The 115,343-nt window shown below is 70.8% G+C and carries 98 protein-coding genes and 3 pseudogenes; 43 read left to right on the top strand and 58 right to left on the bottom strand.

Going from position 1 to position 115,343, the window contains the following annotated elements; translation table 11 throughout:
• Positions 1–287: 287 nt before the first annotated feature.
• On the bottom strand, positions 288–734 hold the full coding sequence (locus JW592_RS00990; RefSeq protein ID WP_209262879.1) for a TIGR03618 family F420-dependent PPOX class oxidoreductase: 447 nt from the start codon (positions 732–734) through the stop codon (positions 288–290).
• A 116-nt stretch (positions 735–850) separates the two neighbouring features.
• Between JW592_RS00990 and JW592_RS00985 the strand changes: the two genes are divergently transcribed.
• Together JW592_RS00985 and JW592_RS00980 are read left to right on the top strand one after the other, a co-directional pair.
• Positions 851–3,625, top strand: a complete 2,775-nt coding sequence (locus JW592_RS00985) for a helix-turn-helix transcriptional regulator (protein WP_209262878.1) — start codon at positions 851–853, stop codon at positions 3,623–3,625.
• A 61-nt stretch (positions 3,626–3,686) separates the two neighbouring features.
• On the top strand, positions 3,687–4,568 hold the full coding sequence (locus JW592_RS00980) for an alpha/beta fold hydrolase (protein ID WP_209262877.1): 882 nt from the start codon (positions 3,687–3,689) through the stop codon (positions 4,566–4,568).
• 99 nt (positions 4,569–4,667) lie between these two features.
• On the opposite strand, the gene JW592_RS00975 is transcribed toward JW592_RS00980, so the two are convergent.
• Positions 4,668–5,054, bottom strand: coding sequence for a hypothetical protein (locus tag JW592_RS00975; RefSeq protein ID WP_229374971.1), 387 nt, complete (start codon positions 5,052–5,054; stop codon positions 4,668–4,670).
• A 76-nt stretch (positions 5,055–5,130) separates the two neighbouring features.
• Entirely contained in the window at positions 5,131–6,036 is a 906-nt protein-coding gene (locus tag JW592_RS00970) for a LysR family transcriptional regulator (RefSeq protein WP_229375024.1), read from the bottom strand.
• Between the two features lie 90 nt (positions 6,037–6,126).
• On the opposite strand from JW592_RS00970, the gene JW592_RS00965 reads away from it, so the two are divergent.
• On the top strand, positions 6,127–7,476 hold the full coding sequence (locus JW592_RS00965; protein ID WP_209262875.1) for an aspartate aminotransferase family protein: 1,350 nt from the start codon (positions 6,127–6,129) through the stop codon (positions 7,474–7,476).
• A 128-nt stretch (positions 7,477–7,604) separates the two neighbouring features.
• Here the strand turns inward: JW592_RS00965 and JW592_RS00960 are convergent, their stop codons facing one another.
• The 5 genes from JW592_RS00960 to JW592_RS00940 form a co-directional block, all read right to left on the bottom strand.
• Positions 7,605–8,444: a MerR family transcriptional regulator gene (locus tag JW592_RS00960; protein WP_209262874.1), complete on the bottom strand. Its 840-nt coding sequence runs from the start codon at positions 8,442–8,444 to the stop codon at positions 7,605–7,607.
• A 94-nt stretch (positions 8,445–8,538) separates the two neighbouring features.
• Positions 8,539–10,563: a CocE/NonD family hydrolase gene (locus JW592_RS00955; RefSeq protein ID WP_209263123.1), complete on the bottom strand. Its 2,025-nt coding sequence runs from the start codon at positions 10,561–10,563 to the stop codon at positions 8,539–8,541.
• A 24-nt stretch (positions 10,564–10,587) separates the two neighbouring features.
• A complete protein-coding gene (locus JW592_RS00950; protein ID WP_229374970.1) occupies positions 10,588–11,742 on the bottom strand; it encodes an ATP-grasp domain-containing protein in 1,155 nt (384 codons plus the stop codon).
• A 231-nt stretch (positions 11,743–11,973) separates the two neighbouring features.
• Positions 11,974–12,696: a VOC family protein gene (locus tag JW592_RS00945; protein WP_209262872.1), complete on the bottom strand. Its 723-nt coding sequence runs from the start codon at positions 12,694–12,696 to the stop codon at positions 11,974–11,976.
• Positions 12,697–12,874: 178 nt separating this feature from the next.
• Complete coding sequence (locus tag JW592_RS00940) at positions 12,875–13,762, bottom strand: universal stress protein (protein ID WP_209262871.1); 888 nt, start codon at positions 13,760–13,762, stop codon at positions 12,875–12,877.
• Between the two features lie 258 nt (positions 13,763–14,020).
• On the opposite strand from JW592_RS00940, the gene JW592_RS00935 reads away from it, so the two are divergent.
• Complete coding sequence (locus tag JW592_RS00935; protein WP_209262870.1) at positions 14,021–14,884, top strand: universal stress protein; 864 nt, start codon at positions 14,021–14,023, stop codon at positions 14,882–14,884.
• 97 nt (positions 14,885–14,981) lie between these two features.
• Here the strand turns inward: JW592_RS00935 and JW592_RS00930 are convergent, their stop codons facing one another.
• Positions 14,982–15,269 carry a DUF1876 domain-containing protein gene (locus JW592_RS00930; RefSeq protein WP_209262869.1) on the bottom strand — a complete coding sequence of 96 codons (288 nt, stop codon included), beginning with the start codon at positions 15,267–15,269 and terminating at the stop codon, positions 14,982–14,984.
• A gap of 263 nt (positions 15,270–15,532) precedes the next feature.
• Between JW592_RS00930 and JW592_RS00925 the strand changes: the two genes are divergently transcribed.
• Together JW592_RS00925 and JW592_RS00920 are read left to right on the top strand one after the other, a co-directional pair.
• A complete protein-coding gene (locus JW592_RS00925) occupies positions 15,533–15,718 on the top strand; it encodes a hypothetical protein (RefSeq protein ID WP_209262868.1) in 186 nt (61 codons plus the stop codon).
• 206 nt (positions 15,719–15,924) lie between these two features.
• Positions 15,925–17,763, top strand: coding sequence for a glycoside hydrolase family 15 protein (locus JW592_RS00920; RefSeq protein WP_209263122.1), 1,839 nt, complete (start codon positions 15,925–15,927; stop codon positions 17,761–17,763).
• 175 nt (positions 17,764–17,938) lie between these two features.
• On the opposite strand, the gene JW592_RS00915 is transcribed toward JW592_RS00920, so the two are convergent.
• The 3 genes from JW592_RS00915 to JW592_RS00905 all read right to left on the bottom strand — a co-directional run bounded on the left by JW592_RS00915 (position 17,939) and on the right by JW592_RS00905 (position 20,174).
• Positions 17,939–18,346: a hypothetical protein gene (locus tag JW592_RS00915; protein WP_209262867.1), complete on the bottom strand. Its 408-nt coding sequence runs from the start codon at positions 18,344–18,346 to the stop codon at positions 17,939–17,941.
• Between the two features lie 274 nt (positions 18,347–18,620).
• Positions 18,621–19,163 (bottom strand): DapH/DapD/GlmU-related protein, encoded by a 543-nt coding sequence (locus JW592_RS00910; protein ID WP_209262866.1) that lies wholly within the window; start codon positions 19,161–19,163, stop codon positions 18,621–18,623.
• A 57-nt stretch (positions 19,164–19,220) separates the two neighbouring features.
• Positions 19,221–20,174: a LysR family transcriptional regulator gene (locus tag JW592_RS00905; RefSeq protein ID WP_209262865.1), complete on the bottom strand. Its 954-nt coding sequence runs from the start codon at positions 20,172–20,174 to the stop codon at positions 19,221–19,223.
• A 259-nt stretch (positions 20,175–20,433) separates the two neighbouring features.
• Between JW592_RS00905 and JW592_RS00900 the strand changes: the two genes are divergently transcribed.
• Positions 20,434–21,012: a hypothetical protein gene (locus tag JW592_RS00900; protein ID WP_209262864.1), complete on the top strand. Its 579-nt coding sequence runs from the start codon at positions 20,434–20,436 to the stop codon at positions 21,010–21,012.
• A 263-nt stretch (positions 21,013–21,275) separates the two neighbouring features.
• Here the strand turns inward: JW592_RS00900 and JW592_RS00895 are convergent, their stop codons facing one another.
• The 4 genes from JW592_RS00895 to JW592_RS00880 form a co-directional block, all read right to left on the bottom strand.
• Positions 21,276–21,959, bottom strand: coding sequence for a VOC family protein (locus JW592_RS00895; RefSeq protein ID WP_209262863.1), 684 nt, complete (start codon positions 21,957–21,959; stop codon positions 21,276–21,278).
• Between the two features lie 5 nt (positions 21,960–21,964).
• Positions 21,965–22,486, bottom strand: coding sequence for a helix-turn-helix transcriptional regulator (locus JW592_RS00890; protein ID WP_209262862.1), 522 nt, complete (start codon positions 22,484–22,486; stop codon positions 21,965–21,967).
• Between the two features lie 162 nt (positions 22,487–22,648).
• Positions 22,649–23,059: a VOC family protein gene (locus tag JW592_RS00885; protein ID WP_209262861.1), complete on the bottom strand. Its 411-nt coding sequence runs from the start codon at positions 23,057–23,059 to the stop codon at positions 22,649–22,651.
• A 57-nt stretch (positions 23,060–23,116) separates the two neighbouring features.
• On the bottom strand, positions 23,117–23,566 hold the full coding sequence (locus JW592_RS00880) for a winged helix-turn-helix transcriptional regulator (protein ID WP_209262860.1): 450 nt from the start codon (positions 23,564–23,566) through the stop codon (positions 23,117–23,119).
• 114 nt (positions 23,567–23,680) lie between these two features.
• Here JW592_RS00880 and JW592_RS00875 point away from each other — a divergent pair, with 114 nt between their 5' ends.
• The 4 genes from JW592_RS00875 to JW592_RS00860 all read left to right on the top strand — a co-directional run bounded on the left by JW592_RS00875 (position 23,681) and on the right by JW592_RS00860 (position 28,086).
• A complete protein-coding gene (locus tag JW592_RS00875; RefSeq protein WP_209262859.1) occupies positions 23,681–24,997 on the top strand; it encodes an MFS transporter in 1,317 nt (438 codons plus the stop codon).
• A 63-nt stretch (positions 24,998–25,060) separates the two neighbouring features.
• Positions 25,061–25,234, top strand: a complete 174-nt coding sequence (locus JW592_RS00870; RefSeq protein ID WP_307805246.1) for a LysE family transporter — start codon at positions 25,061–25,063, stop codon at positions 25,232–25,234.
• A gap of 196 nt (positions 25,235–25,430) precedes the next feature.
• A complete protein-coding gene (locus JW592_RS00865) occupies positions 25,431–26,444 on the top strand; it encodes a BtrH N-terminal domain-containing protein (protein ID WP_209262858.1) in 1,014 nt (337 codons plus the stop codon).
• Positions 26,445–26,529: 85 nt separating this feature from the next.
• Entirely contained in the window at positions 26,530–28,086 is a 1,557-nt protein-coding gene (locus JW592_RS00860) for an oxidoreductase (RefSeq protein ID WP_209262857.1), read from the top strand.
• 92 nt (positions 28,087–28,178) lie between these two features.
• Here the strand turns inward: JW592_RS00860 and JW592_RS00855 are convergent, their stop codons facing one another.
• A complete protein-coding gene (locus tag JW592_RS00855) occupies positions 28,179–28,922 on the bottom strand; it encodes a 2-oxoglutarate/malate transporter (protein ID WP_229374969.1) in 744 nt (247 codons plus the stop codon).
• A gap of 41 nt (positions 28,923–28,963) precedes the next feature.
• Here JW592_RS00855 and JW592_RS00850 point away from each other — a divergent pair, with 41 nt between their 5' ends.
• Together JW592_RS00850 and JW592_RS00845 are read left to right on the top strand one after the other, a co-directional pair.
• Positions 28,964–29,590, top strand: a complete 627-nt coding sequence (locus JW592_RS00850) for a TetR/AcrR family transcriptional regulator (RefSeq protein WP_209262856.1) — start codon at positions 28,964–28,966, stop codon at positions 29,588–29,590.
• A 118-nt stretch (positions 29,591–29,708) separates the two neighbouring features.
• Positions 29,709–30,458 carry a DUF1838 family protein gene (locus tag JW592_RS00845; protein WP_209262855.1) on the top strand — a complete coding sequence of 250 codons (750 nt, stop codon included), beginning with the start codon at positions 29,709–29,711 and terminating at the stop codon, positions 30,456–30,458.
• Between the two features lie 45 nt (positions 30,459–30,503).
• Here JW592_RS00845 and JW592_RS00840 read toward each other — a convergent pair whose 3' ends face one another.
• Complete coding sequence (locus JW592_RS00840) at positions 30,504–30,917, bottom strand: SRPBCC family protein (RefSeq protein WP_209262854.1); 414 nt, start codon at positions 30,915–30,917, stop codon at positions 30,504–30,506.
• Positions 30,918–31,050: 133 nt separating this feature from the next.
• On the opposite strand from JW592_RS00840, the gene JW592_RS00835 reads away from it, so the two are divergent.
• Positions 31,051–31,791 (top strand): VOC family protein, encoded by a 741-nt coding sequence (locus JW592_RS00835; protein WP_209262853.1) that lies wholly within the window; start codon positions 31,051–31,053, stop codon positions 31,789–31,791.
• A gap of 30 nt (positions 31,792–31,821) precedes the next feature.
• On the opposite strand, the gene JW592_RS00830 is transcribed toward JW592_RS00835, so the two are convergent.
• Positions 31,822–33,135, bottom strand: coding sequence for an MFS transporter (locus tag JW592_RS00830; protein ID WP_209262852.1), 1,314 nt, complete (start codon positions 33,133–33,135; stop codon positions 31,822–31,824).
• A 71-nt stretch (positions 33,136–33,206) separates the two neighbouring features.
• On the opposite strand from JW592_RS00830, the gene JW592_RS00825 reads away from it, so the two are divergent.
• Entirely contained in the window at positions 33,207–34,049 is an 843-nt protein-coding gene (locus tag JW592_RS00825) for a LysR family transcriptional regulator (protein WP_209262851.1), read from the top strand.
• A 52-nt stretch (positions 34,050–34,101) separates the two neighbouring features.
• On the opposite strand, the gene JW592_RS00820 is transcribed toward JW592_RS00825, so the two are convergent.
• Positions 34,102–34,491, bottom strand: a complete 390-nt coding sequence (locus tag JW592_RS00820) for a VOC family protein (protein WP_209262850.1) — start codon at positions 34,489–34,491, stop codon at positions 34,102–34,104.
• Positions 34,492–34,628: 137 nt separating this feature from the next.
• Here JW592_RS00820 and JW592_RS00815 point away from each other — a divergent pair, with 137 nt between their 5' ends.
• Complete coding sequence (locus JW592_RS00815; protein WP_209262849.1) at positions 34,629–35,276, top strand: TetR/AcrR family transcriptional regulator; 648 nt, start codon at positions 34,629–34,631, stop codon at positions 35,274–35,276.
• An 80-nt stretch (positions 35,277–35,356) separates the two neighbouring features.
• On the opposite strand, the gene JW592_RS00810 is transcribed toward JW592_RS00815, so the two are convergent.
• The 3 genes from JW592_RS00810 to JW592_RS00800 form a co-directional block, all read right to left on the bottom strand.
• A complete protein-coding gene (locus tag JW592_RS00810) occupies positions 35,357–37,150 on the bottom strand; it encodes a sugar-binding protein (protein ID WP_307805245.1) in 1,794 nt (597 codons plus the stop codon).
• A 235-nt stretch (positions 37,151–37,385) separates the two neighbouring features.
• Positions 37,386–37,892 carry a DinB family protein gene (locus tag JW592_RS00805; protein ID WP_209262847.1) on the bottom strand — a complete coding sequence of 169 codons (507 nt, stop codon included), beginning with the start codon at positions 37,890–37,892 and terminating at the stop codon, positions 37,386–37,388.
• A gap of 43 nt (positions 37,893–37,935) precedes the next feature.
• Entirely contained in the window at positions 37,936–38,574 is a 639-nt protein-coding gene (locus tag JW592_RS00800) for a class I SAM-dependent methyltransferase (RefSeq protein WP_209262846.1), read from the bottom strand.
• Positions 38,575–38,674: 100 nt separating this feature from the next.
• On the opposite strand from JW592_RS00800, the pseudogene JW592_RS00795 reads away from it, so the two are divergent.
• Both JW592_RS00795 and JW592_RS00790 read left to right on the top strand, forming a co-directional pair.
• A pseudogene (locus JW592_RS00795) lies at positions 38,675–38,833 on the top strand (helix-turn-helix domain-containing protein); the annotation flags it as partial.
• A gap of 141 nt (positions 38,834–38,974) precedes the next feature.
• On the top strand, positions 38,975–39,508 hold the full coding sequence (locus JW592_RS00790) for a VOC family protein (RefSeq protein ID WP_209263119.1): 534 nt from the start codon (positions 38,975–38,977) through the stop codon (positions 39,506–39,508).
• A gap of 85 nt (positions 39,509–39,593) precedes the next feature.
• On the opposite strand, the pseudogene JW592_RS00785 reads toward JW592_RS00790, so the two are convergent.
• Positions 39,594–39,857, bottom strand: a pseudogene (locus tag JW592_RS00785) (SDR family oxidoreductase); the annotation flags it as partial.
• A gap of 224 nt (positions 39,858–40,081) precedes the next feature.
• Positions 40,082–40,531 carry a nuclear transport factor 2 family protein gene (locus tag JW592_RS00780; RefSeq protein ID WP_209262845.1) on the bottom strand — a complete coding sequence of 150 codons (450 nt, stop codon included), beginning with the start codon at positions 40,529–40,531 and terminating at the stop codon, positions 40,082–40,084.
• A gap of 217 nt (positions 40,532–40,748) precedes the next feature.
• Here JW592_RS00780 and JW592_RS00775 point away from each other — a divergent pair, with 217 nt between their 5' ends.
• From JW592_RS00775 to JW592_RS00760, 4 genes are all read left to right on the top strand, one after another.
• Positions 40,749–42,392 carry a hypothetical protein gene (locus JW592_RS00775; protein WP_209262844.1) on the top strand — a complete coding sequence of 548 codons (1,644 nt, stop codon included), beginning with the start codon at positions 40,749–40,751 and terminating at the stop codon, positions 42,390–42,392.
• Between the two features lie 150 nt (positions 42,393–42,542).
• Positions 42,543–43,889, top strand: a complete 1,347-nt coding sequence (locus JW592_RS00770; protein WP_209262843.1) for an NAD(P)/FAD-dependent oxidoreductase — start codon at positions 42,543–42,545, stop codon at positions 43,887–43,889.
• An 18-nt stretch (positions 43,890–43,907) separates the two neighbouring features.
• Positions 43,908–44,861, top strand: coding sequence for a sigma-70 family RNA polymerase sigma factor (locus tag JW592_RS00765; RefSeq protein ID WP_209262842.1), 954 nt, complete (start codon positions 43,908–43,910; stop codon positions 44,859–44,861).
• A gap of 172 nt (positions 44,862–45,033) precedes the next feature.
• Complete coding sequence (locus JW592_RS00760) at positions 45,034–45,309, top strand: hypothetical protein (RefSeq protein WP_209262841.1); 276 nt, start codon at positions 45,034–45,036, stop codon at positions 45,307–45,309.
• A 160-nt stretch (positions 45,310–45,469) separates the two neighbouring features.
• On the opposite strand, the gene JW592_RS00755 is transcribed toward JW592_RS00760, so the two are convergent.
• The 4 genes from JW592_RS00755 to JW592_RS00740 all read right to left on the bottom strand — a co-directional run bounded on the left by JW592_RS00755 (position 45,470) and on the right by JW592_RS00740 (position 48,540).
• Positions 45,470–46,267, bottom strand: a complete 798-nt coding sequence (locus JW592_RS00755; protein WP_209262840.1) for an SAM-dependent methyltransferase — start codon at positions 46,265–46,267, stop codon at positions 45,470–45,472.
• Between the two features lie 160 nt (positions 46,268–46,427).
• Positions 46,428–46,652 carry a ferredoxin gene (locus JW592_RS00750; protein ID WP_209262839.1) on the bottom strand — a complete coding sequence of 75 codons (225 nt, stop codon included), beginning with the start codon at positions 46,650–46,652 and terminating at the stop codon, positions 46,428–46,430.
• Complete coding sequence (locus JW592_RS00745) at positions 46,649–47,902, bottom strand: cytochrome P450 (RefSeq protein ID WP_209262838.1); 1,254 nt, start codon at positions 47,900–47,902, stop codon at positions 46,649–46,651. The genes JW592_RS00750 and JW592_RS00745 overlap by 4 nt, the downstream gene beginning before the upstream one ends.
• Before the next feature lie 236 nt (positions 47,903–48,138).
• Positions 48,139–48,540, bottom strand: coding sequence for a DUF6191 domain-containing protein (locus JW592_RS00740; RefSeq protein ID WP_209262837.1), 402 nt, complete (start codon positions 48,538–48,540; stop codon positions 48,139–48,141).
• A 165-nt stretch (positions 48,541–48,705) separates the two neighbouring features.
• On the opposite strand from JW592_RS00740, the gene JW592_RS00735 reads away from it, so the two are divergent.
• The 3 genes from JW592_RS00735 (at position 48,706) to JW592_RS00725 (ending at position 62,303) form a co-directional block, all read left to right on the top strand.
• A complete protein-coding gene (locus JW592_RS00735) occupies positions 48,706–60,156 on the top strand; it encodes a non-ribosomal peptide synthetase (RefSeq protein WP_209262836.1) in 11,451 nt (3,816 codons plus the stop codon).
• Positions 60,157–60,281: 125 nt separating this feature from the next.
• On the top strand, positions 60,282–60,836 hold the full coding sequence (locus JW592_RS00730) for a DUF3995 domain-containing protein (protein ID WP_267877949.1): 555 nt from the start codon (positions 60,282–60,284) through the stop codon (positions 60,834–60,836).
• A gap of 135 nt (positions 60,837–60,971) precedes the next feature.
• Entirely contained in the window at positions 60,972–62,303 is a 1,332-nt protein-coding gene (locus JW592_RS00725; protein ID WP_209262834.1) for an NB-ARC domain-containing protein, read from the top strand.
• Here JW592_RS00725 and JW592_RS00720 read toward each other — a convergent pair.
• The 15 genes from JW592_RS00720 to JW592_RS00650 are packed head-to-tail and all read right to left on the bottom strand — an operon-like array spanning position 62,280 to position 72,925.
• Complete coding sequence (locus JW592_RS00720) at positions 62,280–62,795, bottom strand: 3-hydroxyacyl-ACP dehydratase FabZ family protein (protein ID WP_209262833.1); 516 nt, start codon at positions 62,793–62,795, stop codon at positions 62,280–62,282. The genes JW592_RS00725 and JW592_RS00720 overlap by 24 nt on opposite strands.
• Positions 62,792–63,289, bottom strand: coding sequence for a hypothetical protein (locus JW592_RS00715; protein ID WP_209262832.1), 498 nt, complete (start codon positions 63,287–63,289; stop codon positions 62,792–62,794). The genes JW592_RS00720 and JW592_RS00715 overlap by 4 nt, the downstream gene beginning before the upstream one ends.
• Positions 63,286–63,669, bottom strand: a complete 384-nt coding sequence (locus JW592_RS00710) for a hypothetical protein (RefSeq protein ID WP_209262831.1) — start codon at positions 63,667–63,669, stop codon at positions 63,286–63,288. Before JW592_RS00710 ends, JW592_RS00715 begins: the two co-directional genes overlap by 4 nt.
• A complete protein-coding gene (locus tag JW592_RS00705) occupies positions 63,670–64,095 on the bottom strand; it encodes a hypothetical protein (protein ID WP_209262830.1) in 426 nt (141 codons plus the stop codon).
• On the bottom strand, positions 64,086–64,421 hold the full coding sequence (locus JW592_RS00700; RefSeq protein WP_209262829.1) for a hypothetical protein: 336 nt from the start codon (positions 64,419–64,421) through the stop codon (positions 64,086–64,088). Before JW592_RS00700 ends, JW592_RS00705 begins: the two co-directional genes overlap by 10 nt.
• Complete coding sequence (locus tag JW592_RS00695; RefSeq protein WP_209262828.1) at positions 64,418–64,681, bottom strand: acyl carrier protein; 264 nt, start codon at positions 64,679–64,681, stop codon at positions 64,418–64,420. The genes JW592_RS00700 and JW592_RS00695 overlap by 4 nt, the downstream gene beginning before the upstream one ends.
• Positions 64,682–64,740: 59 nt before the next feature.
• Positions 64,741–65,457, bottom strand: a complete 717-nt coding sequence (locus JW592_RS00690; RefSeq protein WP_209262827.1) for a 2-hydroxychromene-2-carboxylate isomerase — start codon at positions 65,455–65,457, stop codon at positions 64,741–64,743.
• A 54-nt stretch (positions 65,458–65,511) separates the two neighbouring features.
• The gene (gene fabG, locus JW592_RS00685) at positions 65,512–66,258 is read right to left on the bottom strand and encodes a 3-oxoacyl-ACP reductase FabG (protein WP_209262826.1); all 747 of its coding nucleotides are present in this window, start codon (positions 66,256–66,258) and stop codon (positions 65,512–65,514) included.
• Between the two features lie 12 nt (positions 66,259–66,270).
• The gene (locus JW592_RS00680) at positions 66,271–67,341 is read right to left on the bottom strand and encodes a beta-ketoacyl synthase N-terminal-like domain-containing protein (RefSeq protein ID WP_209262825.1); all 1,071 of its coding nucleotides are present in this window, start codon (positions 67,339–67,341) and stop codon (positions 66,271–66,273) included.
• Entirely contained in the window at positions 67,338–68,345 is a 1,008-nt protein-coding gene (locus JW592_RS00675; RefSeq protein WP_209262824.1) for an acyl-CoA thioesterase family protein, read from the bottom strand. Before JW592_RS00675 ends, JW592_RS00680 begins: the two co-directional genes overlap by 4 nt.
• Positions 68,345–69,235 carry an alpha/beta fold hydrolase gene (locus JW592_RS00670; protein ID WP_209262823.1) on the bottom strand — a complete coding sequence of 297 codons (891 nt, stop codon included), beginning with the start codon at positions 69,233–69,235 and terminating at the stop codon, positions 68,345–68,347. Before JW592_RS00670 ends, JW592_RS00675 begins: the two co-directional genes overlap by 1 nt.
• A complete protein-coding gene (locus JW592_RS00665; RefSeq protein ID WP_209262822.1) occupies positions 69,232–70,266 on the bottom strand; it encodes a beta-ketoacyl synthase N-terminal-like domain-containing protein in 1,035 nt (344 codons plus the stop codon). The genes JW592_RS00670 and JW592_RS00665 overlap by 4 nt, the downstream gene beginning before the upstream one ends.
• A complete protein-coding gene (locus tag JW592_RS00660; RefSeq protein ID WP_209262821.1) occupies positions 70,263–71,405 on the bottom strand; it encodes a beta-ketoacyl-[acyl-carrier-protein] synthase family protein in 1,143 nt (380 codons plus the stop codon). Before JW592_RS00660 ends, JW592_RS00665 begins: the two co-directional genes overlap by 4 nt.
• Positions 71,402–72,628 carry a beta-ketoacyl-[acyl-carrier-protein] synthase family protein gene (locus tag JW592_RS00655; protein ID WP_209262820.1) on the bottom strand — a complete coding sequence of 409 codons (1,227 nt, stop codon included), beginning with the start codon at positions 72,626–72,628 and terminating at the stop codon, positions 71,402–71,404. Before JW592_RS00655 ends, JW592_RS00660 begins: the two co-directional genes overlap by 4 nt.
• Before the next feature lie 42 nt (positions 72,629–72,670).
• The gene (locus JW592_RS00650; protein WP_209263118.1) at positions 72,671–72,925 is read right to left on the bottom strand and encodes an acyl carrier protein; all 255 of its coding nucleotides are present in this window, start codon (positions 72,923–72,925) and stop codon (positions 72,671–72,673) included.
• Between the two features lie 187 nt (positions 72,926–73,112).
• Here JW592_RS00650 and JW592_RS00645 point away from each other — a divergent pair, with 187 nt between their 5' ends.
• Together JW592_RS00645 and JW592_RS00640 are read left to right on the top strand one after the other, a co-directional pair.
• Positions 73,113–73,922, top strand: a complete 810-nt coding sequence (locus JW592_RS00645) for a phenylalanine 4-monooxygenase (protein ID WP_307805244.1) — start codon at positions 73,113–73,115, stop codon at positions 73,920–73,922.
• A gap of 44 nt (positions 73,923–73,966) precedes the next feature.
• Positions 73,967–74,629 (top strand): O-methyltransferase, encoded by a 663-nt coding sequence (locus JW592_RS00640; RefSeq protein ID WP_209262818.1) that lies wholly within the window; start codon positions 73,967–73,969, stop codon positions 74,627–74,629.
• Positions 74,630–74,891: 262 nt separating this feature from the next.
• On the opposite strand, the gene JW592_RS00635 is transcribed toward JW592_RS00640, so the two are convergent.
• Positions 74,892–75,797: an Lrp/AsnC family transcriptional regulator gene (locus JW592_RS00635; RefSeq protein WP_209262817.1), complete on the bottom strand. Its 906-nt coding sequence runs from the start codon at positions 75,795–75,797 to the stop codon at positions 74,892–74,894.
• A 222-nt stretch (positions 75,798–76,019) separates the two neighbouring features.
• Between JW592_RS00635 and JW592_RS00630 the strand changes: the two genes are divergently transcribed.
• Together JW592_RS00630 and JW592_RS00625 are read left to right on the top strand one after the other, a co-directional pair.
• Positions 76,020–77,717 carry an amidohydrolase gene (locus tag JW592_RS00630; RefSeq protein WP_209262816.1) on the top strand — a complete coding sequence of 566 codons (1,698 nt, stop codon included), beginning with the start codon at positions 76,020–76,022 and terminating at the stop codon, positions 77,715–77,717.
• Positions 77,714–79,048 carry an MFS transporter gene (locus JW592_RS00625; protein ID WP_209262815.1) on the top strand — a complete coding sequence of 445 codons (1,335 nt, stop codon included), beginning with the start codon at positions 77,714–77,716 and terminating at the stop codon, positions 79,046–79,048. The genes JW592_RS00630 and JW592_RS00625 overlap by 4 nt, the downstream gene beginning before the upstream one ends.
• Here JW592_RS00625 and JW592_RS00620 read toward each other — a convergent pair.
• From JW592_RS00620 to JW592_RS00610, 3 genes are read right to left on the bottom strand one after another with little or no spacing between them, the layout of a single operon-like run.
• Positions 79,045–80,739 (bottom strand): phytoene desaturase family protein, encoded by a 1,695-nt coding sequence (locus tag JW592_RS00620; protein WP_209262814.1) that lies wholly within the window; start codon positions 80,737–80,739, stop codon positions 79,045–79,047. The genes JW592_RS00625 and JW592_RS00620 overlap by 4 nt on opposite strands.
• A gap of 58 nt (positions 80,740–80,797) precedes the next feature.
• Positions 80,798–81,877, bottom strand: coding sequence for a beta-ketoacyl synthase N-terminal-like domain-containing protein (locus JW592_RS00615; protein ID WP_209263117.1), 1,080 nt, complete (start codon positions 81,875–81,877; stop codon positions 80,798–80,800).
• A gap of 5 nt (positions 81,878–81,882) precedes the next feature.
• Positions 81,883–83,109, bottom strand: a complete 1,227-nt coding sequence (locus tag JW592_RS00610) for a beta-ketoacyl-[acyl-carrier-protein] synthase family protein (protein WP_209262813.1) — start codon at positions 83,107–83,109, stop codon at positions 81,883–81,885.
• A gap of 369 nt (positions 83,110–83,478) precedes the next feature.
• Between JW592_RS00610 and JW592_RS00605 the strand changes: the two genes are divergently transcribed.
• The 5 genes from JW592_RS00605 (at position 83,479) to JW592_RS00585 (ending at position 94,418) form a co-directional block, all read left to right on the top strand.
• On the top strand, positions 83,479–83,682 hold the full coding sequence (locus JW592_RS00605; protein WP_209262812.1) for an MbtH family protein: 204 nt from the start codon (positions 83,479–83,481) through the stop codon (positions 83,680–83,682).
• Between the two features lie 43 nt (positions 83,683–83,725).
• Positions 83,726–91,297 carry a non-ribosomal peptide synthetase gene (locus JW592_RS00600; protein ID WP_209262811.1) on the top strand — a complete coding sequence of 2,524 codons (7,572 nt, stop codon included), beginning with the start codon at positions 83,726–83,728 and terminating at the stop codon, positions 91,295–91,297.
• A gap of 11 nt (positions 91,298–91,308) precedes the next feature.
• Entirely contained in the window at positions 91,309–92,808 is a 1,500-nt protein-coding gene (locus tag JW592_RS00595; RefSeq protein ID WP_209262810.1) for a tryptophan 7-halogenase, read from the top strand.
• On the top strand, positions 92,805–93,545 hold the full coding sequence (locus JW592_RS00590) for a thioesterase II family protein (protein ID WP_209262809.1): 741 nt from the start codon (positions 92,805–92,807) through the stop codon (positions 93,543–93,545). Before JW592_RS00595 ends, JW592_RS00590 begins: the two co-directional genes overlap by 4 nt.
• A 111-nt stretch (positions 93,546–93,656) precedes the next feature.
• The gene (locus JW592_RS00585; protein ID WP_209262808.1) at positions 93,657–94,418 is read left to right on the top strand and encodes a metallophosphoesterase family protein; all 762 of its coding nucleotides are present in this window, start codon (positions 93,657–93,659) and stop codon (positions 94,416–94,418) included.
• An 88-nt stretch (positions 94,419–94,506) separates the two neighbouring features.
• Here JW592_RS00585 and JW592_RS00580 read toward each other — a convergent pair whose 3' ends face one another.
• From JW592_RS00580 to JW592_RS00570, 3 genes are all read right to left on the bottom strand, one after another.
• Positions 94,507–95,130 (bottom strand): YceI family protein, encoded by a 624-nt coding sequence (locus JW592_RS00580; protein ID WP_229374967.1) that lies wholly within the window; start codon positions 95,128–95,130, stop codon positions 94,507–94,509.
• A 258-nt stretch (positions 95,131–95,388) separates the two neighbouring features.
• A complete protein-coding gene (locus JW592_RS00575; protein ID WP_209262806.1) occupies positions 95,389–96,351 on the bottom strand; it encodes a phage baseplate protein in 963 nt (320 codons plus the stop codon).
• Between the two features lie 70 nt (positions 96,352–96,421).
• Complete coding sequence (locus JW592_RS00570) at positions 96,422–96,604, bottom strand: hypothetical protein (protein WP_209262805.1); 183 nt, start codon at positions 96,602–96,604, stop codon at positions 96,422–96,424.
• Between the two features lie 82 nt (positions 96,605–96,686).
• Here JW592_RS00570 and JW592_RS00565 point away from each other — a divergent pair, with 82 nt between their 5' ends.
• Positions 96,687–97,664 (top strand): L-threonylcarbamoyladenylate synthase, encoded by a 978-nt coding sequence (locus tag JW592_RS00565; RefSeq protein WP_209262804.1) that lies wholly within the window; start codon positions 96,687–96,689, stop codon positions 97,662–97,664.
• 21 nt (positions 97,665–97,685) lie between these two features.
• Here JW592_RS00565 and JW592_RS00560 read toward each other — a convergent pair whose 3' ends face one another.
• From JW592_RS00560 to JW592_RS00550, 3 genes are all read right to left on the bottom strand, one after another.
• Positions 97,686–98,327 carry a carbonic anhydrase gene (locus JW592_RS00560; protein ID WP_209262803.1) on the bottom strand — a complete coding sequence of 214 codons (642 nt, stop codon included), beginning with the start codon at positions 98,325–98,327 and terminating at the stop codon, positions 97,686–97,688.
• A 97-nt stretch (positions 98,328–98,424) separates the two neighbouring features.
• A complete protein-coding gene (locus JW592_RS00555) occupies positions 98,425–99,447 on the bottom strand; it encodes a hypothetical protein (protein ID WP_229374966.1) in 1,023 nt (340 codons plus the stop codon).
• Between the two features lie 338 nt (positions 99,448–99,785).
• Positions 99,786–102,575 carry a helix-turn-helix transcriptional regulator gene (locus JW592_RS00550; RefSeq protein WP_209262802.1) on the bottom strand — a complete coding sequence of 930 codons (2,790 nt, stop codon included), beginning with the start codon at positions 102,573–102,575 and terminating at the stop codon, positions 99,786–99,788.
• 220 nt (positions 102,576–102,795) lie between these two features.
• On the opposite strand from JW592_RS00550, the gene JW592_RS00545 reads away from it, so the two are divergent.
• Complete coding sequence (locus tag JW592_RS00545) at positions 102,796–103,710, top strand: MBL fold metallo-hydrolase (protein WP_209262801.1); 915 nt, start codon at positions 102,796–102,798, stop codon at positions 103,708–103,710.
• A 41-nt stretch (positions 103,711–103,751) separates the two neighbouring features.
• On the top strand, positions 103,752–105,248 hold the full coding sequence (locus JW592_RS00540; RefSeq protein WP_209262800.1) for a carboxylesterase/lipase family protein: 1,497 nt from the start codon (positions 103,752–103,754) through the stop codon (positions 105,246–105,248).
• 149 nt (positions 105,249–105,397) lie between these two features.
• On the opposite strand, the gene JW592_RS00535 is transcribed toward JW592_RS00540, so the two are convergent.
• Positions 105,398–106,372 (bottom strand): TIGR01777 family oxidoreductase, encoded by a 975-nt coding sequence (locus JW592_RS00535; protein WP_209262799.1) that lies wholly within the window; start codon positions 106,370–106,372, stop codon positions 105,398–105,400.
• 311 nt (positions 106,373–106,683) lie between these two features.
• On the opposite strand from JW592_RS00535, the gene JW592_RS00530 reads away from it, so the two are divergent.
• A complete protein-coding gene (locus JW592_RS00530; protein ID WP_209262798.1) occupies positions 106,684–106,926 on the top strand; it encodes a hypothetical protein in 243 nt (80 codons plus the stop codon).
• Positions 106,923–108,047: a hypothetical protein gene (locus JW592_RS00525; protein WP_209262797.1), complete on the top strand. Its 1,125-nt coding sequence runs from the start codon at positions 106,923–106,925 to the stop codon at positions 108,045–108,047. The genes JW592_RS00530 and JW592_RS00525 overlap by 4 nt, the downstream gene beginning before the upstream one ends.
• A 118-nt stretch (positions 108,048–108,165) precedes the next feature.
• On the opposite strand, the gene JW592_RS00520 is transcribed toward JW592_RS00525, so the two are convergent.
• Together JW592_RS00520 and JW592_RS00515 are read right to left on the bottom strand one after the other, a co-directional pair.
• Positions 108,166–108,837: a class I SAM-dependent methyltransferase gene (locus JW592_RS00520; protein ID WP_307805243.1), complete on the bottom strand. Its 672-nt coding sequence runs from the start codon at positions 108,835–108,837 to the stop codon at positions 108,166–108,168.
• Positions 108,838–108,928: 91 nt separating this feature from the next.
• Complete coding sequence (locus tag JW592_RS00515; RefSeq protein WP_209262796.1) at positions 108,929–110,533, bottom strand: TlrC/CarA/OleB/SrmB family ABC-F type ribosomal protection protein; 1,605 nt, start codon at positions 110,531–110,533, stop codon at positions 108,929–108,931.
• Between the two features lie 424 nt (positions 110,534–110,957).
• Between JW592_RS00515 and JW592_RS00510 the strand changes: the two genes are divergently transcribed.
• The 3 genes and pseudogenes from JW592_RS00510 to JW592_RS00500 all read left to right on the top strand — a co-directional run bounded on the left by JW592_RS00510 (position 110,958) and on the right by JW592_RS00500 (position 114,220).
• Complete coding sequence (locus JW592_RS00510) at positions 110,958–111,881, top strand: DMT family transporter (protein ID WP_209262795.1); 924 nt, start codon at positions 110,958–110,960, stop codon at positions 111,879–111,881.
• A gap of 120 nt (positions 111,882–112,001) precedes the next feature.
• Positions 112,002–113,273 (top strand): glycosyltransferase, encoded by a 1,272-nt coding sequence (locus JW592_RS00505; RefSeq protein ID WP_307805242.1) that lies wholly within the window; start codon positions 112,002–112,004, stop codon positions 113,271–113,273.
• A gap of 68 nt (positions 113,274–113,341) precedes the next feature.
• A pseudogene (locus tag JW592_RS00500) lies at positions 113,342–114,220 on the top strand (alpha/beta fold hydrolase).
• A gap of 162 nt (positions 114,221–114,382) precedes the next feature.
• Here the strand turns inward: JW592_RS00500 and JW592_RS00495 are convergent.
• On the bottom strand, positions 114,383–114,754 hold the full coding sequence (locus JW592_RS00495; RefSeq protein ID WP_209262793.1) for a hypothetical protein: 372 nt from the start codon (positions 114,752–114,754) through the stop codon (positions 114,383–114,385).
• On the opposite strand from JW592_RS00495, the gene JW592_RS33495 reads away from it, so the two are divergent.
• Entirely contained in the window at positions 114,644–115,249 is a 606-nt protein-coding gene (locus tag JW592_RS33495) for a hypothetical protein (RefSeq protein WP_372446438.1), read from the top strand. The genes JW592_RS00495 and JW592_RS33495 overlap by 111 nt on opposite strands.
• The last annotated feature ends 94 nt before the right edge of the window (positions 115,250–115,343 follow it).

Genomic DNA, 115,343 nt, shown 5'->3' with positions numbered 1-115,343 from the left:
ACCCCTTCGTGCTCGTCGGTGAGTTCCGGGTTCGGCGAGTTCGGATTCGCCCGATCAGGTGGCGCGGGGCTCCTGGTCGTCGGTGAACACATACAGTGCCGTCAGAAGGGCGCCCAAGCCGGAAGTCGTACCCAGGCCAACGGGCGCTCTTCGTCGTGTCGGCCGCTCGCATTCTGCGCCCGGTCGACGAGGAGGACCTGTGAGCGGTCCTCCGCCGGATCACGCCAGGCGGCCACCAGGGCGGGTGATGTCCGTGGCCGGCCCGGCTGTGCGGTTCAGGCGTGGTGTCAGGGGGCGGGGACCGGGCCGCCGGGTCGGAATCGTTCGACTCCTACGATGTGCCGCACCTTGACCGGGCGCACGATCACCGCGACTCGCTGCTCTCCTGGCATGAGCCACTCGAACCGCTCGCTGCCCAGGTACTTCCGGGCCAGCCGGTCCATCCGCTCGTGCGCCTCCTCGCCCTCGATGAAGCGGGCCACCTCACCGCTGATCTGCACCCGGTCGAAGGGGTCGGCGGCGTCGGCGTGCGAGAGATAGACGCGGGGGTCGCGGCGGAGGTTCTCCTCCTTGACCCGGCCCACCGAGGTGTTGAAGGACAGCTCTCCCTCTCCTTCCAGGTCCACCCACATCGGGCTGACCTGCGGTGCTCCGTCGGCGAACACAGTGCCGACGTACCAGATGCTGGGGGCTTGCAGCCGGGCGCGCACGGCTTCGTCGAAGATCGCGTTCACTCGGGGAGGCTATCGCCCGCCTTCGGCTCCCCGCACACCGCGACGGTTGGAGCCGGTCATGGGCGTGTGCGGGGGCGCGGGAAGGTCTCCTGAAATGGTCTCTAAAGTGGGTGCTCGTGCTTTACGGCAGAGCTGCGGAAGTCAGCGCCCTCGAAAAGGTGATCGCGCGTGCTCGCGACGGCTGCGGCGGCGCGGTGGTGTTGCGGGGCGAGGCGGGCGCGGGCAAGACCGCCCTGCTGGACGCGGCGATCGGACAAGGCGACGAGGCGCGTGTACTCGGCGAGGCGCGCGTGCCCGGCGAGGCACGTGTGCCCGGCGCGGTGCGCGACCGTGGCGCGATGCGCGTCCTGCGGGCCACCGGCATCGAACCAGAGTCCGATCTCGCCTTCGCGGCGCTGCACCAGGTGCTGCGACCGGTGACCGGCTCGCTCGGAGCGCTGCCCGAACCCCAGCGCGACGCTGTCCGCGCGGCCCTGGGGCTTGCCGCCGGCCAGTCCGGCGACCGGTATCTACTGGGCGCCGGTGTCCTCTCGCTGTTGGCGGAAGCCGGTGCACCGGACGGACTGATCTGTGTCGTGGACGACTTCCAATGGGTCGACAGGGCCTCGGCCGACGCACTGCTGTTCGCCGCCAGGCGGTTGGAGACGGAACGCGTCGCGATGCTGTTCGCCGTGCGCGGCGACGCTCCGGTCAAGGGCGTGCCGCTGACGGTGGACGTACCTGGCCTGCCCGAGTACGCGGCGGCCGAGATGCTGGGCTCCCGCCACGGTGTGCCGCCCGGGGCGGCACGGGAACTCACCACGCTGACCCACGCCAATCCCCTCGCCCTGGACGAGATCGCCGCACGGCTGACGCCGGCGCAGCGCACCGGACGCGAACCGCTGCCCGACCCGCTCCCCGGGGGCGCCCGGCTCTTCGGCGACCAGGTGGCCGCGCTCTCGGCCCCCGCTCGGCTGCTCGCGCTGGTCGCCGCCGTCGAGGCCGATCTGGACCTGGTACTGCGTGCAGCCGACCGGCTGTCCGCCGAGCGTACCGAGGGGCCCGGTCAGCACACCGCCGGCGAGGTTCCCGGTCGGAACGCGGGGGACCGGGACGGGCCTGTGGCGCTGGCCGAGCTGGAGGAGTCCGGGCTGGCCGAACTCCGCGGTGCGCGTGTCCACTTCCGCCACCCGCTCGTCCGGTCGGCGGTGCACGAGGCCGCCGGGCCCGCCGACGTCCGCCGGGTGCACGCCGTACTGGCTGAGCTGACCGGGGGCGACCGTCGCGCCTGGCACCTGGCCGGAGCCGCCCTGGGCCAGGACGAGCGGGTCGCCGCCGAGCTGGTGGCCGCCGCCGAGCGGGCGCGCGACCGCGGAGGTTACGGCACCGCCGCCACCGCCCTCGCCAGAGCGGCCGAGCTGACCCCCGCGCCGTACGCCCGTACCGTCCGCCTGAAGGACGCCGCCGTCGCTGCCTGGCTCGGCGGCCGCCCGGGGCAGGCCGAATCGCTGCTGGCCGACGCGCGCGACCAGGCCGGTGCCGACGCCGGCCTGGCCCTGGAGATCGCCCAGCTCCGGGGCCGGTTCGAGCTGAACTCGGGGAACGTCGCCGAGGCCGTGCGGCTCCTGGCGGCGGGCGACAGCCTGGAGATGCTGGCGGACGCCGTCGAGGCTGCCTCGTATGTCGGTGACACGGCTGCCGTCGTCGAGCTCGGACAGCGGGCGGCAGCTCACCCCGAGGGGTTCTTGCGGGACGCGGTGGCCGGGATCGGTCTGACGCTGAACGGCGACGCTGCCGGGCCGGGTCTCCTACGGCGGGCGCTGGCGCGGGCCGGCGAACTGACGGAGGCGGCGGAGTATCTGTGGGCGGCGGCCGCGGCCGGCCAGCTGGGCGAGCCGGACCTGGCGAACGACATGGCCGACCGGGCCGGACGGGTCGCCAGGGTGTCGGGGATGACGGGGCAGCTGCCCGTGGTGCTGGAGTTCGTGGCGACGGCCGATCGCCTCGCCGGGCGGTTGGCGAGCAGCCAGGCTGTATCCGAGGAGGGCCTGGGGCTGGCCCGCGAGGCCGGATACGTGAACACGGTGGCCGCGCACCTGGCCAACCTGGCGGTGCTGGCGGCGCTGCGAGGCGAGGAGGAGAGCTGCGGACGGCAGGCCCGCGAGGCGCTCGCCATCGCCGTACCCCATCGGGTGGGTTTGCGGGTGGGTGTCGCCGCGTACGCGCTGGCACTGCTCGACCTGTGCCTGGGACGCTACGCGGCGGCGCACGACCGCTTCACGGCCATCGCCGGAGCGGGACCGGGCGCCGGGCACCCCATCGTGGTGTGGCGGACAGCGCCGGACCGGGTCGAGGCCGCCGTGGGAACGGGCGACGAGGCGGGCGCGTGGACGGCGCTGGAGGCGTACGAGCGAGGGGCCGCGCACGCCGCGACACCCGAGTCACGTGCCCTGCTGGCACGCTGCCGAGGGCTGGCCGCGTCATCCGACGACTCCCTGCGCGAGGCATTGCGGCTGCACACCAACCCGTTCGAGGCGGCCAGGACGGCTCTGCTGCTGGGGGAGCGCCTGCGCCGTGCTCAGCGGCCGGGAGAGGCGCGGGCGCATCTGCGGACGGCGTGGGAGACGTTCGAACGGGCAGGTGCGCGGCCGTGGGCTGGACGCGCCCGGAGCGAGCTGCGCGCAGCGGGCGAGAGCAGACAGCCCTCGCCCTCGACCGTACTCGACGCGCTGACTCCACAGGAACTGCGCATCGCGGGACTGGTCGCCGACGGGTTGTCGAGCAAGCAGATCGCAGCCCAGCTCTTCCTGAGCCCGCGCACGGTCGAGTACCACCTGTACAAGATCTATCCGAAGCTGGGCATCGGCTCCCGTACGGAACTGGCGCGACTGGTGGTGCCGCAGAACCAGTAGTTCCGCAGCACCAGTAGTTCTACGGATGGCATCCGCAGCGGGGGAGGACATGCTCTGAGACATGAATGAGACGAAGAACATCTGGAGCGAAGAGTTCGGCGCCACCACGGACGCGCCGATTCTGTTGATCATGGGCTCGATGTCGCAGGGCGTCCTGTGGCCGGAGGAGTTCATCGGCCGCCTTGTCGCCGGAGGCCGCCGGGTGATCCGGTACGACCACCGTGACACCGGTATGTCGGACACTGTCGACTTCGCGGAGTCCCCGTACACCTGGGACGACATCAAGGACGACGTGTACCGGGTGCTGGACGCCCATGGTCTGCGAAGCGCCCACCTGGTCTGCCACTCGGCGGGCGGACTGCTCGGCCAGTACATCGCGGTGGAGCAGCCGGAACGGGTGCGCTCGCTGACCGTCATCGGCTCCTCGCCACTCGGCGGCGGCGAAGGCCAGGTGATCATGCGGGCTCTGCTGGGGCAGCCGCAACCCGAGGGGAGCCTGCCCGAGCCCGAGCCGGAGTTCGTGGACTTCTACCGCGCGCTGATAGCCGCTCCACAGCCGGAGGGCCGTCGCGCGCGGGTCGACAGCATGATCGCCGAGCAGCGCGTACTGCACGGCACCGGGCTGCCGTTCGACGAGGACGCGGCGCGCCGGCTGCAGGAGAGGATCTACGACCGGGCCCGCGACCTGTCGGCCGCGGCCAACCACCGGCTGGCCGCAGCGGCGAAACCGGACTTCGAGCCGGTGGGCGTCCTGCACCAGGTCAAAGCCCCCACGCTGGTCATCGAGGGCACCCACGAGCCGGCCAAACCGGGCCACGGCGCGCTCATCGCCGAGCAGATCCCGGGAGCGCGGCTGACGACCGTGAGGGGTATGGGACACACGCTGCCGCCCGAGGTACACGAGGAACTGGCCTCAGCCGTCCTCGCGCACACGACGGAATGACGCCCGCGTGGGCGACGGACACCGCGCGCAGAAGCAACCCGGCGCGGGCGAGAACCCTGCGGGTCGCAGGTTCCTCGCCCGCCGGGGAGGGGAGGAGTCTCAGGCTTCCCGCGGGCCTTGTTCTGCGAGGATCTCGCGGACCCGCGCTGTCGGCAGCGTCGACCGCAGCGCCAGCCAGATCACCAGTGCGCTGAGGACGAGGGTGGCCACGGCCCCGGCACCGAGGCCGAGTACGCCGAGGTTGCCGGCGTTCTCCGCCTTCTTCGGATAGTCGCCGAGGTAGCTGATGAAAGCCAGACCGGCGAACCAGACCAGCACCCACCAGCCGTGCTGGAAGTCGAGCGCGGGCATCTCACGCTTGGAAGTGGCGTCGTGCACGGCCATCAGGAGGTAGCCGAGCACGATGGCGACGAACAGCTTCCAGTTGGTGTCCCAACCGGTCCAGTAGACGATCAGGTTGGTGGACCACAGGGCGATGAACGCCACCGGGGGACCCAGCTTTCCGAGTGTGCGGAGGCTCCACGGGGCAGATGGCCGACTGTGCCCTTTTGACGACGCTCACTCACTGCCCCAGCAGCGGAAGGTCCGGGTTGCCGCGCAGCACGTGCAATACGGCCCGTACCGCCGCGCGCGGCGGGGAACCACGGCGGATCGCGGCCGTGATCGTACGTGTCACGGGGGTCGCCAGCTCCCTGGTGGCGACGCGGTAGCGGCGGCGGTCGACGGCCAGCCCGGGCAGCAGCGCGATCGACAGCCCGGCCTCGACGTGCTGCAAGGTCATCATGTAGTTGCTGAAGCGGCACACCACCCGCGGCTCGAACCTCGCCTGCCGGCACAGGCGCAGCGCGAGGTTGGCCATATAGGACTGCGGCATGTCGAACGCCCACGGCTCGTCCGCGTACGCCGCCAGGTCCACCGGGCCCCGTCCGGCCGCGGGTTGCCCGGGCGGGACGACCAGCAGGATCGGATCAGTTGCCAGCGGTACGAGATCGAGATCGGGGCCCAGCGGCAGCTCGTCGAAGTCAGTGGTCGTGATGATGATGTCCGCGTCACCGCTGCGCAGCGCGGGCATGCTCTCGTGCGGCTCCAACTGCACGAGCTCCACGTCGAGGTGCGGGTACTCGTTCGCCAGGCGGGTCACCGCCGGCACGGCCATGGTGTGGATCGCGCTCTGGAACGCCCCCAGCCGCACCAGCCCGGCCGGCTCCTCGCCGAACCCCCGCAGCTCCGCCTCGACGCTTTCCATGTGATCGAGGATCGCCCGGGCACGCCGCGCGAGGATCAGCCCTGCCGAGGTCAGCCGTACGCGGCGGCCGGTGCGCTCCAGCAGCTGGGTGCGCGTCTCGGCCTCCAGTACGGCGAGCTGCTGGGAGACGCTCGACGGGCTCATGCTGGCGGCTTGGGCGACGGCTCGGATGGTGCCCAGCGTGTCCAGCTGGCTCAGCAGCCGCAGCCTCCAGGGGTTCATCACGGGGCACATTGTTGTGCGGTTCTGCCGAACAGGAAAGCAGGAATCGTGAGATGGACGTGTCGCTCGGGCGCCACCTACCGTCGGGACATGGCTGCTTCGACCACCCCGCCGTCCACCCCGCCGTCCACCGCGTCGTCCACCGCGGCTTTCTGGGCCGACGCCGAGAGGCACCTCGTGCGCTACGGCGGCGCGTTCACCCGCGAGATCATCGACCGCGCCGAGGGGAGCTTCCTGTTCACCGCTGACGGCCGTAAGCTCCTCGACTTCACGTCCGGCCAGATGAGCGCGATCCTCGGCCACTCGCACCCTCAGATCGTCGCCACGGTCCAGCAGCAGGTCGCCACTCTCGACCACCTCTTCAGCGGCATGCTCAGCCGCCCGGTGGTCGACCTCGCCCGGCGGCTGGCCGACACCCTGCCTGCGCCGCTGGAGAAGGCGCTGCTGCTGACGACCGGAGCGGAGTCGAACGAAGCCGCCCTCCGGATGGCCAAGCTCGTCACCGGCAAGCACGAGATCGTGTCGTTCGCACGGTCCTGGCACGGCATGACGCAGGCCGCGGCCTCCGCCACCTACAGCGCCGGCCGCAAGGGATACGGCCCCGGCGCGCCCGGTAACTTCGCCCTCCCCGTACCGAACACGTACCGGCCCGATTTCACGACGGAGGAGGGCACGCTGGACTGGCAGCGCCAGCTCGACTTCGGCTTCGACCTGATCGACGCCCAGTCGACCGGAAGCCTGGCGGCGTGCCTCGTCGAACCGATCCTCAGCTCGGGCGGCATCATCGAGCCACCGCCCGGCTATTTCGCCGCCCTCCTGGAGAAGTGCCGGGAACGCGGCATGCTGCTGATCCTCGACGAGGCGCAGACCGGCCTGTGCCGTACCGGGACCTGGTACGCGTTCGAACGCGACGGTGTGGTACCCGACATCCTCACCCTCTCCAAGACCCTCGGTGCGGGACTGCCCCTCGCGGCTGTGATCACCAACGCCGAGATCGAGCAGGAGGCGTACGAGCGAGGGTTCCTGTTCTTCACCACGCACGTCGCGGACCCGCTGGTGGCCGCGGTCGGCAACACCGTCCTCGACGTCCTGACCGACGACAAACTGGACGAGCGGGCCCGATCGCTCGGGGCATTCCTCCATGCCGGCCTGACGGACATCGCCGGACGTCACCCGGTGGTGGGCGACGTCCGGGGCCGAGGTCTGCTGGCCGGGCTCGAATTCGTCACCGGCCCCGAGGCCCGGGGGAGCTCCAGCGAACTGGGTGCACGGGTCACCCGGCGCTGCCTGGAACTCGGGCTGCACATGAACATCGTCCAGCTCCCCGGCATGGGCGGGACCCTGCGCATCGCTCCGCCGCTCACCTCCACCGAGGAGGAGCTGTCCCTCGGCCTGACCATCCTCGACCAGGCCATCAGCGACACCAGCGCCACGCTCTGAGCCCCGGGCCGAGCAGGGAGTGCCGGCAGTTCCGGGACGTCCGTGCTCTGATTCCGGCCCAGCGGTCCCGCGCCCGGGCGAGCGCCCTCACACGCCAGGTCGAACGCCCGTGCCGGCGGCGCGCGTGATCACGCCCGGGTGACGGGTGCCTGCAGTTCCGTCACCCAGTCGTCGCGGTTCTCCGGGCACTCCAGGTTGATCTCGCGCGGATAGCCGGTCGACCGGTAGCCGTTGGCGTCGATCCAGTGGGCCAGGGTCTGCGCGGTCGGGAGGACGGCGTCCATCGAGCCTCGGTGCACGATGGTCGCCGCCTGGTCGAGGCGCGGCAGGTCGCGGACGCGGAAGGCACCGTCCTGGGGCGAGGCGCCGTCCCGGGGCGGCGCGGAGACCTGTACGGCCGCGTGGACGCTGATCCGGCCGCCGCCCTCAGAGGCGTCCTCGTAGTAGGCGATGCCGGGACCGGTGGCGGTGATGCCGGCCGAGTCCAGACGCCGGAACAGCTCCTCGTACAGCGGCCCGATGACGGGGCCGATGTCCTCGGGTTCGAAACTCGCCGCGGTCGCGGTCAGCTCCGCCACCCGGACGGCGGGAACGCTTTTGACGACTACCTCGTTCGTTGGCATGTGTCCCTCGTTCTCGATCGCTCGGAGCCTCGCCTCGACCTGGACCAGCCGTGCCCGCGCGGCAGCCATGGCGGCCTCCAGCTCGGCTTGCCGCAACCGCAGCATGCCGCGCAGTTCAGCGGCGCCGACCTTCTCATCGACGATGTCGCGGACCTGCTGGAGGGTGAATCCGAGGTCCTTGAGCGCGATGATCCGGTTGAGGCGGGCGAGTTGGGCGGCGGTGTAGTAGCGGTAGCCGCTGGCGGGGTCGACGTGGGCCGGACGCAGCAGGCCGGTCGCGTCGTAGTGCCGCAGCATCCGTACCGAGACGCGGCCGTGCCGGGCGAAGTCTCCGATGGTGAACATGACGTCTCCGAGCAGACCGCCTGACACGGTGTGAGGGTCAACAAGCCCCGCGTCCAGGAATCCCGCCCCTGCGGCAGCGCATCCCCGCGATGCGTCAGACGTGGTCCCGCGGGATGGTCCACGCCCAGTTGCGGGAGCGTACCCGGTGGTTGTCCTCGTAGGCGTCCATGGTGGCGTGCAGATAGAAATTCGAGTCGTCGGACGTCAGGATGGTGCGGGTTCTGGTGTGCACGTCCCAGCCGTCGCGGGCGAAGCCCATGACCCACTCGATATCGCCGCGTACGGACCCGAAGTCGTCTTTGGTCCAGCTGTAGCGCTCGTACGCGCGGCGGGTCACCGTCAGGTCGATGTCCTCCATGTGGACGACGCCGAGATCCTTGACGACTTCCAGCGCCGACCGGTAGTCGACCAGGTCACGTGAGACCGTCCAGCGGTGCTCACCCGGCCTGATCACCGTGCTCGACAGCGGCGGCGTGCCTTCGGGGTCTCCGAACAGCGGTGTGGGCAGCTCGTCGGGCTCGTCCAGCGAACGGATGGGCAGCTCCAGCTCGCTTTCGGACGGATGCACGGTCAGCCGTACCGGCCGAGGTGGCGGCCAGGCCAGCGGCCAGTACGAGGTCGACAGGGCGATCCGGAGCCGGTGGCCCGCCGGGAACGCCTGCGCCACACCGTTGAGCTGGACGCCCACGCGGTAGCGCTCACCCGGTTCGAGGGCCTCGGGCTCGGCGTGCCCGTTCCGATGGGTGAGGTTGAGCAGCCCGTACGTCGCCCGCGTCGCCCTGCCGTCCGGTGCGACGTCCGAGAGCCGGACCGCGACCATCGCCACCGGGCGGTCGACTTCCAGCGTCGCGTACAGGACCGGCCCGCCGAGTATCTCCAGGCGCTCGGCCAGTGGCTCGCTCTCGAAGACCAGCGAACCGCCGTCCTCCTCACGCTGGTCGTAGGGCAGGTCGGGAGGCGCGTTGTAGGAGCACCACTTTCCGGCGAACTGGCCCACCGACAGCGGCGACTCCAGGCTCAGCGGCGGCGATTCGAGCGGCTCGCCGGGCCGGCCGATCCGGTGGTCGCCCAGTGGATATCGAATCCGCTGCACGTGCGGCGAGAGCCACTTGGGCTCCCCGACCCAGCGCCCGGGACGCTCGTCGTAGGAGGTGGACGGCGGCACACTCTCCTGCATCCAGGTGCACAGCATCGGCCCGTCCATGATCCCGTTCTCCTCGTCCTTGAGCCAGTGGTCCCACCAGCGCACGAGTTCCTGCAGGAAGCCGATGGCGGGGCCGGGCACGCCGAGGTGCGGGTACTTGTGCGACCACGGTCCGATCAGGCCCCTGCGGGGGACCGTGAGCCGCTCCATCAGCCGGAAGACGGCGTTGGAGTAGCCGTCGGCCCAGCCGCTGACGGCGAGTACCGGGCAGGCGATGTCGGAGTAGTCCTCGCAGACGGAGCCGTGCTGCCAGTAGGCGTCGCGCCGCTGGTGGTCCAGCCACTCGGCCAGCCACGGGTTCATCCCGTCGAGCCGCTCGTACCACATCTCGCGCCACTGGGAGCCGACCACCTGGGGGTCGGGCGGGCACGAGGTGTAGGCGAACATGGTCGAGGCCCAGGAGAGGTTGTCGCTGAGCAGGCAGCCGCCCATGTAGTGGACGTCGTCGGCGTAGCGGTCGTCGCTGTAGCAGAGCGCGGCGACCGCACCCAGCCCCGGGGGGCGGCGCGCGGCGAGCTGGAGGGCGTTGAAGCCGCCCCAGGAGATGCCCATCATTCCGGTGCGGCCGTTGCACCAGGGCTGTTTGGCCATCCAGGCGAGGACGTCCTCGCCGTCCCTGAACTCCTGTTCGAGGTATTCGTCGGTGAGCAGACCCTCGGAGTCTCCGCTGCCCCGCAGATCCGCTCGTACGCAGGCGTAACCGTGTCCGGCGATGTAGGGGTGGTTGATCGAGTCCCGCAGGGCGGTCAGGTCGCGCTTGCGGTAGGGGATGAACTCCAGGATTCCCGGGACCGGCTCGGTGTCGGAGGAGAGGGGCCGCCAGATGCGCGCGGCCAGCCGGGTACCGTCGCGGGCCGTGATCCAGACGTGCTCCTCCTCCTTGATGGCGTGAGGCGAGGAGCTGACCTGCTTCAATCCCGCAGCCCGCATGCGGCTCTCCTACTCGTCGAATTCGAACGGCAGCAGTTCCAGGCAGCGCCGGTACTTCTCTTCGAGCTCGGTGTCGTCGTCGGCCCCCAGGTAGAGGGCGGCAAGCTCATAGCTGTAGCTGTCCTGCGAGTGCAGCTCGGACAGCCGCTGGCCCTCCTTCGGGATGATGTCGACGATCGTGTCGGGCATCTCGCGCCGCACCCGGGAGATCTCGTCCTGGCTCGGACACCGCCGCACCCGCGCGTCGGAGAACCGCCGCAGGAACCACTTCGCGGCGACCCTGTAGTGGCCCTGGCGGAACGGCAGCAGAGGCTCGTTGCCCAGCGCGAGACTGACCATGCACTCGTGGTTGGGCAGGCCGTCGACGTACTCGAAGAGGGGCGCGTGCGACTGGGACAGTCGCGGGTTGACCTCGACGATGTTGATCCGGTCCCGCTTCCGGTCCCAGAAGTATTCGATGTTGAACGTCGAATTGTTCAGGCCGATCTGCCGTACGACCCGGCCGGCGATGTCGATCAGCCGCTCGATGACCTGGGCCGGGGCCGACGACGGGTACTGGTACCGCAGAAAGCTCGACGCGTCAGGATACAGGATGGAGTCGATCACCCCGTAGGCGTGGACCCTGCCGTTCCGGGAGTAGCCCTCCACCGTGATCTCGTGGCCGCAGATCTCCTCCTCGGCCAGGCACGCCTGGCCGCCTGCCTTCTCCACCTCGGGCGGGAGGTCCAGCATCGACAGCACGGAGTCGAACGCCTCCCCGACCCGGCTGATGCCCTCCCTGATCCGCCCGGCAGCGACGGTGAACTGTTCGAGATCTGCCGCTTTGAACGCCAGTTCGGAGGAGTAGGACTTCACCGGCTTGAGCCACATCGGGAAGTTCACCTCGGGCGGTGGCTTCGGGTCGTCGAGATCCACCAGGCCGAACGGCGGGTGCGCGTTGCAGACCTTCTGCTGTTCCAGCCGGCTCCAGAACTTGTCCTCGCACTTGACGACCGCCTCCAGCGAAGCGGACGGCAGGCCGTGCCGCGCGCACAGGATCGGCACCATCGAGCTGACCGGGAAGTCCCAGTAGCCGACGATCGCGTCGATCGACCCCTCGAAGGCGTCCAGCCTGCTCTCCGCCTTCTCCAGCAGGCCGCGCAGCGGCACCGGCGCGCCGTGCATCAGCTCCTCCCGCCCGAGCAGCGCATGAAACCGACACCCCGCAAGCTGCGGGATGTCATTCAGGAGCTCACGATTCCGCTCATCGAGCCCCAGTACGAAGACATTCTTCGCATCGCCGCCCAAAGCAGACATGTGTGGGATATTACGCCCGTCGCACCGCTCTTGCACGGCCGTCGCAGCCGGGCAGGATCGACGCAGGGAGGGCGTGCAGAGGGTGCGGGAGGGGGAGTGCTACCTGGGTGTCAGTACGCAGAACTCGTTGCCGTCGGGGTCGGTCATCGGTATCCCGTCGGCGTCGTCCTGGGATGTGTCGGCTCGTGTTGCTCCGAGGGAGATCAGTCGGTCGATCTCTGCCTCTCGATCGCCGTTGGCGGGAGGAGCGATGTCGAAGTGCAGCCGGTTCCTGCCGGGCTTCGGCATCAGGGGTGGGCCACCCCAGGTGATTTTCGGGCCGCCGTGCGGGGAGCGGATCGCGGTCTCCTCGTTCTGGTCCCAGACCAGCGGCCACCCCAGGGCTGCGCTCCAGAAGTATCCGACTTCCTGCGAGCCGTCGCAGGCCAGCGCACCGATGAAGCCGCACTCGGCGAGGAACCGGTTGCCCGGCTGGATGACGCAGAACTCGTTGCCGTCGGGATCGGCCAGGACCACATGGCCTTCCTCCGGGCTCTGCCCGATGTCGATGTGTTGTGCGCCGAGGTCCAGCGCCTTGGCCACCGTCTGCCGCTGGTCATCCAGGGAGGTGCTCGTGAGATCGAAGTGCATCCGGTTCTGGCCGGTCCTCGGCTCCTCGGAAGGAAGGCAACGGATGCGGAAACCGGTGTCATCGCAGGGCAGGAGCGTGACCCCGGCTCCCGGATCGTCGGCCGTCTCCCAGCCCAGGAGCCCGGACCAGAACCGGGCCAGGCGCAGCGGCCGGCTCGTACCGATGCAGACCGCGAACAGTTGAGAAGTCATCCCCCGTGCATCTCCGATCCGCTGACCGACCGACTGCTGGCGCCGGCGCGCCCCCTGAGCCCGCCCCGGCGCAGCGGAGCTTAACGGCCGGGCAGGGCCGGCCGCAGCCGGATTTCCGCAAAACGGGCACCAGGCGAGCTCTCCGTGGCGGCCCGCCTCGCCCACGCGAGGAGCTCGCTCAAGCATGCGGGACAACGGCCACCGGAGGCATGGCGTGGTGCAAGGCCGCATGGGTGACGGGCCCCAGCCGTGCCCCCAGCATCGGACGGCGCACACGACGGCCCACCACCAGCAGCGACGCGTCATCGGACCACTCGATCAAGCTCCGCGCCGCGTTCCCCGGCCCCGCCCGCTCCTCCAGAGCCACCTGGGGAAACTTCTCGCGCCACGGCCGCAGAGCTGTCGAGAGCACATGGTGCTCCCGTTGCCCGATCTCGATCTGTTCGCGCCGATCGATCATTCGCGGGTCGTAGGTGAAGACAGGCGGCAGCTTCCACACGTGGACCGCGCGCAGGCTCGCCCCGTGCAGCGCCGCGGTCTCGAACGCGAACTGCAGAACCGCCTGACTCGGCTGCCGTAGATCGACCCCCACGACCACCGGTCCTCCGGACGGCCGCTCCGGCGGTTCCAGGTCCTGACGCACCTCTTCGTCCGCGTAGGCGGCCCGCACCAGGACGATCGGCCCCTGGGCCCGCGCGGTGACTTCTTGCCCGACGGAGCCCAGCAGGAACCCGCTCGTCCGGCTGAGGGCCCGGGAGCCGAGTACCAGGACGGGTGACTCGTCCGTCAGATCGACCAGCACGTCAGCGGCCACGCCGGGCACGCTCAGCCGTTCGACCTGAAGCTCCGGATGGTGCTCCGCCACTCGCTGCGCTGCCCGCTTGGGGACGTGCTCGATCCAGTCGTACTCCTTTTCCGGATCCATGCCGAACCGATGGGGGTGCCAGCGCCAGACATGGACGAGCCGGAGAGGCAGGCCCTGCCGATCCGCCTCCTGTGCAGCCCAGTCGACGGCTGCCTGGCTCGCCGCCGAGCCGTCGAAACCCACGGTGATGGTGCCCGTCACGCGCCTCAGCCTCCGTCTCGCCGGTTCGGCCTGTCTCGCTCCGCCCCTCCTCAGAAGTGAACCCGCTGTCGGTGTCACCTGCACGATTTCCGGGGCGGGCGGGGAGTGGGGGCGAGTGAAGGCGAGGCGGCTGGGCGCGGCGACCGCACTCCCGGTGGCCGGCCGAAGCCATCAGTGCTCCCCTGGGAGAAGGCGGCCGAGAAGAGCCGATCCCAGGTGTGTACGGGAAGCTACGGGAAGCAGGGAGACAGTGCCCGGGTGAACGCGGTGGTGGTCGGGGTCGACGGCTCCGACGAGAGCTTGCACGCCGTCCGATGGGCGGCGGCGGAGGCGGCCTGGCGCGGCGTCGCTCTCCGTATCGTGACAGCCGTGGGCCGACGGCACGTACGTGATTCCCAGGCGGCCGCTGAGAGCGGCGGGGGACCACCAGGGCCGCACCAGACCCTCCGGACAGCCGCCCAGGCCGCGCGGGAGGTCTCTGCACGCCTCGACGTACACGAGGAGGCGCTCGGCGACGGTCCGGTACGGGCGCTCCTGGGCGCGGCCGAGGGTGCACCGGTACTCGCTCTCGGCTCCCGCGCGCTCGGTCCGGTGGCGGGGTTCTTCCTCGGCTCCGTCGGACTGTCGGTCACCGCCCACGCCACCATGCCGGTCGTCTCGGTGCGGCATCCCGATGCCGGGAGCCGGAGCACCGCAGCACCAGTGGTCGTGGGAGTGGATCTGAAGCAGTCCTGCGGTCCTCTTCTGGACTTCGCCTTCGAGACCGCTGACCGTCGCGGTGCGGTGCTCCGGGCCGCGCACGCGTGGAGTGTGCGGGCTCTGTACTCGTATCCGTCCGCGCTGCCGGATCCGGCTGTCGTGATACGCGCCGGGGACCGGGTCGAGGCGGAGCTGGACCGGGCCCTGATGCCCTGGCGGCGCCGCTTTCCGCACGTCGAGGTCGAAGCCGAGCTGGCGATGGGCCCCGGAGCCCCGTTTCTCGTCGAGAGCAGCAAGGAAGCGGGACTGCTCGTGGTGGGCCGTCGGCTGCGGGGTCACCCGTTCCCCACCCGTATCGGCCCTGTCACCCATGCGGCGCTGCACCATGCTGCCTGTCCGGTCGCCGTCGTCCCGTACGAATAGCCATCGTCCAGCCACCCTCAGGCGGCCGACGGCGTCCCGGCTCAGTCGATGATTCCGACGGCTGTTCGTCCCCCTTCCGCCATTTCCCGCAGGCCGGTTACGTGGGCCATCCGGTGACCTGGCGGTTCCTCGGCCGGGTCGTGCTGGCCCGCTGGACGTCGCGTTCGGCGATGCTCAGCAGCTGCTGGGCGAGGTCGCGCATGGCTCTGCCCGCTGCCAGCTCGTCACCGATCTCCGGCACGTTCATGTCCGCAGGGTGGCAGTGCGCCGCGCCGCGGCCGGTGAGCGCCGTGGTTCCGTTGTCCAGCACCACGTGTGCCTGCGTCTCTCCCTGGTCGTCCTCGAAGAGGTCGAGATGGACGTTCCACTCCAAGGTGTGTGTCATGACTCTCTCCTCGCCTGGCTACGCCATTTCCATTGTCGGACGGCAGCTGGCGCACGTCGATCGCGGGCAGACGTGGGAGCGGGCGGATTGTCCGCGCGGGAAAGCGCGGCGCGCTCGGGCAGAAGAGCACACTCACGCACCCCGCAACCCGTGCGCTTAAGGTTCTTCGGAGGCGCGGGGCCCGGAGGCGTCGTTGCGGCGGGGCGAGGGCGGGACGGTGCGACCAGGCCCGATGATTCAGCACCACGGAAGAAGAGGACCGTATGAGCGAGGACGAGCGGCGCGAGCGCTATGCCATGGTGCTGTACAGGACGCTGGGGTACAGCGCCGAACGGCACCCTTGGGCGGGGCTGGCCCCGGCCCGACGCGAGGTCTGGTATGTCCGCGCCGACGCTGCCATGGCCGTGGCGGACAGCGAGATCGCCGAAGCGCTGCGCGCTGCCGGTTGAACCGTGGGCCTGCGGACGTGTTCACCTCGGTGCGTGCGTCCTCAGCCGATGAATCCCCGGAACAGGGAAGCCCGCAGAGGGGTGGGTTCACCGCGAACAGCCGCGCGCGGGTCCCGCGTTTCCGGTGGGCGCCTGAAGGTACCCGTGTGCTGAGTTTCTCACCACGCATCGCAAGCAACCCATTGCCATCAGTAAGGAGATCGACTCTGTCCGCGCCGTTGGAGGACTACGGACTGATCGGGGACACCTACACGGCCGGCCTCGTCAGCCGGGACGGCTCGCTGGACTGGCTGTGCCTGCCACGGTTCGACTCGGGGGCCTGTTTCGCGCGGCTGCTGGGCGAGGCGCGGCACGGATACTGGTCCCTGGCGCCGCGCGGTGACGGATGGTCGGTGGCGCGGCGCTACCGCCCTGACAGCCTGGTGCTGGAGACGACGTTCCACCAGGCCGGGGACGAAGTACGGGTGCTCGACTGCATGCCTGTCCGCAATGACCGACCGGATGTGACCCGCCGCGTCGAGGGGGTGAGCGGGCGGGTGCCGATGCGTATGACCTTCGTGCCCCGGTTCGACTACGGGAGCATCGTTCCGTGGTTCCGGCCGGACGGCAGGCGGCTGCACGCGGTGGCCGGGCCGGACCACCTCACGCTGGACTGCGACTTCCACCTCGATGTGACGGAGGACGGCCGGGCCGTCACGGATTTCCACATCGGCCCGGGGGAGGGAGTGGAGTTCCATCTGGGCTGGACCTCCCGCGAGTACGGCAGCCCGCCACGGCCCGCCCGAGACGTGGTCCCGGCCACCGAGCGGTGGTGGCAGGAGTGGGCGGGACACTGCCGTTACCGTGGCCGGTACCGGGAAGCGGTGGTGCGCTCGCTGATCACCTTGAAGGCGCTCACCTACGCGCCCACCGGCGGCATCATCGCCGCACCCACCACCTCGCTGCCGGAACGTCTCGGCGGCGTCCGCAACTGGGACTACCGCCACTGCTGGATCAGGGACGCCACCCTGACCCTTCTGGCCCTGCTCGATTCCGGCTACGACGACGAAGCCCGCGCCTGGCGGGAGTGGCTGCTGCGGGCGGTGGCCGGGGAACCCGAACAGATGCAGATCCTCTACGGCGTCGACGGCACCCGGCGGCTGCCTGAACTGACCCTGGACTGGCTGCCCGGCTATGAGGGCTCCCGGCCGGTACGCATCGGCAACGACGCCGCACGACAGCGCCAGTGGGACGTCTACGGGGAACTGATGGACGCCCTGCACCAGGCGCGCCACGCGGGTATTCCGCCCGCCGAGGACGCCTGGCAGGTGCAGCGGAAGCTGATGGACTTCCTGGAGGGACACTGGCGTGAACCGGACAGCGGCATATGGGAAATGCGCGGACCACAACGGCACTTCACGCACTCGAAAGTGATGGCCTGGGCAGCAGCCGACCGAGCCGTCAAAGCAGTGGAGGACTTCGGCCTCCATGGACCGGCCGACCGGTGGAAGCGCCTGCGCGCGGACATCTTTTCCGAAATCTGCGAGAAAGGGTACGACCCCCGGCGCAACACGTTCACCCAGCACTACGGCTCCAGCACGGTGGACGCCGCGTTGCTGACCCTCCCCGGCATCGGCTTTCTGCCCGCTCGCGACAAGCGCATGCTGGGCACCGTCCGCGCGGTGGAGGAAGAACTCCTCAACGGGGGTTTCGTGCAGCGCTACGCCATGAACCCTCGGACCCCGGACATCGACGGGCTCCCCGAGGGCGAAGGCACTTTCTTGGCCTGCACGTTCTGGCTCGCGGACTGCTACATCCAGCAGGGGGACATCGCCAACGGCCGGGCCCTGTTCGAGCGGCTGCTGAGCCTTCGCAACGATCTCGGGCTGCTCTCCGAGGAGTACGACACCCGCGCCGAACGACTCGTCGGGAACTTTCCGCAGGCCCTCTCTCACATCGCCCTGGTCAACACCGCCACCACTCTCGCCGCCCTCGACGCTTCCCAACCACCTCGCTCGGCTCCGGCCTCGGGCCCACTGGAGGATGAGGTGTCACGGGGCCGGTGAGCAGCTCTTCGAGATCTTTGTGTTTCCGCTGCCACGGCGCTCGCCTCTTCGGCCCCCATGTGCCGGCCGGTCTGCGGGGCCAGACTTTCGAAGGAGACAGTCCTGCAGCGCTCGAACTACTCCGCCGGTTGCGCTTCTGCGTGCCGGAATGAGGGGGCTTCCCGACGGTGACGCTTCACTGCAACGCGGACTTCAGCGCAGGGACAGCGGTTCCTGAATTCCTGGCGGGGATCTTCCACCGGAATTCGGTACCGTCGCCGTCGCGATAGGTGAGGGTGCCACCCCTTTCCGCGGTGGTGATGTCGAAAGCAACGGTGTTGACCCTGTAGGCGTGGGGCTTGACCGTTGGGCCGCCGTCCGTGAAGCCAGTGGGAGCGATCTGTGCCGCCCCCTTGCTGTTTCCCGCCTCGACGGTGTGCCCGTCGGGGGTCTTCCAGCGGGACCCGCCATTGTCGCCGGTGGCCTTCACCGGAGTCTTCGTCTTGTTCGCGGCCTCGACGGCGACGACGGCGAAGAGATCGTGCTCCGGGGAGCGCGTGCGCGTCTTGTCGACGTAGACAACGGTGTCCGGGGTGATGTGCACGGTCCCTTTCCCGTCTGCTCCGGCAGTTCGGGCGCTCTGCCCCAGTTCGGAAGCAGTGCGCGGACTCGGGTGCGGATCGCTTTTCCTGCTGTCGCTGCCGGTACAAGCAGCGAGGTTCAGAAAGCATGCTGCTGCGAGTGTGGACGCTCGGATGACGTAGCGCATGGTTCCTCTGGTGGGAGCAGGTGGCGTGTGTGAAGTCTGCTTCACGCGGGCATGTCCGGCGGGTCATCGTTGCCCTGTTGTGACCGGCGAGCATTCCGCTTGAGGCGCGTCACCACTGTCGGTACACAGAGGCTTTGGCTCCGGTCACCAGGGTTGCCGGCGGGACGTCATCGGCCACGACCGCGCCGGCGGCGACCACGGCGTCACGTCCGATGCTGACCCCGGGCAGGATCGTGGCACCGGCGCCGATCCACACGTTCTCCGCCACGTCGATGGGCGCGCCGGTGAGATACAGCCGCCGCTCCTCGGGGTCGACCGGATGGCCGCCGGTGATGAACGTGGCCTTGGGGCCGATCATCACCCGCTCACCGAGGCGGATGCCGGCGTAGTCCAGGAATGTGCAGTTCTGGTTGATGAATACGCGTTCGGCAAGGTCGAGGCGGAGGCCGTGGTCCGTGTAGAAGGGCGGGTAGATGGTGACTTTCGGCGGCAACGGCTTGCCCAGGATCTGTTCGAACAGCGCAGCCTTGCCCGCTTCGTCGTCGAAGGGCAGGGCATTGAGGCGGGAGGTGAGTCCGGTGACTTGCAGAACCCTCTCGGCCATGGCCTGGAACTCGGCACTGTGTATGCGCATAAGGCGGTCGCTGGACATGGCACGGCTCTTTCTGGAGGACCGGAACTACTGCTGTTTCCGGTAACTGGGCAGGATCTACGGGGCGTTGGTGCCGGGGCGTGATGACGTCGCCCAAGGCGGGCGCCAGGCCGCCTCGGGGGGCCTTGGCAGGCTTTCGAGGTGCGCGATGATTCCGCGGAGTCCCGGGTGCGGATTCGTTCTGGGAAGGATGAGCGAGAGCGGGTAGGCGAGCGTCGGATTCACGACGGGGATACGGCGCAGGTCGTGGTTCGTCGGCCAGATGTACCGGTCGCGTGCCCCCACGAGGGTGGCCACGTCCGCTGAGTCCGCGAGGGTGTCCAGGAGCACCTCGTCTCCGAAGTGCGGGCCTGCCGCGTCGATGCGGAGGTCGAAACGGGTGGCGAGCTGGTCGTAGAACTCCGCCCATTCGCTTCGGGGCGCGATACCCGGCACCCAGATCCGGTGCTTGCGCAACTGCTGCGGTGTCAGTCTTCGCGCGGAGGCGAGCGGATGTCTCGGGCCGACGAGGAGTTCAAGCGGCGAGTCGAACGCGTGGATCATCTGCAGGTCGGGCGGCAGCGTGGACGGGTCGGTGACGGTACGGAACGAGGCGTCGACGTCGCCCGCCTCGACGGCGGCGACCGCCACGCGCGGGTCATGGGCTCTGAGGGTCACCACGTCGAGATTGATTTCGGGGTGTGACCGCCAGTAATCGTGCAGGACGACAGCCTGCGCGCACCGCAGCCCGAGAACGTCGATCCGAAGAGCCCGGGCCCCCGGCCTGACCGCCGTGATGGCACGTTCCACACCCGCGACGATGCTCCGCGCATGGGGGAGAAACGCCTGCCCGTCGAGTGTCAGCTCGATCCCTCGGGCAGTACGTGAGAACAGACGTGCTTCCAGCTCGCGCTCCAGGGCGGCGATCCGCTTGGAGACGGCCTGCTGTGTCACGCCCAGCTCGTCTGCCGCTTGCTGGAACTGTCCGAGCTCGGCTACCCGGACGAACGATCGCAATGCATCGGTGTCCACCGGTTCAGCTTATGAGTGCCCAACTGAACGTTGTGGCTGAGAGAGGGCTGGTTGTGCGGACGACGCGACTGCCCGGCTTTCGTCCCCTGGCTCCCCAACCATTGGTTGTCGCCGGGGGCCGGCAGGGCCGGGAGAAGCTCCACCACCTCGACGCCGAACCGATCAACGCCATCGCCGAACGCTGGATCAGCCGCTACGACCGCGAGCGGGTCCACGCGCGGCCCGACCGGCACCGTCGATCCCGCTGTAGAGTCCCGCCGTGACGACATCCGGATCTCTGCTCGACCGGCTGAAGGCCGACCGAGAGGCCGCGCTGCTGGCCGACTTCCCCTTCGAGTTCGACACCCTTGTCGGAGCCTATGGGCCCATCACCCACGTCGAACCGGTGCGATTGGCCTCCGGTGAGCCGTTGGAGGCGATCGCGAAGGACCACAGCGGCGGCACGTACTTCCTCTGCGGCGAGGGGGACGGCGAAGACCGCCCGGTGCTCTTCGCCGATTCCGAAGGTTCCGCCGGGCTCATCGGAACCACGCTCCGCGACGCGCTGCTTGTGCTGATCGGACTGCCGTGCGCCGACGAAGCCGTGTACGGGGAACGGGAGGGCCGGGAGATGAACGAACAGGCGCTCGAAGCTCTCCGTGACGCGGACGACGCGGAGTACATCGAGGCTGCCGGGCTCGAAGACCTGCCCGGGATGCGTGCGGAACTCCTCGAGCGCCTCGGCCTGGCCCCGCTCCCCGCACTGACCTGGCTGCTGGAGCGCGCCCGCGCCGCAGCAGCGCTCGATCCCGCCTACGTACTTCTCAACGAAGAAGGCCACGCCTACAGGCAGGACTGAGGGCAGGGTGTCCGCCCCGACAGGCTCCGGACCGTGACCACCACCGCAAGGACGAGTCGCGCAACCCCACGTGGAGCCAGAAGGACCCTCGGCCCTGAGGGCTACAAGGCGGTCGCGTACGAGATCGCGGCCGAACCCGGCGTACCGACACCCGTGTTCGTTCGGCCGACGGGCTGCGACCAGCGGGCATCGAACCCTGACGGTCGCCTTCGCGTTCTCCGGTGGAAGTACCCGTGGAACCAGACCCGGGACCGTGTCCGGGGTCAGGACGCCGCCGAAGCGGTGGCCGGACCGTGGGGGAGGGGCGTGGCGGCCTCCCAGATGAACCCGTCCGGGTCGGTGAAGGGGCCTGCGGAGGGTCCTGCGGTGCCGCCGAGGACGATGCGGTGCGAGCCTGTGCCGTCGGCGGCGACGCCGAGGTCCTTGGCCAGGCCGCGGCGCTTGTACAGTGCCAGCTTGACGGAGCCGGACTCGTCGGAGGCGAACTCCACGTACTTGCTGCCGAAGCTCCTGGCCACGGTCAGGCCGCGGTCGATGTAGAACTGCTTGCTGGCCTTCACGTCCTCGACGCCGAGCAGCAGGACCATCTCGTCGATCTCACGGGTGGCCGGGCCGGTGTCCTTCTTGGCGGAGGTCGCGACCTTCCAGATCGTCCCGTCCGGGGCCCGGACGACGCCGCCGTAGCCCCAGAACGACTTCGCGGCGGGCTTCAGTACCGTCGCGCCGGCGTCCACGGCGGTGCCGATGAGGCTGTCGACTGTGGCCGTCCGGGACACCGTGAGTGCCAGGGCGAAGCCGCGGAATCCGGTGGAGGGTTCCTCGGACGCCCGGTGCTGCCGTATGTGCGAGTCCACTCCGAGGGCGGCGTGAAAGCGGTGGGCGGCCTCGGGGTCTGCCACTTCGAGAGTGACGGAGGTGAGGGAGGTGTGGGAAGCGGTGGTTGCCATGTCCCTCACGCTAGGCCGCGGCCGGTGGCCGGGGCTTCTCGATTCCTGACCGGTCTTGTCACCTGCTTCGCCACGCACGCCGGCATGCCCCGCACCGTGACCGGGGAGCCCGCCTCGTCGCCCGTGCCTGCCGGAGCAGCACCGTCGGACGTCGCGTCCGCCGCCCGGCGCCGGAACGCACCCGGTGGCATGCCGACGAGTTCGGTGAAGCGGGTGGTGAACGTGCCCAGTGACGCGCATCCGACCTCGAAGCAGACCTCCGTGACGCTGAGGTCGCCCCGCCGGAGCAACGCCGTGGCGCGCTCGATGCGGCGGGTCATCAGGTACGCGTACGGCGACTCGCCGTAGGCGGCCCGGAACTGTCGGCTGAGGTGCCCGGCGGACATGTTCACGCCACGGGCGAGCGCCTCCACGTTCAGCGGCTGCGCGTACTCCCTGTCGATACGGTCACGGACGCGGCGCAGCCGCGCGAGGTCGGCAAGGCGCTGCGCCTCGGCGCGTGCGCGCCCCCACTCGGGCCGGCACATCAGCTCTTTCCCTTCTTTCGTTGTTCCGTCTCCTCCGCTCTTCCGTCTCGCGTCCGGTGCATACGGAGACCGAGTGAGAAGCGGCCCGCCGAGACCGGTCCGCCCAAGTCGGCGGGGGCGTGGCCGCGATGCGGGCGGACACGCCCCCGGTCCCCGTACGACTCAGCGCAGCTCCTGGATACGTACGAGGTTGCCTGCGGGGTCGCGGAAGGCGCAGTCCCGGATGCCGTACGGCTGCTCGGTCGGCTCCTGGACCACCTCCGTATCGCCTGTCTGGACCTTCTCAAAGGTGGCGTCGAGGTCCCGGGTGGCCAGCAGGATCCAGCCGTAGGTGCCCTTGGCCATCATCTCGGTGATGGTGCGCCGCTCGTCATCGGTGATTCCGGGGTCGGCAGCCGGCGGGGCCAGGAGGATGGAGGTGTCCGGCTGGCCGACCGGGCCGACCGTGATCCAGCGCATCTTGCCCTGCCCGACGTCGCTGCGGACCTCGAAGCCGAGGACATCGCGGTAGAAGGCGAGCGACTCGTCCGGGTCGTCGTGCGGCAGGAAGCTCGTGTGAATGGTGATATCCATGCTGGTCAGGCTAATTGCCGCCCTTCTCCCCCGCTTCTCGATTCCCGATCGTTTCGGTCACGCCCGGACCTTCTCCACGACCGTGTCCTCCGGTTCAACCGGGCGGCCGTCCGTCGCCTGGATCTGCAAACGGCGCAACGGGCTGCTGGTCCGGCGGTCCAGCAGGCGGGAGTGCTCCTCGCCAGGGGTGAAGCACTGGTCCTCGCCCCACTGGCGCAGGGCGACGATCACCGGGAACAAGGCGCGGCCCTTGTCCGTGAGGAGGTATTCGCGGTGTGACCCGCCGTCCGGGGCGGGCGCGCAGTGCAGTACCCCGGCGTTCTCCAGCGCGCGCAGCCGCGCCGCCAGGATGTTCTTGGCGATGCCGAGGCTGCGTTGGAACTCGCCGAAGCGTCGGCTGCCGTCGAAGGCGTCCCGCACGATCAGCAGCGACCACCAGTCGCCGATGGCGTTCACCGACCGCGCGACCGGACAGGGGTCGTCATCGAAACGGGTGCGGGCGACCATCCATGGCTCCTTTTCTGCGGATCTCTGAGCTCTCTGGGCTGGTTGCAACATACTACCTCGGATGGCTACCGTCCTACAGGTAGCAAGATGCAACCAAATGGAAGGTGTGGCGGTATGGCGATCCAGTGCTCCGGCACGGTCGGCGAGGGCGGTGGAACCGACAGCCGCGAGGCGCGTAGCGCGCCGTCGGTGTCGGACCTGTCGCCGCCTGCCCGGCTCGTGCCCCTCCTCGCGCTCGCCTGCGGCAGCTCCGTCGCCACCGTCTACTTCTCTCAGCCGCTGCTGGTGACCCTCGGTGAGCGGTTCGCGCTCGGATCGGGGCTGCTCGGCGCGATCGTCGCCGTCACCCAACTCGGCTACGCCGTGGGCCTGCTGACGCTGGTGCCGCTCGGGGATCTGTTCGGCCACCGGCGGCTGATCACCGGTCAGCTCGGGCTGCTGGCCCTCGCACTGCTGGCCGCCGGGCTGGCGCCGGGCGTGTGGGCGCTGCTCGGAGCCCTCGCCGTGGTGGGGCTGCTCGCCGTCGTCGCCCAGACGATGGTCGCGGCAGCGGCCGCCCTGAGCCCGTCGGGTCGGCGCGGCCGCGCCGTCGGAACCGTCACCGGCGGCATCGTGACCGGGATATTGCTGGCCCGTACCGCCGCCGGTCTCCTCGCCGACCTCGCCGGCTGGCGGGCGGTCTACCTGGCGTCCGCGGGCGTCACCGCCGTCCTCGCCTTGCTGCTGCGTCGCGCTCTGCCGCTGGGTACGACGTCCGCCGGGGTGCGTGAGGTGCCGTACGGGCGACTCGTGGCCTCGACCGTCACTCTTTTCGCCCGCCATCCGCTGCTACGGGCCCGGGGAGCGCTCGCCCTGTTGGTCTTCGCGGCCTTCAGCACGCTGTGGAGCGGCGTGGCGCAGCCCCTGAGCGAACCGCCGTGGTCGCTTTCGCACACCGCGATCGGCGCGTTCGGGCTCGCCGGTGCGGCTGGAGCCGTCGCCGCCGGAGCGGCCGGGCGCTGGAACGACCGGGGGCTCGCCCAGCGCACGACCGGCGTCGGCCTCGTCCTGCTGACGCTGTCCTGGCTCCCGATCGCCCTGACCCGGCAATCGCTGTGGGCACTGGCGGTCGGCGCCGTGCTGCTGGACTTCGCCGTGCAGGCCGTCCACGTCACCAACCAGACCCTCATCCACGCTGTCCGGCCCGACGCGGGCAGCAGGATCATCGGCGGCTACATGGTCTTCTACTCGGCGGGCAGCAGCCTCGGTGCCCTCGGCTCCGCACTCGCCTACGCGACGGCGGGCTGGCCGGCCGTGACAGCCCTCGGCGCGTCGTTCAGCCTCGCAGCCCTGCTCCTGTGGATGACGACCTGCCGTAGGGGAGTGCCCGGTGGGGCCTCAGCGGCTGAGCGGCCGGACCCCGCGGACCAGGCCGATCCGAGAAACGGGTGACGACGACGGGCGCCGAGGGATCCTCAGGCGGCGCAGCACCGCCATCTGCTCGTCGAGACGGGCGTGCTGCTCGCCGGGGTGCACGTCGTACTCGGCGTGCTCTGGTCCTCCCTGCTGACCGGCTGCGCCCGGATGTTGCGGGATGTACTACGGCGCGAGTCTGCCCGCCGCGTGCTCGACCGCGTCACCGGGACGGTGATCGGCGCGTTCGGCATCCGGCTCGCGCTCAGCGACTGATACCGGCCGCAACCGCCCCGGATCGGTCCCTCCGCCTCTCCGGCCTGCCCCTGAGCCTGCCGTTGGACTCTCCCACCGTGGGAGAGTCCATCCTTCTCGTGCGCAGGACGAAGCAGCCCGCATGTGAGACTCAGCCCGTCGGGTCGTCGGCAGAAGCCTCGGCAGAGGTCTCCGAGAGAAGCAAGGGAAGCATGGGATGGCCACGGTAACCGGAATCGACATCCGCGATGCGCAGCACTGCGAGACGGCGGCTCTTGGGGTGCTGCTGCGGCACCAGGGAATCGATCTGTCCGAGCCCATGCTTTTCGGCCTCGGTTCCGGCCTGTCCTTCGTCTACTGGGACAGCAAACAAATGGGCTTTCCCTTCCTCGGCGGTCGGGTCAAGCCCTTCGAACTCACCAGGAACCTGGCCTCCGCACTCGGGCTGGAGCTCCTCGTCCAGGAGACCACCTCGCCCCGCAGGGGGTGGGGGAACGTGGCTGCCCAGATCGACGCAGGCCGCCCGGTCGGACTGCAACTGGACAGCTACCACCTCGACTACTTCGGGTCGAAGGTGCACTTCGGTGGGCATGTCGTCGCCATGTACGGCTATGACGACCGCGACGCATACCTGGTGGACACGGCCCAGCAGGGCGGCGCGGTGTCCACCAGTCTGACCGGCCTCGCCCAGGCCCGGGCCGCGCGGGGCCCGATGGCCGCCAAGCACCGGTCCTTCACTCTCACGGCTGCGGGAGAGCTGCCGGCCCCGCAGCGCCGGATCATTCCTGCCGTCACAGCCTGCGCCCACGCCTTCCTCAACCCGCCCATCGCCAACCTCGGCCACCGGGGCATCGAGAAGGCCGGGAAGCTGGTGCGCACCTGGCTCCAGCGGACCGACGACCCGCAGCGGGACCTGCCGCAGGCTGCCCTCTTGATGGAGAGAGCCGGCACCGGCGGCGCCCTGTTCCGCAACCTCTACCGCGACTTCCTCGCCGAGTGCAGCCAACAGCTCGACAGCCGTCACCTTCGCACCGGCCACACGCTCTACAGCGAGGCGGCCACCCTCTGGACGGAAGTCGCAGCACTGATCAGCAAAGCCGGTGAATCAGGCGATGCAGAGTGCCTCGTACAGGCAGGAGCAGTTCTCAACGATCTCTCGCGCATGGAGCGGGAGGCCATGCAGGCGCTGAGCCGACTGGAGAGCGAAAGCCCGAGCACGCCCGAGCACTGACTCCCGCCCGGAATGGTCCGCCACCCCTCCCGTTCCTGTGCGCTGGGGCAAGGCGAGCACGAAGGGAGATCACTACGCTGCCTGAGTGCTCTCATACGACGAGTTGACTTCACCGGAGCGTGCGCTGTGGGACGCGTTCCCGGAGGGACGCCGCGTGGACCTGCGCACGGGCGTACTCGGGGAGGATCATGTCCAGGAGGGCGGGCAATGGGGCCCCGAGCGGACGGTTCGGGCCTCGGTGCTCGTGGCGCTCCTCCAGGGCGCGAACGCCGCCGAGTCGGGCGCCGTCGCCTGTCTGCGCGTCGTCGGCGCGCGGATATCCGGGCGTCTCAACCTGGCCGGCGCGCAGATCGCTCACGCTCTCCGGCTCGAGGACTGCTGGTTCGACGAGGGCGTGGACCTCTCCGAAGCGTCGACCAAGTCGATTGCGATCGTGGGCAGCCGAGTGCCAGGCGTGGAAGCAGGCTTGAGCCATGTCGAGGGACGCCTCGTCCTGCGGCGCTCCCGCCTGGAAAGCGGCGCCGCCTCGCCCCTCCACCGCAGGGTCACCGCCTTGTCACTCATCAACGCCCATGTGAGCGGGGCCGTCGTCCTCAACGGCGCCGAGATCACCGCACCGGAGGAGTGGGCGGTGTCCGCCGGGGGACTGGTCGCGGAGGGCGGCGTCTATTGCAAGGACGGATTCGTCGCGCGCGGTGAAGTCCGTCTCATGGGCGCACAGCTGCCCGGCGGACTGCACATGCAGGGCGCGCGGCTGGAACGCCCTGGTTGCAGTGGGACGGCCCTCCGTATGGACAACGCCGTCGCGTCGACGCTCGACTTCTCCGGTGGGTTCAGTGCGAGCGGGACCGTGCGGCTGCGTGGCGCCCGGATCTCGGGCAGCCTGACCCTTGCGGGAGCTGTACTCAACGGGCCGCCCGACGGGCACGGCCCGGCATTGGAAGCGGTCCTGATGCAGGCCGTCGACTTCGACCTCACACTCGCCCGGCCACCGTCCGGCATCGTGGACCTGCGCGGCGCGCAGGTGTCCTACCTCCACGACAACCACCACAGCTGGCCGGCTGTCGTGGAGCTGGACGGCTTCGTCTACGGCTCCATCAAGGAGGACGAGGCGGGCGAGCGACGGGAGGCAGCGGGGCGGCGGGATTCCGTGGTCCGCCGCGTGGCTTGGATACGACGCAGCCCGGGCTACAGCCCGCAGCCCTACGAGCAGTTGGCGGCCTGGTACCGGAAGGCCGGCCACGACGACGATGCCCGCCGTGTCCTCCTCGCCAAGCAACGCCACCGGCGCCGTGCGCTGCCCCCGGCGGCCCGCGTATGGGGCCGGCTCCTCGATGTGACGGTCGGCTATGGCTACCGTCCGTGGCTGGCCGGCGTCTGGCTCCTTGTGCTGATCCTGGTGGGCACGCTGTCCTTCAGCACGGCCTCACCCCACCCGGTCAAGCAAGGCGAAGGCGCACCGTTCCAGCCCCTCGTCTACACACTCGACCTCTTGATCCCTATCGGCGGTCTGGGCCAGCGCACGGCCTGGTACTGGTCGGCCGACAGCCTTCAATGGCTGTCCTACCTACTGATCGCCTTCGGCTGGGTGCTCACGACCGCCGTCATCGCGGGTGTCACCCGCACCCTGCAGAAGAACTGACGGACGGCGGCCGTCTCCGGGACGGCCGCTCGGCGCGGTGGCCCCGCCGGTGGGGAAGGCGTCACGTATGGCGGCGCGCGGTGCGGCCGGTGTCAACGGGCGTCTCCATACGCCGGCCGACCCGTCTCGTGGGTTCGCGGGTTCTGTGACAGGCGGAGCAGGGCGATGCCGTATGCGACGAGCCAGACGACCCACATGAGCCAGCCGGTGAGACCCAGGAGACCCCAGGGGTCGGGACGTTCGATCACGAGGGGGGTGAGGGTGGCCGAGCTGAACAGCAGGGTGGCCGAGACCAGCCCCCAGGTCTGCTGCCATGGCCGGATGAGCCCGGCGCGTCGGCCGGCGACGGAGAGACCCAGGAGGGCGAGGGCCAGGAAAGTGCCGTTGAGGGTGAACAGGGCGTCGTGCAGCGCCCACAGCCCCGCAGTGGCGTCGGTGCTGTCCGCCGCCGTCGACGAGAGCGCCAGGCGGATGGCGATGACTCCGGCGAAGGCGGCGTTCTGCAGGATGAGACCGGCGAACCCGAGCAGTGACCAAGCCTCGTTCCTACCGCGTTCGGACTGCCGTAGCGCGCAGACGGCGCCCGCGCCGAACAGAGTGGCGCAAGCCCAGGCGGCGGGCGTCGGCGCGGAGCCGATGCCGACCAGGTCGCCGTTCGTACGGAAGAACGCGCCGACTTCCCCGGGCGCCGCCCCGGTACGTGGCATCCCGGCGGGGACGAGGAGCACATTGCCTATGACGATCAGGAAGGCGAAACCGAGGGCGCCGATCCCACCGAGCCGGAGGAAGCCGTTGGGGCGAGCCGGCTGAGTCGGCTGAGCTGGTTGACGTAGCATGTATTCACTATAAGCACCGTAAAGTCAAAGAGGAGCACCCCGTGAGTGAAGAGCCGGGCCGGCGCAGGTACGACTCGCTGCGCCGGACCGCACAGGCACAGCAGACACGCGCGGACATCGCCCGCGCCGCCCGGCGGCTGTTCGTCTCCCACGGGTGGGTGGCGACGACCGTCAGGGACGTGGCGCGCGAGGCCGGCGTCTCCGTGCCGACCGTGTACGCGGCGTACGGGAACAAGACAGGACTGACCCGGGCGCTGGCCGACGCAGCCGACCTGTCGGCCGACGTGACCCAGCTGCTCGCGGAGCTGGAGGCCCCGGCCGCCGACCCCGTCGGCCAGCTCGCGGCGATGGTCGCCTACGACCGGCGGCTGTTCGAGCGTGCCGGCGACATCATCATGCTGGTGCGTGAGGCGGGGCTCAGCGAACCGGAGCTCGCCGCCTTCTACCGCGACGGTCGCAGGCGCGGTGACGAGACCCGGGTCCAGGTCTTTTCGTCCTGGTCCGGCGGCGTTCTCCGGGACGGCCTGGATGTGCCGTCCGCCGTTGATGTCTACGCGGCCCTGTGCAACATCGACGTCTATACCGAGCTGACGACCGAACGCGGCTGGTCACCCGATCGAGTTGAGCAGTGGTGGGCGCGGGCGCTGGTCCGCGAGTTGCTGAACTGAAGCTGCCCGAGCGTGAAGGTCGTAGCAGGACCCCGGGTTCGCCGTTCGACGGCAAGGTCGCCGTGCTCTCCGAGTGGATCGTGCCCGGACGGGTGGCGGAGCGTGCAGAGTGGTGCGTATGACGACACCGGCAGAGCTGCTCCGCTCCTTCGCCCGCACCCGCGCTTCGCTCGACGGCGAGGAGGTGACGTACTGGTGGTCCGGAGACGTCTACTCCTGGGCCCCCGACGAGCCCTACCAGCGCGTCTTCGGCTTCGAAGGGCTCAACGTCGCCCGTCTGGTCCAGGACGCCGAAGTCGGCCCTGACGCGTACCAACTGCTCACCCGCGAGGCCGCCTTCTTCCTGGACCCCGTCAGTCGCGAGATTCTTCAGACCTGGCAGGACCTGCCGGTCGTGCACATCTGGAACGACCCGGCGAACCAGAAGTGGCGCCCCTTCCCGATCCCGACGACCGAGCTCGGCGGGGAAGTCTGCTTCAGCCTGGAGATCCCGCTTTCCTACCCGTCGCCGCTGCCGGTCGCCGAGTACCCCGTCCATTCGGCAGGCGACACGTACAAGGCGCTGGAGTGCTTCCAGTTCTTCGCCGACCATGCCGACCTGGACGGCCCCGCGCCCAGCGTCCCTGCCACGATGACGTGGACCAGGATGTCCCCATGGCTCCCGTGGATGGCCCGAGGGCAGCGGCCCGGCGGTCTCACCTTCCACTGCCGGGGCCGCAAACTCGCCTCGTACGCCGAGGCCCCCGAGCGCACCCGCGCCTACATTGCCGACCGTCACCCGGAGTTCGCCCATGCCCCGGAGAAGTGGAGCGAGCCCAACGAAACCAGCTGGACATACTTCCGCAAGCTGAACCCGCCGCCGAAGTGACCGCCGGGCCTTCGCCGGGCCCTCCGCCTGGCTGTCCGCCCGTCTTCAGGCGGCCGGCTCCATCAGCTTCTTGAGCCGGGCGAGGTCGGCAGTGACCATGTCGGCGTCACGCTGGAATTCGGCATCGCTCATCCCTGGCCGTCGGCGAAGGGTGAAAACCACCTCGCTCGTCGTTCCGTCGGCGATGACCCGGACCGGGTTGTAGACGGTCTCCCCTGAGGGCAGCGTGACGTCGTGGTCGAGCACGCCCAGGTCGTTACCGGGCGCGAAGGCCACGGTGACCCGGCCCATGGGCGAGGATTCCGCGACCCACTGATCGCCGATCTTCTCGATGGAGCCGCCGAGGCCACGGGCCCACGCGGGAAGGTTGGACGGGTCCGACGCGTAGGCGTATACGTCAGCGACGGGGCGGTCGATGAAGACGCTCAGATGGCGGGATTCCTTGTCGGTGCTGTGCATGGTGGTGACGGTAGTGGATCACCACCACCGCCCTCTTGAACGAATCGGCCAGATATGAGCCATGCGATGCCGACCAGAGGTGTGTGCCGGGCCGTGAACGATCTTCGCGGAGCAGATGCATAGGATCGCCGCCATGCCACTGCGACCTGTGATGGTGAACGTAAAGGCCCTTGATGCCTCGGCGGTCGGCCGGTTCTGGGCGGAGGCGCTCGGCTGGAACGCTTACAGCCCCGGCGTGACGACCTACGTCGGACCCGCCGGTGGTCTCGTGTGGCCGCACCCGGTCGCCGTCGGTATCGACGTCGTTCCCGTCCCGGAGCCCAAGACGCCGACGAAGAACCGCGTGCACCTCGATCTCGCCACCACCTCCGCTGCCCATCAGGAGGAGTTGGTGGCGCGCCTCCAGGAGCTCGGTGCGACACCCGTCGATGTGGGTCAGGGCGAAGTGCCGTGGAAGGTCCTCGCCGACCCCGAGGGCAACGAGTTCTGCGTGCTGGAACCCAGGGAGAGTTACCGGGACACCGGGCCGATCGCCGCGGTGGTGGTCGACTGCGCGGACCCTCGGGTCATGGCCCGGTTCTGGGGCGAGGCCATGGACTGGGCCCTGCACGAGGTGACCGACGATCTTGCGGTGCTGCGCTCCGCCAAGGGCGTGGGCCCGTATCTCGAGTTCCTCCGCACACCCGGGGCGAAGACCGTGCCGGACCGTGTCCATCTCGACCTGTTGCCGTACCCCGGTGACGACAAAGCAGCGGAGGTGGCCCGGCTGCGCTCCCTCGGCGCGACCGACCTCGATCTCGGCCAGGGCGACGTCCCGTGGACGTGCCTGTCCGACCCGGAGGGCCACGAGTTCTGCGTCCTCGCCCCGTCCTGACCCGCCGCCTCCACGCTCTCGGTCCACCGATCAGCCCTGGATGGCGTTCGAGGCTGAGCTGGTCGACGGCTCCGTCCCGGGCAATCCTTTCCCCGGGGCAGCTCCGCGTGGGGCCGCACCGCACGGCTCAGCGCCCGATGTCCTGGCGGGGTCGAGTCCGCTGAGCGGAGACCGTCCTCGGGCGGGCCGTCGGCGGCCGGACAGCAGGTACCCGGTCAGCGCGGCGGCGAGACCGGCCAGGCCGGCTGCCGCGAAGCCGCCCGCCGGCACGGAGACGTCGATCGCCACCCCGACGAGCGGGGACCCGAGCGCGAAGCCCCCGCTCAGCGCAGAGGATTGCAGACCCGTCACCTCACCCCGCACCCCGGCCGGCGCCAGCCGGCTGACCGCGTCGGCCACTGCGGAGAGGGTCGGCGCGGTGAGCAGCCCGGTGACGACAACGGCCACGCACAGCCACGGCCAGTCGGGGGCGAGCCCGGCGGGAATCGTCACGATCCCGAGCGAGCCGAGCAGCAGCCACGTGGGCAGCGGCCGGGGCAGCGCGCCGTACATCAGCCCGCCGGCAACGGAGGCCACGCCGAACACGGCCACGACCACAGCGGCCCAGGACACCTGATCCGCTTCCTCGAGCGTGGCGACGATGGCGAGGTCCACGCCGCTGAGCAGCGTCGTGGTCCCGAATCCCATCGTCAGCACGGCGATCATGGGGGGTCCCAGCCACTCCCGGCGCGGTGGCCGTTCGGTCGCCCCGCCGGCATCCGCCTCGCCCGGTGCCCGCAGCGGCGGGTTGAGAAGGGCGATCCCGAGCCCGCCGATCACGATTGCGGTGCCCACTCCCCACGCCACCACACCGGGGGACATCTGCGCGGAACACAGGATCACCACTGCCGGGCCCACCATGTACGACAGTTCCCCCTGCACCGACTCCAGCGCGAAAGCGGCCCGGCGCTGTGCCGCCGTCGTCATCGCGGCGATCGCCTGCCTGGTCACCGGCTGGGACGGCACCATCAGCAGGCCCGCCACGAAGGCGGCGCACAGCAGGGCTCCGTACGGCAGGGCCGGGACGCTCAGCCAGAAAACGACCTGCACCGCGACAGTTGCCAGCAGCACCGCACGCAGGCCCCGCCGGTCGATCATGCGGCCGACCAGTGGCCCGCCCAGCGCCAGCCCGGCGGTCAGAGTCGCCGCGACACCGCCGGCTGCCGCGTAACTCATGTCCAGGCCCAGCACGACGTACATCGTCAGCGCCATCACGTCGGCCGTGATCGCGGTACGGGCGAGCAGCGAGACACCCAGCAGCGATGCCATCCCCGGCACGGCGAGCACCTGTCGGTATCGGGTCACCCCGTGACGCTAGATCAGCCGACTTCCCATAGGAAGTGATTTATTTACTGGAGCTGACATAATGAATAGTTATGGCCAGGGATCTCGAGACCGCCCTGCTGCGGTCCTTCGTCACCGTCGTACGTGAGGGCAGCATCAGCCGCGCCGCCACCGCGCTCGGGCACACCCAGCCCGCGCTCAGCCAGCAGGTGCGCAAGCTCGAGAGCGCCGTCGGCCGCCCGCTGCTCCACCGTTCGCCGTCCGGCGTCACGCTGACCCGGGCGGGCGAGGAGCTCCTTCCGTACGCCCAACGGATACTCTCGCTCTCCGCGCAGGCACTCACCGAAGCCGGGCGCGCGCTGACGGGCCGCTGCGGCGTCGGACTGCTCGAGGACCTCGCCGCCTCGCAGCTTCCGCAGGCCCTCGCCGACCTCGCCCGGCTGCACCCCGGAGCGAGACTGGAGGTGCTCAGCTGCTCCAACGCCGCGATGCGTGAGGCGTACGACGAGGGCCGCGTCCAACTCGTGCTCGACGAGGTGCCGGATCTCCCCGGGCCGCCGCGCTGGACGGTACGCCGCCCGCTTGCCTGGGCGATCGGCCAGGGTGTGGACGTCGCTGCCGATCCGTTGCCGGTGGTGCTGTTCTCGGGCGCGTGCTCCTGGCGTACGTCCGTGCTGGAATCGCTGGAGTCCGCCGATCGCCGATGGCGCGTGGCGTTCGAAAGCAACAGCCTGGTGGGTGTGCTCGCCGCGGTAAGGGCCGGGCTCGGCGTCGCCGCACTCCTGCCCACGAACCTGGAACCGGCCATGACCTGCCACGACACGGACGCCCTGCCCTCGCTGCCGGACGTCGAACTCGGCCTCGCACGGCACCCGCGCAGCGAAGGCGACCCGCTGATCGATGCCGTGGAGACCGCGCTGCGCCGCATGAACTGAGTTTCCCGACCGGTCGGCGCACCGGTCCGGTTTGCATTCGCGGTCCGGTGCGTCAGTCGGCGTTCGGGGACGTCCACTCGACGAGCTGGACGACGACGCCGTTGGGGTCGGTCGTCTGGAAGAGCCGCTCGCCCCAGGGTTCCTCGCGCAGCGGCATGGTGATGGGCGCCCCTTCGCCGCGCAGGCGCTTCTCCTCGGCCTCGATGCCGGTGACGGTGAAGGCGAGGATCAGCCCCTGGGCGCGCTGGTCGCGCTGTTCGGGAGGGAGGACCTCGATCCCCCGGGCGAGGAGGACGAGGTCGGCGGCCGCGTCCGTGCGGGAGAGCGCGGCGAATCCGTCGGCTTCCGCGGTGACCTGGTAGCCGAAGTGGGCCACGAAGAAGTCGCGGCTGGCGGCCACGTCCTCGACGGTGAGGGAAACGGTGGTCGTGGAGATGTGCACGGGACTCCTGGGGTGTTCGAGATGTTGGGGCAAGGCGGAGCTGAACCGCCCGGCGAAAGAATTGCGTCGGACGTAAAATTACCTTCGGCGCATCAGCGTGTCAAGGGTATTTTTATGCCCGTGATAAGTTTTCCTGTATGGGTACCGAGACGGCGGGCCTCCGTGAGGCCAAGAAGCAGGAGACCAGGCAGCTCATCTCCGACCACGCGACCCGGCTGTTCCTGGAGCAGGGCTTCGAGGACACGACGATCGCCGAGATCGCCGACGCGGCCCGGGTGGCCAAGAAGACGGTGACCAACTACTTCGCACGCAAGGAGGACATGGCGCTCGACCACCAGGAGGCGTTCGCAGGCGCGTTGGCCCGTACGGTCGCGGACCGGGCACCCGGCGAGTCCGCGCTGGGGGCGCTGCGACGGGCCTTCGGCGAGGACGTCGGCCGACGCAGCCCGGTGGCGGGCTTCTCGGGGTTGCCGTTCGCCAGGATGGTCGCCGACAGCCCCACCCTCACCGCACGCCTGCGTGATCTGCACGACCGGCGGGAGGAAGAGCTGGCCCGAGCGCTCGCCGAGGCCACCGCAGCAGCACCCGAGGACATCACCCCGGCCGCGGCCGCTGCCCAACTCGCCGCCGCCCACCGGCTGCTGTTCGGCCGTATCCAGGAACTCACCCTCGCCGGTCACCCTGTCGACGCCGTCGCCGAGTCGGTCGTCCAGGACGCGGACCAGGTCTTCGCGATGCTCGAACCCGCCCTCGCCGACTATGCGGTGGCCCCACCCGCCGACTGACCGCACCGGCTGCCACCCGCATCGGCTGCAACCGGCTGTCGGCGCTTCGGCGTGCTCTTCGTGAACAACGACGTGCCGTCTCAGTGCGGGTGGCGTGGTCCGACGGCCAACGGGACGCCGGTGCGCCGGCTCTGGGCGACGGATGCGGGCGAGTCGCTGCTACGGGCCGCTTCCATGGGGATGGTCGGCGGGCCAGGAGTGGTGGGGCGCCCGGTCGGAGGGCTGTAGCCGGGCAGGTGGAGGGTGCCCCAGGTGTAGGGATCGGCCTGGGCGCTGCCGAAGGTGGACCAGCCCAGTCGGGACTGACTGGTGCGGTCCTGGGTGTCGGAGTCGTAGACCATGATGTTGCCGGTCATGGCTGCGGGATCGGCCGCGGCCGGCAGGTCGGCGAGCGCGATCTTCACCTCGACGGTATAGCCGGTGTACGGCGCCTGTACGGCGGCGGCCCAGCGCATCCCGGGAGCGGTCCGGGTGGCCGGACCCTGATGATGGTCGGCGTCGCGACTCGCGCAGGACCCGCCGTCGGAGGTGAAGGGCAGCACGGCCGCCTTGAACGTCGTGGAGGTGTCCTGCGCGTTGCCACGCGGATCGAGGGCGATCTCGACGGAGTCGGTGCGCCAGTGACGCTTGCAGTCGTCCCGGCTCAGGGCGCTGCCCTTGGCCTCGTCCGCCACCTCGACCAGGACGTAGAGGTCATCGCCGTGGCGGGACATCCGCGCTATGGCCGAGCAGTCCTGCTCGGACGCGCACTTGTCGCCCTGCCAGTGCGTCAGGGCAACGGCCTGGCCCGGGTATTCCCCGGCGCTGTCACGGCCGTCCAGACGGGGTGGACGGGAGGTGGCCGGGACGGTGGTGGACGGGCTGGTGGGGTAGTCGGGCTGTGCCCGGTTGGCCAGCCAGGGCATGCCCACGCGGTCGGCCCAGGCCGCGAACTCCGCATACACCGGCCGCAGTCTCTGCTGCCGGTGCACCGGCGCGGTCTGCGGCTTGCCGCGCTCGGCGAGTACGGAGAACCAGTCACAGCCCATCTCCTTGCGCGGAGTCGTGACAGTGGCGGGCAGGGAAGCGAATCCCTGTGTGCGGTACAGACGTGCGGCGTTGCGTTCCAGCTGTGCCCAAGTGGTGCCGTTCCGTCGGGACCAGGCCCCCTGCCACGCTCCCAGCTGTGGCAGCCCGGTAACCGGATCGCGCAGCTTCGCGGTGGCGCAGCCGGGCCCCTTCGGGCCTTCGAACGACCAGTTCCGGGTCAGCAGCCGCGCGGGGCGCCAGGGCCGGTAGCCCTCGTCGCTGACCTGCTCGGGGAAGGCCCGCGGATCGCCGGCAAGGTGGAAGGCTTCGATGGTCATACGGGCCGACAGCTGGTGGGCGCCGTGCTGGTTGAAGGGACGCGGGTCCATGGTGACCACGGTTCGGGGAGTGGTCGCCCGGATGAGGCGCACCAGCCGCTCCAATGTGTCCGCCTGCCGAGGCGGACCGTCCCAGACCTTCCTGGTCAGGGGCGCCGACAGCGTGTACCAGAAGTCCGGCTTGTCAAGGTAGTACACGTTCTTGATGCGGGCGACGGCGACCGCCTGCCGCTCCTCGCGCTCCCGGATCAGCCCGAGAGCCGCGCCTTCCTCCTGGCCGACCGCGTTGCCGCCGCCCTCGCCGCGCGTAATGGTCGCGACGCCGACGCTCAATCTCCGCTTCTCGTTCCACTGTCCGAACGTGGACAACGACTGGAACTCGTCATCCGGATGGGCCCCGACGAACAGCACGTCGTTGTGGGCCCGGTTCCGCACGTGCGGTGCGGCACCGTCGGCCGCAGCCGCGACCGCGTTCGCGTCCGGCAACGGCCCTACGGCCTGGCCGAGCAACAGACTTGCAGCCGTCACAGCAACGCCCAGGGCCCTGCGGGCGACACGGTGGGCAACTCGGCGCTGCTGTGCACGGCGCTGCTGTGCACAGCGCGGCTGCGGTGTGAACACCCCGCGGATCCTCGTCATCCCGCCGAACTCCTCACCGAATCACCGAAATGGCCACCGGACGCCAGTTCGTAGCATGCCCGGCCCGGACACCCCGGCACCCTGCCACCGGTGCTTCATCCTGAAAGTTCCGGCACTCGGCGGATCAGCGGCCGGTTGAGCCGTCGATCAGTTCCCGGAGGATGTCCGCGTGGCCCGCGTGGCGGCCGGTTTCCTCGATCATGTGGGTGAGCGCCCAACGGACGCTAGGTCCTGAGCGCCCCGGCTGCGGCCGCAGCCGGGGCACCGGCGCACCCGGGTCGGTGCACCCGTCCAGAATCTCGTTCGCCCGCTCGACCGTCTCCCGGTAGCGGGCCACGACATCGGCCACGCTGTCCTCCGGCGCGGCCTGGAACGTCGCCTGCCAGTCGGCGACCTCGTCGCCCAGAAACATCGAACGCTCGACGGATGTCAGGTGGTTGAGGAGACCGAGCAGATTCGTACCCGAGGGGACCGCGGCGGTGCGTGCCTGCTGTTCCGGCACACCGTCGAGCTTCGCGGCGACCGAGGTACGCAGGTAGTCGAGGAATCCGCGCAGGACCTCGGCCTCGCTGTTTCCGGTCCGGGGCGGCGGGCTGTCGCTGCGGCGCCCGCGGCGCGCGGTACTGGACAAGAGGAATCGCCTTTCTTCGTCGGGGACGGCGTCGGACACCGGGTCACGCGGTACGGCGGATGAGCAGGACGTGGTCGGTGACCTCGGCGGTGCGCCCGCCGGGTCCGGTAGCGATCCGGCGGGGTGCGTCGGCCCGTTCGACGGTCCATGTCTCCGGATCCAGAGCGATACCGGCGGCGACTTCCCGCGGGCTCGGGTACCGGATGTCGGGGTCCTGGTTCCAGGACCACGGCGCCGTCGAGCCGTGGTCGACCACCAGCAGCCGTCCGCCCGGACGCAGCGCGTACGCGGCCGAGCGCAGCACGGTCGCGCGGTCCAGGTGGAAAGGGGTGTGCAGGTAGTGGGCCGAGACGAGGCCGAATCCGCCCGCCGGGGAAGCGGGGAAGGACCGGTGCAAGTCGTGCCGCACGGCGGTGATGTGTTCGCTCAGCCCGTGCGCGCGAGCGAGGGCGGCGAGCCGCTCCACCGCGACGGCCGAGATGTCGGTGGCGGTGACGTGCCACCCCTGGCCGGCGAGCCACAGCGCGTCTCCGCCGTTGCCGCATCCGAGGTCCAACGCGTCACCGGGCGGCAAGTCCGGCACCGTCTCGGTGAGCAGGACGTTCGGGTTCGGCTTGTCGGCTGTTGCGGGGCGGGCCGCGTAGACGCTGTCCCAGAACGCGACTGCATCGCTGGTGTGCATCAAGACTCCTTCTGACATGGATGTCGGTCGTAATGCGCGCAGTCTTGTCAGGACCGCCAAGACCTGGCACGGAATCTTGCGGTAATGGCAAGGTGGCCTCATGGACCGCTCCACGGACGACACCGTGCTCGACGCGGTGGGGCCGCGGCTTCGTGCGCTGCGTCGTGACCGTGGCATCACCCTCCTTGAACTGGCGGCGACGACGGGCGTCTCGGAGAGCACCCTGTCCCGGCTGGAGAGCGGGCACCGCCGGCCGAGCTTCTCATCCTGTTCGGCTTGCAAGGGGTGCGCGCTCATGTGCGCACCGACCGGGCCCGGCCGCCTCAGGCCGTGTCCGGGTGATGAAGACGGACGGGAATCAGCTTGCCCCTCACGTCGCGTCAGGCTGAAGGGTGGGTGCATGAGCGACAACTTCAACGCGTTCGACATCAGCCCTGTGCCCACCCCCGGTCCGGACGCGGTTCCGCCGGCTCCGTTTCGTGGCATCTATGGAATGCCCGCGTTCGCGACGATTCCGACGAACGATCTGGCGGCGTCGGTGGACTTCTGGATTCGTGGGCTCGGATTCTTCGAGCTGTTCGGCGTCCCGGGCAGGCTCGTGCATCTGCGCCGTTGGGCGTTCCAGGACGTACTCCTCGTTCCGCAGGGAAGCGTTCCGGAGCAGGCACCGGCGATGAGCTTCAGTTTCGCGTGCGTGCTGAGCCAGGTCGACTCACTCGTCGAGGCATGTCGTGCGCTGCGCCCGGATTCGGTCGACGGCCCACGGGACACCCCCTGGAACACCCGCGATACGACGGTGATCACCCCCGAGAACGCACGGATCGTCTTCACCGCGGCGAAGCCCTTTGACCCGGCGAGTCAGGCGGCGCGGAACCTCGAGGCCATCGGGATCACCCCACCGGGCGTCGCCGACGATGACAAAGGGCATGCTTGATCCGGGCGCCACACCGCCGGTGGGTTGCTGAGCGGATCGACGGTCTCCAGCGGCTCGGCGCCGGGCCGCACTGACATCGAAGGGATGCCGCCGCGATGCCGTTCAGCAGGCCGGTGATGTGGGTGGCGACCATGGCGTCCCAGTCGTCCTGACGCAACTCGTCGAACGGCGAGATCGCCATGGTGCCCGCGTTGGAGACCAGGACGTCGAGCCGGCCGAAGCGGTCGAGTGCCGTGTCGATCAGGCGCTTGAGGTCTTCGCGGCGGGTGACATCGACGACGACCCCGACGGCAGAGCCGTTCCGCGCCGTTATCCGGTCCACGACCGCGGCGAGCCGGTCCTGTCGCCGGGTGACAGCTGATCGCCGGTTTGCGGTCGGACAGCACGCTGGTCGGCCGACTGAGCGGACGAGTGGGCCAACCATCGGACCGACCACTCCTGCGTCGCCGGTGCGGTCGGGTGCGGATCAGTCGGCTGGAGTGTCACCGGGCCGTGGCTCCCGGGATGTGAAGAGCTGAGCATCCGCTACGAGGGCGACCATTCCGGTCGCAGTCTGGCGGGCTGCCGTGGATCTCACGTCGTAGACGCCGGCACGGCGCATGCCTCGGCAATAGCCTGTGTGTCCCAGTAGAACGGACGAACCTCGCGGATCAGCCCGTCCTTGATCGTGATCGTTTGCAGAATCGGGAAGCCGAGTTCGCGGCCGGTCGCACGAGCGCGAGCGCGAACCTGTGTGAGCACGACCGCAGTCTCACCGGTGGCGAGAAACTCCTGTTCCACCATGTCGAACGACTCCCACACCCCTCCCATCGTGAGGAAGAACTGCTCCATGCCGCGGTGCCCACGCCAAGTACCGCCATAGGGCAGAGCAGCTGCTTGATGCAGCTCGACGTCCGGTGCGAAGAAGGGGGCGAGCAAGTCGAATGAAGCCTTGCCAGGGCCTCCTGCGGCCAAGTACTCCGCCTCAGCCGCATACATGCCGGTGAGGACTGTCATTGAGTCCGTAGCGGAAGACATCGTCATGCCGCCAGCATGTTCCTCGTGGAGTGATCTTGCTGGCGGCAATCAGACGTCGTTGTGCGGCGCCGTCGGCACTCCCGCCACACGTCCAGGTGTTCGGGCAGCCCGTTGCGGCGGGTCCTCGTGTGTGACCGGATGGTAATCATCGTGCGCCTGGAGTGGCGTTGACTCGGACGTTCGGTGGGCAAAGAGTGATGAGAAAACGGCCTCGGTGAGAGGCGTGACGGACAGGGGGGGCATGGTGGACGAGGCGGGGAACACAGCACAGGGTGGATTTGCGGTACCACCGCCGCCGAACAGGCCGCCGACCATCGGACTGCCGCCCGACAGAGGGCGTGCCGCCCTCGTGGGGCTGTTGAATCTGTGCGGGCTCGGTCTGGGATACGCGGCACTGCGTCACTGGTGGTCCGCGGCGGTCTGCTGGGCGGTGACGGCCGGGCTGCTGGTGCTTGCCCTGCCGGTCGACAGCGACGGCATACCCGGCTGGATCACGGCCGGATACGCCCTCGTCCTGCTCGCGGCAGCGGCGGACGGCGCCCGCCGCGGACTGCGTAACGGACTGGCACCGAGGGTGCCGCGCTCGCGGCTGGCCCTTCCCTTGGCTGTCGTGCTGGTCGCCGTGCCGGTCACCGGAGCGGTCGGCTATGACGCTGCACAGGACGAAGCCGTCGAGAAGGAACTGCTCAAGCGTCTCGACCGGGCGGATTCCGGCGTGAGAAAGGCGTCGAGCGGGAGCTTCACCTCGGCCCAGGGCGCATACCGCGAGGCTCTGCGCGTCTATGTGAACCTCCGTACCGAGCATGGCGGAACACGCGCGGCCGGGCGCGTTCCCGACCGCCTCCGCGACTTCTACACGAGGGTGGGAGCCCCCTACGAGCAGGCGGAGTTCTGCGACGCGGTGCGGCCGCTGAAGTACCTCCGAGGTCTGCGGCGCACCGTGGACGACAAGGTGCTGGGCAAGCTCGCATCGTGGCCCGACGAGCGGCTCGCCCACTCCTGGTACGAGTGCGGCATGCGGAAGCTGGAGGGATCGGCCTCCTCCGGCTCCAGCAGCTCCTCGAAGCTGAAAGGTGCCAACGCGAGCGCCCGCCATCTGAACGACCTGATGAAGACCTTTCCCGACTCGCGGTACGCCACCAAGGTGAAGCCCGAGCTGGATTCGCGGATCTCCAAGGGGGTCAAGAAACTCGACGGGGAAGCGCCCTGCAGCGTTGCCACGGAGCTCAGCCGTATCCGCAGCACGGTCCGGGCACTGCCGTCCGACACCGCGTCGGCGCTCCGTTCGGATGCCCAGAAGGCGGTCGAGAAGGGCGACTACGCGTGCGGAGTCGACCGGTTCAAGGACAAGAGATTCCTCCTGGCAAAGCTGCGGCTGTCGCGCTTCTCCACTCTCTACGCGGACAGCCCGCTGGCCGACCGTGCCAAGGACATCGCCATCGCCGCGGAGATCGCCCAGCAGCGGTCCGCGGCAGGCAAGCGGCTGCCCAGGGCGAAGGCTCCGGGAGGAGCCCGGCAGACGATGAGGGTCAGCAACGGCGGCCCGGGCGAGGTGGAGATGCTCTACACCGGCCCGGTCACCGGGAGCCTCACCCTGAAGGAGTGCCCGGAGTGCCGCACGTTCTCCAGCAGGTCCGAGGGCCGGGCGAAGGCATGCAAGCGCTCCTCGGTGACGTATCCGAGCACAACGCTGCGGCTTCCCCCGGGTGAGTACCACTTCCTGTACAAGCGGAAGAGCTCGACCGGGTCCTCGGCCATCAGCCCCCGCCGGAACAGCGACACCAAGACCATCCGCCCCGCCCACCGGTACACGAGCTGTCTGTACGTGACCAGGTCGTCCCTCCCGTTCACCCAACCAACGCGCTAGGCGTATCGATCACGAGTGCGGTCGACGAGACGGGCAGCGCCGGTTGTTCTCCCGTCGCGATGTGACCCACGCCACATGTGATTCCTGTCAGCAATCGGGGCGCTGTCCCGCTCAACTCAGCGGGAGCAAGCGAACCGACAGGAGCAGAACATGAAGCACCGCATCGTCGTCCTCGGCGCCGGTTATGCCGGGGCCTACGTGGCCGGGAACCTGGCCCGTCGGCTGTCCCCGGAGGACACCGAGATCACCGTGGTCAACGCCGACCCGGACTTCGTCCAGCGGCTGCGGCTGCACCAGTTCGCGGCAGGTCAGGAGATCGAGACCCCGAAGCTGGCCGAAGTCTTCGGGGGCACGGGGATTCGGCTGCGCGTGGCCCGTGTCACCGCCGTCGATCCCGAGCGCCAGATCGTCACCGTGGCCGATGTCCACGGTGGCGGCGAGCTCGGCTACGACACGCTTTGCTACGCGCTCGGCAGCCACGTCGCCGACGGCGGTATCCCCGGCGTGTCCGAGTACGCCTTCGACGTCACCGGCCGGGCAGCGGCGCTGCGCCTGCGCGAGCGCCTGGACAGCTTGGACAGCGGGGGCGAAGGCGGGAGCGTTCTGGTCGTCGGCGACGGGCTGACCGGCGTCGAGACCGCCACCGAGATCGCCGAATCCCGGCCCGGCCTGTCCGTGACACTGGTCGCCCGCGGCGAGCTGGGCGCCCGGCTCTCCGCCGGAGCCCGCGGCCATCTGCGCCGGGCCTGCGACCGTCTGGGCATCACCGTCGTGGAGCACACCAGTGTCGAAGCCGTCGAAGCTGCGCGGGTGCTGTGTGCCGACGGCACCGCCCTGGCGTCCGACGCGACCGTCTGGGCGGCCGGGTTCGCGGTGGCACCCATCGCCGCCGCCGGCGGGCTGGAGGTCACCGAGGACGGTCGAATCGTTGTCGACCGCACCATGCGGTCGGTCTCGCACCCGAACGTCTACGCCGCCGGGGACGCCGTCCACGTGATCGGTGACAACGGCCGGCCGCTGCCGATGTCCTGCGCTTCGGCGGGCTACACCGGCAAGCAGGTCATCGCCGCGGTCGTCGGACAGCTGACCGGCCACAAGGTCCCCCACATCAAACTGGCCTACGTGGGCAACCACATCAGCCTCGGGCGGCGGGACGGGATCCTGCAGCTGGTCGACGAGGAAGCGCGGGCCAAGCCGAAGTATGTGGGCGGCCGGAAGGCCGCGCGGATCAAGTCCGGCATCCTCAAGGGCGCGCTGTGGGCCACCTCGCACCCGACCTTCGGCCTGCCCAAGCGCAGGCGCCGCCCGGCCGCCACGCCGGACACGTCCGTGGGGAGGTCGGAGGCGTTCGCCGAGAGGGCGGACTCCCCCGGGCAGCGGCAGGACTCACCCGCCCACAGGTCGGACACACCCGCCCACAGGTCGGACACACCCGCCGAGAGGTCAGTCCCCTCCGCGGCGAGGCCGGATTCGTCCGCCGGGACAGCGGTCGCGTAGCCGCTTAGGGTGATCCGCGTGGACAGCACCGCCACTGATCGCTTCGACATCAGTCGGTTCGAGGCCAGCCGGAACCGGCTGGCCTCGCTGGCGTACCGACTGCTCGGCTCCGCCGCCGATGCCGAAGACGCCGTGCAGGATGCGTTCCTGCACTGGCAGGGAGCCGACCGGCAGCGGATCAAGGTGCCGGAAGCCTGGCTGACCAAGGTCGTCACCAATCTGTGCCTCGACCGGCTCCGCTCGGCACAGGCCCGCCGCGAACGCACCGTCGGCGCCTGGATGCCCGAACCGCTTCTGGACGGCGACCCGATGCTCGGCCCGGCCGACACCTTCGAGCAGCGCGAATCGGTCTCCCTGGCCGTGCTGACTCTCATGGAACGCTTGTCACCCCTCGAGCGGGGCGTCTACGTCCTGCGGGAAGCGTTCTCCTACAGCCACGCCGAGATCGCGGAGATCCTCGACGTCACCGAGTCCGCAAGCCAGCAGCATCTGCACCGGGCCAGGCGCCGCATCACCGCCGCACGCGGCCGCGGCGGGGAGGTCGATCCCGCGTCCGCCCGCAGGATCGTCGCGGAATTCCTCGCCGCTGCCACTTCGGGCCGCACCGAACGGCTGGTGGCGCTGCTCACCGACGACGCGACCGCCATCTCCGACGGCGCCGGTCTGACCGAGAAGCTGCTGCGGTACGACACCCCGCAGCGCATCGCCGCCGTCGCACGTGCCGGCTTCAAACCCACCGCCGCGAAACGGCGGTTCGTCGGTGGCACGCCCGCCATCCACTACGCGGTGGTCAACGACACGCCCGCCATCCTGGCCGTGGTCGGCGACCAGGTCTTCGGTTCCGTGACGTTCGACCTCGTCAACGGCAAGATCGCAACCGTGCGCGGCATCGCGGCCCCCGTCCGCCTGGTCCGCCTCACCGAAGCCTGGCGGCAGCACGAACCGGATGCGCCGCTCATCGCCGAGTGGTGACCCGACGCCGACCGTGGCCAGGTCGTCGGGTCCTCCGCCTCGCCGGGGTGGTCGGCGCGGCGCCGTGCGGGTGAATGTCCTGCGGGCCCGGGTGAGTCCGCCGAGTGCCATGGGGCGTTCGGGCGGAACATCGCACTTACCATCCGGCCCGAGTGGCGACCAGTCAGGAGACATGATGGACACTTTCACCAGGAATTTCGGACGGCTGGCAGGGGTGGGCGCGGTGTGCACGGCCGGCCTGTTGTTCGGCGGCGCGGGCCTGGCGTCCGCCGACGCGCCGACGCCCGAGACGAGGACGGCGCACACGTTCACGGAAAGCGGCGGGTGGTCTGGCGACACCTCGGACAATGACAACTTCCGGGTCCGGGAACTCTCCCCCCTGGCCAGTGCGATGGCCGCGGTCAAGTGGGCGGAGAGCCCCGGCCGGGCGGTTGCCGGGGCTGTGTGATCGCGAAGCTGGTACGCGGCGGGGCCCCGGCGAGGCGGAAACCCGCAGGGCCCCCGCGGCCTGTCACCCCTACGAGCGTCATGGTGGAGGCTCTCACCAGCGCCAGCCGGCGCTCCCGGTGCTGTTCGAGGGAGCGTTGAACTTCGTTCGGGGCGCCGACTCAGGGCTTGCGTGCGACTCCGCCATAGGCGGCGATCTTCGGCCGCTCTCCGAGCTCGGCTGACTGGGGCCGCCATTCGACGATGGGGACGAAGCCGGGGTCGAGGAGTTCGAAGCCGTCGAAGGCGGCGCGGATCTGCTCCTGGGGGCGGGGGTAGTAGGGGGCTCCGCCGGTCTTGGCGTATTCCTCGCAGAGGGTCACATACGCCTGGCTGTCGGTGGTGCCGTCCCAGAGGACCAGGTGGCTGCCCGAGGGCACCGAGCCCATGACGGTGCGCACGATGCGCAGCATGTCCTGGTGGGAGTCGGCATGGCCGAGCACGCCCATGAACATGACCGTGATGGGCCGGGTGAAGTTCAGTACGTTCCGGGCGTCGGCGACGATCTGCTCCGGGTCGTGGAAGTCGGAGTTGATGTAGCTCGTGACTCCCTCGTCGGAGGTATTGATCAACAGCGCCCGAGCGTGGGCGAGTACCAGCGGGTCGTTGTCGACGTAGACGACCCTGGACTCCGGTGCCGCACCCTGCGCGACCTCGTGTGTGTTCTGCATGGTGGGCAGGCCGGTACCGATGTCGAGGAACTGCCGGATGCCGACCTCGTTCGCCAGATGGCGCACCGCGCGGATGAGGAACTGGCGTGACTGAACGGCCATGGTGGAGATGTCCGGGTCGATTTCCAGACACGCCTCCCCGACGGTGCGGTCGACCTCGTAGTTGTCCTTGCCGCCCATCCAGTAGTTCCAGATCCGCGCCGAGTGCGGGATGTCGCTACGGATCGTCGGGTCTTGCGGGTTCGGCATTGGCGTTCAGCTCCTTGACGTTCACGGCAGCGGACGAGCGCCGTACACAGGGACCTGCCGCGGGCGTCCTCCAGCCCGCGGCGGCACCCCTCGGCATGGCTACCGCACGTTACCCCGCGGACACGCGCTCCGTGCAGGATTGAGCATCTTTTAAGACTTGTCAGCCGTCGAACGCGCCCGTCCGCAGTGCGGTGATGGCTGCGGCCGGGCAGAGCTCGGCGGCCTGGTGAGCCGCGGCGTGGTGGGCAGGCGCGGGCTCCGGGTCGAGGAGGACCACCCGCCCGTCCGCGTCGCGCTGGTCGAACAACTGGGGGGCCGTCAGCGCGCACATTCCGGCGCCGACACATCGGTCACGGTCGACGGAGAGGCTCAGGAAAATTGTCATCCGACTACCCTTCGTCCCCCCGTGACGTCCCAGGTGACGGGCAGGCTCTCCACGCCGTAGACGTTCGTGTTGACGCGCAGCGGTACCTCCTCGCGCGGGATGGCCGGCCGCAACGTCGGAAAGCGGGCGAGCAGTGCGGGGAAGGCGACGCTCATCTCGACGCGTGCCAGCTGCTGGGCCACGCACTGGTGGGCGCCGTGACCGAAGGCCAGATGCCCGAGGGCCTGGCGGCGCAGGTCGAGCCGGTCGGGCTCGGGGTACTTCTCCGGGTCGCGGTTGGCGGCCGGGAAGGAGACGACGACCGTCTCACCGGCCTTGATCGTCCGGCCGCCGATCTCGACGTCCTCCAGCGCGGTCCGCAACCCCAGCTCGGCAATGGTGAGATAGCGCAACAGCTCCTCGACCGCCTGGCCGGCGAGACTCGGATCGCCGCGCAGGACAGCGGCCTGCTCAGGGTCGCTCAGCAGCGCGAAGGCGCCGAGCCCGAGCATGTTGGCGGTGGTGTCGATCCCGGCCGCCAGCAGAAGAAAGCCGATGCCCAGCAGCTCCTCGTCCGTGAGGTCGCTGTCGGTGAGGTCGCTGAGTATGTCGTCGGTGGGGTCGGCGCGTTTGGCGGCCACCAGCTCTGCGAGGTAGGTCTGGATGGCCGTGAACGCAGCCATCTTCTCTTCCATGTCCCCGCTGAAGACCGCCGCGGCCTGCTCCTGGAAGGAGTCCCGGTCCTGGTACGGCACCCCGAGCAGCTCGCAGATCATGATGGCGGGGATGGGCTGGGCGAACGCGGTCACCAGATCCACCGTCGGCCCGGCCTTCTCCATGGCGTCCAGATGCTCGGCGGTGATCTGCTCGACTCGTTCGGTGAGCAACTTCATCCGCCGGACGGTGAACTTGCCCGCCAGCAGCTTCCGGTAGCGGCCGTGCTGTGGCTCGTCCATGTTGATGAACTCGCCCGGTGCCGCCGGAGGAATCTCCATGCCGCCCAGGTCCATGGACGGGTTGTGCATGAGCTCTTTGCGGGAGCTGAGCCGTGCGTCGGCCAGGATCGCGCGGCACACGGAGTACCCGGTCGCCAGCCAGCCGAGGTGCCCGTCGGGGAAGCGCAGTCGGCGCAGCGGCTGCTCCTGGCGGTGCCGCGTCAGCTCGGCGGGCGGGTCGAAGGGACAGCCCGTACGGCTGTCGTCAGGTCGTGTCACCAGTTCGACGGCGTGTGCCGCGTCGTGGGGGGAACGCGTCGACGGTGCGTGGTCCATGGGGTCCTCCGGTGTAGGGGGTGAGCACTGCAGGGGGTAAGTGCTGTGTACGGAGTGCGTGCCGCGCGAGGTTCTTCACGTGATCACTTCCTCGGCCGCCGGGACGGCTTCGCGGGCCGGTTCGTCCACTGCGCGAAGGGGCGGCGGGGAGGGCTTGCCCACCGTTGCCGCATCGGCCGTCGCGTCGATCCTCGCCGGGGGCAGAATCCGGAGAAGACAGAGCGTCTGCGGCTGCGTCACCGGGTGGGGTCTTCCTCGGCGCCCCGCGAGCCGTCGGCGGACGGCCGGTTGCCGGGGGCCAGGGGGCCGAGGGCCGGGGGCCCGTCCTCGCTGGGCAGGACGACGCTGGCGGTTCCCTTGTTCAGGTCGATGCGTGTCCGCGGCGGGGCGCCGTCGCCCTCCTCGTCGCGGAGCACTTCCTGCTGTTGCTGCTGCTTGAGCTCGACCAGCTTGTTGCCGTTGAAGATCAGGTTGAACTCGTCGAACGCGTGGCCGGTCAAGGGGCGCCGTGAACTGCCCTGCCGGAAGAGGATGCTGCGCCCCTTGAAGAAGCGGCGCAGGACCAGTTCCGTCCCGCAGCAGATGAACAGCAACAACGCGAGCCCGGGGATGACGGCCTCGCTCCACACAAATGACATCGGATAAGCCTCCTGCTGACGTGCCGAGGCTATCCGCCGACCGGGGTCCGCTCCTCGGGGATCAGGTGTCCCGTTCCGTCCAGTGCCGTCTCGAACCTTGCACGGCACAACGGCACAGCGGAGTCTCCAGTGGAGTTCAGCGCCTGCGCAGCCCGAGGAGAATCGATGATCCCGCTCTCGCACGCACAGCAGCGACTGTGGTTCCTCAACCGGTTGGAAGGGCCCAACGCCACCTACAACATGCCGGCGGTCCTCCGGCTGACGGGTGAACTCGACCGGACCGCGCTCGTCGCGGCGCTGCAGGACCTCATCGACCGGCACGAGCCGCTGCGCACGGTGTTCGTCAGCCGGGACGACGTGCCCGGCCAGCAGATCCTCGCCCCGGGCGCGGCCCGCCTGGAGGCCGCCGTCACCGAGGTCGCACCCGAGGAGCTGGACGGCGAACTCGCCGCGCTGGCCGCCGAAGCCTTCGACCTGGAGGCGGAGATACCGATCCGGGCACGGCTGTTCGCGCTGTCCGAGCGCGAGCACGTGCTCGCGCTGGTGATCCACCACATCGCCGCGGACGGCTGGTCGATGGCCCCGCTGGCCCGTGACCTCACCGCCGCGTACGAGGCGCGCCGCGCCGGGCGGGCACCGAACTGGCCGGAGCTGCCGATCCAGTACGCGGACTACACCCTCTGGCAGCAGGAGCTGCTCGGCGGCGAGGACGACCCGGAATCCCTCATCAGCGAGCAGATCGAGTACTGGCGCAAGGCGCTGGCCGGGCTGCCCGACGAACTGCGGCTGCCAGTGGACCGGCAGCGCCCCGCCGAGCCGGGCAACCAGGGCGGCAACGTCCCCTTCCAGGTCGGCCCCGAGCTGCACCGGAAGCTGTCCGAACTGGCCGCGCGGTCCGACGCCAGCCTGTACATGGTGGTGCAGGCGGGGCTCGCCGCGCTGCTGAGCCGGCTGGGAGCCGGTACGGACATCCCCCTCGGCTCGCCGATCGCCGGACGCACCGACGAGGGGCTGGACGAGCTGGTCGGCTTCTTCGTCAACACCCTGGTGATGCGCCTCGACACCGACGGCGACCCCTCGTTCCGCGAACTCGTCGACAGGTCCAGGGAGACGGCGCTGGGCGCCTACGCGAACCAGGACCTGCCGTTCGAGCGGCTGGTCGACATCCTCCGCCCGGACCGGACCCTGGGCAGGCACCCGCTGTTCCAGGTGATGCTGGCCTTCCAGAACAACACGCTGCCGCAACTGCGGCTGCCCGGGCTCGTCGTGGAGGGCGAACAGCTCTACACCGACACCTCCAAGTTCGACCTGGCGTTCAGCATGGGCGAGCAGTTCGACGCCGACGGCCGCCCGCTGGGACTGGGCGGCACGATCGAATACGCCACCGACCTGTTCGACCGGGAGAGCGTGGAGCGGCTCGGCGCCCGCCTGATCCAGGTCTTCGAGTCGATGACCGCCGACCCCGACCAGCGGGTCGGCGCCGTGGACGTGCTGCTGCCGGGCGAGCGGCAGCAGGTGCTGGAGACCTGGAACCGGACCGACCGCGAGGTCCCCGAGGCCGGTTTCGCCGAGCTCTTCCAGGCCCGCGCCGCCGAGGCCCCGGACGCCACCGCGCTGGTGTCCGGGACGGCCACACTGACCTACGGCGAACTCGACGCCGCCGCCAACCGGCTGGCCCGGCTGCTCATCGAGCGCGGCGCGAGCCCTGGGCGGCTGGTGGCGCTGGCGCTGCCCCGCTCGATCGAGCTGGTGACGGCGATGCTCGCGGTCGCCAAGGCCGGGGCCGCCTACCTCCCGGTCGACACCGGCTACCCGGCCGAACGCATCGCGTTCCTGATCGAGGACGCCCGCCCGGTGCTGACCGTGACGGCCGGCGAGGTGACCGGACTGCCGGACGGCAGCCCGGTCCTCGCCCTGGACGACGAGCACACTCGCGCCGAGCTGGACAGGTGCAGCGCCGACGACGTGCCGTCGGACCGGACGCTCAGCAGCCCGCTCTACGTCATCTACACCTCGGGCTCCACCGGGAAGCCGAAGGGCGTGGTGGTGACGGACGGCGGCGTGGCCAGTATGGCTCGCAGCCAGCGCGAGCGCCTGGGCGCAGGCCCCGACAGCCGGGTGCTGCAGTTCTCCTCGCCGAGCTTCGACGTCGCGTTCTGGGACATCTGCATGGCGCTGCTGAACGGCGGCACACTGTTCCTGCGGTCGGCCGAGCAGCTGATGCCCGGTCAGGAGCTGGCCGAGTTCATCAGGGACCAGCGCCTCACGCACTTCACCATGCCGCCGTCCGTCCTCGCGGCGATGCCCTCGGGTGTGCTGCCGCCCGGCCTGACCGTTTCGGTGGCCGGCGAGACCTGCCCCGGTGCGCTGGTGGAGCGCTGGGCGCCGGGCAACCGGATGTTCAACGCCTACGGCCCGACCGAGACGACCGTCATCGCGACCATCAGCGAGCGGCTGTCCGGCCCGGACGGTCCCCCCATCGGCAGGCCGGTGGACAACACCCGGGTCCACGTCCTCGACGAGGCCCTGCGCCCGGTGCCGCCCGGCGTGGTGGGAGACCTGTACGTCGCGGGCGCCAGCCTGGCCGCCGGGTATCTGCGCCGCCCGGGGCTGACCGCCGAGCGTTTCGTCGCCTGCCCGTTCGGCGAACCCGGCGAGCGGATGTACCGCACCGGGGACCTCGCCCGGCTGCGGGCCGACGGACAGGTCGACTACGTCGGCCGCGCCGACGCGCAGGTGAAGATCCGCGGCTTCCGGATCGAGCCCGGCGAGGTGGAGTCCGTACTGGCCCGCCACCCCGGGGTGCAGCAGGCCGCCGTGCTGGCGCGCGAGGACCGGCCCGGGGACCGGCAGCTGGCCGCGTACCTCGTCCCGGCCGGGGACGACGCCGACCGGGACGAGGCCGCGGAGAGGCAGCAGCTCGGCAACTGGCAGGCCACCTATGACGCCACCTACGACGCCCACCAGGAGGGCCGGTCGGCCGGTCTGGGCGAGGACTTCTCCGGCTGGAACAGCAGCTACACCGGGCAGCCGATCCCCCTCGCGCAGATGCGCCGCTGGCGGGACGCCACCGTGGCCCGGGTGCGGGAGCTGCGCCCGCGCCGGGTGCTGGAGATCGGCGTGGGCAGCGGGCTGCTCCTCGCGCCGCTGGCGCCGGAGTGCGAGTCCTACTGGGGCACCGACATCTCCGAAGTCGTCATCGACCGGGTCCGCGCCCAGCTCGCCGACCGGCCCGAGCTGAACGACAAGGTCGAGCTGCGGGCCCAGCCGGCGCACGTCTTCGACGGTCTGCCGACCGGCTGGTTCGACACCGTCGTCCTCAACTCCGTCATCCAGTACTTCCCCAGCGCCGACTACCTGACCGATGTGCTCACCCAGGCGCTCGAACTGGTCGCCCCTGGCGGCAGCGTGTTCGTCGGGGACGTGCGCAACCTCCGGCTGCACCGGGCCCTGCGCACCTCCGTCGAACTGCTCACCACCGACACCGCCGTCCGCGATGCCGCGGAAGTGCGCCGGACGGTCGAGCTGGCCGTGGCACGGGAGACGGAACTGCTCGTCGACCCCGACTACTTCGCCGCACTGGCCCCGGCCACGGACATCGCGGTCAAGCCCGGCACGGACCGCAACGAGCTGACCGGCCACCGCTACGACGTGCTGCTGCGCACCGCGCCGGAGCCGCAGCCGGAGCCGGACGCCGTGCGGGAGCTGCTCTGGGGGCGGGAGGCCACGGGCCTGGACGCGCTGCGCGCCGCGCTGGCGGCCCGCCCGGACGGACTGCGGGTCACCGGAGTCCCCAACCGTCGGATCGCCGGAGAGCTGGCTGCCGCGCGGGCGCTCGAAGCCGACGACCTGCCTGCCGCGCTGGCCGCCCTGGCGGCGGAAGCGGCCGGGCTGCCGGAGCCGGAGGAGTTCGCGGCGCTGGGCGAGGAGGCCGGTTACCGGACCACCGTCACCTGGGCCGGAGCCGACCGCGACGGCCGCACCCTGGACGTACTGTTCACAGCGCCCGGGGCGGTCGCGGTGACCGCCTACCGCCCTGGCACGCGCCCGGCCTCCGGAGGCGGTGCGTACACCAACGCGCCGGCCGCCGTGCTGGCATCGGACGCGCTCGTCGAGTCGGTGCGCGAGCACCTGCGGCGCGCGGTGCCCGACCACCTGGTGCCGACCGCGTTCGTCGTGCTGGACCGGATGCCGCTGACCACGAACGGCAAGGTGGACAGGCGGGCGCTGCCCGCCCCCGCGGTCCTGGGCAAGACCTCGGGGCGGGGCCCGCGCAACGACCGCGAGGCCACGCTGTGCCGGATCTTCGCCGAGGTCCTCGGGCTGCCCCGGGTCTGCATCGACGACGGCTTCTTCGAACTGGGCGGCCACTCGCTGCTGGCAACCCGGCTGGTCGCGAGGGTCCGGGAAGCGCTGGGCGTCGACCTGGCCATCCGGGACCTGTTCCTGACGCCGACCGTGGCCGGGCTCAGCGACGTGCTCGACGCGGCCGAGAGCACCCGGCGGCAGCCGGTGGTGCGGCAGCGGCGCCCCGAGCGCACCCCGCTGTCGCACGCGCAGCAGCGGCTGTGGTTCCTCAGCCGGCTGGAGGGCGGGAGCGCCACCTACAACATGCCGATCGCGGTACGGCTCACCGGCGACCTCGACCGCGACGCCCTGGCGGCGGCCGTCCAGGACGTGATCGCCCGTCACGAGGTGCTGCGCACCCGGTACCCGGACCTCGACGGCACTCCCTACCAGGACATCGTGCCCCCGGAGCAGGCCCGTATCGAGCTGAAGGCCACCGGGACCACCGAAGGGGAACTGGCCGCGCACCTGGCCGGGGTCTGCGGTCACGTCTTCGACCTGGCCCGGGAACTCCCCCTGCGAGCCCACCTGTTCGCCCTCTCGCCGCACGAGCACGTGCTGGCGCTGGTGCTGCACCACATCGCCGGGGACGGGTGGTCGATGGGGCCGCTGACCCGGGACCTCACGGACGCCTACGCAGCGCGCCTCGACGGCCGGCGGCCGCGATGGGCGCCGCTGCCCGTGCAGTACGCGGACTACGCACTGTGGCAGCGGGAGCTGCTGGGCCGCGAGGACGACGCGGACAGCTTGGTCAGCGAACAGATCGCGTTCTGGCGCAGGACACTGGCCGACCTGCCCGAGGACCTGCGGCTGCCCGGCAGCCGCCCGCGCGGCACGAGCAGCGACTACCACGGGGCCACCCTGTCGTTCCGTATCGACCAGCCGACCCACCGCCGGCTGGCCGACCTGGCCGCAGCCACCGGCACCAGCCTGTACATGGTCGGCCAGGCGGGGCTCGCGGCCCTGCTCACCCGGCTCGGCTGCGGCACCGACATCCCGGTCGGCACGCCGGTCGCCGGCCGTACCGACACCGCGCTCGACGACCTCATCGGCGACTTCCTCAACACGCTGGTGCTGCGCACCGACACCAGCGGCAACCCCACCTGGCACGAGCTGCTCGACCGGATCAGCGAGACGAATCTCAGCGCCTACGCCCACCAGGACGTGCCGATCGAGCGGCTGGTCGAACTCCTCAACCCGGACCGCTCGGCGGGCAGGATGCCGCTGTTCCAGGTCTTGCTGTCGCTGCACGCCGCCCCGCCGGAACCCCAGCTCCCGGGTCTGGCCGCCCGGGCCGAGCCGGTCGAGCGGATCGTGCAGAACAAGTTCGACCTCGCCGTCCACCTCCGGGAGACCGTCACCGAGGACGGTGCCCCTGGCGGTCTGGAAGGCATGGTCGAGTACTCGACCGACCTGTTCGACGCTGCCGACGTCGAGCGGCTGACGGTCCGTCTGGCTCGGATTCTCGCCGCCCTGGCCGCGGACCCCGGACAGCGGATCGGCACGGCCGAACTGCTCGACGAGGCCGAGCGCGCGCAGGTCGTCCACGGCTGGAACGACACCGCGCACGCGGTGCCGCACACCACCCTGCCTCAGCTGCTGACAGCGCAGGCTGCCCGCACGCCCGACCGTACGGCGGTGGTCTTCGAGGACACCGAACTCACCTACGCCGAGCTCGACCTGCGCGCGAGCCGGCTGGCCCGGGTGCTCGCCGAGCACGGCGCCGGACCGGAGACCTGTGTCGCCGTGTTGCTGCCGCGCTCCGAAACCCTCGTCGTCGCGCTCCTGGCCGTCCTCAGAACCGGTGCCGCCTACCTGCCGGTCGACCCCGGATACCCCGCCGAGCGCATCCAGTACCTGCTCGACGACGCACGCCCGGTGCTCACCCTCACCGAGGACCATCCGCTCCTCGCCGCCGAGCCGACGGGACCCGCGCTCCCGGCGGGGCCGGGTATCTGCCTCCCTGAGCATCCCGCATACGTCATCTACACCTCCGGGTCCACCGGAGCGCCCAAGGGCGTGGTGGTGTCCCACGCGAGCATCGTCAACCGGCTGCTGTGGATGCAGGACAGGTTCGGGCTCGACGCCACCGACCGGGTGCTGCAGAAGACCCCCGCCGGGTTCGACGTGTCGGTGTGGGAGTTCTTCTGGCCGCTGCTGAGCGGCGCCACGCTGGTGGTCGCCGAACCCGGCGGACACCAGGACCCCGCCTACCTGGTCCGGCTGATGCGCGAACAGCGGATCACCACGGCCCACTTCGTGCCGTCGATGCTGGCCGTGTTCGCCGCCGAGCCCGCAGCGGCACACCTTCCCGACCTGCGCCGCCTGATCAGCAGCGGCGAGGCGCTGCCGGCCGAGCTGGCCGGGCGGGCCACCGGGGTGGTCGGCGCGCCCCTGCACAACCTGTACGGGCCGACCGAGGCGGCGGTCGACGTCACCGCCGAGGAGTACCGGAGCGAGCCGGGCGCTGTCTCGGTGCCGATCGGCAGCCCGGTGTGGAACACCGCCCTGTACGTGCTCGACTCCGCGCTGCGCCCGGTGCCGCCGGGTGTCGCCGGCGAGCTGTACCTCGCCGGCGCCCAGCTCGCCCGCGGCTATCTGCACCGCCCGGCTCTGACCGCCGAACGGTTCGTGGCCTGCCCGTTCGGCGCTCCCGGGGAGCGGATGTACCGCACCGGCGACGTGGCGGCCTGGCGGCCCGACGGGCGGCTGGAGTTCCTCGGCCGTGCCGACGACCAGGTCAAGGTGCGCGGCTTCCGGGTCGAGCCCGCCGAGATCGAGGCGGCCCTGGCCCGGCACGGAGGCGTCGGGCACGCCGTCGTCGTACCGCGCGCGGACGCGTCCGGCGACACCCGCCTGATCGCCTACGTCGTCCCGGCCGGTGCGGACCGGCCCCAGCCCGCGGCGCTGCGCGAGTTCCTCGGCGGCCTGCTGCCGGAGCATCTGGTCCCCGCAGCCTTCGTCGTAGTGGACGAGCTGCCGGTGACCCCGAACGGGAAGCTGGACCGGCGGGCGCTCCCGGCGCCCGGCCATGAGGACCGGAAGGCCGGGCGCGGGCCGCGCAACAAGCGCGAGGAGACGCTCTGCCGGATCTTCGCCGACATCCTCGGCCTGCCCAGCGTGGGCATCGCCGAGGGGTTCTTCGACCTGGGCGGCCACTCCCTGATGGCGACCCGGCTGATCTCTCTGGTACGGGTCACCTTCGGTGTCGACCTGGCGATCCGCGACCTGTTCACCACGCAGACCGTGGCCGGGCTCGTGCGCATCCTCGACGCCTCCGGCGACAGTCGGCGGCCGCCGATCGTGCGGGGGCCGCGCCCGGAACTGGTGCCGCTGTCCCACGCGCAGCAGCGGCTGTGGTTCCTCAACCGGCTCGAAGGCTCGAACGCCGCCTACAACCTGCCGATGGCGGCGCGGCTGACGGGCTCCCTGGACCTGGCGGCGCTGGCCGCCGCCGTCGCCGACATCACCGTCCGGCACGAGACGCTGCGCACAATCTTCCCTGAGACCGACGGCGTTCCCCACCAGCAGATCCTCGCCCCGGACCAGGCGAGCCCCGACTTCGCGGTCAGCGAGATCGGCCAGGCCGCCGGGCAGGAAGCGGTGGCCGCGGCGATCGCCCGGACCGCCGAGCGGGACTTCGACCTGCGCACCGACCTGCCGCTGCGGGTCAGGGTGCTCACCGTCTCCCCGACCGAGCACGTGCTGGTGCTGGTCCTCCACCACGTGGCGGGCGACGGCTGGTCGCTGGTACCGCTCGCCCGCGACCTGAGCGATGCGTACGCGCAGCGCTGCGCGGGCCGGGCCCCGGAGTGGACCGAACTGCCCGTGCAGTACGTGGACTACGCGCTGTGGCAGCGCGACCTGCTGGGCCGTACGGACGACCCGGACAGCGTCGTGAGCGAGCAGGTCGCCTACTGGCGGCGGGCGCTGGCCCGGATACCGGACGAGCTGCCGCTGCCCACGGACCGGCCGCGCCCGAAGAGGCCGACCTACGCCGGTGGCAGCGTCGACTTCGGGTACGGGCCGGAACTGCACGCCCGGATCAACAAGCTGGCCGTCGACTGCAACGCGACGGCGTTCATGGTCGTCCAGACGGCGCTCGCGGCCCTGCTGACCCGCCTGGGAGCCGGCACCGACGTCCCCGTCGGCTCGCCCATCGCCGGGCGCACCGACAGGGCCCTCGACGACCTCGTCGGGTTCTTCGTCAACACGCTGGTGCTGCGTACCGACACCAGTGGCGACCCGACGTTCCGCGAGGTCATCGACCGGGTGCGGGAAGCCAACGTCAACGCCTACGCCCACCAGGACCTCCCGTTCGAGTACCTGGTCGAGGCGGTCAACCCGGACCGGTCCCCGGCCCGGCACCCGCTGTTCCAGGTGATGTTCGCCTTCCAGAACACCCGCGACACCGAGCTGCGACTGCCCGAGCTGACCGCGGAGGCGCTGGAGACCGGCACCAACGCGACCATGTTCGACCTTTCGGTCAACCTGACGGCCCGCTACCACGAGGACGGCCGGGAGGGCGGCGCCCGCGGCGCGCTGGTCTACAGCAGCGATCTCTTCGACCGGGGGACCGTGGAGGCGATCGCCGAGCGCCTGCTGCTGATGCTGGAGGCGATCACCAGCGACCCCGGGCAGCGGATCAGCCAGGTGGAGCTGCTCGGCGCTGCCGAGCGGCAGCGGATTCTGGGGGAGTGGAACGGCGGCACCGCACCGGTCCCTTCTGCCACCCTGCCCGAGCTGTTCGCCGCCTCCGCAGCGCGCGACGGCGCCGCCACCGCGGTGCGCGCGGGGGAGGTGCGGCTCAGCTACGACGAGTTGCGGGCGTCCGCGAACCGGCTGGCACGGCTGCTGGTGGCGAACGGCTGCGGACCACAGCAGCGGGTCGCGCTGGCCCTGCCGAGGGACGAACGGCTGCCGGTCGCGATGTGGGCTGTGCTCAACTCCGGTGCAGCGTACGTGCCGATCGACCCCGGCCACCCGGCCGAGCGGGTGCGGTATCTGGTCGAGGACGCCCGCCCGGTGCTGGCGGTGACGGATCGCGACGGTGCGGCCGTACTGCCCGACGGCCTGCCCCGTATCGTGCTCGACGATCCGGAGACCCGGGCGGCACTCGCCGGGTTCGACGATGGGGACCTCACCGACGCGGACCGGACGGCGCCGCTGCGTCCCGACGACGCGGCCTACGTGATCTACACCTCGGGATCGACCGGGCGGCCCAAGGGCGTGCTGGTCGAGCACCGCGCGGTGGCGAATCTGTCGGCTTGGGCCGGCCACGCCTTCTCCGCCGACGTGTTCGCCGATGCGCTGGCCTCCACCTCGGTGACCTTCGACGTCTCGGTGTCGGACATGATTCTGCCGCTGCTGCACGGCGGCAGCATCGAGGTGGTGCCCGACGTGCTCGCGCTGGCCGACGAGGACCGTCCCGAGGTGAGCCTGGTCTGCACGGCGCCGTCCGCGATGTCGGCCGCGCTCGCCACCGGGGGACGGCTGAGGATCGGCACCGTCATCCTGGTGGGCGAGGCGGTCACACCGCGGCTGATGCGGGATCTGCGAGCCGCGGCCCCCGGAGTGCGGATCGCGAACCTGTACGGCCCGACGGAGGCCACCGTCTACGCCACCGAGTGGTACGACGACGGCAACGCCGAGGGCGTGGCACCGATCGGCCGGGCGCTCACCAACTACCGCACATATGTGCTGGATGACGGCCTGAATCCGGTGCCCCCCGGTGTCACCGGTGAGCTGTACCTCGCCGGGGCGGGTCTCGCCCGGGGCTACTTCGGGCGGCCCGGGATGACCGCCGAACGCTTCGTCGCCTGCCCGTTCGGTGGTGCCGGGGAACGCATGTACCGCACCGGCGATCTGGTGCGCTGGCGCACCGACGGGCAACTGGAGTTCGTCGGCCGCGTCGACGACCAGGTCAAGGTCCGCGGCCAGCGCGCCGAACCCGGAGAGACCGAGGCCGTGCTCGCCCGGCACGACTCCGTCGCGCAGGTCGCGGTGATCCCCCGGAAGGACCAGCAGGGGGACACCACACTGGTCGCGTACACCGTGGCCGCCGACGGCCACGAGGCGCAGCCCGCCGAACTGGTCGAGTTCGCGCGCCGCGAACTGCCCGGCCATCTGGTCCCCTCGGCGGTCGTGCCGCTGGAGCGGCTGCCGCTGACGGCCAGCGGAAAGCTGGACCGCCGGATGCTGCCCGCGCCCGGGAACGAGCAGACCACCGGGGGGCGCGGGCCGCGCGACGCCAGGGAGCAGGCGCTGTGCGACCTGTTCGCCGAGGTGATCGGGGTGCCGTCGGTCGGGATCGACGACAGCTTCTTCGAGTTGGGCGGTCACTCCCTGCTCGCCACCCGGCTCGTGGCCAGGACACGGGAGCTGCTCGGCGTCGAACTCGCCGTGCGCACCCTGTTCGAGGCCCCGACCGTGGCGGCGCTCGCCGACCGCCTCGAGGCCAGTGGGACTGAGGGCTCCGGCGCGGACTCGCTCGACGTCCTGCTGCCGCTGCGCGCCGAAGGCAACCGCCCCCCGCTGTTCTGCCTGCACCCGGCGACCGGGCTCGGCTGGGTGTACGCGGGACTGGTGGGGCAGTTGGAGAAGGAACAGCCGGTCTACACGCTCCAGGCCCGGGGCCTGGACGGGAAGGGCGGGTACGCCGCTTCGGTCGACGAGATGGCTGCCGACTACCTGGCGCGGATCCGCGAGGTCCAGCCGCACGGGCCGTACCAGCTCCTGGGCTGGTCCTCCGGCGGCGCGGTGGCCCACGCCATCGCCGGGCTCCTGCGTGACCAGGGCGAAGAGGTGCCCCTGCTGGCCATGCTCGACACCACGGTCCCAGGGCCCGACTACACCGACCCGGACACCGATGTGATGTTCCAGGCTCTGCGTTACGTCGGCCTGGACCTGCCGCAAGCGGCGGGGGAGGAGCTGGACTTCGGCCGGGTGCACGCGTTCCTGCGCGAGATCGACCACCCGCTGGCCGGCCTGGGCGTGAGCAGCCTGGCCGCGCTGCCGGAGATCCTCGCGCGGCAGACCGCGATGCTGAGGGAACCGTTCGCCCGCGCGGTCGACACCGACCTGCTGTTCTTCACCGCGCGGCGCAGCCACCCGGACGAGCCGGACTTCGCTCTCGGCTGGCAGCCGCTGGTCACGGGCCGGATCACGGAGATCGAGGTCGACTGCGAACACAATCGGATGACGGAACCCAGGGTGCTGGAGCACATCACTCCCGCGCTGCGGGAGAAACTCTCGGCGGTCGATTGGTGACCCAGGGCTGATTGGTGACGACCTTGAACTTGTGAAGTAGTACGGATCGGACTATCTCCGTTTGGTGCCGAAGTCGTGACACCGCGGGTGTTTGTGCGCTGCTATGCTTGTATCGTCCACTGCTGATGGGGGAACATCGGCGGGACCGAGAGCATTTCGGGGCGACGCAAAACGGGGGTAAGAGTGTGCGCATCCGTGTGTCACGTTGGCACGGGTATTTTGCCGCCGGCTGGGCCGTAATTTTCGCTGGTTTGCATTTCTTCTGGGCCCTCGGCGGGGAAGTGGGACTGGAGGTCTCCTCCGGTGAGCGACTCGCGAACGAACGGCCGGCCTGGTTCGTGGCCGGAGGGCTCTGGGGAGTGGGCTTCCTGTGTCTGATCGGCGCCGCGGTGGCGCTGGGGCTGCGGCGGCGCGGGGTCCGCGGGCGCCGATGGCGCCTGCTCCGGCTGCTGGGCCTGGCGATCTGCGCGCTGCTGCTCTTCCGGGGGGTTCTCATCGAGGCGCTGCTCGTCTTCGGTGTCCCGGCTGTCGGTGAGGTCAGCGCGGCGCAGAAGTTCTGGACGCTCGTGGTCTGGAACCCTTGGTTCATTCTCGGCGGAGTGCTGTTCGGCCTTGCGGCGAGAAGCTTCAGCAGGGGCATGGCGGCCCGCGTGGGAGCGGATGCCGTGACCACGTCATAAGTGGTTGAACGTACAAATAAACTTCAGGTAAGTGTTTGGCAATTTCGGGGGGTGATTGCCCGGATGGCGCCTGCCAATGCATCGGAATTTGTCCAGCAACTGCGAGAACTCCGACTGAGCGTTGGACAGCCTTCTATGCGGCGTCTGCAGCAGTTGGGAGGGAAAACCAGGGCGGCCAATGGCGATGAGGTCGACGCGCTGCCGCGGAGTACGGTCTCGACGATCCTGCGCGGCGACAAGCTGCCGCGGTCGGAATTCGTCTCGGCATTCGTCACGGCCTGCCTGGAGTACGGCGGGCAGCCGCCGGAAAAGGTGGCGGACCTGACCGAACACTGGCTCAGCTGCTGGCGGGCGCTCTACGCGGCGGGGGTGAGGGAAGGTGCCCAGGGGAGCGACGCCCGGGACGACCTGACCGGAGAGGGGCCGAAGGAGCGGAGCGTGCCCCGGCATCTCCCGCCCGACGTACGGCTCCTGGCCGACCGCGAAGGCGAACTCAGGGTCGCCGAGGAGAGGTTCCGGCGGCAGCCCGGAGGGAGCGTCTTCCTCGTGACGGGCCCGGTCGGCGTCGGTAAGTCCGCCTTCGCCGTCCGCTGGGCGCACCGCTTGGCCGGGGACTTTCCCGAAGGACAACTGTACGTCGATCTCCGGGGCCCGGCCGGGCCGTTGAACAGCGAGCAGGCCCTGGGCGTGCTGCTCGCCAGCCTCGGTGTACACGAGGAGGACCTCCCGGCTGATCCGTGGTGGCGGATGCAGCGGTACCGGTCGCTGATCGCCAGTCGCAGGATGCTCGTCGTCCTCGACAACGCCTGCGACGCCGAGCAGGTGCGCCCGCTGCTGGCGACCGGCGAGCACTGCCGGACCATCGTCACCAGCCGCAACCGGATGTCGGGGCTGGTGGCCAGGGAGGCCGCACAGCGCCTGGTCCTGGACGTGCTCAGCTCGCAGGCGGCGTGCTCGGTGCTCAGCGCCATCATCGACGAGGCGTACGTGGCCGACGCGCGTGCCGAGTTGGAGGAGCTGGCCGAACTGTGCGGACATCTGCCACTCGTGCTGCGGCTGGCCGCCGTGAAGTTCACCGACCGGCCAGGGCAGGGGTTCAAGACATTCGTCCGCACCATGCGCGACGGAAGCCGGCTGCTCGCCCTGGCGCTCGACGGTGACAGCGGCAACTCCATCAGAGCCGAACTGGAGTTCTCCTATCGCAGGCTCGGCCTCGACGCGAAGCGCTACTTCCGCAAGATCGGCCTCGTCGATCCCACCGGGTTCACGCTGGAGACCGGCGCCGCGGTCGCCGGGATACCCCTCGCCGAGGCCGACCGGCTGACCGAGCAGCTGGAGTCCGAGCACCTGGTGACGGAGATCGACGGGCACCGGTTCGCCATGCCCCGGGTGCTGCAGGTCTTCGCCCGGGGCATCGACGGCAGGCCCGACGAGCCTCGCACGCTAACGCTGGTGTGCAGCGGGTAGGTCACCGGCGGACGCCTCAGCGCCGCCGGTGACCCGGGCGGCCGGACGTGCCACGGCGATCAGCGATCCGACGGTGAGGATCACCTGATCGCCGACCCGGCTCTCGCCCGTCATGAACGCGTTGTCCTCCACAAGCCGTTCGACCGTGACGCGGTGCCGGATCACGTCGCCGGGGAACGCGGAACCGGTGAACGCGCAGTGCCGCAGCCGGCCGACCATCGGCAGGCGGTCCCCGGCGCCCTCCGGGCCCTGGCTGCTGAGCCAGAGCAGCGCCGCCGACTGCCCGAACGATTCCAGGATCATGGACCGGGGGTAGGCGTACCGCTCGGCCGGGAGGTCGTCGGCGATGTCCTGATAGCAGGGCTCGCTGCCGGTCACGGCCTTGGCGGTCTCGATGGTGTCGCCATGGGCGAAGTCCGTGACCCGGTCGACCAGCACCATCGGGTGCCGTACCGGGAGGAGTGCGAGAAGCTGCGCGTACCCGGGTCTCATGAGCTCCCTCCCCGTACGAGTTCGACGGTCATCTTCGCGACCTGGGCACCGTCGGCGCGGCGGCAGTCGAGCGCGGCCCGCAGCGCGCCCGGTCGGTCGGCCGAAACCCGGATCAGCAGCCGGAGTTCGTCGCCCTCCAGCATCGGGTTGAGCACGCGCGCTGAGTCGAGCGTCCCCAGTTCGAGCCAGTCGTCTCCAGGGCCGTCCGGTCGCCTGTCGGGTCCCTCCCGGGTGTCAGGCTCGTCCGGGCTGCCCGGACCGAGGTGCGCGGCGAGCGACGGTGCGCGATGGAGCTCGGCGCCGACCGCCTGCCGGATGCCGTCGAGCAGGAAGATCGCCGGATAGAGGGTGACCTGTGGGAAGTGCCCGGCGAGATAGGGATCGGTGGACCGCACCACCTTGTCCGCCTCGATCAGCAGCTCGTCCGCCTCGGCGCGGGCCGTGATCCGGTCGGCGCCCTCCAGCGGCCGGGCGTAGCTCCGATGTCCGCTCACAGGAACCACACACCGGCGTAGTCCCCCCAGCGGGCGGCGAGGTGAGCGGTGTCGATCCTGGTGACGCCGGGGAGCAGGGGGGCGTCGTCCAGGCCGAGGGCCGTGAGACCGGGCTCGTCGACGTACACCGCCGCTCCCTTGTCCACCAGCGCGCCGACAGAGCGGCGCGGGTCCGCGAGGGTGTTCACCGCCGTCGGCCCCACCTGGAGCGCGGGCGGCGGACCGGCACCGGCCAGCGCCGCGGTCACGCTCGACCCCCGCAGCACCACATCCATGCCGCCGAGCTGGTCGCCGAGCATCTCGACGCCGTAGAGCGCGTCGAAGAACTGTGCCTCCGCGCTGCCGCGGTAGCCGCGGTCGATGATGACCAGGTAGGCCACCTACGCACCTCCGATGTAGAGGGTCCTGCGGGCCGCGGCGATCGTGGCCGCCAGCCGGGCGTCGGAGCGCAGCCGGACTTCGGGGATGTGGTCGTGGGCGCCCCGCTCCGCGCTGCACGCCGTGCAGACGATCCAGCTGAACCGGCCCTTGTACGCGGTCAGCAGGCCCCGGATCAGCGCCCCTGCCGTCGGTGCAGGAGTCGCCGGGTCGCGCAGGTCGGCGGGTTTGGTCTCGCCCAGCGAGGACTGGGTCAGCATGGTGTTGTAGCCGCACGCCCACACCCTGAGGGTCTGCTCCCGCTCCAGTACGGCCTGGGTCAGCCGGAGCACGGTGGTCAGGGCGTCGGTCGTGTGCGGCGGTGCGGTGAGGACGATCAGCACGTCCCAGCTGCGGCGTTCGACGGTCGCGGCCATGGTCAGTGCCACACCACCCGGGTGCCGGGCTCCAGCAGCCAGTCCGCGACCTCGCCCATGCCGGTGGTCCGCACCCCCGGCGTCAGCGGTGCGGCGTGCAGCGCACGGTGGGCGAGGGTGAACTCGTCGGCCCACGCCTGCCCGCCGGCGCCGAGGAACCGCGGCAGCCCCGCGCTCGCCCCGCGGATCCCCAGCGCGACACCGTCCCCGGCCAGGAACAGGCGCACCCGTTCACCGGCACCCGCGAGCGTTGCGGCGTCGGCCAGGAATCGCTCCGCGGTGCCACCGGACTGGGTCTCCACGAGCAGATACCGCTCGGCCGGGTGGTCCTGGGTCATGCCGCGGGCTTCCGGAGCTTCCCCAGCAGCAGCGCGGAGATGTCGGACATGGTCCGCACTTGTCCGATCTCATGCGACTCGATCTTGACCCGGTAGTGCCGTTCCAGGGTGACGGCCAGCTCCATGGCCAGGAGAGAGTCGACGCCGAGGTCGCGGACGAAGTCGATCTCCGGGGTGATCGACGCTCCGTCGACCTCCAGCACATCGGCGATCATCTCGCGCAGCTCTTCGGTGTCGAGGGCGGCTTCGGCAGCAGTCATGGGAATCCCTTCCGTTGTTCGTCTCGCGGCGACGGTTGCGTGGCGGTGCGGTCGCGGCGTCAGCCGCAGCCGCCCGCGTGGCCGGCGTCCCCGCCGGCGGGAATCGGCTCGGGCAGCAGGCCCGCTTCATCGAGCCAGGTCAGCTCGGCGTCCGGGCCCGCCTCCTGCCCCCGGACCTTCGCGACGTAGGCGCGCAGCCGGTCGGCGCCGAAGAACTTGTCGTGCCCGTGGATGAAGAACGGGACGCCGAACAGACCGTCCTTGTACGAGCGGGTCAGCACCTCGGCACCCCGGCGCCGCAGCTGGGGATCGTCCGAGGCATCGGCGACCAGGGCCGGGTCCAGGCCGAGTTCGGCGGCCAGCTCGGCGATGACGGCCCGGTCGGTGATGTCCCGGTTCTGCTGCCAGCGGGCGCGATAGGCCAGCGCCACGTACTCCCGGCCCAGACCGGCGTCCTCGGCCACCAGATAGCCGAGGTGGGCGACCTCCCAGTTGGGGTCGCGGTCCACCGGCCAGGTGACGGTCAGCCCGCGGGCCTCGGCCAGGCGGCGGGCGTCCTGGAGGATGTAGAAGTTCTTCGCGCGGGACATCTCCACAATGGGCAGCTGGACACCGTCCTTGTCCAGCAGCGCCTGGGTCTCCTCGTCCGGTTCCCAGAACGGGACCCACTCGACGGCGTCCGCCACGTCGGGGTACCGGTCCATCAGGTCGTGGTAGGCGAACCAGGAGTACGGGCTGCGCAGGGAGAAGTACCAGCGGGGCGGCTTCCGGGCCATGTCGGGTGACTTCCTTTCCGGCGGGAACGCTCGGGCTTTTCCGGTGGGGCGTGCTCAGAGCGAGATGCCGCCGTCGATCTCCAGCACCGTCCCGGTGATGAAGGCCGCGCGGGGGGAGACCAGGAACGACACCAGGTCCGCCACCTCCTCGGCTCGGCCCATCCGGCGCAGCGCCGACCGCTCGACGGCCTCCTTCGCGACTGCTTCGGGCAGGCCGGCGGTCATGTCGGTCTCGATGAACCCGGGGGCGACCACGTTCGCGCGGATGCCGTACGGCCCTGCCTCCTTGGCCAGCGACCGGGTGAACCCGATGATCCCGGCCTTGGCGGCCGCGTAGTTGGTCTGCCGGGCGTGGCCCTGCACGCCGGCGACCGAGGACAGGTTGACGATCACCCCGGAGCGGCTCTTCATCATTTCGAAGATCGCGGAACGGCAGACGTTGTACATGCCGTCGAGGTTGATGTCGAGGACGGTACGCCAGTCCTCGTCCGCCATCAGCGCCAGCGCGCCGTCCCGGGTGACACCCGCGGAGGTCACCACGGCGTCGATCGTGCCCAGCTCCTCCTCCGTGCCGTGCACCCAGGCGCGTACGGCGTCGGCGTCGGCCACATCGACCCGGGTGGCGATCGCGCGCCTGCCCAGTTCGGTGACCTCCTTCTCCAGCTGCAGGGCGGGCTCCTCGCTGCTGACGTAGCAGAACGCGACGTCGTAACCGTCCTCGGCCAGGCGGCGCACGACCGCCCGGCCGATGCCGCGGGAGCCGCCGCTCACCAGCGCGATCGGTGACGTGTTGTCAGGCATGGGTACTCCTGGTTACTTCGGTTGCTTCGCGATACGAGCCGGCTGTCCTGCGATACGGAAGAGGGCGCAGCCGTGGACGTTGTCGCGGTCGGCCGCGAGCACCGCCGCGACGCGTCCGGGCGCCGCCGGGTCCTGTTCGGCCGCCGCCAGCACGGACGCGATCTGGAACGGCGCCGCGGCGGCGCCCGCGTCCCCCCATGCCTCCTCGCCCGGCAGCCTCAACGGAGAGCGCCCGTCGATGTGGACCTCGCCCTGTCCGACAGCGGGGGAGAGGGCCCACAGGTCGGCCGCCTCGACCCCGGCCCGGGACAGGGCGCGGGAGAGGCAGTCCGACAGCGCGGCGTCCCGCTCACCGTCGCGGAACACCCCGAGGGTGACTCCGAGAACCTCGGCGAGCACCGGCCCGTCCGGGGGCGCTGCGGGTTCCAGCAGCAGCAGCGAGCAGCCCTCACCGAGCGCGGTGGGCCGCTCCGGGTGGTCGGCCTGGTGCTCCAGCCAGCCGCGGTCGTGGGTGAGTTCCTCCACACCGCCGCAGAGCACCGAGCGCGCGTGGCCGAAGGAGAGCAGCCGGAGGGCGTAGCGCAGCGCGAACAGCCCGGCTGCCCTGCCGCCCGCGACGGTGGTGTTGGGGCCCTTGAGGTTGTGCCGGATGGCGCACTGCGCCGCGGAGCTGTTCATGATGGCGTTGGGGATCCGCGGCGTGTCGATGTGGAACGGCATCGCCCGGGTGTGCGTGTCCCGGGTGATGTCCATCATGCTGGTGCTGCTGCCGGCGGTGGTGCCGAGCACGAGCGCCGCCCGCTCACCGGCCGCGACGTCGCGGTGCCGGCTGTCGGCGCCGAGCAGTTCGTCGGCCGCCGCAGCGGTCAGGGCCGAGACCCGGTCCATCGACCGGGTGCCCTTGCGCCCCAGCACCTCGGCGGTGACGAAGCCCGGCACCGGCGCTACCCGCTGCCGCGGGACCGGCCACTCCTCGGACCGTGTCACAGCGGAGGCGCCCGCCGCGACGCCGTCCGCGAAGGTCTTCCGGCCGAGGCCGAACGGCGAGACAGCCGACCAGGCGGTGATGACGGGCGCCGTCACGACTCCTCACCTGGCAGGCCCTTGAGGGCGCGGTCGATCCTGTCGTCCCAGGAGACGACCCGCGCCTGGTTGCCGTTCTCCACGACGCCGTAGCCGTGCGTGATCACACCCGTCGCCATCCGGACCAGCCGGCCCTCCCGCACCACGTAGCAGTCCATGCGCGCGGTGTAGAGCAGGGTCTTGAAGATGCTCTCGACCGTGTAGACGGTGTAGAGATCCTCCTCCAGCAGTGCCTCGCCGAGGATCTCGATCCGTGAGTGGGTGACAGCCGGAATCCAGTTGCGCTCGGCGAGCTGCGCTCCGATGGAGATGCCGCGCGCGTCGACGAAGCGGTGCTTGGCCTCCTCCATCTGCCGCAGATACGCCGACATGTGCATCCGGTCGAAGAAGTGCACATACGGATAGGGGACGCGGAGCTTCCAGCCGTAGCCGTTGCGGCCGGCCAGGAGCTGGTCGAGCACCGGGTCCTGGTCGGTCGAGCCGCCGGACGGCAGCTGTGCGCCCGTCCCGGCGACTGCCTCCCCGGGTTCCGGGGTGCCGAGCGAGGCCACGGTGAAGCGGTCGAGCACGGCGGGGGCTGGCACCCGGCCCGGCAGCCGCCGGTCGTCCTCGTCCCGGCGCAGCACGGCCGCCGCCGAGGCGGTGACGATCTTCTTCGGCTCGCCGTCGCGGAGCACGGTGATCGTCACCTTGAACCGGAACGCGGTGCCGTCGCCGCCCGTCACCGGCCTGACCTCGAGCACGGCCTCGTCGTCGACGAACACCCCGCCGCGCAGCCGGGCCTCCAGCTCGACCAGGTCGAAGCCCAGGCCGTACTGCTCGTAGAGCGCGCCGACCGGCAGCCCCTGGCGCCGGAAGTGCTCGATCACGGCCTTCTCGACGAGGTAGTTGACGTGCTTGAAGCCGATGTACGTGCCGATGTTGGCGCCCTCGTACCCGGGCGTGAGGGTGACCGTGGTGGTCTCCGTGACCACGTTCTTGACCGCGGTGTCGATGTCAGCCATCAGATTCGCTCCACTAGCGTTGAACAGGGCCGCTCCCCGACCGCCTCGGGGGCGGCGGGGACTCGGCGCAGGAAATCGTCGAGCGCGTCGGCGAACCGCTCGGGCTGCTCGGCCATCGGGAAGTGCCCGGTCTCCTCAAATGTGCGCAGCTTTGCCGCGGGCATCCGGGCAACCAGGTCCCGTGCCTCCCCGGTCACCGCGATGCGGTCCTCGGTACCGGAGACGACCAGCGCAGGCGTACGTACCTCACCGGTACGCAGCCACGGGGTGCGCAGGTACAGCTCGAAGAAGCGGGACCAGCCGTAGGGGCCGATGGTCTCGCACAGCCGCTCGGCCAGGGCGCGGTGCAGCTCCGGCTTCGACCGCGGCCCGGCCGCCACCCTGATGCCCTCCTCCAGGGTGCGGACGAACTGTTCCGGCAGGCCCGTCATGGTGCCCCAGTCGAAGTCCTCGGGCCGTGGCCGGAAGAAGGGGGACACCAGCACCATCCCCGGGAGCCGGGGCCCGGGGGACCCGGCGGTCCCGGTGGGCGCTGACGTGCCGCAGACCAGGTCGAGCAGGAGCAAGGCGGAGAAGGAGTGCGCCACCACGACGTCGGCCGGGCCCACGGTCCCGGCCAGCTCGTCCAGCGTCTCGGCGAGCCACGAGGCGGGGTCGAGGCGGTGCGCCCACTGGGGCGGCCCGGTGCCGCGCCAGGGCAGTTCGGCCGTATGGATCTCGGCCCGGCGCAGCTGAGCGCGCTGCGGGACCAGGGTGCACAGCCGGTCCCAGACGCTGCTGCTGTCCGCCATGCCGTGCAGCAGCAGCACCCGGGGCCCGGCGCCGTCACCGACCGTGCGCTGCCGGAACAGCACGGGCCCGACGCCGTGGGGCGCGGACGGCGGATTCACGCGCGGCTCACCTCGTCCCCGGTCACCGCGGCGTCCGGCACGGTGACACCGTCCCGCGGGGTGGCACCGTCCGGCGAGGTGAGCACGAGCCCGGCGACGGCGTCGTCGGCGTCCGTGCCCGCCACCGCGTGCACCGGACCCTCACCGCCGTCGGCGAAGTGGCCCGCCGCGGCCGCGCACTGGAGGACCCCCAGCGCGCCGGAGGCCGGGCCCCAGCGGTCCTCGAGACGGTGCCGGAGCACGCCGGGGAGCACTTCAGCGGATGCCTGGTGCGGCGCGAACCAGGCGCGGGGTGCGCCGCCGAGCGCGGACACGCAGTCGGCCAGCCCGCCGGTGCGGACGTACCCGCCGAGACCGGCGAGCACCGGAGCGCCCCGCTCGCCCGCCGTCCCGGGGGACTCCAGCACCAGCGCCGCGGCACCGTCGAACGGATACTCGTGCCCCGTGAGGCGGCCGACGATGTCGTTGGCCGGCTCGGCACCGACCACCAGGACGTGCCGGGCACGGTCGCCCGACAGCAGCACCATCGCCCAGTGCACCGCGTCGAGACCGGAGGTCGGGCCGTTGCACATCATCAGGTTCGGGCCACGCAGCCCGAACCTGATCGCGACCTCGGAAGCGGTGACATTGCTCGACAGCCGGGGCGCGTAGACCGGGCTGAGGAGCCGGGTGCCGCCGTCGGACCCGATGGTGGTGGCGACCTCGCACACCGAGTCCAGATTGCCGAAGTTCGAGCTGACGACGACCGCGACCGACTCGGCGGGCACCAGCAGTTCGGCGTCCACGACCGGGGCGCCGCCGCCGGTGGCGGTCAGCCGCGCGTCACCGGTCAGCAGCCCGGCCGCGTTCAGTGCGTCCCGCCCAGCGCAGAGCGCGAGCCGGGTCGCCTGGTCCAGATAGCGCAGCCCCTTCTTGCCGATCCGGGCCGCCGGGTCGAAAGGCGCGGCGCCCTCGGCGGAACGCGTGGTGAGATCCGTGGCGGACGGCGCGCCGGGCACGGCCAGGCCCACGCCGGTGGCGACCGCGCTCATCGCCGGCCGGCCACGAGTGCGACCGCGTTGACGCCGCCGAAGCCGAAGGCGTTGACCTGTGCCAGGGCCAGGTCCGCCGGTACGGCCGCCTCCCGGACGATCCGGAACTCCTCGGCCTCCTCGATCGGTTCGTCCAGGCCGAGCGTCGGCGGGACCAGCCCGTCCGCCATGGCGCGCAGCGCGACGATCAGACTGTGCAGTCCGGAGGCTCCGGAGGTGTGGCCGGTCATCGACTTCATCGCCGTCATCAGTGTCTTCTCCGGGGCGGCGCCGAACACGGCGCGGATGGCCCGGGCTTCGGCGTCGTCGTTGGCGTGGGTCCCGGTGCCGTGCAGCATCACCAGACCGATGTCCTGTGGCGTGGCGCCCGCCCGGCGGTGCGCTTCGCGGATCGCGGCGGCGATGCTCCCGGCGTCGGGCGCTGTGGTGTGGTGGGCGTCGCAGTTGACGGCGACGCCGCGCACCCGGCCGAGGGCCGGGCGGTCCGGGTCGTCGGTGCGGCGCAGCACCAGGGCCGAGGCGCCTTCGCCGAGGATCGTGCCCATCCGGTTGCGGTCGAAGGGGCGCACGGTGTCCGGCGCCACCGACTGCAGCCGGTCGGCGATCCCCACCATGCTCTCGGTGACGGCGTCGACCCCGGCCACGACCACGGTCTCGGCACCGGCGGCCAGCAGATCGGTGCCCATCGACAGCGCGTAGAGCGACGCCGAGCAGGCATTGGAGAGGGTGTGGGTCATCGTCGCGCCGAAGCGCTCGCGCAGCGCGGTGCCGAAGTGCAGCCGCCCGGCCGAGTACGGTGCATCGCCCCGGGCCCACAGCTCGACGGAGCGCAGCTCCCGCAGCCCGGTGCCGACCAGAACCGGGATGTCTCCCAGCCGCTCGTCCAGCCCGGCCTCGCCGAGCGCCTGCGCGATCGCCGCCAGGAGGAAGCCCGTTGCCCGGCCCGGTACGTCACCGGCGCCGCCGCGGTCGTCGATCTCGTAGAGCCGGTCGCCGGTGTAGTACGCGCGCTCGAAGCCCCGCATCGGATGCAGCCCGGAGGTGCCCGCGCACAGGGAATCGAAGATCTCGTCGGGGGACCGGCCGATGGCGGCCACGGCGCCGGTTCCGGCGATCGGCCAGCCTGTGTGCTCGCTCAACGGGACTCCTCGTACCGGCCCAGCACCGCGACCGCGTTGTTGCCCCCGAAGCCGAGACCGTTGTTCTGCACTATCCGCAGATCCGCCTCGACGGCGTGGTTGGGCACGCAGTCGATCCGGCACTCCGGGTCGGTGCGGTTGTGGTTGATGGTCGGCGGGATGAACCGGTGTGTGATCGCCAGCGCGCAGGCGATCGCGGCCAGCGCGCTCGCCGCGCCCATGGTGTGCCCGAGCATCGACTTGACCGACACGGTGCGCGGCGGCGCGTCGCCGTAGATCTCCCGGATCGCCCGGGACTCGGTGACGTCGTTGGCCTGGGTGCCGGTGCCGTGCGCCGAGATGAGGTCGACCTCGTGCGGCTTCACGCCCGCGTTCTCCAGCGCCAGCTCCATCACGCGGGCCACGCTGGAGCGGTCCGGCGCGACCTGGTGATAGGCGTCGCAGTTGAGGCCGTAGCCGAGCACCTCGGCGTAGATCCGGGCTCCCCGGGCGAGCGCCGACTCCAGTTCCTCCAGCACCAGGACGCCGGCGCCCTCGCCGGTGAGGATGCCCTGGCGGTCGGCGTCGAACGGGCGGCAGACGTCGGGCGCTATGGTGCCCAGCCGGTAGAACCCGGCGAAAGTCTTGCGGCACATCGCGTCCGCGCCCCCGCACAGGGCGAAGTCGGCGTCCCCGGATCGGACCGCGTCATAGCCGTAGCCGATGGCGTAGTTGCCCGCGGCGCAAGCCGTCGGGATGGTCACCGCCTCCACGTCCGTGAGGCCGAGCTCCAGCGCCACGGCCGACGACAGCCGGGCGGCCCGGAGCCGGCCCGCCACCCGGGCGTCCATGGCTTCGGGGCCGTGTGCCAACTCGGTCTCCACCAGCTCGTCGAGGTCGCGCGACTCGCCGTCGGTGGTGCCGATGGAGATCACGCCGGGCCGCTTGCGCAGCGCCCCGAGGTCGAGACCGGCGTCAGCGACGGCCATCCGCGCCGCCGACACCGAGAACCGGCTCGCCGGCCCCAGGGAGTCGACGGGAAGGTTCTCGATCCAGGTCTCCGCGTCGAACTCGCCGAGCTCGCAGCCGGTGGAGCGCTCGAAACCGGCGGTGTCGAACACCGTGATCGGCCCCGCACCGCTGCGCCCGGACCGCAGGCCGTCGGTGAACTCCCCGACACCGGTCCCGATGCTCGACAGCACTCCGAGCCCGGTCAGGACCACCCGCCTGTCAGGTGACGCCATCAGCTCCTCATTCCTGTGCGGGGGACATTCCTGCCCGGAGGATTACTGCTTCGCCCAGCCCGCTGTTTCGGCGAGCACGTCGTAGACGCCCTGGAGATTCGTCATCCGGACGAGTTCGGTCTGGTCGATGACCACACCGAACTCGCGCTCCAGTGAGCTGAGGATCTCGATGGCGCGCAGCGAGTCGGCACCGTACTCCTCGTTGAACAGGCCCTCGGTCGTGACCTCTTCCTCTTCGAGCTCAAGAATGTCGCAGACGATTTCTTTGATCTTGGCGAAATTCTCGTCGGTGGTCATTGTCACGTTCGTGACCTCTTTCTCCGGCACGCGGGTTTCCCGCCATGCGAGTCGAGCATCGGTTCAGTAGTCAGATCTCATGCGTGCGGTTGCTGTCCCGCAAGGTCGTGGACGGCACGGGACGGAACGAGACAGCCGTTCCCCGTATCCCGCCCTCGGGGGCCTGGGCTAGCGTGCACAACTGGTTATGAGGGGGACTTGTGCCGCAGCTGAGAGGGAACGGGGGAAACAAGAAGCGATGACGGGTGAATACGAGCGGCGGAAGGCCGACCGTCAGCAATTGGCAAGGGAATGGCAGCCCGGTGAACCGTTGCCCACGATTGCGTATACGGAGGAGGAGGACGCACTCTGGGAGACGGTTACCGCCAAACTGAGTTCTCTGCACCACGAAGTGGCGTGCGCGAACTACCGGCGGGCCGCCGATGCAGTCGTCCTGAACCGGCAGCGGGTTCCGCAACTGGCCGAGGTCTCCCCGGTGCTGACCGAACTGACCGGATTCCATCTGCGGCCCGCCGAGGGCACCGTCCCCGCGAAGCGATTCCTCGGCACCTTCGCCGACAGCGGGTTCTACGCCACGCAGTACCTGCGCCCGGCAGCATCGCCCTACCACTCACCCGAACCGGACGTCCTGCACGAACTCGTCGGCCACGCCGTGATGCTGGGCGACCCCGTCTTCGCCGACCTGTACCGGGCCTTCGGCCGGGCAGCGCGACGGATCTCCACCCCGGACGCCATGCGGGAACTGGTCCACGTCTTCTGGTTCGCCATGGAGACCGGCGTCGTCTACGAGAACGGCCGCCCCCGCGTGTGCGGCGCCGCCCTGCTGTCCTCGGTCGCGGAGATGGAATCCCTCGACAAGGTGCAGTTGCGGGCCTTCGACACCGCCGACATCGTGGCGCAGGACTTCGACGACTCCGACTGCATGCCCGTGCTTTTCGCCGCCGAGTCGGTCGACCATCTGGTCACCGAGGTGCGGCGGTTCCTGACCCGGCTGTGACGGTTCCCGGCCGGCCGACATCACACTGAGAGCGACGAGACGACATGAGAATTCAGGTCAGCATCACCGAGGAACTCCAGGACTACATCGCGGGCGTCTCCCTGTCCGAACCTGCGCCGCTGCGCGAGGTACGTGAGGAGACCTCGCGGCTCGACGAGCGCAATATGCAGGTCTCGCCCGAGCAGGGCCAGTTCCTGTCCGTACTGCTGCGCGCCATCGGCGCGAAGCGGACCCTGGAGGTCGGGGTCTTCACCGGCTACAGCCTGCTCCGCACGGCACTGGCCCTGCCGGCGGACGGCCGCGTCACCGCCCTGGACATCAGCGAGGAGTGGGCGAAGACCGCACTCGGCCACTGCGAGCGTGCGGGAGTCGCGGACAAGGTGGACCTCCGTGTCGGCGACGCCCGGGACAGCCTGGCAGCGCTCGTCGAGGAGGAGGGCGCAGCCGGTGGCTACGACTTCATGTTCCTGGACGCGGACAAGGAAGGCTACGAGACCTACTACGAGTACGGCATCACCCTGCTGCGCCCTGGCGGCCTGCTGGCCGCGGACAACGTGCTGTGGTCCGGGCGGGTCATCGACGAGTCGGTGCAGGACGAGGAGACGCGGGCGCTGCGCGCGTTCAACACGAAGCTGCGCGACGACGACCGGGTCGACCTGTGCATGTTGCCCTTTGCCGACGGGCTGACGCTCGCCGTCAAGCGCTGACCGGTTCCGCGGCGCCGCGCGGTTCCCCGCGCCCCCGAAGGGGTACGGGGAACTGCGCGAGCAGCCACGACACAGCGGCGGTCTGCGGCCCACCGGCAGGGGCAGGGGCGGGCAGCCAGCCCCTGCCAGGCGTCACCAGGAGGAGTACGCACGTACGGCTGCGGAACCCTGAGCGAACTCGTCGCCTCGCGCCCGGCGCCCCCGACGCCCGATGCCCGATGCCCGAGGCCCGACGCCCGGCACCTGGCGGCAGGAGACGGCCTCACATCGAGGTCCTCGCGATGCCCCGCGCGTAGTGCTCCTTGAACACCTCCAGGTGCGCCCACGTGGTCAGGCCGCGTACTGCGTCGAGCGCCTTGAGCTGTTCCGTGATGCGGTGCAGGCGCGTTGTCGACCGGGCGCCGAGGGTGACGACCAGGTCGTAGCGGCCCACCGTACGGGCGACGAACTCCACCCCGGGCAGCGCCGCGAGGAATCCCGTGACGCGCTCGTCGTCCCCGCCGAGGTTCAGCCCCGCGCCGAGCGCCGGCCTGCCGCTGCCCGAGCCGCGCCGCACCACGGCCGCGACGTGCAGGGCACGGTTGGTGAGGAGCCGGCTGACCCGGGCCCGGGCGGCGCTCGGCGACATACCGACGCGGCGGGCCAGCTCGACGAACGACATGCGGCCGTCGCGCTCCAGCAGCTCGATGAGCCGCCGGTCGGTGTCGTTGACGTGCACGTCCCCGCGGAGCGGTCCCTGCGGCATGAAGACCGACGTGACGATGTCGGTGTACAGGAGTGTGTTGACCGCCCGCACCCGGGGCTGTGCACGGAGGTGGGCGAGGGCCTCGTACAGCTCGCGGTCGCTGGAGACCCGCAGCTCCGCGACGAGGTCGTATGCGCCGCTGACCGCGGAGACGAAGACTGACGCGTCCGTCGCGCACAGCGCGTCCACCACGTCGTCGGCCGGCCCCGACACGGCGACGGAGACGTGGGCGAGCGAGGTGAGTCCCAGGAGCTGGGGATGCGCCACGGCCGCGATCTCCACGGTGCCCGAGTCGAGCAGCGCCTGCACCCGCGCCGAGACCGCCGTCCTCGGCGCACCCACCCGGGCGGCCAGCTCGCTGTAGCTGGCCCTGCCGTCCTGCTGGAGTGCGGCGATGAGTTTTGCGTCCAGATCGTCGCTCATGCGTGCCCGAGACCCAATCTTTACAGAGTGATTCCGTGCTTCCAGTGATGCAATTCTACGGTGATCAAGGACTCTGTGAGCTGATCAGCCGCAGATCGGAGTCATCAGACGACAGAAACGCGGATACACCGGCGCTATGCAGCGTCCATGGCGTTGTCGCGAAGGGTGGGCCGTCCTACGGTGCCGGTCACCAGCACACCGCCGACACCCGCTAGGACTCACATGCGCGCACTGCGCCACCAGGAGACATCGGTCCTGGACTCGACCACCACCCTCTTCACCAAAGCCGCCCTGCGTACCGTGGACGCGCACACCGACGGGGCCGAGGCGTTCCTCGTGCACGGCAACCGGTTCGCCGCCGTCGGCACGGTCGAGGAGTGCCGGGCCGCAGCGGCACAGCTCGGCCGCCGGGCCGAGGAAGTGGACCTCGGTGGCACCGTGGTGGTGCCGGGCTTCGTCGACCCGCACGCCCACCCCCTGATGTACGGCCAGATGATGAGCTGGGTCGACTGCGGGCCCGGCAAGGCGGCCGACATTCCCGGCGTCGTCGCCCTGCTGCGCGCGGCTGCCGACTCCCTGCCGCCCGGGCGGCCGGTGCGGGGTTACGGCTACGAGCACCGCAACCTCGCCGAGCGCCGCCATCCCACCAAGGAGGAGCTCGACCGGGTCAGCACCGACCGCGAGGTGTACCTGATGAACGCAAGCGGCCACGGAGGCGTCGTCAACAGCGCCACCCTGGCCCGGCACGGCGTCACCCGGAGTACGCCCGACCCGGAGGGGGGCACGTTCTTCCGCGACGCCGACGGCGAGCTGACCGGCGAGGTTTCCGACGCCGCCTGCAACATCCTCACCGGTGTCGGCGGCGTCAAGATCGGTCGACACGGGCCGAACTTCCACCTCGGGGACGAGCCCGAGGAGCACCTGCGGCAATTGCGCGCCGCCCAGGAGCGGTTTCTCGCCGGCGGCGTGACGACGATCGGCGACTGCCAGGTGACCCGCCGCGAGTTCGACACGTACCTCCGCCTGGCCGACAGCGGGGAACTGCGCACCCGTGTCGGCATGTATCTGCTGAGCCATCTGCTGGACCACGTGATCGACACCGGGATGCACGGTGCCTTCGGCAACGCCCGGCTCTCCTTCTCGGGCATCAAGTTCTACGCCGACGGCACCCTGGGTGGCTGGACGGCCTACTTCCCGGACGGCTACGTCGGCGACCCCTGCCGCACCGGTCAGCTCTACCACGAGCCGGAGGCGTACCGGGAACTCATCGCCAGGGCGCACGCCGTGGGGCTCCAGACGGCCACCCATGCCCAGTCGCCCGACGCGATAGAAATGGTGCTCGACGCCGTCGAATCCGCACAGAAGCACAACCCCAGGCCCGATGCGCGGCACCGGATCGAACACTGCGGTCTGCCGACCCCTGAACAGATCACACGCATGCACCAGCTGGGTATCCACCCGGTCAACCAGACCCAGCACTACTACAACTGGGGCGAAGGCGTCACCGAGGCGATCGGCACCCCCGGCGAGCGGTTCAACCCGCTCGGCGAGTTCCTGGAGGCCGGGGTGCCGGTCACACTCAGTTCCGACGCGCCCGTCGCCGAACCGAAACCGCTGGAGGCGATCCAGGCGGCCGTCACCCGTGTCACCCGGCGCGGGCACCGGCTGGGCGACGGGGCCCTGCGCATCCCGGCGGCCGACGCGCTCGCCGCGCACACGCTCGGCGGGGCCCGCACCCTGGGCCGCGAACACGAACTCGGCAGCATCACCCCGGGCAAGCTGGCCGACTTCACCGTCCTGGACGCCGACCCGCTCGCCGTCGACCCCGGGTCCATCGCCGCGATCGACGTTCTCCAGACGTGGATCGACGGCGCACTGCAGCACTCCACCACAGCCACGTCGACCAAGGGGCAGCCGTGACGGAACACGCCCAATCCCGCGCCCGAGCCGCCAAGGCACGCAAGGCAGGCATCGCCGCGTTCGTCGGTACCACCATCGAGTGGTACGACTTCTACGTCTACGCCACGGCCGCCTCACTCGTCTTCGGAAGTGTCTTCTTCCCCGAAGGCACCGACCGGCTCACCGGCATCGCCGCGGCCTTCGCCACGTATGCGGTCGGGTTCTTCGCCCGGCCGCTCGGCGGCATCGTCTTCGGCCACATCGGCGACCGGTTCGGCAGGCGCAGCGCGCTCGTGATCACGCTGACCATGATGGGCGCCGCGACGTTCCTCGTCGGTCTGCTGCCCACGTACGCCAGTATCGGCGCGCTCGCCCCCGCCCTGCTCGTCCTGCTCCGCTTCGTGCAGGGCATCGCGGTCGGCGGCGAATGGGGCGGCGCGGTCCTGATGGCCGTCGAGCACGCGCCGGAGGGGAAGAAGACCTTCTACGGCGGCTTCGCCCAACTCGGCAACCCGGCCGGAGCCCTCCTGTCCACCGGCCTGTTCAGTCTGCTGTCCACGCTCGGCGACGACGCCCTAACGGAGTGGGCGTGGCGCGTGCCGTTCCTGCTGTCGGCGCTGCTCATCGTCATCGGCGTCCTCATCCGGCTCAAGGTCGAGGAATCCCCGGTGTTCGACGCGGAGCCCGAGCCGGACGAGGGCCTGCCGCTGACCTACGCGCTCAAGACGAACTGGAAGCCCATCCTTCTGGGCATCGGCACGCTCCCGATCGCGGTGGGCGGCTACTACCTGGTGACCACGTTCATCACCGCCTACGCCACCGACCCCGCCGTGGGCCTCTCGGAGACGGTGGTGCTCAACGCGCTCAGCGTCGCTGCCGTCGTCGAACTCGTCGCCACGCTGGGCGTCGCGTGGCTGGGCGACAAGGTCGGGCGCATCCGCGTCGTCATCTGGGGCTTGGCCGCGGTAGCCGTGCTGGCCGCACCGCAGTTCCTGGTCCTCTCCTCGGACTCCACCGTGCTGATCTTCCTGGTCTTCGCGGCGATGCGACTGGTCATGGCCGCGACCTACGGCCCCGTGGCCGCCGTGCTGGCCCAGATGTTCCGCCCTCAGGCGCGCTACACCAGCATCTCGGTGACGTACCAGGTGGCGGGGGCCCTGTTCGGGGGCCTCTCGCCGATCGTCTCGACGCTGATGTTCCAGAAGACCGGCAGTATCGTCCCCGTCATCGTGCTGCTGGTCGCCATGTGCGCGCTGAGCATCGCGTGCCTGCTGAAGGCGCCACAGCACACCGACGACGCCACGCTCGCCGACAGCCCCACGCCGACGACACCGGCCGGGACGGCGTCCTAGCGGACGTCCACCTTGGCCAGGCCCCGCGCATCGCGCCTCGCCACCCCCCGCGAAACAGCGAGCGGGTCCCAGTCCGTGCCACGAGCCGGCAACAGGGACGGGTCGCCGAACACGGCCCCGGCATGCGCCTCCGTCAGCAGCGGGCGTCCGAGAATCCGCGCCGCGCAGGAGACACCGCTGACCATCACCCCCGTGATCCCGCTGCCGTAACGCGTGCTCTGACCCACGACGTGCAGGCCCCTGACGCCGGTGGCGGTGTCAGGGCGGGCGCCGGTGGCGCCCCAGGTGGCCAGGCCGAACGGGGAGCCGCCGGTGGAGAGCGTGTACCGCTCCTGGGTCAGCGGGGTGGCCAGTTCCAGGTGCGTGATGTGGTCCCGGAAGGGACCCAGCACCCGCTCACCGGCCCGCAGCACCGCGTCGGTGAAGCGCTGCTTCTCCGCCAGGTAGGCGGGCTCGCGCCGGTACCGGCCACCCTCGGCCGGCCCTCGCTCGACGCCCCAGTGCCGGTAGCCGGGCGGACACATCGTCATGAGCTGAAAGTTGGCGTGTCCGGGCGGGCACAGATGCCGTGCTCCCGGTTCCTTGAGCGAGGCGAACGAGATGAAGAGGAAGCGCACCTCGTCCGGCTGCTCGCCCGCGTGCAGCCCCCGGTAGAGCTCGTCGATGTCCTCGTGGTCGTACCACCAGATGTTGGCCTCGGCCTGCCGGGCCGGCGGCCGGTCGAGGGCGACGTAGACGGTCGCGAAGGGCAGCCCCACCGTCGCTTCCCGGGTGGCGCGGACGATCCGCGGGCTGAAGTGCTCGGCGCCGGCCAGGTCGAGGACCGTGCGCCGGTAGTCGGCGCCCGAGACCACCAGCGGCGCGGCGAGCGCCGTCCCGTCCGTCAGGCGCACCCCGGTGGCCGTGCGGTCCGCGACATCGATCGAGGCGACCCGGCTGCGGGTGCGCAGCCGGCCGCCGTGCGCCTCCAGGACCTCGATCAGTGTCGCCGCCAGCAACTGGCCCCCGCCGACCGGGACATAGGCGCCCCGGAGGTAGTGGTCGGTCACCATGGCGTGGGTCGCCACCGTCGCCACGTCCGGACCCATGCCGTAGTTCGGCGACTGCGCCGCGAGCACCGTACGGGCCCGCGCCGAGAGCCCGCAGTGGTCGAACAGCTCGGACAGCGGCCGCCGTCCCCAGGCCCGTACGTGTTCGGTCCCGGCGGCGATCTCGGGCAGCTCGGCGTCGGTGAGCAGCGCCCAGCGCTGTTCGCCGCCGACGGCCCGGCAGATCCGGGTGAATGTGCGCAGGCCCGCCACGTCCTCGGGCAGCGCCCGCTCCAGCCGGGCCAGGTACGCGTCCCAGTCGGCGGGAACGTCGAGGGTCAGCCCGGGGATGCGGATCTGGTCGAAGCAGTTCCGGTCCAGCTCGCGGAAGCGTATCCGGTCCCCGGCGCCGAGGCCGGAGAGGATGGCCGGGATGACGCCGTCGGGTCCGCAGTCGCCCAGATAGTGCACTCCGACGTCGAACTCGTAGGCACGTCGGCGGCGGAAGACGTGGCTGTTGCCGCCCGCCCAGTCGTGCTGTTCGAGTACGAGCACCCGCCGCCCCGCGGTGGCGAGATACGCGGCGCAGGTCAGCCCGCCGAGGCCGCCCCCCACGATGATGGCGTCCCACTGCTCTCCGGTGCTGGTGCTGGTGCTGGTCAAGGGGTCCTCGCCGTGGTCGTGGCTGTGGTCGGGGTCCGGTCGGGGGCCGTGGTCGTGGTCAGCGTGCGGGGTACGGCCGCAGCAGCGCGCAGCCGAGGGTGCCGTCGTGATCGACCGCGGTCACCAGCGCCGGCCGGTCGGCGAGCGCCGGGTCCTGCTCGGCCCTGACGAGCACGGCGAGCACCTGGAAGGCGGCCGATGCGGCCGCCGTGTCGCCGACCAGTCCGGTGCAGTCGACCTCCGCGGGCTGCCGCCCGCCGAACAGCTCGCAGAGCGCGGCCCGTTCGGGGCTGTCGCCCCCCGCGCCCGTGCCCGCGCCCGGGGCGACGAGCGCGACGTCCATGGGCCGCGCTCCGGCCCGCTCCAGCGCCCGCCGCAGACAGCGCAGCAAGGTCGCCGGGATCTCCTCTGCTTCCTCGTACATGCCGAACTCCAGCGCGACGACCTCGGCCAGGCCGTCCCGCTCGGCGGCCACGGAGCCGGCCGGCTCCAGGCGCAGCACCGCGGCTCCCTCACCGAGGACCGTGCCGTCCGGGGCGCCTGGGCTGTGGTGGTGCAGCCGTGCCCGCGCCTCGGAGAACTCCTCGGCGCCGCCGCAGAACAGTGTCCCCGCGCGGCCTCCGGCCTGCAGCCGGCGCGCGTAGTTGAGCGCCAGCAGACCCGCCGCACGACCGCCGGCGATCGTCGCGTTCGGGCCCTTGAGCCCGTGCCAGATCGCGCACTGGCCCGCCGCGCAGTTCATCACCGTGTTGGGAAACCGGGCCGGGTCTACGTGGAACGGCCGGGCGCCGTCGAGCGAGCTGCGGGTGAAGTCCATCGTGGACTGCACACTCCCGGTGGTGCCGAGCACCAGGCCCGGGGCCGGGCCGTCGGCAGAGGCGCCGGGCGCGTCCCCCCGGTCCATCAGTGCGCCGATCGCCGCCACCGACAGCGCGGTCACCCGGTCCATCGAGCGGGTGCCCTTCTTGCCGAGTACGGCACGCGGTGCGAAGTCCGGGACGGGCCGGGCGGGAGCGTCCGGGACCGGCCCGGTGGCCGAGGCGGGGGCCGGAACGCCGGCCCGCAGTCCGGCCCGGAAGGCGTCGGCTCCGAACCCGAACGGGGAGATCGCCGACCATGCCGTGATGACGGGTCCCATGCCTGTCACGCTGCTCCTTCGTCGTAGCGGCCGAAGACGACCACCGCGTTGTTGCCGCCGAAGGCGAGCCCGTTGTTCTGCACGATCCGCAGGTCCGCCGCCACCGACTCGTTGGGTACGCAGTCGAGACCGCACTCGGGGTCGGTCGTGGTGTGGTTGACGGTCGGTGGGATGAAGGCGTGTTCCAGGGCGAGTGTGCAGCCGATAGCGGCCAGCGCGCTGGCCGCGCCCATGGTGTGCCCGAGCATCGACTTCATCGAAACCGTGCGGGGCGGCCGGTCGCCGAAGACCGCGTGGATCGCCTTCGCCTCGGTGCTGTCGTTGGCCTTCGTGCCGGTGCCGTGCGCCGAGATGAGATCCACCTCGTCCGGCTTGACGCCCGCGTCGGCGACCGCCAGCCGCATGCAGTCGGCGACGCTCTCCTCGAGCGGCGCGACCTGGTGGTACGCGTCGCAGTTGAGGCCGTATCCGAGCACCTCGGCGTGGATCCGGGCACCCCGTGCGAGTGCCGACTCCAGGCTCTCCAGCACCAGCATCCCCGACCCCTCGCCGGTGAGGATGCCCTGGCGGCCGAGGTCGAAGGGGCGGCAGCGGTCGGGCGCTATGGTGCCCAGCCGGTAGAACCCGGCGAAGGTCTTGCGGCAGATCGCGTCCGCACCGCCGCAGAAGGCCAGGTCCGCGTCGCCCGCACGGATGGCGTCGAGCCCGTGGCCGATCGCGTAGTTGCCGGCGGCGCACGCCGTGGGGATGGTCACAGCCTCGGCGTCGGCGAGCGCGAACTCGCGGGCGACGGAGGCCGCCAGCCGGGAGGGTGAGGCCCGGCGGGCGATCCGCGGGTCCATCGCACCCGGTTCAGCGGCGTCCTGCGCCACCAGCCGGTCGAGGTCGCGGGTCTCCCCGTCGGTGGTGCCGATGGCCACCAGGACCCGGCCCGCGGCCAGGTCCTGCGGGGTCAGCCCGGCGTGGCCCGCGGCCATCCTGGCGGCGGCGACGGCGAACCGGGCCGCCCTGCCGAGCTCTGCGGGGTCGAGCCGTTCGATCCAGCGCTCCGGTTCGAAACCGGTCACCTCGCAGCCGTTGGCGTACTCGAAGCCGGTGGTCTCGAACGCGGAGATGGGGTGGACCTCGCTGCGCCCTGCCCGCAGCCCCGTGAGGAACTCGTCGACCGAAGTGCCGATGCTGGACACCGCGCCGACGCCGGTGATCACGACCCGCCTGCCGGGTTTCGTCATGGGGCCTCCAGTCACACGGCGCCCATTCGCGCGACGTCCATTCGCGCGGCGTCCATTCGCGCGGCGTCCATTCGCGAAAAGGAGATGGTCGCGGCGCCGGTGTGTCCGGCCCCGGAAATGAGCGAAGTCCTGTTCCCAGTGCGCAATGTACTGGCCCCAATTCAGCAGAGATCTGATTCAGCAGAGAGTCAGAGAGGAGATCAGCAGGGAAGAAGTGATCCAGTCCGTCCGGCAGGCTACAAGCCGCCCGCGCGGCCGGTACAGAACCGCCGGTGTCTCGTTCCGTCCCGTACTGTCCTTCCACTTGCTGGACACCGTCGCGCGGGCAAATCTTCGAGGCGAGCGCGCCGATGCGATAGGGGTTGTGCAATGACGAATCCGTTCGACGACAACGAGGCGGTTTTCTCTGTCCTGGTGAACAGCGAAGGGCAGTATTCGCTCTGGCCGGTATTCGCCGACGTTCCGGACGGCTGGACCGCGGAACTCTCCGAGAGTAGCCGCGAGGCATGCCTGGCCTACATCGAAGAGAACTGGACGGATATGCGGCCGAAGAGTCTGCGCGAAGCCTCCTGACGTCTGCAGCCCTGGACCACCGGCCACTACCCCGGGAATGAAAATGAGCAACGTCGGCGGTGACCTGCTGCCGCTTTCCGCAGCGCAGCGCGGGATCTGGTACGGACATCAACTCGATCCCAGCGGCCTGCGCTATCGGATCGCGGAGTACTTCGACATCTGCGGCCCCGTCGACCCCGAGGGCTTCCGTGCGAGCTGGCGCCAAGTCGTCGAGGAGACCGAGGCGCTGCGCGTCCGCTTCACCGAAACAGCGGACGGACCACGGCAGTTCGTCGACGCCACCGTGGACGCCCCCGTGGACGTGGTGGACGTCTCCGCGCGTCCCGACCCCGCGGGCGCCGCGCTGGAGCGGATGCGCGCCGATCTGGACCGGCCGGTGGACCTGTGCCGTGGACCGCTGCACACCGTACTGCTGTTCAAGCTGGCCGCGGACCGCTGGCAGTGGTACTTCCAGTTCCACCACGCGGCGTTGGACGGTTACAGCGGGGCACTGGTGGTCCGCCGCGTCGCCGAGGTGTACTCCGCCCTGTTCACCGGCGATCCAGCCGACTCCGGTCCGCGGGAGCCGCTCCCGCTGCGCGGTCTGCTCGACGAGGAAGCCGACTACCGTTCCTCCGACGCCTTCGCCGCCGACCGGGAGTTCTGGCGCGCCCGAATGGCCGACCGGCCGGCCCCGGCGACTCTGGCAAAACGGTCGTCCGGCGCGGCCGGGGAGCCGGCACGCTGCTCGGCACAGTTCGGCGCTGACCTCCAGCGGCGGCTGACCGAGTCCACCGGGCGGGCGCTGCCCACCGTCGTGCTCACCGCCATGGCCGCCTACCTGCACCGGGTGTCCGGAGCACAGGACCTCGTGCTCGGACTGCCGGTGACCGCCCGTCCGGGCCCGGGCGACAAGACGTCCGGAATGGTGTCCAATCTGCTGCCGCTCCGCCTGACCGTGACCAGCGGACTCAGCTGCGCGGAGCTCGCCCGGCACGTGCTCTCCCGTGCCCGTGAAGCGCTGCGCCACCAGCGCTACCGCTACGAGGACATGCGCCGCGACCAGCGGCTGTCCCTGGAGGACGAGTCGCTGGTCGGCCCGGTGGTCAACGTCCTGCCGTTCAGCTACGACCGCGGGTTCGGCGGTCACCCGATGACCTCCCACAACCTCGCGGGCGGGCTGGTCGAGGATCTGTCGGTCACGGTCTACGACCGGGGTGAAGGGCAAGGGCTGCGCGTCGACTTCGACGCGAGTGCTCTCTACCGGCAGGAAGACCTCCTCACCCACCAGCGCGGCCTGCTGCGCGTGCTGGAGGCGATGGCGGACGACCCGGCGGTGGAGGTCGGCCGGATCGACCTGCTCGACGAGGCCGAGCGCCGGCGGGTCCTGCACGAGTGGAACGACACGGCCCGCGAGCACCCGGCGGAGACCTGGCCGGCGCTCTTCGAGGCACAGGCCGCCAGGACCCCGGACGCGGTCGCGGTCGTCTCCGAGGACACCGAGCTGAACTACGCCCAGCTGAACGGCCGCGCCAACCGGCTCGCTCGCACGCTGGTCGCCTCCGGCATCGGCCCCGAGAGCGTGGTTGCCCTGGCGCTGCCGCGCTCGATCGAGCTGGTCACCGCCATGCTCGCGGTGTCCAAGGCGGGCGGTGCCTACCTCCCGCTCGATCCTGAACACCCGGCGGAGCGGCTCGCGTTCATGTGCGCCGACGCCGCGCCCGCCGGCGTCATCACCGGCGAGCAGAGCCCGGCGGGCCTGCCCGACGGCCTTCCCCGGATCGTGCTCGACGGCCGTACCGGCTCCGCCCCGGACACCGGCCCGGCCGCAGGCGGTCTGCCCAGCCCGGACACCGGCCTGGCCGCAGGTGACCTGACGGCCACCGACCTGACCGACGCCGACCGGCTCGCGCCGCTGCACCCTGACCACCCGGCGTATGTCATCTACACGTCCGGCTCCACCGGGCGGCCGAAGGGCGTCGTCGTCACCCACGCCGGTGTGGCCTCGCTCGCCTTCGGGCAGATCGCCCGGCTGGGAGTGGACGAGCGCAGCCGGGTGCTGCAGTTCGCGTCCCCCAGCTTCGACGCGGCGTTCTCCGAGGTGTCGATGGCCCTCCTGTCCGGAGCCGCACTGGTGCTCGCGCGCGCCGAACAGCTCGTCCCGGGCATCACCCTGACCGAGCTCGCGGCCAAGCACGCCCTGACCCATGTCACCCTGCCACCCGCCGTCCTCTCCGCGATGCGGCCCGACGAGCTGCCGGCGGACCTGACCCTCAACCTGGCCGGCGAGGCGTGCCCGGCCGAGGTCGTCGCCGCCTGGTCACCGGGCCGCCGTGTGCTCAATGCGTACGGTCCGACCGAGGGCACGGTCTGCGCGACCATGTCGGACCCCCTCTCCGGCAGCGGCACCCCGCCGATCGGCCGCCCGGTCGACAACATGCGGACGCTCGTCCTGGACGGCGCGCTCCGCCCGGTTCCGGCGGGCGTCGCGGGCGAGCTCTACCTGGCCGGGCAGGGGCTGGCACGCGGCTACCAGGGACGTGCGGGGCTGACCGCGCAGCGGTTCCTCGCCTGCCCGGCCGAGATCGCGCAGGCGCCGGGTGAGCGGATGTACCGGACGGGCGACCTCGTCCGCTGGCGCACCGACGGGCAGCTGGAGTTCCTCGGTCGCGCCGACGACCAGGTCAAGATCCGCGGCTTCCGCGTCGAACCCGGCGAGATCGAATCCGTGCTGGCCCGCGACGGCGCCGTACGCGAGGTCGCCGTCGTCGCCCGCGAGGACATCCCCGGCGAGCAGCGTCTGGTCGCCTACGTCGTGCCGCACAAGGAGCGGATCATCGATCCTGCGGCGGTCCGGAGGGCGGCCGGCGAGGTCCTGCCGCGGCACATGGTGCCCGCGGCGGTCGTCGTACTCGACCGCCTCCCGCTGACCCCCAACGGAAAGCTGGACCGCCGGGCGCTGCCCGCGCCCCGGTTCACCGGCGCCGAGGGCGGCCGGGCCCCGCGCAGCCCGCGCGAGGAGATCCTCTGCGGGCTGTTCGCGGATGTCACCGGCGCACCCAAGGTGCACATCGACGACCACTTCTTCGACCTGGGCGGGCACTCGCTGCTCGCGACCAGGCTGGTGGCCAGGATCAGACCTGCCTTCGGCGTGGAACTCACCGTCCGTGACGTCTTCGGCGCTCCCACGGTGGCTCAGCTCGCGCGGCGGCTGGACGAGGTCGGCGGCTCGCTGCGGCCCGCCGTGACCCGCGCGCAGCGGCCCGAACGGCTCCCCCTGTCCTTCGCGCAGCGCCGGCTGTGGTTCCTCGGCCAGATGGAGGGCCGCAGCGCGACCTACAACATGCCGGTCGTACTCCGGATGACCGGCGAGCTCGACCGCGTAGCCCTGGCAGCAGCGCTCGGGGACCTGACCGACCGGCACGAGGCGCTGCGTACGGTGTTCGGGGAGGTCGACGGGGTGCCGTTCCAGCGGGTCCTCGACGTCCGGCCCGGACTGCCGTGCGCCGACACCACCGAGCGGGAGCTGGACGCCGAGGTCGCTAGGTTCTGCGCCCGGGAGTTCGACCTGGCCGCCGATCCGCCGCTGCGGGCGCAGCTGTTCGCACTGTCCCCGACCGAGCATGTACTCGCGCTGGTGATCCACCACATCGCGGGCGACGGCTGGTCGATGGCCCCGCTGGCGGACGACCTGGCAGCCGCCTACCAGGCCCGGGCCGCCGGGCTCGACGACGGCGCGCCCGAACTGCCTGTCCAGTACGCGGACTACACGCTGTGGCAGGAGCGGCTGCTGGGCACCGAGGACGACCCGGACAGCCTGATCAACGAGCAGATCCGGTACTGGTCGAAGGCGCTGGAAGGCGTGCCGGAGGAGCTGCCGCTGCCGGTGGACAGGCAGCGCCCCGCGGTCGCCAGCTACCGGGGCTCGACCGCCCGGTTCGAGGTCGGCGCCGACCTCCACGCCCGGCTCACCGAGCTGGCCAGGCAGAGCGACGCGAGCCTGTTCATGGTGGTCCAGGCGGGCCTGTCCGCACTGCTCAGCCGACTGGGTGCGGGGACGGACATCCCCATCGGCACCGCCATCGCGGGCCGGACCGACGAGAGCCTGGACGGGCTGGTCGGATTCTTCGTCAACACCCTCGTGCTGCGCACCGACCTCGGCGGCGACCCGACCCTGCGCGAACTCATCGCGCGGGTACGGGAGACGGACCTGAGCGCCTACGCCAATCAGGACCTTCCGTTCGAGCGCCTGGTGGAGATCCTCAACCCGAGCCGGTCCACCTCACGGCACCCGCTGTTCCAGGTGATGCTTGCGTTCCAGAACCTGGCCGACGTCAGCTTCCGGCTGCCCGGCCTGGAGGTCGAGGCCGAGCAGCGCTACACCGACACGGCCAAGTTCGACCTCGCCTTCAGTGTGTTCGAGCAGTTCGACGAGGAGGGTGCGCCGAACGGGCTGAACGGCGTAGTGGAGTTCGCGGTCGAGCTGTTCGACCAGGCCACCGTCGAGCGGATGCTGGACCGGCTGGTCCAGGTCTTCGAGGTGATGACGGCCGAACCCGGGACCCGCCTCGGCGACGTCGATGTCCTCGACGCGGCCGAGCGGCAACTGGTGCTGCGCGAGTGGAACGACACCGCCCGCGATGTGGCCCCGGCCGTTTTCCCGGAGCTGTTCCAGGCCCAGGTGGCCGCGACTCCCGACTCGGTAGCGGTCCGCTTCGAGGACACCGTGCTCACCTACCGGGAGCTGAACGAGAACGCCAACCGGCTGGCCCGGTACCTGGCCGAACGCGGGGTGGGGCCCGGCGACTACGTCGCGCTGGCGCTGCCCCGCTCGATCGAGATGACGACGGCGATGCTGGCGGTCCTCAAAGCCGGCGCCGCCTATCTGCCGGTGGACCCGGACTACCCACCGGAGCGCGTCGCGTTCATGCTCGAGGACGCCGCGCCGCGGTGCGTGCTGACCACGGCGGACAGTACGGTCGCGCTGCCCGCCGGGCTGGAGCGGACAGCACTGGACGACGCGACCCGCTCGGCCGTCTCCCGGCTGCCGGGCCACGACCTGACGGACCGCGACCGCACGGCGCCCTTGCGGCCGGGCCATGCCGCCTACGTCATCTACACCTCCGGCTCCACCGGCGTCCCTAAGGGCGTCGTGGTCTCCCACGCGGGCATCGCCGGCCGGATGGGCTGCGAGATCGCGCGCCTGGAGGTGGAGCCGGACAGCGTCGTGCTGCAGTTCGCGTCGCCCAGCTTCGACGGCGCTTTTTCCGACATGTGCATGGCGCTGCTGGCCGGGGCGACGCTGGTCGTGGCTCCGAGGGAGAAGACGCTGCCGGGGCCCGCGCTGAGCGCGCTGATGCACGAGCAGGGCATCACCCATGTGACCCTGCCGCCGCCGGTGCTCGCGGCCCTGCCGGACGACGGCCTTCCGGCGCCGATGACGCTGATCATGGCAGGTGACGCCTGCTCCGCCGACCTCGTCGCCCGCTGGGCGCCCGGCCGCCGGATGGTCAACGCCTACGGCCCCACCGAGGCCACTGTCTGCGCCACCATCAGCGACCCGCTGGAGCCCGACGGCACCCTGCCGCCCATCGGACGGCCGCTGGACAACACCCGGCTCTACGTCCTCGACGACCGGCTGCGGCCCACGCCTCCAGGCGTGGCCGGCGAGCTCTACATCGCGGGCGAAGCCCTGGCGCGCGGCTATCTGCGACGCCCGGGGTTGACCGCCGGCCGGTTCGTGGCCTGCCCGTTCGGCGCTCGGGGGGAGCGGATGTACCGGACCGGGGACGTGGTCCGGTGGCGCGGCGACGGACAGCTGGAGTTCGTCGGCCGGTCCGACGACCAGGTCAAGGTCCGGGGCTTCCGGATCGAACTCGGCGAGGTGGAGGCCGCGCTGACCGCCCACCCCGGAGTGGCGCAGGCCGTCGTGGTGCCCCGCGAGGACCAGCCGGGCGACAAGCGGCTCGTCGGCTATCTGGTCCCCAGCGGAGACGACCCCGCCGTGGCGAAGGACCGGGACGAGCGCCAGGTCGAGGAGTGGCAGCTCACCTACGACTCGCTGTACGGGGGCGAGGAGGCCGCCGAGTTCGGCGAGGACTTCTCCGGCTGGAACAGCAGCTACGACGGCAAGCCCCTCCCCGTCGAGCAGATGCGCGCCTGGCGCGACGCGACCGTCGACCGGATCCGCGAACTGCGGCCCAGGCGCGTACTCGAAATCGGCATGGGCACCGGGCTGCTCCTCTCGAAGATCGCGCCCGAGTGCGAGTACTACCTGGGTACCGACATCTCGCCCCGGATCGTCGAGGGAGTCCGCAGCCAGGTGGCCGGCGACGAGCGGCTGGCGGACCACGTCGAGGTACGGGTCCAGCCCGCCCACGAACTCGACGGGCTGCCTCAGGGCCACTTCGACACGGTGGTGCTGAACTCCGTCGTGCAGTACTTCCCCAACGCGGACTATCTGGAGAAGGTGCTGCGGGGCCTGCTCGAAGTGCTGGCCCCCGGCGGCAGGGTGTTCGTCGGCGACGTACGCAACCTGCACCTGCTGCAGGCGCTGCGCACGGCCGTCGAGCTGGGCCGCCCGGCCGGCGCGGCGGACGGTGGCGTGGTGCGCGCTGCGGTCGCGCAGTCCGTGTCCTTGGAGAAGGAGCTGCTGATCGACCCGGCCTTCTTCACCGGGCTGGGCGCGGCAGCCGACCTCCGCGTCAAGCGAGCGGACTTCCGCAACGAGCTGACCGCGCACCGATTCGACGTCGTCCTCCACAAACAGCCGTACGAACGTATCGACACCGACGTCACCCGTGAGCTCACCTGGGGCGCCGACGTCACCGGTCTGGACGCGCTCGCCGACCGGCTGTCCGCGGCGCACCCCGCGCCCGTCCGGCTGCGCGGCGTCCCCGACGCGCGGGTCGCGCACGAGTTGGCGGCGGTACGGGTGCTGGCCGACGGCGGCACGCCGGTGGCCGCCCGCGACAAGCTGGCGGAGCGCGACGACACTCTCCCGGACCCGGGAGGATTCGCGGAGCCGGCCGGCCGGGTCGGATATCGCGCACTGGTGCAGCCGCCGGGCGAGGACGGAACGCTCGACGTCCTGTTCGTGGAGCAGGCCGCCGCAGGGATACCCACAACCGGGTACCGGCCGCAGCTCCCCGGAGCCGGCCCGCTGACCAACGACCCGTCCCGGTCGGCGGAAGCAGTCTCGCTGGGCGCCGCGGCCAAAGCCCACCTGCAGGACTCCCTGCCCGGCCACATGGTCCCCTCGGCCCTGGTCGTACTGGACGAGCTGCCGTTGACGCCGAACGGCAAGGTGGACCGGCGCGCACTGCCCGCGCCGGGCCGCACCGGCGCCGGGACCGGCCGGGGGCCGCGGAACGAGCGCGAGGAAGTGCTGTGCAGGCTGTTCGCCGAGCTGCTCGGCGTGCCGAAGGTCGGCATCGACGACGACTTCTTCGAGCTGGGCGGCCACTCGCTGCTGGCGACCCGGCTGGTGTCCCGGATCCGCTCGACGCTGGGCGTCGAGCTGGCCATCCCGGATCTGTTCAACGCGACGACGGTCGAGAAGCTCTCGGGCCGGCTGGCCGTGGCGCGCAAGCGCGAGCGGCCGAAGCTGCGACCGCGTCCGCGCCCGACAAGTTAAGGAGACTGTCCGTGTCATCTGCGTCATCTGCGGAAGAGTTCGACGTCGTCGTGGTCGGCGGCGGCCCGAGCGGCTCGACCGTCGCGTCCTTCGTCGCCAAGCAGGGACACCGGGTGCTGCTGCTGGAGAAGGAGTCCTTCCCGCGGTACCAGATCGGTGAGTCGCTGCTGCCGGCGACCGTGCACGGCATCTGCGGACTGCTGGGCGTCTCCGAGGAGATCGAGCGGGCCGGTTTCGTACGCAAGCTCGGCGGCACCTTCCGGTGGGGGACCAGCCCCGAGCCGTGGTCGTTCGCCTTCGCCATCTCGCCGCGGATGGCCGGTCCGACCTCCCACGCGTACCAGGTCGAGCGGATGAAGTTCGACGACATCCTGCTCAAGCACTCCCGCAAGCTGGGGGTGGACGTGCGTGAGAACTGCGCCGTGACCGAGGTGATCGAGGCCGGTGACCGGGTCACCGGGGTCGCCTACACCGACGCGTCCGGCGCCCGGCACACCGTCAGCGCGCGGTACGTCGTCGACGCGTCCGGGAACAAGAGCCGCATCCACCGCCAGGCGGGCGGCGAGCGTACCTACTCGGACTTCTTCCGCAACATCGCGATCTTCGGCTACTACGAGGGCGGCAAGCGGATGCCCGCGCCGAAGCAGGGCAACATCTTCTGCGCCGCCTTCGACGAGGGCTGGTTCTGGTACATCCCGCTGAGCGACACCCTCACCAGCGTGGGCGCGGTGGTGCACCGCGAGTTCGCCGAGTCGGTGCAGGGCGACCCCGCCGAGGCGCTCGCGCAGCTCATCGCCAAGTGCCCCCGGATCGACGATCTGCTGTCCGACGCGAAGCGCGTCACCGAGGGCACCTATGGCCAGGTGCGCGTGCGGAAGGACTATTCCTACAGCAACAACAGCTACTGGCGCCCGGGGATGGTGCTCGTCGGGGACGCCGCCTGCTTCCTGGACCCGGTCTTCTCCTCGGGAGTGCACCTGGCGACCTACAGCGCGCTGCTCGCCGCGCGGTCCATCAACTCAGCACTGGCGGGCGAGGTGACCGAGGAGGCGGCTTTCACCGAGTTCGACGCCCGGTACCGCCACGAGTTCGGCCTCTTCTACGAGTTCCTGGTCTCCTTCTACGACATGAACAGCGACCACGAGTCGTACTTCTGGCAGGCGAAGAAGGTCGCGGGTTTCGGGGACTCCGAGGTCGAGGCGTTCGTCGAGCTGGTGGGCGGGGTGGCCTCCCTCGACGGTGCCTTCGTGGACGCCGAATCGGTACGCACGCGGTTCAAGCACACCGCCGGTGAACTCGAACGGTCGGTGTCCCAGGTCGACCGTACCGGCGGGGACGACGCCACTCCGCTCTACCAGTCGGAGATCATGGGCAGCGTCATGGAGCAGGGCACCCAGATCCAGGTCCAGGCCGCGCTCGGCGGCGACCTCGACCCGGAGGAGGCGCTGTACCCCGGCGGGCTGGTCCCCTCGGCGGACGGCCTGCGCTGGGTGGCGTCGGCCGAGCAGTGAGTCCCAAGTCCTGGCTGCGCGGCTTCCACACCGCGCCCGAGCCGGCGAGCCGCCCGGTCCAGCTGGTCTGCTTTCCCCACGCGGGTGGCTCAGCGGGCTACTTCGTACCCCTCTCAGCGCAGCTCAGCGGCGTGTCACAGGTCCTGGCGGTGCAGTATCCGGGCCGCCAGGACCGCTGGCGGGAGCCTGCGGTCGACAACCTCGACGAGCTCGCCGAGCAGATCGTCGCGGCACTCCGGCCGGCCCGGAACGGCGGTCCGCTGGCGCTGTTCGGACACAGCATGGGCGCCCTGGTGGCCTACGAGGTGGCCCGCCGGCTGGCACCGGCGCGGCTGTACGTGTCCGGCTGCCCGGCTCCCTCGCGGGGCGTCGAGGCCACGAAGGGGATCAAGGACGACGCCGGGCTGCTCGCTGACCTGCGCAGGCTGAACGGAACGGACGCCGGGCTGCTCGCCGACCCCGAGATGCTGGAACTGATCCTTCCGGCGCTCCGGGCCGACTACCACGCCGTACGGACCTACCAGTGGCAGCCGGGCTCCGAACCCCGCTGTCCGGTACGGGTCCTCACCGGCAGCCACGACACCCGCACCCCGCCGCACGTGGTGGCGGACTGGAGGCGGCACACCACGGGCGAGTGCCACTTCCACGAGTACGAGGGCGGCCACTTCTACCTGACCGAGCAGACCGGGCGAGTAGCCGACCTCCTCGCCGCGGACCTCGCCCAAGGGGTGCACTAGCCGCTTCCGAGAGACGAACGCGGGCGGGAGCGATCAGAACACCACTGCTGGACAGCTACGCTTCGGGCGAACCAGGTCTGCCCTTGGCCGCGTCGCCCCAAAGTGGTGACCATGCTGAACCGAGTAGCCGTCCTGTCCGACATCCATGGAGTCCTGCCGGCCCTGGAGGCTGTGCTAGCAGAACCGGAGGTGAGCGCGGCCGATCGCATCGTTCTCACCGGCGACATCACCGCCGGCCCGCAGCCGTGCCAGGTTCTCGACCTGCTGGCCGGCCTCGGCGAACGGGTGATCTGGATCAGCGGAAACGCCGACCGCGAGCTCCTCGGGTACCGCCGGGGAGACCGGGACACCATCCCTGACCCGATCGCTCCCTGGGCCGCCGAACAGCTGAGCGAGGACCAGTTGAGCCTTCTCGGTTCCTTGCCGCAGTCGCTCTCCGTCCCCGTGCGCGGCCTGGGAACGGTGCTGTTCTGCCATGCCACCCCGCGGAACGATGAAGAGGTCGTTCTGGTCGACTCCCGCCTCGACCGTTGGGAGGAGGTCTTGGGCGGGCTCGACGCCGACATCCGCACGGTGGTCTGCGGTCACACCCATATGCCGTTCGTGCGCCTGGCGCACGGCCGACTGGTGATCAACCCCGGCAGTGTCGGTATGCCCTACGGAAGAGCCGGAGCCCACTGGGCCCTCCTGGGGCCGGGCGTCGACCTTCGCACAACCGACTTCGACATCGAGGCCGCCATCCGCCGGATCACCCGGGACTGCTCCTACCCCGACATCGCCGAGTGGGCCGACTACTTCCTGCACGCCCGCGCCACCGACGCGGAAGCGCTCGACGCCTTCGCCCCACGGGACGGACGCGACGAGACGCCGTGAGGGTCCATGCCGCTCACCGGAAGGAGCGGGGCACAGGAGCGGCCGGGGGCCGTCCGCACGTATGGAACGGCGCTGCCGGAGCAGGCTCTCAGTTGGGAGGTGCGTTCCGGATCGCGGCGATGTCGAACTGCAGGCGTACCTTCTCGCTGACCATCGAGCCGCCTTCGGCCAGCTTGCTGTTGTACGTCAGGCCCCAGTCGGAGCGATCTATGGTGGTCGTACCGTCGAAGCCCGCGCGTTGGTAGCCGAAGGGGTCCAGCACGTGGCCTATGTAGGTCATCTCCAGCACGACGGGCCGGGTCACGTCCTTGATCGTGAGGTTTCCTGCCATACGGTAGGTGTCGCTGCTGATCGGCTGCACCTGTGTGCTGACGAACCTCATCTGCGGATAGTTGTCGGCGTCGAAGAAGTCACGGCCGACCAGGTGGGCGTCACGCTGGCCCACCCCTGTGTCGACGCTGGCCGTGGAAATGACAACCTCGGCGCGGGAACGGGACGGTTCGCGGCCGTCGAAGAAGAGCCGGCTCTGGTACTCGGTGAAAGACCCCCGCACCGTGGTCACCATGGCATGGCGTACGGAGAAACCGATCCGGCTGTGGGCCGGATCGATGATCCATTCCCCGGTGAGCTCCTGCAGAGCCGGGTCGAGCACCGCGACGTCCGGCCGGGGGTCTCCGTACGCGGCAGTGTGATTCGGGGGCTGGGTGGGCATTCCACGCCTGAACAGTTTCATGCTTCACCTGGCGACTCGTTGACGGGCAGTCCGGCAATGCTGCACCACCAATTGCCGTGCTCTCGCTCCGAATACGACCCCTATGGTGGGGAAGGTCCAGTTGCCTCACTCGAAATCTTCACGTGATCGTCGAATCTCTTCCGGACCCTGCCGACGAGACCCGACCACCGGGGGAGGGCGAGCCGTACGACGACGACAACGCTCCTGGGAATGCAGCGCAGTTCACCCGATGGGTGCTCAGACGAGGACGTTCTTGTAGAAGAGGTTGGAGCGGCGGTCGCCTGCGTCTCCTGACGCGAAACCCAGGAAGAGGCGCGACTGTCCGGCGTCCGTTCGGTAGATCGCCAGTCCTTCGGGCTCGCGGAAGGAGAGGGTGCTGCCGGCCTTGGTGAGGGTGGGGCCTTGCTTCACGGTGCCGGTGTTGAGGTCGACGCTGCTGAGGTAGGTGTTCCCGGGGTAAGGGTTCGACGAGGAGTAGGCGTTGCCCGTCATGAAGTACGCGTACGAGCCGTAGCTGGTGTAGCCCTGCATGGTGCCGGAGATCGACGGCTGCTTGAAGTGGGCCTTGGGCTTGCTGAAGTCACCGGAGCGCGCGTCGGCCAGGCTGTAGACGATGATGTGCTTGGCACCGTCGCTGTGGTACCGGACTGTCAGGTTGTTGTGGACGGGATCGATGGAGCAGGTGTACTCCACCGCGCCGGGCACCGGTGCGAACTTGGTGATCGCCGCGGAGTGGTCGAGCGTGGTGCCGCCGCTGAACTTGAAGCGGGCCAGCCGTCTCCCGTAGCCGTTGGCGTTGGCGTCGACCTCGGTCCACAGATAGCTGGACCCGCCCACTGGTTCGACGCCGAACGCGACACCGTGGCCGAACCCCTTGAGGTGCATGAAGGTGGTGTAGCCGCCCGCGAAGTCCAGCTGGGTCATGCACAGGTCACCGGCCGACGAGGGGGAGCCGTTCCGGCGCTGCGCGACGAACAGCCGCTTGTTGACGCTGTCGAAGGCGAAGCTCTGCTGCACCGTGTCGTCGTGCAGCGGCTTGTGCCGGTAGAGGTCGTACGACGGCTTGGTCAGGTCGAAGCGCCGAGTGGCCGGCACGGCGGCCGAGGCGTTGCCGGAACCGGCCCCCAGGCCGAGTGCGGCCAGGGCGAGACCGCCTCCGGTCTGCAGCATCCCCCGGCGTGTCAGCGGCGTATGAGACATGGCATTCCCTCCGTCCTGCGTGCGCGTGCGCGTGCGCATGCGAAAGCGAAATGGCGTGTACAGGTCAAATCTAGGCCAATCGCGGCCGGGCGTCCTCTGGTTGGGGGAGATGGCTGCTGTGGGAGGGGGAGCGGGCCAACCTCGCGTCAGCGAAACCGGCTCCCGCCAGGTTGCCGCCCGTCGCCTGGGTCACATCAGCGTCGTGTCCCCGGTACGACTCCAGCAGCTTGCGCAGGGCGGTGGCATACCTCATCGACTCCCACCGTCTCCCGCGTCGTTATGCGTGGACGGGGCCACGGAACGGGGGAGAGCGATGCCAGTGAGAGGATGCGAGCGTGTTGGCAACAAGCAGCGACATCGAGAAGGCAGCCGGGGTGCTGCGCGCCGGAGGCCTCGTAGCCCTGCCGACCGAGACCGTCTACGGGCTGGGCGCCAATGCCGAGGATCCCGCCGCGGTCAGCCGGATCTTCCAGGCCAAGGGCCGCCCGCCCTCCCACCCGCTGATCGTCCACCTCGGCGGCGGGGAGCAGCTGGGGGACTGGGTCGAGGAGGTGCCGGCGGCTGTGCGCACGTTGGCTGAACACTTCTGGCCCGGGCCGCTGACGCTGGTCCTGCGGCGTGGGCGCCGAGTGCCCCTTGAGGCGACGGGTGGCCTGGAGACGGTGGCCGTGCGCGTGCCCGCCCACCCCGTGGCACTCGAACTGCTGTCGGCGTTCGGCGGTGGTGTGACGGCCCCGTCCGCCAACCGCTTCGGCTCGGTCAGCCCCACCACGGCGGACCACGTCCGTGCGGAGCTCGGTGACGCCGTCGATTTCGTGCTGGACGGCGGCCCCTGCGAGGTCGGCGTCGAGTCGACCATCGTCGACGCCACCGGTGACACCCCGAGCATCCTCCGGCCCGGCGGGGTGACACGCGAAGACCTCGAGGCGGTGCTGGGGCGCCCGCTCACTGTCCCCTCGACGAGCCGCGTGCGCGTGCCGGGGCAGCATCCGTCGCACTACGCGCCGCGGGCGCGGGTCATCCTCGTGGAGCCGGAGAAGGTCGTCGCCGAAGCCGGGCGCGAGCAAGAGCTGGGCCACCGGGTGGGCGTCCTGCTTCCCCCCTCCTGCGCCGACGCCCCCGTGAAGGCGCACGCCGTGGTGGACGTTCCCGCTTCGACGGCTGCCTACGCGCGCGGGCTGTACGGCTTCCTGCGCGAGCTCGACCAGCGGGGATGCGACCTCATTGTCGCCTCCCTGCCGGCGGAGGAGGGGCTGGGGCTGGCGATCGCCAACCGGCTCCGGCGTGCCGCGGGACCCCGGCTCGCCGTGTGACCCAGCGCCGACCGCCCGGCGTCACGAAGCCGTGTCGGCGGGCACCTCCAGTCCGCGGGTTGTGACGACGTGAGCCGTTCCGTCGGCCAGGCGGTAGGACAGCCCCACAACTCCCACCCGGCCGGCGTCGACCGCTTCGGCCAGTGCCCGGGAGCGCTCCAGCAGCATGCCGACGGTGTGCCGGACGTGCTCGGCGATGAAGTCGGCGCCTTCGGTGTGTCCGGCGGCGCGGGTGGCCAGCACGCTGGGGGTGACCCGCTCGATCACATCCTGCACGTATCCGCCCGCCGGTGTGCCGTCCTCCACAGCGGCGCGGGTCGCGGCGACCGCGCCGCACGCATCGTGGCCGAGCACCACCACCAGCGGGGCGCCGAGCACGCTCACCCCGTACTCGACGCTGCCCAGCACCTCCGGCCCCGCGACGTGGCCTGCGGTGCGGACGACGAACAGGTCTCCCAGCCCCCGGTCGAAGATGATCTCGGCGGCGAGGCGGGAGTCGGAGCAGCCGAAAAGCACCGCGAACGGGTTCTGCGCCGGGACGAGCTCGGTACGGCGAGTGGCGTCCTGGTTCGGGTGCTCAGGCGCCCCGGCGACGAACCGCTGGTTGCCGGCCAGCAGCATCTCGAAGGCTTCCGCGGGCGTGAGTGTCTCTCTGTCGATCATAGGAAGCAGACTACGACCGGACCCCGGGCACAGAGCTACCAGGTCCGGCCGTAACCGCGGTTTGTGGCTGCGCGCCTTCCAGCAGGGTGGGAAGGTGCTACGCGGTGGTGGGGGAGGCGGTCAGCGCGCCGAGCGTCATCGGGGCATCGCGGCGGCTGAGGATGATGAGAACCGGCTGGTCGCCGTCCAGGCACTCGATGACGACGTGGTCGAGCTTGTAGGAATAGTCGTGCTTGTAGGAGCGGTACCAGGCGTCGACGTCGTCGGGCCGCACAGCTCTCAGGCGCTGAACGGTCAGCGTCTCGGGCAACTCCCTGCGGGCCACACGACCGGCGGGGTCAGGCGTGGTCGCCGGGCGCCCGTCGCCTATCACCAGATACGCGAATCCCTCCACGCTGTAGGGGACGTCCCCCAGCACGGTCGCATCCACGCAACGCCTCTCCCCGGGAACGAGGGGGGCGATGTCACTGGTGTCCGCGGCACGTCGCTCGCGCCGCCGCAGGCCCCAAGCGCACAGGGCTCCGAGTCCCGTGGCGGGCGGGATACCGGCGGCGGTGACCAGGCAGGCCGTCTGCACGCTGTCGGTGACCATGGCACTGGCCATGCCGACACAGCTGGTGACGGTGGCCGTCACCATCCCCACGGTGACCGGCCAGGCGTCGGCGAAGGCCGCGGTGGGGTGACGGTAGCGCAGCCACCAGCCGATCATGAGCAGGCCGAGTCCGAAGGGCAGCGTCAGCAGACCGAAGGCCAGCGGAAGCCGCCAGTCGTCAGCCGGCGACGCCTTGGTCTCCTGGGCCGCGGCCCCGAACCGCACAGTGCGGATCTCACCCCGCCAGCGCGTCACCTCGACCTCGTCCCCGGCACGCACGGCGTCGTACACCGGAGCCGACCCGGTCATCCGCACCCGCTGCACGTGGCCTGAGCCCTTCTCGGTGAGCAGCAGCCAGTAGTGGACGCTCCTGCCGCTCGACTCCTTCTGCGTGCCCTCGATGGTGGCGGGGACAGTCGTCCTGCAGGAGTCCGACCGGCGGTCGGCCGAGCAGGACGGCGCGGAAACGTACTCGCTGTTCTTCGCCAGCGCGACCGGCACGGCCGCGAGCAGTCCCGCTCCGACCAACGCAAGGAGCAGACCGACGAGGACAGGGGGCAGGGCCTTCGTGGACTTCCCCCGCTTCGCCGGCTGCGCCGCACTCCCCAACCCGCCACGCCTTCCCTGCTCGCCCGCGCCCGGCTCTCTCGCAGCCCGCCCCGCCATCCCCACCGCCCCCTCCTGCTGTCGGCGCCGGCCCCGCAGCCGTCGCTGTTCCTTCACATTCTGCCCTCGCGTCTCCTCCCGGTTCACGGGGGAGTCAGCCGCTCACAGCGCTACCCGGACCGGGGCGTCCCAGCGCTGCTGACACCGCGCGGTTTGTGCCCGGCTGACAGTGGCACCGCCGGAGGTGGCCGGAGGTGTACCTATTGCTGGTGGGCCGCCGTCGCGAGGGTCCCCTCGATGAGGTCGCGCAGCTGGGAACGGGCGGTGACGCCCAGTTTGGGAAAGCAGCGGTAGAGGTGCGAACTGACCGTGCGCGGGGAGAGAAAGAGCTTCTCGCCGATCTCACGGTTGGTCAGCCCGCGGGCGGCGAGCCGGACGATCTGCTGCTGCTGCGGGGAGAGGCCGGCGAGCGCGTCGGGGGCCGCGTCCGTGACGTCGAGGCCGGCGGCGCGCGATTCGGCCCGGGCACGTTCGATCCACGGGTGTGCGTCCAAGCGACGGAAGACCTCCAGGGCCTCGGTGAGCGGCCCACGCGCCTCCGCGATGCGCCGACGGCGCCGCAGCCACTCGGCGAGGTCGAGCAGGGTCTGTGCACGTTCGAAGGGCCAGTACTCCAGGCCCGGATCAGCCAGAGCCGCCCGGAAGTGCGGTTCGGCGTCCTCGGGGTCCGCGAGAAGGCCACGGGCTCGGCTGATCAGCGCACGCAGACGAGGTGAGGTGTTGTCCGCAAGCGCTGTTGCCGAGCGCTCCACGATCGCGGCAGCCTCCTCGTGGCGGCCGCAGCGCACAGCGGCGGCGGCCAGATCCGCGAGTGCCGGGTAGGAGGCGTGGTAATGCACGGGCGCGCCGTCTGCCGTGAAGATCATGCGGAGCCGGCCGTACGCGGTCCCGTACGCCCCTTCCGCGGCCGCAGCGGCACCGAGCGCTCGGTGGGCGTAGACGGCGACCGAGCGGCTTTCCAGCGGATCGACCAGAGCGAGCGCTTCCTCGGCCCGGGTGCGGGCCGAGGACACCTCGCCCTGGAAGGCCAGCAGGGTGGCCTCCACGGTTGCCGCACAGGCCACGGCGTGGTCGAGGCCGGTCGCCCGGCCGACCGCGGTGATGCGGGCGCAGGCCTCGCGGGCCTGTTCCCACCGTCCTCGCTCCACGTAGGCCCAGGCGACCGCGCCGCCCAGCCCCTCGGGCAGCGCGCCCTGCAGTTCCCAGCGGTCGAATGCCTCGTCGAAGGCACGGACGGCCTGTGGGGTCTCGTCCAGGAGCCACGCCATGATCCCGACGGCGGTGAGCCGCTCCGGCCGGCCTTCCGCCTCGGCAGCCAGCTGCGGCAGCAGGGAGACGAGTTGGGCCCAGTCGTCGAAGGGCTCCGACACGGCCCGCACCCAGGTGCGCAAGCCTGCGTGCGAAGCGTTCGCTTGAAGGCGGCGCAGGATGTCCCGGATGCGGTGGCGCTGGGCGTCCTCTCCGGAGTAGAAGCGGACCACGGCGGCACCGGCCAGGAGTTCCAGCCCGGCCGCGGGCTGGGAGACCGCCAGTTCCTCGGCCGCGTCGGCCAGCCGGGAGAAGACCCTGAGGTGGCGCCCGGCCAGGACCGCCAGCCGTCCGGCCCGCACGGTGGCGGAGGCCAGCAGAGCTGCGTCATCCGTGCGCGTTCGTACCGCGGCGACCAGTTCCTCGACCCAGGCGAGGTCCCCGGTGAACACCGCCGCTGCGGCGGCTTCGACCAGCAGCCGGGCACTCTCCTCGCGCTGGGGGGCGAGTTCCGCCGCGCGCTGCAGGGCACGGGCCGCCGCCGCGTGGCCGCCGCGGCGGCGGGCCCGTCCGGCGGTCCGCTCCAGCTCCGCCGACACGGCCGCGTCCGGGTGCGGGCAGGCGGCTGCACGATGCCAGGCACTCCGGTCCGGCTCGTCCCGCAGCATCGTGGCGAGCGAGAGGTGAGCCTCGCGCCGGGCGCCCGAGGAGGCTGCGTGATACACGGCTGACCGGACCAGCGGGTGGCGGAACTGGACGTCCCGGCTGGTCCGCCGTACCAGCCCGGCCTGCTCGGCCGGAATCCAGGCCGCGTCCTCGGCACACGGCAGCCTCGCCGAGACGGCGACCGTCCAGTCGGCGCTGTCCATGGCGGCCAGGAGCAGCAGAGCCCGCGCGGTGGAGGCGGGGAGGCTGTCCAGGCGGGCGGCGAAGACCCGCTCCAGGCGGTCGGGGAGCGGAAGCGGACCCGTGGACGGCGGTCCCGCAGCCCTCTCCTGTGTTGAGGCCGTCCTCGTCAGTTCCACCAGTGCCAGCGGGTTGCCGCCTGCCTGCTCGAGAATCCGCGCTCTGATACGGCCGGTGGGGCTCTTCGGCCGCAGGTCCAGCAGTTGATTGGCCGCGGCGTCGTCGAGCGGTTCCAGGGTGAGCGTCGGCGTATGACGGTCGAATCCGGGAACGCGATCGCTGTCACGGGCCCCGATCAGCATCGTGACCGGTTCACCTTCCAGTCGTCTGGCGGCGAAGGACAGCGCATCCAGGGAAGCACGGTCGAACCACTGCGCATCGTCCAGCACCACGAGCACGGGATGGTGGTCGCCCAAGCCTGACAACAGGCTCAGGACGGCGACCCCGGTCAGCATGAGATCGGGTCCCGACGTGGCCGACCCCTCGCCGAAGGCGTCCCGCAGCGCAGCGCGCTGCCTCCCTGGCAGTCCGTCCACCCCGGCCAGGACCGGCCGCAGCAACTGATGCAGCGCGGAGAAGGCGAGGCTCGACTCCGACTCGCTCCCTGTGGCACGCAGGACGCGAGCGCCGCCGGCCTCAGCCCGCAGCGCCGCTTGATCCAGCAGCGCGCTCTTGCCCGCCCCCACCTCACCGACCAGCATCAGCACCGGTTCGGCCGCCACCGAGTCCACCGCACGGAAGAGGCGTGCCAATTCCGCGCCCCGGCCGACGAGCAGCTCCCGGGAATCCGGCTCGGACTCCACAACCGCACCGCGGTCGCATGTGTGCTCGCCCACGGGGTCTCCCGGAATTGTGCCTTTCGAGACCGGAGTCGCTTCGCCCTGGCCACGTACAGGCTACAAGCGCCCGGGTCCGGTGCCCGTGTCCGCTGCCTGGATCCAGCGCAGGGCCCCGGCGCCCGGCCCTGCGCACAGGTGCAGTCACGTTACGGATACCGCGTGCGCCGAGCCCGCTCGTACGGTTCCAGGAAAATCACCGCCTTTCCGAGGACCTCACATGGACCAAATCACGCTCGGCAACGTAACCATTACTCGGGTATGGGAATACTTCGGCCCCGTCGAAATGACTCCCGACGCCTTCTTCCCCGATAGCCCTCAGGAGGTGTGGAGCGGCGGCGCCTCATGGCTGGCTCCGCATTTCCTCGATTCCGAGACCAATATCGTCAATTCCGCTGTCCAGACCTGGCTGCTGCGCAGCGGAGGCAAGACCGTCCTGGTCGACACCGGCGTGGGCAACTACAAGGATCGCCCGTACGCGCCGGTCTGGAACCGCCTCGAAACAGGTTTCCTGGCCAATCTCGCACGCGCCGGCGTGGAGCCCGAAGACGTGGACCTCGTGATCAACACACACCTCCACATCGATCACGTTGGCTGGAACACGTATCTGGACGGCCGGGAATGGGTACCCACTTTCCCCAACGCGACCTATCTGATGCCGAAGGAAGACTTCGACTTCTGGAACCCGGAGAACGAGTACAAACCGCTGCTCGGTCGGGGCAACCAGAACGTCTTCGAGGACAGCGTGGCCCCGGTGCACCAGGCCGGCCAGACATTGCTGTGGGAAGACAGCCACCAGATAGACGCCGACCTTCGCCTCGACGCGGCTCCCGGGCACACCCCCGGCTCCTCCGTGCTGACCCTCACCTCTGGGACGGACCGCGCCGTGTTCGTCGGGGACATGCTGCACAGTCCCGTGCAGATCCTCGAGCCCGACTCCAACAGCTGCTTCTGCGAGGACCCCGCAGCCGCCCGCGCCACCCGCCGCAAGGTGCTGGGCTGGGCGGCCGACAACAACGCACTCGTGGTCCCGGCGCATCTGGGCGGTCACGGCGCAGCCGAAGTGGCCCGCGAGGGAGAGCGGTTCGCCATCAAGGGCTGGGCTCCCTTCGCCCCGTACCCCGAGCAGGTTTGAGTCCGACCGGGAAAGCCGAGTTCCACGGAGAGACACGAGATATGAGCAACCGACCCCGACCCGTCGTGACCACGGAGCAGGGAGCCGTCCGCGGACTGCGTCAGGGCGACACAGCCGTCTTCCGCAACATCCCTTACGCCGCCCCGCCCCGCGGCGCCGGCCGATTCGCGCTGCCCCAGCCGCACGAGCGGTGGGACGGCATACGGGACGCCACCGCACCGGGTCCCAACGCACCGCAGTCCGAGCGCAAGCTCGGCAGCATCGACATGTCCCCGTACTTCGGTACCGGTTGGAGCCGTGGCGAGGACTACCTCACCGTGAACGTCTGGACGCCCGCCGGCGCGGCCGCGGGCGGCGGCCTGCCGGTCATGGTGTTCGTCCACGGCGGCGGATTCGTCGCCGGTTCGACGCGGTCCGAGCTGTACGACGGTTCCGCCTTCGCCCGCGACGGTGTCGTCCTCGTCACCCTCAACTACCGGCTCGGCATCGCGGGGTTCCTCGACCTCCCCGGCGTGCCCGCCAACCGCGGGCTGCTCGACGTTGTCGCCGCGCTGCGATGGGTGCGGGAGAACATCGCCGCCTTCGGCGGTGACCCGCACAACGTCACCCTCTTCGGCCAGTCGGCCGGGGCGACCATCGTCGGCGGCGTCCTCGCCACCCCGGAAGCCGCCGGCCTCTTCCGGCGGGCGATCGTCCAGAGCGGCAGCGGCACGGGAGCGTTCACCGCCGAGCAGGCCGCCCGCGTCACCAGGGCAGCAGCGGAGGTCCTCGGCATCGAGCCCCGGGCCGACGCTTTCGCGGAGCTCTCCGACGACCGTCTGGTCGAGGCCGCCCTCCGGCTCGCGGGTATCGACCTGCGGACCGAGACGCACCACGACCCGTTGATCGGACTCAGCCCTTTCAGCCTGGTGCTGGAGACGCAGCCCGCCGAATCCGTCGCCGTCGGCCTCAGCGGCGACGTCGACCTGCTCATCGGGACCAACACCGAAGAGGGCAACCTCTATCTGGTCCCGGTGGGCAAGTACGCCACGTCGACCACGGCTGACGTCGAGGACGCGGCTGCGCGCTCACACTCGGACCCGGTGCGACTTGTCGAGACGTACCGGAAGGCACGCCCCGAGGCGTCGTTCGGCGAGCTGCGCTCCGCCATCATGGGCGACGCGCTGTTCGGCGCCGGCAGCTGGGCCTTGGCCGGCGCGCATGCCTCCCACGTTGGATCCGCCACCTACGCCTACGAGTTCGCCTGGCGCTCCCACGCCCTCGAGGGAGAGCTCGGCGCCACCCACGCGGTCGAGCTGCCCTTCGTCTTCGACGTGGCCCACCTTCCACGGCTGCACGGAATCGACGCCCTGCTCGGCCCTGACAAGCCCCCCGCCGATCTCGCCGCCCGGATGCACCAGACATGGGTCAGGTTCGCAAGCACCGGCAACCCCGGCTGGGACCCGTACGACGAGGAGCGCCGCGCCACGATGCGGATCGGCGCCGAGTGGACGCAGGTCGACGACCCCCGCAGTGAGGAACGACAGGCCTGGCGCTGACCCTCCGGCGCCGTTCCGAGTGCAGCCCGTTCAGCGAGCCGGAAGGTCGGGCCCCGGTCGGTGAGTGCCCGCTCACCGACCGGGCCGGCTGCCGGGGGACGGGGGCCACGCTGCTGCCGCACCACGGCTCGGGGCGGGCTCAGGTGTCGTCAGGGACGCGCTGCCGTGCGTCGTGAGCGGGACCGCTCGCGGCGCGTTCGCCGTACGAGGTCGGCTGCCGCGTCCGGCCAGGCGCCGTGGTCGAAGGTGAACCCGGCGTCGGTCAGCCGTCCGGGCACTACGCGTCGGCTCTTGAGGAGGAGTTCGGTGTCGGTGCGGAGAACGAAGGCACCGATCTCGGCCATCCATCGCGTGGCGGGCAGGCCGACCGGCATGCCCCAGGCGCCGCGCAGCGCGCGCATGAACTCCCGCTGCGGCAGCGGGTCGGGAGCCGCGAGGTTGACCGGCCCGGTGATGTCGTCCCGGGCGATCAGGAACTCCACGGCGCGGACGAGGTCACGGTCGTGTATCCAGGACACGTACTGCGCGCCGCCCGCGACCGGTCCGCCGAGGCCGAGCCGCGTCAGCCACAGCAGGTAGTCGAAGACGCCGCCGCGGTCCGGGCTCATCACCATCGCCGCCCGCAAGGCCACCTTGCGCGTGTGCGGCGTCACGGCCCGCTCCTGTTCCCGCTCCCAGTTCCGCGCGATCTGGACGCTGTAGGCCCAGTAGCCGGGGACGCCGGACTCGTCTCCGCCGATCACCCCGGTGGCTTCGTCGTTCGGCGCGTCGAAGCGGTGGGCGTACACAGTGGCGGTGCTCATCTGGAGCCAGACGGCGGGCGGTTTGCGGGCGGCGGCGATCGCCTCGCCCACGACCCGTGCGGAGTCCACGCGCGAGTCCATCATGGCGCGGAGGTTCTCGTCTGTGTAGCGGCAGCTGACGCTGCGGCCCGCAAGATTGATCACGACGTCACTGCCGTCGACGGCCTCCGCCCATGGGCCCAGCGTCCGGCCGTCCCACCGGACTTCGCAGTCCCGCACCGGGCGTCTGGTCAGGACCACGACCTCGTGGCCCGCCGCGGTCAGCGCTCGGCGCAGCACGCCGCCCACCTGACCGGTCCCTCCCGGCAGCACTACCTTCACTGGCCCTCCCCCCTCACCGTGACGTCTCACGTCGTAGAGCGAGCGTACGACCTGCCCGAACGGGGGCGGCGCGAGGCATGGCCCTCGGCCGGGCAGGTCGCCGCCGGTGCTTCGCCGCGTGGGGCGTACCGCCTTCGTGGCCCAACCGACCCTTCCGGGCGGCGCGCATACCGCTCCCGGGCCGGGAGCGTATACGGCGCGCATACCGCTCCCGGCGGAGCGCATACCGCGGAAGTTGAGGGCGGGTTCGAACCGGTGGGTGACGACGGCCGGTCGCGTCGGCCGTAGCTTTTCGTGCAGGGAGGGGACAGATGACCGACAGCGCCTATGAAGAGGCACAGCGCACCGTGCGGCGCATTCAGCGTCTTTCGGACGACTGCTGGCACGCGTTGGACGCTTCCGTCAGTGCCATGGACGACGAAGCCTGGGTCGGCCCGGTCGCGCGGCGGTTCCATGACGCCGTACGGGCCGACCAGCGCGAGTTGCAGACCCAGCTCGCCAAGGCGGTCAGGGACGCCCAGGAGAAGCTCGCGGCGATGCCGGGGAAGCCATGACCCATCCGGTGGGGAATCCGAACTTCTCCGGTGCCAAGATGCCGGCCTTCGACACTCTGGTGAGCCGGCACGCGCGCGCCGCGTTCTTGCTCGAACAGCTCGCCGGGGATCTGTGGGAAGAGCTGAACAGGATGCGCGTCGACACCTCACCCGCCCCCCGCGTTCGCACCCTCGCCCAGCGCGTGCGTACCCAGACGACGGAGTTGCAGACGCGCCAGACCCGGGTGCACCACATGCAGAAGACCGGGGACGGCGCCCAGTTGTGCACGGTAGAGGGCACCTTCTGGAAGCTGCCCGAGGATGCCGTTCCCACTCCGGTGCCGGGTCAGCCGCCCCCCACCGATCCGGTGGAACTGTCCATCGAGCTGTGGGACGCCAACCTGCTGCCACGCGCGGGCCGCCTGCGCCCCGACGGCACTCCGTTCTCGCCCAAGGAGGACGCGGTCCTCAGCTGGATCGCCGCACACCGCGAGAGCATCATCGCGGAAGCCCGGAAGTGGAACATCTCCCCTCAGGCGATTGCCGCCGCGATCGCCTGGGAGGCGATGGAGAACGTGAAGGGGATCCCCACCGGCATGCTCGCAGGGACCGGCGTCGGCACCGAGGTGAAGAACGCGTCGTTCGGACCCGGCAAGGTCCATGTCGACTTCCCGCTCGTCAACCAGATCGAGAACCGGGGCTATCTGCCCCGCAGAGCCGTGTGGGAGCGCGAGAAGATACTCAAGAGCGACGAGGGATCGATCCGGTACATCGCCGCGATCATGGGCGCCTACTCCAAGGTGACCGATGACAAGGCGAAAGGTCACTACAACATCCGCTACGACGTGCCGATGCTCACCCAGCTGTACCAGGGGAGCGACCTGGAACAGTGGGAAGCGGCGCTGGCCAGGAGAAGAGCGAGCAACGACTGGGGCAAGCTCGACCCGCAGAACCCGATGGCCCTCTGGTCCCAGCGCAATCAGGCATTCCTCGACGCCGCTCTGCCCAAGGACCCCTGGAAAGTGGACCCCGAGCCCGCGACCCCGGTACGGCCTCCCGGCCCGCCCGCCCCGCCGTCCAGCCCCTCGACCACCCCGGTGCCGCGCACCCGCCCCAGCCCCACACCCCCTTGGAACAACTGATGAAGCCGCCGTCCCGCCTGCCGTCCACAGGGGCTTCGACGCCCGGGCGTGGGAAAGGCAGCGGCGAGTCGCGCGCTGCTGCGCCAGTGGGCGGCCCGCAGCACGTCGGTGACGGGTATTACTCAGCGGGGCGCGTCTGGGTGATACGCCACAGACGGCGGGGCAGTTCGCCCTCCTCGAAGGCGTGGACTTCGTGGAGGGTCCAGCTTTCGGCGAGGGCGTCGACCAAGCGGCGAGGGAAGAAGTGCACCGCGAAGCCGCCGTGCTCGTAGATGTCGTCGCCGTGTGCCGTGCCGGTGCCGTAGTGGGCGTCACCGGTGTGCCGGACGGTGTACACGAAGGTGCCTCCGGGCCGTAGCACGCGGCGGACCTCATCGACCACTGCATGGATCTCCCCGGTCGACAGCGCCATGCACAGCAGCATGTGCGCGAAGACGCCATCGACCGACGCGTCCGGGAGCGGCAGCGGCTCCCGCACGTCGTGCACCACGGTGGTCACCCGGTCGGCGATCCCCTGGTCGCGGGCGGCCTGCTGGAGCTGTTCCAGGCCGGTGCCGGAGAAGTCGGTGGCCTGGACGGTGAAGCCTTCGCGGGCGAAGAGCAGGGTGTCGCGGCCGTGCCCGGCACCGAGCTCGAGGATGTGCTCAGCCCCGGCTGCCCGGAAGGCGGCGCACGCGTGGCGAGCGGGTGCGCTGGGCTGCTGCCCGTACATGTCCGGGTGGGCGTCGTAGGTGTGCTGCCAGTGCTCGCGCTGGACGTCGGCCAGTTCCCGCTCGGGGTCGTCGCCCACCCTCTCCCGCCCTTCTTCGCACCTGGGGGTACGAATCCTAACCCTGATGCCCCGACGCCCCGGGGCGGACGAACCGCAGCCGTCGGCACCCTCACACCATGACCGCACCCGCCTCCAGCGCGAGCCGCTTCCCCTCGAACCGCCCCCGCAGCGCCCGGTCGTGCGTAACCAGTACCACCGCCCCCGGGTACCCGGCCAGGGCCTCCTCCAGTTCCTCGACCAGGGCGGGGGAGACATGGTTCGTCGGCTCGTCCAGGAGGAGCAGGTCGGCGGGGTCCGAGACCAGGCGGGCGAGGTCGATGCGTCGGCGTTGGCCGTACGAGAGGTCACCGACGCACAGGCGCAGTTCCGCCGGGCGGAAGAGACCGAGACGGAGCAGGGCTTCGGCGTGGTCGTCGGCGGAGCCGGGCCGGCCCAGCGCGAAGGCATCCGCCACCGTCAGCCTCGGCGGCCACCGCGTCTCACCCTGGCGCAGATGGCCGACCGTGCCCGGCACGCGTACCGAGCCCTCGTCCGGCCGCAGCTCACCGGCCAGCAGCCGGATCAGGGTGGTCTTGCCCGCGCCGTTCGGGCCGGTCACCAGCAGCCGGTCGGTTGGGCCGAGGACGAGCGAGTCCAGCCGGAGCCGGCCCCCTACCCGTACCCCGGTGAGCTCGATGGCTTCGCCGGACTCGGCCGCAGTGCGGATGCGGGCTGTGAAGGCCAGCGGGTCGGCAGGCGGAGTCACCGGGTTCGCCGTGAGGCGCTCGACGCGCTCGCGGGCGTTGCGGACGCGGACCATCGCGCCGTGCGCGCGGCCGCGCGCACGGAAGCCGCCGTGGCCGAAGTTGGCCAGCGGCATCTTGCGCGGAATGCCATCGAGGCGGGCGGCGCCGCTCGCTGCCAGCCGCTCGTTACGGGCCAACTCCGCGCGCCACTCCTCGTACTCCCGCAGTCGACGGCGACGGTCGGCGGCCTTGGCGGCCCGGTACCCGGCGTAGCCGTCTCCGTAGCGTGTGATCCTTCCCGCGTCGGCCTCCAGGATCGTGGTGGTCAGACGCTGGAGGAAGACGCGGTCGTGCGTGACGGCGAGCACCGTCCCGCGGTGGGCCCGCAGTTGCTCCTCCAGCCAGGCGACGGCCTCGTCGTCCAGGTCGTTCGTCGGCTCGTCGAGCAGCAGCAGTTCCGGGCGGCCTGCCAGGACCGCGGCCAGGGAGAGGCGGGAGCGCTCGCCGCCGGAGAGCGTGCCGAGGCGGCGATCGCGGGGCAGCGCGGGCAGGCCGAGGTGGTACAGCGCCGTGTCCACACGGTGGTCCGCGCCGTAGCCGCCCCGGACCTCGTAGCGCTCGAGGAGGGCGGCGTACGTGTCGAGGTCACCCCCGTCGCCCAGTGTCTGCTCGACCCGGCACAGCTCCGCCTCCAGCGCGCGAAGGTCCGCGAGCGACAGGTCGATGGCCTCTTGAACGGTGGCGGTCGGTGGGAGCGGGAGGATCTGCGGCAGGTAGCCGATGCCGCCGGCGGCGGTCACGGTCAACTCGCCGTCGTCCGGGCGCTCCTGGCCCGCGATGAGCTTGAGGAGCGTGGACTTGCCGGAGCCGTTGTCGCCGATGAGCCCGGCCTTCTCGCCTGGCTTGAGGGCAAAGGAGACCTGTTCGAGGACGGTGCGGCCGGTGTAGCGCTTGGTGACGCCGCGAAGGGTGAGCTGTGAGGTGCGCATGGGTCGGTCCCTCCTGGCCCGGGGCAGGCCGGAATGAGGCGGATGACTGCACGGCGGGGCGCGACGACGGCGGAGCAGTGCTCTACGCGGTCGGCGCCAGCTGACTCACAGGGAACCCATGGGTACGAAGGTACGGCAGAGCCGGGGACTTGGCAAGACGACACGTCTCGCCTCGCGTATTCACTGTGTGGGCCCCAGGGGCGCACCGCCGCCTCTGTCTCTTCGATGTCCTGGGCCAGTTCGCTGCGACCGATGGCGAGGTGGGCGTCCGCTGATCTCGCTACGTTGCGCTGTGCCTCCCGCTCCAATGCGACTCCGCCGATAGACTGCTCACGGTCGCCGCACCAGGTCAGCCGGGCGCCCGACCCGAAGTCGCAGAACGCTCTGCCCATGCCGAAAAGGGGCGCGGAAGTCCAGGTACCGCATGTTCGTCGCCGTTGTCGTCGCGCTCGCTGCGGGTGCCTGCTTCGCGGTGGCCGGTGTGCTCCAGCAGCGTGCGGCCGGCGTACGGCCGGACCGGGAGTGGATGTCATGGCAACTGTTGTGGCATCTGGTGCGTCGGCCCATGTGGCTGTGCGGTATCGGACTCGCTGTCCTGGCCTACGGCTTCCAGTCCCTGGCACTGGCTTTCGGGCCGCTCAGTCTCGTACAGCCGCTGATCGTCTGTGAACTGGTGTTCGCCGTCCCGCTGTCGGCACGCCTGTTCCGGGCACGACTGGGGGCCAGGGAGTGGTTCGGCACCCTCGCTGTGACGGCGGGCCTGGCGACGGCCCTGGTCACCGCTCGCCCGCACGGCGGTGATCCGGCGGTGGCCGACCTCGGCCGGTGGGCGATGGCCCTCGGCGCGGTCGCTGCCACGGTGGCCGGTGCTCTGCTGGCCCGTCGGTTCGTGTTCCGGGCCTGGCGTGCGTCCTTCATGGCGCTGGCGGGCGGTGCGGTGATGGGGTTTCAGTCGGTGTTGCTCGCCGCCACTGTCGCCCGTATGGAGCAGGGGCTCGGCCCGGTTTTCTCAGCCTGGCAGACCTACCTGCTTGTCGTCGCCAGCATCGCGGGACTGCTGCTCATCCAGAGCGCGTTCCAGGAAGGTCCACTGGCTGCCACGGTTACGGTGATCGATACGGCCGAACCACTTGTCGCCGTGGTGGTCGGCGCGACTCTGTTCGGCGAAACACTCGACATCGGCTGGCCGGTGACCGCGCTCACCTTGTTGGGGGTGGCTGCCACCGTTGTCGGCATCGTGTCCCTGGACACCTCTGAAGTGGTGGCAGCATTGCACGAGCAGCAGGCGGCGCAACGACGAGCGTCCTCCCCGTCGGAGGAGGCCCGGAGCGCAGGCCGGCAGCGGTGAGCCGCTGGCGCCTCGCACAGATGCATCGACTCCCGGGTACGACAGGCCCGAGTCGGGTACCCCTGGCCCATGCCCTTCCTCCGGTGTTCACCGTTGGGTCCCGCTCTGCGACCTCCTGACGTGCCCTCCGTCGCTGTCCTGGTGGAACTGTTCAGGAGCGGCTCGGCGGGCGGGCACGTGAAGTGCTGGGAGCGGTTCGCGGAGGCGGCGGCACGTCGCGCCGTCGGCTCGGACGACATCGACCTGACCGTCTACGTACTCGGACGGCGCGAGGGCGTCGAGGAGCTCTCGCCACGGGTGCGGTTCATCTCCTTGCGGCCGGTGTTCAGCGCCAGAGCCCTCATGCCCGGGATGAGCGGCGTCGACGTCACGGATCTTTCTCCGTTCCACCCTCGTCTCGCCGGACTGCTGCCACGGCACGACATCTGGCACCTCACGCATGCCTTCGCCTTCTCCTCGACGGCGGTTCGCCTCTTTCGCAGTACCGCACCGCCGCAGCGGCCGGGGCTCATCTGCTCCGTGCACTCCGATGTTCCGCTGCTGGCGTCCGTCTACGCCCGCCAGGCCCTCGCCAAGGTGCCAGGTTTGTCCCGGTGGGCGCACCGCCCCGGGAGCGGCCTGCCGGATGCGGTGCGGAGACTGGCGCGGCGCCGGCACGAGAGGTTGCTGCGCATGTGTGACCGGGTGTTGGCTGCCTCTCCGGGCGGGCTGGAGGAGATCAGCGCGGTGACCGGCCCCGACCGGGTCTCGATGCTGCGGCGAGGTGTCGATCACGAGCGGTTCCGGCCCGACCCGGCGGCAAGGGGAGAACTGGTCCGTCGCCACCGCGTCCCCGCGGACCGGCCGCTGGTACTTTTCGTCGGCCGGGTGGACGACTCCAAGCGTGCTGTACTCGCCGCGGAAGCGGTTCATCGACTCAGACGACGGGGCCGTGCGGTCCATCTGGTCGTGGTCGGCTCCGGTACGGACGAGGACCGCGTCGCCAGACTGCTGGGTCCGGACGTGACGCGGCTGGGGCCACAGCCGCAGCACCTGCTGAACCGGGTGTACGCAGGTTGTGATGTCTTCGTCTTCCCGTCGCACACCGAGACCGTCGGCAACGTCGTCGCCGAGGCGATGGCCAGCCGCCTGCCTGTACTCCTGCCGGAGGGCGCCCACACCACACAGTGGCTGGCCGAGCCCGGCCGGGACGGCATCGTAGTGGAGCACGACACCCCTCAGGGCTGGGCCAGGGCGTTGGAGGATCTGCTCGCGCACCCACAGGCGCGGGTGGCCATGGGGGAGCGAGCAGCGGCGACGGCGCGGCTCCGGCACCCGAGCTGGACCCAGGTGTTCGAAGAGGATCTGCTACCCGTGTGGCACCGGACCGCGAGACGGCATCAGACGGTGTGAGCCCGGTTCCGGCGGCTGCGGTGAAAGTCGGGTGCGAGCTGCCCTGCTCCACAGTCATGATGTCGATCATGACTGTGTACGCCGATAGGCCAGCCCGGCTGGGGGAGAGCCGTCTGTCCGACGGCCGGTTGCTCGGCTGGGCCGAGTGGGGTCCTTCGGACGGGGTGCCCGTTCTGCTGTGTCCGGGCGCGGCGACGAGCCGGTGGCTCGGTTTCGGCGCGGGCGTCGTCGAGGTACTGGGAGCGCGTCTCGTCTCGGTGGATCGCCCGGGACTCGGTGTCTCGACACCCGCGCCCGGACGCGGTTTCTCCGACTTCGCCGGGGACATGCGTCAGCTCTGCGCGATGCGAGGTCTGGGGCGCCCGGCGGTTGTCGGGAACTCGCAAGGCGCGCCGTTCGCTCTCGCCTGCGCTGCGGAAGGGGTCGCCTCAGCGCTGGCGGTCGTCTCCGGTGCGGACGAGGTCGCTGCGCCGGAGTGCGCTGCTGTTCTGGAGCCGGAGCTGCGCGGCCTGGTTGAGCGGACTGCCCGCGATCCGGCCGGTGCCGAGGCGTTCTTCGTGGGCTTCACCGCGGAGGCGATGTGGGGCATGGTCATGGCCCAGAGTCCGGAGTGCGACCTTGCCGTGTACCAGGACCCTGATTTCGCGGCTGCCTACCGCAAGGCTCTGGACGAGGCATTCGTGCAGGGGGCCGGCGGCTAAGCCCGCGACACGGTTCTGGCCATGGGACGGTGGCCGTTCGCGCTCGACCGGATCGCAGTCCCGGCCGACGTCTGGTATGGCGAGCGGGACACCAGCCACTCGCCCGACAACGGTGCACTGCTCGCGACCCGCATCCCCGGTGCTCGGCACCATGTCGTGCCGGGGATCGGCGGGGCGCTGCTATGGACACATGCCGAGTCGATCCTCTCCCGGCTCCTCAGCCGGCTGGCAGAGGCGGACGGTTGAAAACGTCCAGGCTGCCGTAGCGTGCTGGGACGGGGCAGCGCGCTGCGAGGCTCCGTATCGCCGGTCATTGGTGTGGCTTGCAACACGTTCAACGCATCCGCGCCGATGACGGGTTGCTCTCCTTCGCTCGCCCCGGGCCGCCGGTCGGCCCTGCTCATCCCGTCACCCCAGGTGGTAGCGGGCCTCAGGTGCGACCGTGGCGAGTCGGTCCTCCATCAGCCCCCGCAGGCGCGGGCCCACCCGGGCCCTGGTCGTGGCCAGGAGCTCGTCCGCTCGGACCCGCAGCTCTTCGGCGCGCTCACCGCCCCGCAGGGTTCCGAGACGTACCCTCGTCTGGAGACGGCGGCTGTCGACCCACTCGGACCCGCGCACCCGAGCGCCATGCCCCCGGCCCCGTCCGTGCCCCAGGACTGTGACGTCTACCTGCTGCGAGCGGTCCTGCACACCTTCTCCGACGAGGCGGCCGCTGCCGTGCTGCGCCGAGTGCGGCAGGCCATCGGCAAGCGGAAGGCCCGCCTTGTCGTTCTCGACCACGTTGTCGCCTCGGCGACGGCTGGGACCCCGCGAAGATCCTCGGCATCGACATGCTGGCCGTCTACGGCGGACTCTGCCGTGATGCCGCCCAGTGGGGGCGGCTCTGCAGGAGGCCGGCTTCACGATGGTGGAGCAGCGCGGTCTGGGCACCGGGCAGGAACCGCCTGGCCACGGGGCCCACGCAGCAGCCGAACCGGCCGCTTGGCCGCTGCTGGCGGCCCGGCCCGCGGCCGAGACGCACTCGCCCTCCGGCCCCCGCTGAGCGCGGACCGTGCGTACGAAGGGGCTCCGGGAACCGACCGCACCTGGAGCCCCTTCGCCGCGCAACGCCACGAGGCGAGCCTCAGCCCGCGCCCCGCCCGCTCGGCGCTTCCGCTTCGCCGGTCTGCAAGCGCCACAGGGCGCCCAGTAATCACCCCCAGGTGCGCGTGGGCGAGGTCGTACCGTCCGTGCAGTGAGTCGGGAAGGCAGCTGCTGTCTGCCTCGACGAAGTGACTGGGAAATCGCATTGTTCGGCCAGCGCGCGCCCTGTCCTCAAGGCCGTGGGGGAGAGACCGATGCCCGTCACCCGTGCTCCCCGCCGGGCGAG

Origin of the sequence: Streptomyces spirodelae (assembly GCF_017676385.1) — a bacterium.
Taxonomy (GTDB): domain Bacteria; phylum Actinomycetota; class Actinomycetes; order Streptomycetales; family Streptomycetaceae; genus Streptomyces; species Streptomyces spirodelae.
The sequence above is the reverse complement of the archived record's forward strand: the minus strand, read 5'-3'. Positions and strand labels throughout refer to the sequence as shown.

Excerpts from the sequence above, each read along its gene's own strand:
- JW592_RS00980 (WP_209262877.1), top strand. The coding sequence starts at position 3,687 with ATGAATGAGACGAAGAACATCTGGAGCGAAGAGTTCGGCGCCACCACG.
- JW592_RS00970 (WP_229375024.1), bottom strand. The coding sequence starts at position 6,036 with ATGAACCCCTGGAGGCTGCGGCTGCTGAGCCAGCTGGACACGCTGGGC.
- JW592_RS00965 (WP_209262875.1), top strand. The coding sequence starts at position 6,127 with ATGGCTGCTTCGACCACCCCGCCGTCCACCCCGCCGTCCACCGCGTCG.
- JW592_RS00960 (WP_209262874.1), bottom strand. The coding sequence starts at position 8,444 with ATGTTCACCATCGGAGACTTCGCCCGGCACGGCCGCGTCTCGGTACGG.
- JW592_RS00950 (WP_229374970.1), bottom strand. The coding sequence starts at position 11,742 with ATGCACGGCGCGCCGGTGCCGCTGCGCGGCCTGCTGGAGAAGGCGGAG.
- JW592_RS00945 (WP_209262872.1), bottom strand. The coding sequence starts at position 12,696 with ATGACTTCTCAACTGTTCGCGGTCTGCATCGGTACGAGCCGGCCGCTG.
- JW592_RS00930 (WP_209262869.1), bottom strand. The coding sequence starts at position 15,269 with ATGACACACACCTTGGAGTGGAACGTCCATCTCGACCTCTTCGAGGAC.
- JW592_RS00925 (WP_209262868.1), top strand. The coding sequence starts at position 15,533 with ATGAGCGAGGACGAGCGGCGCGAGCGCTATGCCATGGTGCTGTACAGG.
- JW592_RS00910 (WP_209262866.1), bottom strand. The coding sequence starts at position 19,163 with ATGTCCAGCGACCGCCTTATGCGCATACACAGTGCCGAGTTCCAGGCC.
- JW592_RS00895 (WP_209262863.1), bottom strand. The coding sequence starts at position 21,959 with ATGGCAACCACCGCTTCCCACACCTCCCTCACCTCCGTCACTCTCGAA.
- JW592_RS00890 (WP_209262862.1), bottom strand. The coding sequence starts at position 22,486 with ATGTGCCGGCCCGAGTGGGGGCGCGCACGCGCCGAGGCGCAGCGCCTT.
- JW592_RS00885 (WP_209262861.1), bottom strand. The coding sequence starts at position 23,059 with ATGGATATCACCATTCACACGAGCTTCCTGCCGCACGACGACCCGGAC.
- JW592_RS00880 (WP_209262860.1), bottom strand. The coding sequence starts at position 23,566 with ATGGTCGCCCGCACCCGTTTCGATGACGACCCCTGTCCGGTCGCGCGG.
- JW592_RS00875 (WP_209262859.1), top strand. The coding sequence starts at position 23,681 with ATGGCGATCCAGTGCTCCGGCACGGTCGGCGAGGGCGGTGGAACCGAC.
- JW592_RS00865 (WP_209262858.1), top strand. The coding sequence starts at position 25,431 with ATGGCCACGGTAACCGGAATCGACATCCGCGATGCGCAGCACTGCGAG.
- JW592_RS00855 (WP_229374969.1), bottom strand. The coding sequence starts at position 28,922 with ATGCTACGTCAACCAGCTCAGCCGACTCAGCCGGCTCGCCCCAACGGC.
- JW592_RS00845 (WP_209262855.1), top strand. The coding sequence starts at position 29,709 with ATGACGACACCGGCAGAGCTGCTCCGCTCCTTCGCCCGCACCCGCGCT.
- JW592_RS00840 (WP_209262854.1), bottom strand. The coding sequence starts at position 30,917 with ATGCACAGCACCGACAAGGAATCCCGCCATCTGAGCGTCTTCATCGAC.
- JW592_RS00835 (WP_209262853.1), top strand. The coding sequence starts at position 31,051 with ATGCCACTGCGACCTGTGATGGTGAACGTAAAGGCCCTTGATGCCTCG.
- JW592_RS00825 (WP_209262851.1), top strand. The coding sequence starts at position 33,207 with ATGGCCAGGGATCTCGAGACCGCCCTGCTGCGGTCCTTCGTCACCGTC.
- JW592_RS00815 (WP_209262849.1), top strand. The coding sequence starts at position 34,629 with ATGGGTACCGAGACGGCGGGCCTCCGTGAGGCCAAGAAGCAGGAGACC.
- JW592_RS00800 (WP_209262846.1), bottom strand. The coding sequence starts at position 38,574 with ATGCACACCAGCGATGCAGTCGCGTTCTGGGACAGCGTCTACGCGGCC.
- JW592_RS00790 (WP_209263119.1), top strand. The coding sequence starts at position 38,975 with ATGAGCGACAACTTCAACGCGTTCGACATCAGCCCTGTGCCCACCCCC.
- JW592_RS00780 (WP_209262845.1), bottom strand. The coding sequence starts at position 40,531 with ATGACGATGTCTTCCGCTACGGACTCAATGACAGTCCTCACCGGCATG.
- JW592_RS00770 (WP_209262843.1), top strand. The coding sequence starts at position 42,543 with ATGAAGCACCGCATCGTCGTCCTCGGCGCCGGTTATGCCGGGGCCTAC.
- JW592_RS00760 (WP_209262841.1), top strand. The coding sequence starts at position 45,034 with ATGATGGACACTTTCACCAGGAATTTCGGACGGCTGGCAGGGGTGGGC.
- JW592_RS00755 (WP_209262840.1), bottom strand. The coding sequence starts at position 46,267 with ATGCCGAACCCGCAAGACCCGACGATCCGTAGCGACATCCCGCACTCG.
- JW592_RS00750 (WP_209262839.1), bottom strand. The coding sequence starts at position 46,652 with ATGACAATTTTCCTGAGCCTCTCCGTCGACCGTGACCGATGTGTCGGC.
- JW592_RS00745 (WP_209262838.1), bottom strand. The coding sequence starts at position 47,902 with ATGGACCACGCACCGTCGACGCGTTCCCCCCACGACGCGGCACACGCC.
- JW592_RS00740 (WP_209262837.1), bottom strand. The coding sequence starts at position 48,540 with ATGTCATTTGTGTGGAGCGAGGCCGTCATCCCCGGGCTCGCGTTGTTG.
- JW592_RS00735 (WP_209262836.1), top strand. The coding sequence starts at position 48,706 with ATGATCCCGCTCTCGCACGCACAGCAGCGACTGTGGTTCCTCAACCGG.
- JW592_RS00730 (WP_267877949.1), top strand. The coding sequence starts at position 60,282 with ATGGGGGAACATCGGCGGGACCGAGAGCATTTCGGGGCGACGCAAAAC.
- JW592_RS00725 (WP_209262834.1), top strand. The coding sequence starts at position 60,972 with ATGCGGCGTCTGCAGCAGTTGGGAGGGAAAACCAGGGCGGCCAATGGC.
- JW592_RS00720 (WP_209262833.1), bottom strand. The coding sequence starts at position 62,795 with ATGAGACCCGGGTACGCGCAGCTTCTCGCACTCCTCCCGGTACGGCAC.
- JW592_RS00700 (WP_209262829.1), bottom strand. The coding sequence starts at position 64,421 with ATGACCCAGGACCACCCGGCCGAGCGGTATCTGCTCGTGGAGACCCAG.
- JW592_RS00695 (WP_209262828.1), bottom strand. The coding sequence starts at position 64,681 with ATGACTGCTGCCGAAGCCGCCCTCGACACCGAAGAGCTGCGCGAGATG.
- JW592_RS00690 (WP_209262827.1), bottom strand. The coding sequence starts at position 65,457 with ATGGCCCGGAAGCCGCCCCGCTGGTACTTCTCCCTGCGCAGCCCGTAC.
- fabG (WP_209262826.1), bottom strand. The coding sequence starts at position 66,258 with ATGCCTGACAACACGTCACCGATCGCGCTGGTGAGCGGCGGCTCCCGC.
- JW592_RS00675 (WP_209262824.1), bottom strand. The coding sequence starts at position 68,345 with ATGGCTGACATCGACACCGCGGTCAAGAACGTGGTCACGGAGACCACC.
- JW592_RS00665 (WP_209262822.1), bottom strand. The coding sequence starts at position 70,266 with ATGAGCGCGGTCGCCACCGGCGTGGGCCTGGCCGTGCCCGGCGCGCCG.
- JW592_RS00655 (WP_209262820.1), bottom strand. The coding sequence starts at position 72,628 with ATGGCGTCACCTGACAGGCGGGTGGTCCTGACCGGGCTCGGAGTGCTG.
- JW592_RS00650 (WP_209263118.1), bottom strand. The coding sequence starts at position 72,925 with ATGACCACCGACGAGAATTTCGCCAAGATCAAAGAAATCGTCTGCGAC.
- JW592_RS00645 (WP_307805244.1), top strand. The coding sequence starts at position 73,113 with ATGAGGGGGACTTGTGCCGCAGCTGAGAGGGAACGGGGGAAACAAGAA.
- JW592_RS00640 (WP_209262818.1), top strand. The coding sequence starts at position 73,967 with ATGAGAATTCAGGTCAGCATCACCGAGGAACTCCAGGACTACATCGCG.
- JW592_RS00635 (WP_209262817.1), bottom strand. The coding sequence starts at position 75,797 with ATGAGCGACGATCTGGACGCAAAACTCATCGCCGCACTCCAGCAGGAC.
- JW592_RS00630 (WP_209262816.1), top strand. The coding sequence starts at position 76,020 with ATGCGCGCACTGCGCCACCAGGAGACATCGGTCCTGGACTCGACCACC.
- JW592_RS00615 (WP_209263117.1), bottom strand. The coding sequence starts at position 81,877 with ATGGGACCCGTCATCACGGCATGGTCGGCGATCTCCCCGTTCGGGTTC.
- JW592_RS00610 (WP_209262813.1), bottom strand. The coding sequence starts at position 83,109 with ATGACGAAACCCGGCAGGCGGGTCGTGATCACCGGCGTCGGCGCGGTG.
- JW592_RS00605 (WP_209262812.1), top strand. The coding sequence starts at position 83,479 with ATGACGAATCCGTTCGACGACAACGAGGCGGTTTTCTCTGTCCTGGTG.
- JW592_RS00600 (WP_209262811.1), top strand. The coding sequence starts at position 83,726 with ATGAGCAACGTCGGCGGTGACCTGCTGCCGCTTTCCGCAGCGCAGCGC.
- JW592_RS00585 (WP_209262808.1), top strand. The coding sequence starts at position 93,657 with ATGCTGAACCGAGTAGCCGTCCTGTCCGACATCCATGGAGTCCTGCCG.
- JW592_RS00580 (WP_229374967.1), bottom strand. The coding sequence starts at position 95,130 with ATGCCCACCCAGCCCCCGAATCACACTGCCGCGTACGGAGACCCCCGG.
- JW592_RS00575 (WP_209262806.1), bottom strand. The coding sequence starts at position 96,351 with ATGTCTCATACGCCGCTGACACGCCGGGGGATGCTGCAGACCGGAGGC.
- JW592_RS00570 (WP_209262805.1), bottom strand. The coding sequence starts at position 96,604 with ATGAGGTATGCCACCGCCCTGCGCAAGCTGCTGGAGTCGTACCGGGGA.
- JW592_RS00560 (WP_209262803.1), bottom strand. The coding sequence starts at position 98,327 with ATGATCGACAGAGAGACACTCACGCCCGCGGAAGCCTTCGAGATGCTG.
- JW592_RS00545 (WP_209262801.1), top strand. The coding sequence starts at position 102,796 with ATGGACCAAATCACGCTCGGCAACGTAACCATTACTCGGGTATGGGAA.
- JW592_RS00540 (WP_209262800.1), top strand. The coding sequence starts at position 103,752 with ATGAGCAACCGACCCCGACCCGTCGTGACCACGGAGCAGGGAGCCGTC.
- JW592_RS00530 (WP_209262798.1), top strand. The coding sequence starts at position 106,684 with ATGACCGACAGCGCCTATGAAGAGGCACAGCGCACCGTGCGGCGCATT.
- JW592_RS00525 (WP_209262797.1), top strand. The coding sequence starts at position 106,923 with ATGACCCATCCGGTGGGGAATCCGAACTTCTCCGGTGCCAAGATGCCG.
- JW592_RS00515 (WP_209262796.1), bottom strand. The coding sequence starts at position 110,533 with ATGCGCACCTCACAGCTCACCCTTCGCGGCGTCACCAAGCGCTACACC.
- JW592_RS00510 (WP_209262795.1), top strand. The coding sequence starts at position 110,958 with ATGTTCGTCGCCGTTGTCGTCGCGCTCGCTGCGGGTGCCTGCTTCGCG.